Raw genomic sequence first — 107,683 nt, forward strand, 5'->3', positions numbered from 1 at the left:
GCGAAAGCTGATTCATGTCGCCTTCGGTGTACTTAAATCAGGAAAATATTTCGATCCGACTTTGCATGGGGGTTGACTTGGATAACAGTATCTACGCGAGCCAATCCCCTGTCACATACACAGGCGCTATTGATTTGAAGTATTATTGGTGAATGTTAGAGCCAACCCTATCTATTCCTTATTTTCCGCAAATATATTCGAGACTAATCACTGCAAGCCTTGTGTTTTTTCTGCTGCTTTTTGGTGGGTTCCTGTTCACCATTTCTAACGAAACTCGCTGGAATAGCTTTTTTATACTTTGGTTTAGCTTCATTGGGCTCATTGCCTTCTTGACCTTATTCACTTGGCGCACCAGAGTATTTTCTAAGACTACGAACATCATTAAAACCTATTACTTACTCGGGTTTATTCCTCTTTGGTCGGAAAATTTTCAAATATCAGAATTCACGCATATCAAAAGGCGTGTTACTTGTGCTCGAGGATACGACACTGAAGGTATGTATCATCCGGAGATCTATCTGGCTGGAAAAGGGCAACGAGAGATAAAATTACAGGAGTTTGTGGATTGCAATGACAATCATCACACTTTGTCTGAGGAGTGGGCGAAGAAAATCTCGACTGCTACCCGTCTTCCCGTGATTGATTTCATCGAATCTTGGAATACCAATCAAGCTTAGTTGTAATCACACAAACACAACAATTTCGTCTACTATGCGAGTGAATTATCCGGAACCTCAATAGTGTTCAATCGCCTTATGCATTTTTTACGTAGCTCGCGTTTATTCGTACTGACTACACTTATTGTCGTTTATCTGGCATTTTTATTCGGTAACAGCAGCTTTTCGCCCCGCGATTTGCTGGATGCCATTTATATTCGTGTGCAAACCGACCCGGCACTTTCATCTCACTATGACTGGCCTGTAAAATTGCAGTTTGACGCACCATTAGAACTGCCTCATATTAATAACTACCCTGCCTTTGCCCGCGTAGGCGTGCGGGGTAATGTGCACTGGCAGAATAATCAATTAACTGTTCAGCTCCATGAAGTAAGCCATGCCGCCGAACGAAATTTATGGTTTGACTGCAAGGCATTGAAGGAAGTAAGGGTTGGCTTAACACCAATGGGATTTTTTGGTGCAGAACACAGTGTCAACAATCCGCCCGGGAGCTGGTCTGCATGGCAGCCCATTTCTGTTGAGCGATCCGGTCAGCGCGCATACAGCACACAAGGGAATTGGGAATTTACTATTCCTGCACCACTTGCAAGCAAACCTTGGGAACAACGGCTGGCTATTGAAACGAAATGCACAGTCAAGGATGGTAGCGTTTTTAATATGACGAGCTTTACGTCATCCTGGTTTTTAGCCAATGCTGCGCATCAGCAAGCCTACGCTCCTGACCCATGCTCACAAACCTTACCGTTGCGTGAAGCACTTGCTGCGCGCTGCCAAAATGCGGTTGAAGCTCGGATAAATAGCCCTTGGGGACGACAAGAACTCACGCATAACCCAGGTAAAGAGGCAACTTGGCTTGATATTGCGATTGCCGAAAAGATGCCTGATACCATCAGACCATTGGTAAAAGCAGGGATTGATGTGAATAGCACTTCGGATGATTATTCGGGTGATACCGCATTAATTTACGCTGCAGGCAATGGCGATTATAAAAGCGTGCGCGAGTTGTTGATGCTGGGTGCAAACAACAACCAAAAAAACAAAATCGGCTTTAGCCCTTACAACGCTGCTGCCAGTAGCGGTTATGGTGATTTGGCAATGGAACTGGCAGAACAAGGCGTCAATCGTGACACCAACACGAGTAACGCATACTCTGCCCTGTCCCTTGCTGCTTACTTTGGGGATAGGGCGACAGTACGCCGTTTATTAGAATCTGGCAGCGATCCCGACATACAAGTGGGCGGTTGGTACAACGCATTGCACCATGCTGTGAAAAAAGATAATTTAGATCTTGCCCGCACATTGCTGGTTGGTGGCGCCAACCCCAACATTGGCGTGTCCGCAAGGCGTGGTGAAACCCCGCTGATGATGGCCGCTGAGAATGGCAGCATCCCCATGATGAAATTGCTGATCTTAATGGGTGCCAGCATTGACTTGATAGATCAAATGGGGAAAAACGCCACAGATTATGCTGAGTATTTTCGCAAAGCGGATGCATCTGATTTTCTGTGCAAACGAGGTTTGGAACCCACATCCATTGACAGGTCTCCACGCAATAATGAAACAAAAAAACGTGCTAATTGCATTGCCCCCAGTGTGGCCAGACCAAATGTTTGAATCAAGGATCGTCAGGTTCAGACTCAATTGAGTTTAGCAACAAAGCTACTTGTGCTCAGCAATGCCTGCCATGATCATGCTATGCACAAAATGATATTCTGTTCTATAACGTAAATTCCAGAGACAGCTACAGATGTTTAATTACGCGAAAAGATATCAGAAATGAACATTCCTAACCACCTCCAAATTTCTGATCAAATAGCCTCATCCGGGCAACCAGATGAGGCAGACTTTCGCTTTATCGCCTCCGCTGGATATAGATCAGTGATCAACCTGGCGATGCATGATTCAGATAATGCCATACCGGAAGAGGGATATATTGTTACCCGACTGGGTATGTCTTACCATCATATCCCTGTGCCTTTCGAAGCGCCGAAAACCAGCTACCTGATACAATTTATTGGCATTATGGAAACCCTTAAAACGGAAAAAGTGTGGGTTCATTGCGCATTGAATTACAGGGTCTCGGCATTTCTCTATTTGTATTTTCGATGACAAGGCTTGCCTGAACCTGAAGCGCAGAGCGCAATACTCAAAGATTGGGAGCCAAACTCAACATGGCAAGCATTTATGAAGCAACCAATTGATCAAATTCATTGCGCGATGCTCAGTGACAATGTCATAATGACTGAACGCAGCCAGACCATATAATCGTATTACTGAAAACACGCCTTGATCATTCAAGAGGTCTTCAGGTAACACGCATTTTACGGCGCTCCGACTGAGTTACTGAAGTGGAAGAAACCTTATGATTACTTGTTATCTTCGTTACGTGATTGATCCTTTGAAACTGAAAGAATTTGAAACCTATGGAAAGTTGTGGATTCCTTTGGTAGAAAAATTTGGCGGCAAGCACCATGGCTATTTTTTGCCTCACGAAGGGCCAAACAACATTGCACATGCCCTGTTTTCTTTTCCTTCACTAGCTGATTACGAAATTTACCGTGCTGCCGCTACAGATGACGCAGAGTGCCAGGCAGCTATGCGCTACTACCGGGAAACACAGTGCTTTCTGAGTTTTGAACGCTCGTTTACGCGCCCGGTTTTTGAATGAAGGCAGAAATCATCACACAAAGCAGTTCGCAACATGTGATTTATATAGCGCCCATAAAGCATGCTTAACTTAATTGCTGCTCAATGAAAGATACAGTGAAACATTTCCCTATCGGGTATCAACAAATACTTGATGAAACACTCAAAATTAACTTTGATCAATTGTCAGACCCATTGCCGGGTTCTCTATTGGCCACACTTTCCGCCACAAAGCCTAATGGACGATTTCTTGAGTTAGGTACGGGGAGTGGGTTATCAACAGCCTGGATACTTCATGGCATGGATGCGCTTTCATCCCTTACTACTATTGATAGCAACGAGGAACTGGTAGCCATCGCCAAAAGATACCTTGGTAATGACCAACGTGTAAGCTTTGTGGTTGGCCAAGGTGAAGAACTGATAAATAATACTGAGCCGGAATCTATTGATTTTATTTTTGCTGATACCTGGCCTGGAAAATATCATCAACTGGAAGAAACATTGTCACTATTAAAAAGTGGAGGGCTATATATCATTGATGACATGCTGCCACAAGACAACTGGCCGGATGGGCATGCTGACAAAGCCAGCAATCTAACTAAATATCTCGAAGCCCGGGATGATTTATTGACGACCAAAATTGCGTGGTCAACAGGGATCATCATTTGCACGAAAAGGGCTTAACAACACCCTTGCTTTAGCATGTACTCACTTACACACCAGAACCCTATTTGAGGTGCATCTTGGATGCTGCGACAGGAAATATACGTTTAATTCTCCGCCTGGAAGGCCTTGCCATTCTGGTCGCTTCGACATTCATGTTTCACAAATTAAATTTTGCATGGCCAACTTATTTTTGGTTTTTCCTGTTACCTGATTTGTCTTTTACAGGTTACTTGTTTGGCCCACGTGTCGGCGCTATTTCGTACAATCTTACCCACAGTTATTGCGGCGCAATTGCTTTAACTATTACTGGCGTTGTAATGGCAAACGCACTGGTACTTGCTGGTGGGCTCATTTGGTTTGCACATATCGGTTTTGACCGCGCGCTTGGTTATGGACTTAAATATGCTCAGGGATTTAGTTACACCCATTTAGGGAACATAGGTAAACAGGTTTAACTGACTAAGGTCACAATAGACTGGGTTTCCAAGATCAATATTCGGCTGTACTTTTGAAGTTTGAGATGAAAATTAGAACGACGTTAACTATAAAATGAAAAGACTTGCGCTTTTGTTCATTGTTATTTATCAACGACATATTTCGCCACACAAAGGATTTACCTGCGCATATAGATCACACACAGGCCAGGCCAGTTGTTCTGCTTTAGGCTTTCGCGCTATTCAACGCTTTGGCGTCTTGGGTGGGATTGGCATTCTGCAAAAACGACTGGAAAAATGTAGCGCAACGCATCACCGTAACGTTGTCGCACATCTGGATTGGCACAGGCAAGGAGGGTTTTGTGACTTACCTTGCGATCTGCCATGCGATACTAGTTGTTTAGACGCAGGATGCAATCTGCTATCAAACTGCGGATCGCCAGGTGATTGCAGGGATTTTTGGCCATCACGCAAAAAGCGGGGCAAGGAACAATGGGTCCATATAGCACCCAATACTAAACACAATCGAGCTACAAAAAAACATTAATCTGGCAGAAATATTAACCAAGGTGTACAAGTATGCAAGCTGACAATTTTGAACTTCAAAACTACCTCAACCGAATTGGCTTTTACGGCGATGCTCAAGCCGATATTGCTACCGTTACCAATATGATGCGGTGTCAGTTATTTTCTGTGCCATTTGAAAACCTGGATGTTCAGGCTGGAAAAGTGGTTTCTCTGGTTCCTGAGGAAATCGTTGACAAGATTCTCAATCGAAATCGTGGCGGTTACTGTTACGAGGTTAATGGCCTTTTTGCCATGGCGCTGCAAGCATTGGGAATTTCATACCAGTTTGTTGCTGCACGACCTATGTTCTACCCAGTTAAGCGGCCAAAAACACATATGGCTATTGTGCTGAAACTGGATGATGAAGAGTGGCTGTGTGATTTGGGTTTTGGCAGTTACGGGATCCGAGCGCCTATGCGGCTAAACATACTGAATGTAAATGTCAAACAGGATGCGGATACATTCAAGTTGAGCAAAACAACTGAGCATGAGTACTTATTGCAAGCGCTCGTTGAGGGGGAATGGACCAATCAGTTTGCGTTTGATCTCTCTCCACAAGAGTGGATTGACTTTACTCCAGCCAATTACCTCAATTCCACACACCCTGATGCTATTTTTGTTAAAAAATTACTGGTTGTCCTTCATAACCCTGCTGGAAGAACCATATTTTTCGACAATATGCTTAAAACCATCAAAAATGGAAAAGTTGAAAAAATATCCATTGCGCCAGAAAATCGCGATGCCATTTTGGCCGATAAGTTTAAATTGACTGATTTTTAGTGTGTTCAGAGCTCTATCATGATTTTACTGTGCAAACAGATATAGCAGAGCTGGGGGATACTTCACCCAGCTCGCAAATAGTCGGTAAAACTATTTGCTGATTAGTAAAATACTCAGCTAAATGGCTAGCTCTTAATGGTTTTGGAAATATTTAAAATTCAGGGGCCGCTTAATTAACCGCAGAGGCGCTGAGACGCGGAGAAAGACAATAAAGCAAACAGCCTATCCAGATAACAAAGCAATATGGCACATCAACTCTGCGCCTCTGCGTCTCCGCGGTGAATGTACAACGTTGCGCAAGCCTCCTGAAAAACACACCAACGTATTGTTAAAGCTGTTCAAAGGGAAAATCAGTAAGCAGTTACTTATATCCCGCACCATAAAGATAATGGGAGAATTGTGCAAAATCACTGCTGACCCGACGGAACAAGTTATCCAGACTGATAATCGCCTGCTCTACAATGTTGATTGCAATATACGGCTGCTCTACTTTCATACGCTTATACATGGCGCGGGACAATTTGAGCACTTGGGTTTTAGGTGCTTTAGCGACCAGTCGAACAGAACGCGGCTGCTTATCAAAGAAAGACATGACGCCAACCAGACCACCTGAAGCAGCGCGAACCACTTCACCTTCTTCTCCACGCTCGTCAAACGTCACTGCAATTTCACCTTTTACCACAAGGTACAGCGAATCGCCCACATCACCAATATCCGACAAGATCTCACCTTTTTTCAAATCCATTAGCGTCAGATAGCCTAGCAGTATGTGAATTTCCCCAATAGTTAGGGAATCGCACAAATGTTGATGGCTTAGAAACTGTGTTAATTGAATTTGATCCAGATCAGTGCTTGCGGCCTCTTTTGATGGCATGTTTGTTCTTCCTTAGCTAATCACAAAAGACTATTATATGCGCCGAAACCAGCCTCAGCAAAACCTTGCACATTTTGCATCGCATTTGGTTTGATTTTCATACGTTATTGTTGCTTGTTTCCTGCCATTTTGACTTGATCATGTTTAAAGTTGGCGCAAAGCTTCCTCATTACAGCCCAGGTATTTCCCCATTCCCCCAGCTCTTCTATGAAATATTTTGTGAGTGGGGCTGAGCTGAAGAATGAGTAAGTTAGCAGGTTCCCTCGCCCCTTGTGGGAGAGGGGCAGGGAGAGGGGGATTGCGACTATTCAACTTTTAAACAACCGGTATTTTATTTTTTTGCGAGCAGCGCTCAGTTTCGCACAGATGGCGTACATACTGACCTGTGACGGTGCTTTGAAATTCCTTTACTGTGGTTTGCATGGATTCAGGCACTTCCGCCAGAGCAGGCAGCGTTATGCCATATTGGCGCGGCAATACAAAAGGCGCCATCATGCATACCAGACTCAAGTCAGCGGCACTGAATCTGTCGCCAACCAGATACTTCCGGCCATCACTTAGCAAGCCATCCACTTTCTGGATGATCTGCCGAGACTGGTTCACGCCTACCTTGACCTTTTCATCATCGGTGTGCAGCATCCTCGCAGCAAAGGCTTTCAAAAAAGGAAAACACACCGGCCCCAGGGCTTTTTCAAATGGTGATATCCCTTGCGACGCAATTTTCAGCATTGCACGAGGATGCTGCAGGTAATGAAAATAAACCCATCGCCTGCTTTCCACCCCCAGTTGTTCGTCAAACAAGTCCTCCAATTCATCTACTTGATGCCTTAATTCGCGATCTTCCGGATAGAGCCGTGCTTCTTTCGCCGCATAGCTATCCAGATACTTGAGAATTGCGGTGGAATCGGATATCACATATTTGCCATCTTGCAGCACCGGTACCATTTTTCCACCACTCATCCAATAAGCGTAAGGATAATGAAAACCTTGCAAATGCGGCTCTTCCTGATAGGGAATCCCGTGCCGGATAAGTGCCCAGCGTGCTTTTTCACAATAGTGGCTAATGGGGATGGTTAAAAGTTTCATCACGATCACCTTTTATTTTGGTACGGTGGCTACAAAGCTCGGCCGCTGTTTCATACTGCTGTACCAGTTGCAGACGGCAGGGAATTCATCCAATTCATATCGACACATTTCAAGGTAGGCAACATTAGTTACCGCTGCCAAATCAGCTAGCGTGATGGCTTCACCACACAAATACGTTTGTTTGCTCAACAGAGCATTCATCACAGGGAGAATTTTCTGCAACCATTTCTTTCCGTCCTCTATAGCCTGCTTGTTGCCGTTTTCACCCGCAAAGTGTGTATTAAACATGATCTTGCCGGCCTCTGGCCCTAATCGAGTCTGACTCCAGTCCAGCCACTGGTCTACCTGCGAGCGTGATTTTGCATCCCGAGGGTACCAGGATTCAGCCTTATGTTTGTCTGCCAGATAGCGCATGATCGTATTGGATTCCCAAAGCACAAAATCATCATCTTCAATCACAGGCACTTTGCCATTCGGGTTCAACGCCAGATATTCCGGCGCATATTGCTCCCCTTTCATCAGGTCTACCATTTGATAGGTATAAGGAATTTTGCATTCCTCACAAAACATTTGCACTCGACGTGCAGCATTGGAATAAGGGTGTCCGTACAGCTTCATGATTTCTCTCCTTGCTGGAAATTAGATGGCCAAAAGAAACAAGGCAATAGTGCATGCCCCACCCCCGGCGAAAGCCAAGGTTCGTGGCACACCCAGATCTGCAAGGTAAAACAAACCATGCACCACGCGGAAAATAACAAACGCAATTGCCAGTTCATCCACTATAGACTGTGAAACGTGAAATTGCTGCGCAACGATGACCGCCACCGCAAACTGGGGAAAGGCTTCAATCGCATTGAGATGCGCCCAGTGTGCACGCAGCCGCCATCCAGATAACTTTACTTCAAATGAACGGGGCGCAAGATTAGCGGTTAGACTGTAAACCGGCCAACGCCACGACATACTCCAGAAAAAAGGTAATAACCCTGAAATAAATATGCACCAGTACGCTATGCTCATCATCATCTCCTTGCTAAGAGAGTACTAAATTTCCATTTTTCTAATTAAATGACTCGGTCATCCCTACGCAACGCACCTGATTATTGTTTCGTGATTTGTTTTTTCTTTACGGGGTAGGTGCCCAGCAATTCCAGCCCATTTCCAACACTTGTTTTTTGCAGCACTAAAACGTTAAACATCAAATGGTGCAATGAAGTGTCCACTTTTTCCCAGCCTGTAGTTAGAAATCCCACGTTACCAAACTGGCCCGGAATATTTTCGGGTTCATCCACTCGCTTGCGGTCATCCAGCAGGTATAAATGCGGCTCAACGGGCAGATTTTTTTCCAGTTCCAGTTGCACCATCAGCAAGCCGTAGGCGCTTTCTATTCCGAACCGTTGCTCCACACCTTTATTAAACTGTTCCTTATCCGGATTCATTTCGCCATTTATGGTAATGGCCGGTTTACCGGCACTGTTTATGCGCAACGCGGGTAACGGTGGCGCATCATTCCAGTCGATTGTTGTCAGCGTGCTTAAATCAGAAAAAAACCAGCTTAACTTAAAGGGAAGATCAATCAACGTATCCATTTGCAACCCATTTGCGTAGATAACATAGTCGATAGTCAACGACGGACTTTGCAAGTAACCAAGTACTTTCACAGAATTAAGCGTCCTGCGTATCACGCGCACCGGACCATCTTTCACAGCAATGATGCGTGAGCGATAATCCGCCTGGGTGCGGACAAAATCGATTCCGAGCAATTTACCGTGATGCCGGATTTTCATGGTGTCGACCACGTTTGGACTCCATTTACCGACACCGTCCACATGCCATTGCAACTTGTCTATCAGAAAGGGTTGTGACTTTGAAAATCCAATCCTGTATATACCGGTTTCGATCGTGTCGTTCGCCGCATCATATACAACATAATCTTTGGTCACTTCCGCAGGAGTGTCTGCTGTTATCACTTGCAGATACACCCACTTTCTTTCTCCTGTATTGAAATCAACAATGCCAATTTCAATAGTTTGCTGCGGATTGGTGGACTCTGCCCCAGGACGCAAACGTTCCCCTGCATCGTTCAGCATGAATACACATTCATCGGTCGCTTCAAGCAATAACGCTTTATCGTCATCCTTTAAAGGAAACACATAACGGCCTTTGGCATCCCGCTTATCAATTTGAAAAGGGATTATTTTTTTCACGCCACCCTGCCAGCTAACTGCACGTATCATTGCCACGGGTTTGTCGAGCAGCGAAGCAATTTCACCGCCTGAAACAACCACGGGAGCGGCGGGCAGGGAAAGAGAAGCATGTATCGTCAAGAGCGGCATTGAGACCTCCGCCGCACTGACAGGCAATGCTGCAGTTAATGTGCCCGCCACAAACACCCAACGAAAATACGCCAATATTCCAGCATTCAATTTTTGCATGCCAATCACTTTCATCCATATAGTTTTAGACCAAATTCAAAATACAACCAGCAACTTAATGTTTACATCGACTACATAATCAAAAATCATAGGCCACGATGTTTCCACTGTCAACTTTTATTGTAGAATAGAAAACAACCCAGCATTAAAATGACTTAGAGTCTTTAACATGATGAAAGCTCAATCCAAAGAAAGTTACCATCACGGTGACCTGCGCAACACTTTAATCAGCACAGCCACGCAACTACTCACCCAACACGGGGTAGCCGGCTTAAGCTTAAGAGCCGTTGCCAAAGCAGCAGGGGTAAGCCATGCGGCACCATATCGCCATTTCCGGGATAAAACTGACTTGCTGGAATCCATCGCCATGTATGGCTACACCCGCTTGACAGATGTTTGTCAAAAAGCAGAAAAAAACCACCCAAACAGCCCCCAGCAACAATTATTTGATGCAGGTATGGGGTATTTACACCTTGTCATGGATCAACCAGAAATCGCTCACCTCATGTTCAGCGGCATGTTATCTCAAGAAAACTGCGGTGAAGGACTAAAGCAATCTGGCTCAATGGCAGTCCATAGCCTGGCGAAGATCATCGAAAACGGAAAGCAACTAGGCCTCTATACGGAAAGCAAAACCGAAGACCTCACCCTGACCGCCCTGGCCTGTGTACATGGCATTGCCATGATGATACTTGGCGGATTAATTAAACGACCTGAAACTAAAACACAACTGCAAATACTTGGGGAACGAATTTATAACACGCTTTTGATGGGCCTGCTGAAACGTTAAAAATTGATTTCACACCAACATATTGACACTGAATGATTATTTACAAACACTCCATACTGCGTTTGCCAATGTAACCACATTGAAAAGTAATATAAAAATCACCAAATATTTCATGCATGAACACAACCTGAATATTCTTTTGACATACTCCGGTTTATACAACACAATGAGCCAAAAAAGCATCGAAAAGATGCCTGAGTTATAAAAAAACTGATGGATGAGAAATTACCATTCCACATTTGGGGCCCAGTATGAAACTACTCTCTTTCTTTTTTGCATTATGCTTTTTTCCATTTTCATCCTCGGCAGCCGTCAACCCAGAGGTTACTACCAAAGCAATTCGGTCGCTTGAATGGCATATCGGACCCAAAACGGAGCAAGTGGCATCAAAAGCAACATTAAAAACAGATTCAAATCTAGCGTTCCTGGATGAAGTAAACAGCAAGAAATTCCTCGAATTAACAGGGAATATTCCTGATTCCGGCAATTTTATTCTTTTATCTACAAAGAATAACTGGTGGGCAACATTTTCGTTTAACCCCATGGGCTATGTTAAGGATGATGAAAAAATTGACCCTGATGCGCTTCTTCAGCAGTTGAAAGATAGCGATGAAGCTGCAAACGAAGAAAGAAAAAGACTGGGAATAGCCCCATTACACACAGAAGGCTGGTATGTCCCACCGCATTATGATGCCAAGTCAAAGCGGCTGGAATGGGGACTAAAACTTAGCAGTGAAGGGCACACAATATTGAACTACACCATTCGATTATTGGGAAGAACAGGTGTAATGAATACAACGCTTGTATCAAGCCCAGAAACTTTAAATGAAGATGTCAAAACTTTCAAGGCCGCTCTGCCCGGGTTTGAGTTTAATAGCGGAGAACGTTATGCTGAATTTAAACAAGGGGATAGAGTGGCTGAATTTGGTTTGGCTGCCCTCATTGCTGGTGGAGCTGCTGCTGTGGCGACGAAAAAGGGTTTCTGGGCAGCAATTGTTGGATTTGCTGTTGCTGCCTGGAAAGTAGTAGCAGTAGCGGTGATAGGTTTATTTGCTTGGGTGCGGTCGATCTTCAAAAACAGATCGTGACAATATCATTCGAAACATGGTTAGTGCTTGGTATTATCGGATTCTATTTATTTGATTCTGCAATGTTGCTCTTTTTCAATGAATTGGTTTTCATTGAAAAAAAAGGCAAATGGATTTTTGCATGCCCTGAGTCCCGCTGGCAGCTAATGGAGAAAATTCCATATTTACCAAATCCTTTAACGCCTGGCAACGCCTTGTTCCGCTTGAGCTGGTCGCTTTCTAAAACAGACAAGCAACAAGAAAGCCAGGAAGCATTGCAAAGTTTTCTAAACGCTTTCAACCCATTACGCCTCATGACATCAGTCCTTTTCACATTACTCATGATCGGCATTCCAGTTGTACTTTTTATTTTTGGCACAGGATTAGGGTTTCTTCTGCTAATTGGACTTATTTATTTCACTATTGTAATCATGTTGACCCTGATTTATCGACAAAAGGAAACATTTGGAGTTTCTGGAAACGTCATTGCGAAATTGGCATTTGATTCTTTAGCATGCCCTCCTTTCGCACTTAACTTGATAAGAAAAATAACCTTGCGTTACCCTTTCGCAGGGGACCCGATTTGTTTTTATCGCCAAGTTTCGGACCCAAATCGTTTTGCCCAGTTGATACACTCTTTATGTCAGAGAATAGATGAGATGATCGATTTTGAAGATGAAACCAGTCCTCGATACAGCGCGCTTCAAAGCTATAAAAAAAGTCTTACGGGTATGGTTTCATGACAGCCGAAGAAATCATTTTCATTGTCGGCGGCCTGTTGGCTGGTTACTGGATTGTTATGGCTATGCTCGATAAAATAACAGAGACTTCAGCTAAAACTGTCGCCGAAAGCAATAAAGAAACATTCATTACTCAGGAGAAAATGTTTCACGAGATGCCGGACAAAGGCAACAATTCATACGATGAAAATTACATCCCTGCAAACTGGTTCAAAATTCTGGAAATTGCTGAGAGCGCTTCGTCTGAACAGATAAGAGTGGCTTACAAACAAAAGATATCTCAATACCACCCGGATAAAGTCTCACAAATGGGATCAGAAATCCGGGACCTTGCGGCATACAAATCAAGGGAAATCAACGCCGCGCATGATTACGCACTGAAGTTGCGTCAAGAACTGTAGCTACAAACGCTGTTTTAATTGATTACATTTCTTTAAATCAGGGGAAATTGCTGTGCACAAAACCCCAGTTCAGGTCAAAGCCACTGATAAAACTACACAATTTTATTGACGATGGCATTTTTGTACCGCACAATATGCCGACATTAGGTCGTTCTAGTCACTCGCTCAACTTTAAACAAAGCAATTTTTAAGCATAACGGTAAGATGGCATAAAACCTGAAACTATTAACTGGAAAATATAAAAAATGAAATTAAAATCTCTTGTGATAGCAGTATTGCTGGCTGGCATGCCTCTAGCTACACAAGCTTCGCTAGTAACAAAAACTTTTATTTCGACAATTACTGTTGGTTCGCTTGCTGGTAGTTATGGAACAGGAAGTTTTACTTATGATGATGCCTTGGTAATTACGGGATATGAAACAATTAGCGCTCTAGACGGCTTAAAAGTTAATTTCACTTTTGATGGGCAGGTTTTTAACGAGACAAATGATCGCGATTATATTACCGACCCTTACCCTGCGCTCACCTTTGTAAACTTTCAAGCCATTGATCTTAATTACCTATTGGCAAATGGTGTGAATGGTGTATCTTTCGCAAACTCTACAATCCAGGAGTTGTACATTTCCGGGTTAAATGCTTCTACAAATGGTTATGACTTCGCTAACACTATGGAAGTGACTTCTGTGCCCATTCCTGGAGCAATCTGGATGTTATTTTCAGGCTTGACTGGTCTCTTGGTGCTAGGCAACAGAGGCAAGAAAACAAATACATTCTAAGTCAGCTTTACTTGGCTATCTATTTCGATGAATTCATGCGGCGTATTACTCGCATTGACACCTGATTATAGCGCCAAGCTTTAGGCTATTGTATTTATGCCATCATATTCATCCTCAAATCAATTTAGCATAAAGCAAGGATAATATTTTGGGGCTGGATACCATTGAAACAATACTTTGGGCGGAACATGAATTTGGTATCCCCATCCCGGATGAGGATACGTCAACCCTACTTACAGTTGGGGAATTTTCATTGTACATTCGCCACCAACTTGTATTGAAAGAGGGCATCAAGGCAATTTCCGAACCACAGATTTTCAATGCTATTAAAAATTTCCTTGCCAGTCAATTCAAGATCAAGCCTGAAATCATTGTGCGCAACGCAGCTTTCGTCAAAGACCTTGGGTTGGAATAATCCCAAAAGCCGGCTCATATGAACTAATCTATGCATATGCTGAGTCCTGAAGAACAGTCTGAGTTTTTGAGTGCTATTGAAAAAGTGCAGCACGCTGCATTAAACCAACTTTGTGCCAACCAGAGCATACCGTTTGCCATCACTTTTATATCTAAATTGCAACTCAGCGTGGACCAAGTTGTTCATACTTCGATAGACAGGCAATCCATCGACTGCAGAGCTGGATGTAGCCATTGCTGTAATGTGCGGGTTGAGGCGCTTGAACCTGAAATTTTTTTGATTGCCCAGGAACTCAGAAAAAATCCTCCAGATAAACTCAGGGAAGTAATTGTAACTTTGCGTCAGCATGTTGAAATAGTGAAAGATGTTTCCATTCAGAATTATCACTTCCAATGCCCATTTCTGAAAGATCATTTGTGTTCGATCTATCCAGTTCGCCCGGCCATCTGTATAAAAGTGCACTCCTTTGATGTTGAAAAATGCAAAACACCCGGAGCTGAGATACCACAAAACCTGAATATCGTTTTAAAATCTGATGCTCTGATCAAGGGTACTGCTAACGCGTATCAACAGATCAAACTGTCTGCTTCAGGGCACGAACTCGGACAAGCTGTCTTGCTTGCCCTTACTGACGAATCATCAGAAACAAAATGGTATAACGGTGAGCCAATATTTGATTAGATAGTTATTCACCTTAATTCAATTTCTCCCAACTGCCGGTTTGCATTTATCCTATACTTATTTCTTTGGCATTTCGGCTACCGCAATGCTAATGGGTAGTATTATTTTCTTGCGTTATCGTTAACATGATCTATCTTAATTAAGAGTAGCGTTTCGCTCGCAAGGTGTGCGGTTGCGCCCCGCATTCATGACTATTTGTGATTTTGCCAAATCTTGTCACGATGCTGGGAGAGGTTTTTCATCGTTATTTCACAAGTGAAGGAATCATGACCCAAAATATTTTATGGCCGGCTAAGGTTAGAGAGCTGCATAACCACCATTTTGATTCTACCATCTGGAATGATCTACAATTCCGTGAAGACGATATTGTTATTGCTACCTACGCTAAATCCGGTACCACCTGGATGCAGCAAATTCTGGCGCAGATGCTATTCAACGGCAACCCTGAATTGTCAGTTGCTGAAATGTCGCCCTGGCTGGATTTACGCATACCACCCAAACAGGTGAAACTACCTGAGGTAGAGGCGCAAACGCACCGCAGAATGATTAAAACCCACCTTCCGCTGGATGCACTTGTCTACTCACCCAAGGCAAAATATATTTATATTGCACGCGACGGAAGGGATGTTTTATGGAGTATGTATAACCATCACGTTCACGCCAACCAGGCTTGGTATGAAGCACTAAACGACACGCCTGACCGGATAGGGCCACCCATTGACCGACCTCCCGGTGATATCCGTCAGTATTGGCACGACTGGATGGATAAGGATGGCCATCCTTTCTGGCCGTTCTGGGAGAATATTCGCACATGGTGGCAAATACGCGAATTGCCAAACATTCTGTTTGTCCACTTCAATAATCTGAAAAGTGATATGCCGGGACAAATGCGCCGTATCGCCTCCTTTATGGACATTCCCATAGACGAGTCACGCTGGGATGATATTGTGGAATATTGTTCATTCGACTGGATGAAAAAAAATGCGATAAAAAGTGTGCCCCTTGGCGGTGCTTTCTGGGATGGGGGTGCCGAGGTTTTCATCAATAAGGGTGTGAATGGACGTTGGGCAGATACGCTTAGTGCTGACGAGTCTGCCGCGTACGAAGCACGCGCTATCCGCGAGTTAGGAACCGAATGCGCTCATTGGCTTGCCACAGGTGAAATTACTTACAATAAGGAAAAAAGCGTCAGTTAGCATTTACTTTTAAAAGTATTTTGAGTTGATCTGAACTAGAATTCGCTTTTGTACAGGCAAATTGTTATTAACCCACAACAGTCTCTCCAAGCCATTAATTCGCCAGATCCAGGAATCAGAAGGCTTGCCCATGCTCAGGATGCTGCAGCGGGCTTTTATGGTATGCAGGGCCATTCAATACAACATGAGAGAAATCGAGCATGACGAAGCTACTTTTCAAATTCGGTATCACCCTGCTTGTGGCAGTATTTGCCAATCTGGCATTTGGGCAGCCCACACAGCGCGTTGAAGACATACCTACCCGACCTGGTGTTACACAAAGAATACTTGTTCTGGCACCCCCAACCCCTAAAGCAGCGGTCATTCTTTTTGCGGGTGGACATGGTGGATTGCAAATTACTTCTGACGGCTCATTCAAATGGGGTGCCGGGAATTTTCTGGTGCGTACTCGTCAGTTGTTTGCAGATCAGGGTTTACTTGTTGTGCTTGTAGATGCCCCGTCTGATCGTCAAAGCCCGCCATTTCTCGCCGGTTTTCGTCAAAAGCCGGAACATGTCGCTGATATAAAAACGGTAATCGCCTGGGTGAGAGAACAGGCAAAAGTCCCAGTATGGCTGGTGGGCACAAGCAGGGGTACGCAATCAGCTGCTTATATTGCAACAGAGCTGTTAGGGGCTGATGGGCCAGATGGGTTAGTGCTCACCTCCACTATTCTGAGTGACAACAAATCGCAACCAGTGCCTGACTTACCCCTTTCGAAGATCGCTATTCCGGTGCTGGTAGTGCACCATGAACAAGATGGATGCAATCATTGCGCTTTCAGTGATATCCCGAAGCTAATGAGCAAGCTTGATAACAACCCGCGGCACGAACTTGTTACATTCACAGGCGGCAATAGTCGCGGTGATCCGTGTGAGGCTTTTGCCTACCACGGATTTAATGGGCTTGAGGGTGATGCAGTAAGAAAGATAACTGAATGGATATTGGCTAAATAACGGCGGGAAACCCCGCATTAATTGCCAGCAAAACGCACTAAATTCAACAAACTATGAACATAGCTGGAAACAGAAGTGGAACTGCTGTTCACTCTTCAGGATTCATCACTTCACCGGCTCTTTGCGCTACCCGTACTTGATTACGCCCACCCCGTTTTGCCGCATAAAGCGCCACGTCAGCAGCGATAAGTAGCTCTGAACCATTACTGTCAGGGTGTTGCTCTGAACAAGCGAGGCCCGCTGAAAGGGCACACGTGAAATTTTTACCTTCGTGGCTAAAGCGCAAAGCGGCAAAACGCTGACGAATATCATCCAGCAACATATACGCATTATCGGCATCACATTCCGGTAATACCACCACAAACTCCTCGCCACCATATCGTCCGATAATATCGGACTGCCGTAGCCGCTGACGCAGCAGCATAGCGGTGGATGAAATCACGACATCACCTGTTGCATGGCCATAATTGTCGTTTACCGATTTGAAGCTATCTATATCCAGCATGGCTACAGTGACAGGTTTCGAACTGCGCCGTGCGCGAATCACTTCAATATCCAGTGCTTCTTTAATACTGCCATGTTTCAACAGTCCGGTGAGGCTGTCTTTGGCGATTTGCGCACCTAATTGGCGGGCTCGCGCAATTCGAACACTCACAGCTGCTATTAGCTGTGCATCAGAAATCGGCTTGACCAGAAAATCATCGGCTCCGCGATCCATAGCTGCTATTTGGCTGGCGAGGTCTGTTTCTGCCGAAAGGTAGACAAGGGGCAAGCTGGCCAAGTTGTCGTGTTGGCGGATCACACCGGCCAGGTCAGGGCCGGAATAAACAGGCATACGCAAATCCAGCAGCACCAGCTCCGGCCGAAATGACTTAATTTTTTCGATTATAGCCTCCGGCTGGTGCAAAACCGCCGCTTCCATTCCGGCTCCCTGCAAAACCAGGCGATAGTATGCCGCTAGCTCCACGTCGTCATCTACTATCAGCACCCGTTGTGGCGAGGTGAGCCGCTGCTCGAATATATGCTGCATCCGGTTTACCAGAAGAGGAATATCCAAAGGCTTGGTGAAGTAACCCTCTGCGCCCAATTGCGACGCACGCACTCTGGACATGAAATCACCTGACGAGGAAATAAATAGCAGCGGACTTTCAAGATTCAGCAGAACCTGAGGTAAGGTAAACGAACTGGCGTTTTCACCCTTTTGCTCAAGCTGGACATCTAGCAGCAGCATATCAGGTTGCTCATGCTGAGCAGCTTGCACGACATCTTCAATACCGACAAACAAACGAACTTTATAATTAAAAGATTCAAGTTGGCGCAATAGTTCATTGCCGAGAAAAGCATCTTTTTCCATCAACCAGATGTTGTAGCTCTGGCCTGGCACTTTATCAATGTTCGCGGCAATTACTGCAGCTTTCGGAAGATCAACGGCTGCCATGGTTTCGCCTAAACCAGCCACATATGCTGCAAAAGCGAGTCGAGTCTGCCTGTCGATATCATCCAGTGAACCAGCCAGCAACCCCTTGGTCTGCTGTTCCAGATTGCGTGCACGCGCGCTTAAAGCAGCAAAACCGAAAGTACCACCAGAACCGGCCAGCTTATGGAGACGGTGTTGTAATTCTTCCAGACTTTCACGCTTATTCTCACCCTCGCTCAAACCAGCAGCAAGGCTATTCAGCGCAATCAGCTCTGCAGGCAAACGAATCAGATAGTCATTACGGAGCTTAGCCAACTGTTCAGACACCATGCCTGCCGTAAGTTTTTTCTTCATCCTTTACGTCTCCCTTATAGCCTGTTCATTGTACGCTAAAGTCTGTTTACTAGCAGACTGAGCGATCATTCAGAAGCCTTTTGCAGCATTTTGAGACCACCAATCATCCCTTCCACGCGACGCTTGATCTGGTCTCTTATTTTTCGATAGCTTTCAAGCTGACCGATTGCAGAATCAGCCAACTCAGCAGGGTCATCAAAAAAATAACTTCGTTTTTGCACACCGTGCGGTAAAGGCGGACACTGAGCTTCTGCTAACTTGTCCATAAGCACAACCAGATCAGCCCAATTAAGTAGCGCTTCGTTCAATTCGTCCAGATCACCACCATCGCAGCTCACGCCCATCTCTTGCATGACGTCTGCAGCCACCGAATCATGGCCCTGTTTTTTTAAAACAGCAGGCCGGCCCTCCATCCAGCTTGCTCCCAACTGATTAGCAAAACATGAAGCCATCAGAGACCGACTACCATTTCCACTACATAAAAACAGCACGCGCGCTTTTCGCTTATAACCCAATCCTGCTTTTCCTTATTCTTTCTTTCACCTATTAAGACCACTATAAACATTTGTTCGCGATTGGTACAACCATCAGAGCGTCAAACCTGTCTGAATTTTACATCCGACTGGCTTGTTACTCGTAATCGCATCGTCTAATTGCTTGAGAAAAAGGGAAAAGGAGGTATGATTAAACGGTAATCAATAATTCGCACAATCTGATTTGATTGTAACTACCCGAATAAAATCACACGACAAGGCAAACACTTATGAATATTCGCTGGTCATTCACGCTCATACTCGCTTCTCTATTACTTTCAGCCTGCGATGAAAACAAACCCAACAAACCACCTACTCCTCAAGTCAATGCACCCTCCGCACCGGTGTTATTTGGTGACCAGAGAAAAGTGCTCGACAAGGCAAAAGGTGTAGAACAAACCCTTGAAAACCAAAGCCAGGAACAACGTAATGCTATAGATAACGCAGCTCAATAACTCACAGTTACCTATTGTTGCTATTCATGCCCTCAATGAACTTAGGAGGATAAAATAATGATCGCAAATCGCCTTTGTTCCTTGCTGGTGTTATTTTGGATTAGCATGCCGACCCTTGCTGCTGAGACGCCCCCTTCCACACCTCCCAGCCCTCATGCCATCGAGATTCCATCATGGTTTAAAGAATCCTTTCTCGATCTGGACAAAGATATCAAGGAAGCAGCGGCAGAAAAAAAGCGAGTCATGCTTTATTTTGGTCAAGATGGCTGCCCTTACTGTACGAAGCTCATGCAGGTTAATTTCAGCCAAAAAGATATCGTCGCGCAAATGCATCGTTACTATGATGCGATTGCACTGAATATTTGGGGAGATCGGGAAGTCACCTGGCTGGATGGTAAAACCCGGACTGAGAAAGAATTTGCTGCATTCCTTCGGGTACAGTTCACCCCAACCCTGTTATTTATTGATGAGCAGGGTATGGTCGTTTTGCGTATTAACGGTTACTATCCGCCACATAAGTTACGCGCCGCGCTGGATTATGTGGGCAAACACATGGAAAATCAGACGCCCTTTCATGATTATCTCAAAACTGCCGCAACAGAGCCTTCCAGCGGAAAATTGCATGACGAGCCATTCTTCCTGACCGTGCCCCATGACTTACAACGCACTCAGCAACTTTCTACCAAACCGCTCATGGTGTTGTTCGAGCAGAAAGAATGCGCTGAATGCGATGAGATGCACAATAAGGGATTCAAAGATAAATATGTGCTGGACCTGCTAAAGCAGTTCAATGTGGTCAGACTTTCCCTGTTTGGCAAAGAATCGTTAATTACACCCAACGGAAAGAAAATGACAGAGGCGGAATGGGGGCGGGCACTCAATGTTGCATACACGCCCGGGATTGTATTTTTTGATACCCAAGGCAAAGAGGTGTTTCGGGTTGACGCTTACCTGAAGTCATTTCATCTTGCTTCATCGCTGGATTATGTTGCCAGTAAAAGCTATCTCACCCAGCCAAATTTTCAGCGTTTCATAGAGTCACGTGCTGACAAAATGCGTAAGGCTGGCATCCCATTTGATATCTGGCAGTAAGCTGAATAAGCAGAATGATCATTGCCCAATCTTACTTTGGAACCTGCAATAGCTGACGAATCACCTCGCCGGCCAGCATTAACCCAAAAAGGGGTGGCATGTAACTGATTGTGCCATTGACTGCACGTGGACGCCCTTGCCCATCTACCGGTTCAGGTGGAAGTGGTGCACTGCCTTTTTCATCCGAAAAAACTGTCAGCACTCCTTTTTTGATACCATGACGCTGCAAGCGTTTGCGCATCACCCTTGCTAATGGACACATACTGGTCTTGCTGATATCTGCCAGCTGAATAGATGCCGGGTTTAATTTATTTCCCGCCCCCATACTGGAAGCCACTTTTAATCCTCGCTGCACACTGGTAGCAACCAAAGCAACTTTGCAGGCAAGGGAATCAATCGCATCGATCACGTAATCCACATCATGGGGTACATGGTCATGCACATTTTCCGTTGTCAAAAATGCACGATGTATTACCACCTCACATTCCGGGTTGATATCATTAATACGCGCCTGCATCAATTCCGCTTTGGATTGCCCAACGGTAGAGAGTAGCGCAGGCAATTGACGGTTGATATTGCTGGTAGATATCTTGTCGTGATCTACCAGAGTGAGTCGGCCAATTCCTGCACGAGCCAGCGCTTCGGCACAGTAAGAGCCAACACCACCTAATCCGGCTACAAAAATGTGTTTACTCGCCAGCAAGGCAATGCCTTCATCGCCAAGAAGTATGTGGGTTCGCTCGAACTGGGGGGGGATTGTTTTCATGGGTAAAGTTTACCTGCTTTCACTTAGGGTTGCACCTGAGTGTATTGAACCAACCGCCATTCAATTATCAATATGCCTAGCATCCTGCTTGTTAAAGCAAACTAATGCACTGCAAGATGTGGTAATAAATGATCTGAGTAATTGGCTATTTCGTCTATTTCAAATAAGACCGTATCACACTGACTACCTGTTCCAATTCCTTCTGTCGCTGCTCAGGCTGCACAACATCCAAACCCAGGTGCTCACGAATATGCCCCTCTAACATTTCTGCCATCAGCCCATTAACCGCACCCCGTATCGAGGCGATCTGCTGAAGCACTGCCGCGCAGTCCGGTTGTTCATTCAATGCTGTTTCCATGGCCTCTACCTGACCTTTTATGCGCCGGACACGAGTCAGTAATTTTTTTCTGTCTTTAGCTGTATGTGACATGCCTTCTCCTTACTTTGACTATTAATAGTATAGTGGAGTATAGTATATTTCAAGTTAATATTTTGGTACTTTTCCATGAAGAACCTGCTTTCCGCTGACAGCCTGAAACACTCTCATAAATTCGATGAAGGTAACCCGCTCGCTGAAAAGAACACCTTACGTGTAGCCCTGCTGACTGCGGCAATGATGATCATCGAGATTGCTGGCGGATGGTATTACAACTCAATGGCTCTTTTGGCAGACGGCTGGCATATGAGTTCCCACGCTGTGGCACTGGGGCTATCGCTTTTGGCCTATGTTTTTGCCAGAAAATTCGCCCACGATCCGCGCTTTTCTTTTGGCACATGGAAAATAGAAGTACTGGGTGGATATACGAGTGCCATCTTTCTAGTGATGGTAGCAGGTCTAATGATCTTTCAATCCATAGAAAGATTAATTGCGCCAAGCCCGATTCACTATGACCAGGCGATCGCGATTGCCATAGTTGGTCTGCTCGTTAATCTCGCTTCAGCCTGGCTACTTAAAGACGGACACCACCATCACGATCATTCACACGGCCATGACCATCACGATCACCATGGTCACCATGATTTAAACCTGCGATCTGCTTATATGCATGTGATTGCAGATGCGGCGACATCTGTATTGGCGATATTCGCCTTATTCGGCGGGAAATTATGGGGGGCCAGCTGGTTAGACCCCGTGATGGGGCTGGTGGGTGCAGCATTGGTATCTGTATGGGCTTACGGCCTGCTGCGTGATACTAGCCGAGTACTATTAGATGCAGAGATGACTGCGCCTGTTGTGGAAGAGATACGAGAAGTGATTGCTGAATCACCCATCAAAGCCGAAATTTGTGACTTGCACGTATGGCGTGTGGGAAAAGGCAAGTTCGCATGTATTCTCAGCCTGGCGATGATCAATGACGCTTCACCTGAATACTTCAGGGAACAGCTAAGCATTCATGAAGAGTTAGTCCATATCTCTATTGAAATAAATAAAGTAGACCAATCCGATCAACCCGAATTTGCTATCGCAGGATAAGCTCTCTTTCGTAATCAGCTTGTAATAATCGGCTGACATGCTGATGCAAATCGTATAGGCTGACGAAAAATAGCGCACTAGCCACCTTTTTGGCATTTTCAAGCAACACAAAAACAATGCAATCAATACAGTTGCCCCTTTATTCGTATTTTTACAATATTGCCTTATAATATCGTTTTTACATTGCATTCAATTTTCATTCTCTGAAAATAATTAAACAGGGAACTGAATTCGCAACCTTCAAACCCAATATTCTTAAACACATTATCTGGAGTGCCCATGCAACAGCAACTAGACATGTTCGTTACATCATTCGCCGCATTCTGGCAGCAAATTGCCGTTTACACACCAAAACTGCTCGCCGCTTTAGCCGTGCTTTTCATTGGTTGGATAGTGGCAAAACTGGTTCGTACCGCAGTACGCCGTATTCTTCAAATAGCGCATTTCGAAAAACTGGCACAAAAATCAGGAATTGAAGAATTTTTGCAACATGGAGAAATGAGTATCACATTGACTGGCATCATCAGCGAAGTAAGTTATTGGCTGGTGCTGTTAATTGTCGTCGTTACCACATCAAACAGTCTGGGCTTACAAGCCGTTGCTTCCCTTTTCAACCAGATAGCCCTGTATCTGCCTAATATTATCGTGGCCATTCTGGTTTTGGTGTTTGGTACTTTACTGGCGCGATTCATCAATCGTTTGATCTTTGCCTGGCTTAACAATCTGGGTGTAAATGGTTCGCTGACGATCAGTACCATTGCAGAATACGCAGTACAGATTTTTGCTGTATTCGTGGCGCTTGAGCAACTGAATATCGGCACACAATTAATCACTGCCGCTTTCATTATTTTGTTTGGTTCAATCTGCCTGGCTTTGGCTTTAGCCTTCGGTTTGGGTGGCAGAGAATGGGCAGCGGGTGTGATTGAAAAATCCACTTCCAAATCCTCAAAAAAACCACCGTATTAATCTGCCAAACGATTCGAAAACAAGTTTCACACAAAAGTAAAAAGCTTAAGCCAAAAAGGGGTTGCAAAGCAGAATTTGCAACCCCATTAAAAGCAATTGGAAAGCAGGCTATATTTCTTGGTTAGTTTCTTTTTTGGGCAAAAGGGAATTTCCTTGAATTGTTGCGCACTTCACCTGATTTTTGCCACCTTGCTTAACTTCATACATCAATCTGTCCGCACATTTCAGCATTTCCCCTACATCTTTTGGCGACAAGACAAAGGTCGCCACACCAATACTGAAGGTCACCGGCCATTGATGCAATTTCATACCAGCCAGCAATTCATTTTGTAATTTTTTAGCGATGACCTCTGCTGAATCTTCACCGGTTTCAGGTAGTAAAATCACAAATTCATCCCCTCCCAATCTTCCAGCAAAATCCGACGAACGGATATTACTATTCAGAATATTCGCTACATAAGACAACAATACGTCACCCACCTCATGGCCTTGTTCATCATTTACCAGCTTGAAGTTATCCAGATCAATCATGATAGCTGTCAAAGGGTATCCATAGCGTTTTGCCCGTGCTAATTCTATATTCGCTGCTTCAAAGAAAGCACGCCGGTTCGCCAACTTGGTTAACACATCTCTCCTTGCAAGCTCTGATTCTCGTTTCAGTGCTAAACGCAGTTTAGTCAGCACAAAAACCAGCATCAATAAAATCGTTACCCGAATCGATTCACTGACAAGCATTTCCCATGTAAGCATCCCATGAGTATTTTTCATTGCTTCCACACCCAACCAGTCTAAAGAACTGATTACCACCACCAGTACGCCAGCAAATAACCCAATGTACCAGGTAGCAATCACAACCGGAATCATATAAAAAGAATGCATTTCGATCTTGGCGCCGGTTATCTCATGGATATAGCCAACCAGAAAAACCAGCGCGATGATAACCGCTACCAATAGATACTTTGTCACCTTGGTGGGGCGGTAATCGATTAATTCATGAATACGTAACACGGTTGCGCAACTCCAGTATTGGCTAATTCAAAAGCGCTCATTGAAGCCCCCTAGGCAAGTCATCATGGGTAAGCAAGCATACTTTGTTGCGTAGCCTTATCATCAATTGGTTAACCCAAGCACTTCGCAGGCATTACGCAATGTCATAGCCGCAAATTCAGCTAATTCCATTTCCCGCAGGGTAGCTATTTCTAACGCAATTTGCGGCAAATATTCAGGGCTATTACGTTGTTTGTAGGCAAAGCTGGGGGGCATATCTGGTGCGTCTGTTTCCAGCACTATGGCCTCTATGGGTAAATCCACAACTAATCTGCGCAAATTCAAAGCACGCGAATAGGTGATAGTCCCGCCAAATCCCAACTTGAAACCCAGCTTGATAAGTTCGTTTGCTTGCTGTTGACTGCCATTGAAAGCATGGGCGATGCCGCCTTTAACACGATAACGGCGCAATTGCTTCAAAATCTGATCATTTGCCCTGCGCACGTGGAGCAGCACAGGCAAATCAAATTCTTTTGCAATTTTAAGCTGCTCTACAAAGTAATGTTCCTGAATTGCTGGATCAAGGTCCGGCACAAAAAAATCCAACCCAATTTCACCCACTGCTACGGGCTTAAACTGCGCTATTGCATCACGCAATAATTGCAGATGTTCCGGACGATGCTTATGGATATACATGGGGTGCATACCCAATGCCGGCATACATTGAGGATAACGTTGGCACACTTCCAGCACTGCCTTGAAATTAGCTTGCTCCACGGCGGGAATCACAATCTTTTCCACGCCATTAGCGAGGGCGGTTTGCATCACGGTATCGCGATCAGCTTCAAACTCAGCTGCATCGAGATGGCAATGGGTATCGATCCACATGGGTTTATTCTACCCCATTCCGGTACAGGACACCTTTTCGTACCAACCATTTCTCCATTTCCACCGCCAAAAACACGACAAATGATAAAGCCAGGCATAATCCAAGTTCGTAGGCATCCAGTGCTTCAGTTTTAAATATTGGCTGCAAAAAGGGGACATAAATAGTTGCCATCTGCAGAGCAAAAGTGAGCACTACTGCACCCAACAACAAAGGATTAGAAAAAATGCCTTGTTTAAACAGGGATTCTTTTTCAGAACGAATGACCATTACATGCCCCATCTGCGATAAACATAACACCGTAAATACCATGGTCTGCCAATGGGCAGAACCGGTATGAATTGCCCAGGCTTGGGTAACCAGCGAAACGCCCCCCATCAGTAATCCCACCCACAACATATGTTGCCACATCCCATGGGCAAAAATACTCTCCTGAGGCGGGCGTGGTTTGCGCCGCATAATACCTTTTTCTGCCGGCTCTGCTGTCAAAGCAAGCCCTGGCAACCCGTCAGTCACCAGATTAATCCATAGAATATGAATGGGCAGCAACGGAATCGGCAAGCCCAAAAATGGCGCAAGAAAAATAGTCCACACCTCACCTGCGTTACTGGTCATGGTGTATTTGATGAATTTACGGATATTGTCGAAAATACGCCGACCTTCACGTATTGCATGCACGATGGTGGTGAAATTATCGTCCAGCAGCACCAGAGCAGAAGCTTCGCGAGCGACGTCCGTTCCGCCTTTACCCATGGCTATGCCAATGTCCGCACGCTTTAATGCGGGGGCGTCATTCACGCCATCCCCTGTCATCGCGACAAACTCCCCTTTATCCTGCAGGGCACGCACAATCTCGATTTTTTGCTGAGGGTCAACCCGTGCGTAAACACGAATATCAAGCACTTGCGTTTCAAACTCTGCCAGCGTGAGCTGAGAAAGTGCAGGGCCAGTGATGACTTTACCGCCATCGGAAATGATGCCCAATCTTGTGGCAATGGCTCTTGCGGTGGCGGGGTGGTCGCCGGTAATCATCACCGGGACAATACCTGCTGTCTGGCACATGGTAACGGCTTCTTTCGCTTCATGTCGGGGCGGGTCCATCATGCCGATCAAGCCAAGCAATACCAGATTACTTTCTATTTCCTCTGCCTGATCGACACTCGGCAGTTCAGGCCAAATCCGGTAAGCAACGGCCAGCACGCGCAGCCCATCAGCTGCCATACGCTCGGCAGCTTCCAACATTTCAGTTACTGAAAATACCATTTCACCTTCGGAAGTCAACATCCCTGCGCAGCGTGGAAGCACACTTTCTGGCGCACCTTTGGTAAAAGAGACTGCGCCCTGCTTCTCCTGGTGGAAAGTGGTCATACGTTTACGATCAGAATCAAAAGGCAGTTCCAGCAAACGCGGTGAATCTACTTCCAACACTGCTTTTTCAAATCCTGCATCCAGTGCAGCAACATACAAGGCCACTTCGGTCGGGTCACCACTGGGTTTCCCATGTCGCCCATGACTCGCATCATTGCTTAATGCCAAGGCTTTTAACAGCAGCGACCCGACTTTACTGTGCGCCTGGTCTTTCCATTCACGCAACAACTGGCCATCGACAAACATTTCTTCCACTTGCATCTTGTTCTGGGTCAGCGTGCCGGTTTTATCGGTACAAATATAAGTCACGGAGCCCAGCGTTTCCACCGCAGGCAATCGGCGAACCAACGCATGCTGCTTCACCATTTTACGCGCACCCAAAGCAAGCGAAATAGTCACAACTGCAGGCAACGCTTCAGGAATAGCGGCTACCGCCAGACTGATTGCCGTAAGAAACATGAGCACTGGTGATTCACCGCGCATAACCCCCACGACAAACACAATGGCACAAATTGCCAATACAACCAGTGCAAGTCGCTTGCCAAATTTCGCCAGCCGTTTTTGCAAAGGGGTTTTGATTTCTCCTGCGCCTTGTAACGAAGCCGCAATTTTACCGAGTTCGGAATCCATCCCGGTTGCCACTGCTATGCCCAACCCCCGTCCGTAAGTGACTATCGTGCCTTTATAGGCAAGATTTTTACGGTCACCCAGGGGTAACAATTTTTCATCCAGCGTGGCGATATGTTTTTCGACCGTCATCGACTCACCGGTCAACGCAGCTTCATCAACCTTGAGTTGCGCAACTTCCAGTAACCGTAAATCTGCAGGGACGATATTTCCTGCTTCCAGCATCACGACATCGCCCGGCACAATCTCGCTGGCAGGTAATTCCAGCGGCACACCATCCCGCAACACCTTTGCACTTACCGCAGACATTGCATGCAACGCTGCCATCGCGCGCTCTGCGCGGAATTCCTGCACAAAGCCAATGACTGCATTCAGAAAAACAATGACGACAATGGCTATCGTATCTTTTACATCACCGATCATGCCGGAAATAACGGCAGCACCAATCAGCACCAGAATCATGAAATCCGAAAACTGGTCGACGATCATGCGCAGCAGGCTACGTTTAGGTTTTTCTTGCAGTACATTGGGTCCATGCTGCTGTAATCGGTCTTCAGCCTCTGCAGCAGATAAGCCCGATTGGGCATGGGTTTTAAGTTTGCGGGCGGCATCCTCTACCGACATATCATGCCAGGAAGGTGATGGGTGAGATTTGATGTGTGATGGCTGATTTATCATAAGCGCAACTTACCTCAAAATTCTTTCATTGCTACTGCATGGATTTTCCATTCAGTAACACAAATCCTTGCCGATTAATTAGCGTAAAGATAAATCACATACGTATTCAGCAGGTAGAGTGAAAACAAGAACAGGCTGGCCCAGCCAACCGTTTTAAAAACCCGGGCTTTAGGCCTGTAAAGCAACCCGATGATCGCCACGCCCGTCATCATCATGGCAGAAAGCGCCGTTACCGCATGGGACTGTGATGTATGGGAAAGCAGCGGACCAGGCAGGTACAAAATATCGTCTATCGCCAGAATCAATATATCGAAGAGGTTGCTTCCCAGCACATTGCCGATGGCCATATCAATGGCACCTATGCGTAATGCGCCTATCGTGACAGCCAGCTCCGGCACAGAAGTTGCAAATGCAACAAAAAGGGTTCCCACAAAACTCTCATGCCACTCCATTAACGTAGCAATCGTTTTACCCACGAATGGCAGCCATAATGCTGCCGCCACCACCATACCGGCAGCACCGGCGTAGCGTAAACTCGCTTGTTTAAGCGTCAGACCAGGGTACCGTTCAGCCGCACCTTCCACAGCCGCACTCATATGTTCACGCTCGTAACGAAACACCGTGCGCATAGCCACTGCGTAGATCAGAATAATAATCGGTGTATAGACACCAACATGCCAGAATGACGGCATGTTACCGTTGGCAGATAGCAACATATTGAAGCCCGCAAAGCCAATCAACAACACACCAAAACCCGCCGAAAGTACGTGCCCCTGGCTAGCACGGGTATAAACAGATTCCTTGCGGTAAAGAAAGTCCAGCACCACAATAATCAGCAAATTAAACACACAACTACCCAAGACATCACCTACTGCAATATCTGGTGTATTGGCAAAGCCAACCGCACTCACCCCGGTAACCAGTTCAGGCAGTGAAGTCACCGTCGCCATGAGAATCAGGCCAATCCAGGTCCCTCCCATACCCGTTTTCTCGGCAATCACATCGCCGTAGTGAGACAACTTGACGCCACCCCAGCCTATCAAGACAAGACATACTGCAAATTGAATCCAGGCGCTGGCCAAACCAAACATTGTCCACTCCATTAATGACAACAAACAGGATAAAACTGTCACTCATATGCTACTTCAGCATTTTCTAATTATAGGATGCATGGGAAACGGTTTTTGAGCAAATTGGTCTTTCCCAAATTTTGGTTGGAGTGTGCGGCTTGACAGCTCATTGCCGCCAGTACATTATGACTTTAAAAATGACGTTATTCTAACTGTCACCATAACATAAAACGCTAAGTTAGAATTCCGTGGACAATACTGCTCTAAACTCAAACTATTTTGTATGCGCTTGAATTCTATCTTTTATATTACTTTGATTGAATACCTTATATGAAGAAATTATTTGCATTACCCCCTATTGTAATGGGCGCTTTATTCATGCTTATTTCTAACAACAATGTTTGGGCTGAAATATATAAATACACAGACGCTCAGGGAGGCGTTCACTATTCGCAAACCAAACCTGAAGCACAAACACCAACAAAAGTTATGAAAATAAATACAGCGCCCGCTAATAAACCTGAGGCCGTAACATCTATGACGCCAAACGAACCACTGACAGAAAGTTGTGAACATGGCGACTCATTTACCAGAGACAAAAAAGTATTTTGTTGCAACTCTAGATGCTTACGTGACCGGATTGAAAAAGGGCTGGAATACAGTTGTGCCGACCCACGCTGCCACCAGGCAGCGTCTCAAATAAAACAGGAAATTACGCTGCGAGACCAAAAAGAAAAAGATGAGGCATCAGCAAAAGCAAATGCCATCAGAGAAGAAAAAATGATAACGGCAAGAGACAAAAAAATTGTAGATGACTGCAATAAACGACATGAAATATATTGCAATAATAGCGCTGAAAACATTGTGAAGGCACAGCAAGAAGAAGCCAAAAGAATTGAGGAACTAGATCGAGAAAACCGGGAAGAAAAAATCCGAAATCGTGGCAAAAATCTTCCACGTTATAACAAAAATGATATTTATATTAACTAGCCTCTCAGACACCCCCTTTGCATTACCGAGGAGGGGGTCGCATATATGTATACGCGTTAAATCCCTCCCCCCTTAATCTGCAACAACAACTTGCGTACAGGAGCGGGAATTGCCGCATCTACTGCATCATCAATTGACAACCACAGTCCGTTAGGAAGTGCACCCTTGTTTGACAGTTTACCGAGGTGCAACAAGTGGGGGGAAATCAGCAATTTGTAATGGGTAAACGTATGTTCAAGAATGGGTAAAGTCTCTGTGCTTTGCACTGAAACCTTGAACTGTTCGTGACTGAATTTTTCGGCAACTTCACCCACAGCCATTTCCGGGAAGCTCCATAACCCACCCCAAATACCTTTTGATGGTCGTTTTTCCAGAAACAATTCGTCGTTGTGAATCATCATCAGCATCCCGATTTGCTTAGTCGGTATGGCTTTTTTTTGTTTGCGCGTAGGTAATTCAGCAACCCGCTGATCGCGAAAAGCGACGCAACTTTTTTGCAGGGGACATACCGGACATTCCGGGCGACTGCGGGAGCAAATACTCGCACCTAAATCCATCACAGCCTGGGTATACACTTCAATATCAGATGAGGGAAGAATGGACTCGGCTATTTTCCACAAATTGTTTTCGATTTTTTTTTCGCCGGGATAGCCTTCAACCCCAAAGTAACGCGCCAGCACCCGCTTGACGTTACCATCCAGGATGGCAAAACGCTTGCCGAAGGCAAAGGCGCTGATTGCTGCAGCAGTGGAGCGCCCAATTCCGGGCAGCGCGATGATTTGCTCAAAATGGTGAGGAAATTGCCCTTGGTGCTGTTCGGCAATGGCTTTGGCAGCGCGGTGCAAATTACGCGCGCGCGAGTAATATCCTAAACCACTCCAATGCTGTAATACAACATCCTCATCTGCATCTGCAAGATGGGCTATATCAGGAAAGCGTTCCAGAAAGCGGGCATAATAAGGAATAACCGTGCCCACCTGGGTTTGTTGCAACATGATTTCTGAAAGCCATACGCGATAGGGGTCGCGGGTTTTCTGCCAAGGTAGATCATGGCGGCCGTGCAGCTTTTGCCATGCAATAATGCTACTGGAGAATTCGTGCATACAAATAAGTGGCTTACCGGCCAAACAGTCCTTTCAGCTGGCCTTTCAACTCATCTTGCAACTTTGTTTTAATTTCTTCCTTTTTCTCTTCCACCTTGGCTTTGACTGCTTCTGATGCCAACGCATTAAAATCAATATTGTATTTCAGGGCATCAAATGGGCCAGACAAACGCACCGGCACAGTAATGCCCCGTAATGCACCAGAGTCTGCCCCGCCCTGACCTTCAAGTGAACCGACCACAGTCGCCTTTGCCAGATAATTGATACTGCTTTGGCCAATATTGATATCACCATCACCCCCCAGGCGCAATAAAGGAGATTTCATGAACAGATCATTATTGTGGGCAATGCCATTGCGAATATTAAAACTCGCCTTCAATTCAGAAAAATCGGTTTTTTCAGCTGCATTGGCCGCCTGTGTCTGTTCACCTTTCAACGCACCCAGCTTTGCTTTTGCATTGCGTAATGTTGCCGCCACATTGATCCCTTTAATTGCGCCATCGACAAGATTCATTGACGCATTCCCGCTTAATGATTTTTTCATGGCACTGACTGTCGCTCCCGAAGCTGCCACATCCATTGAGACAGTACCTCTACCTTCCAGCATATCTTTGTCTGTCAGGTCTTTCAGCAAAGGCCCGACGCTTACACCTCGCAAATTCTGTTTTACCGTAAACTGAGGGGTGTCTTTTGCAACTACACTCACCGCTCCATCCATGCTGCCCTGATACAGATTGGCCGAAAGCGGTTTCACATCCAGTTTGCCACCTACGGCTTTCACATCCAACCGGACATTACTGGATTTGATATTGGACACTTTAAGCGTCCCGACTCGTAGGCTTCCAGTAGCATTCAGCGTTTTAAGCGCAGACAGATCCATTGGCTTTTCTGGCTCAGCTGTTTTTGGCTTTGCTTCCTTGGGTAAATAGCGATCTACATCCAGTTGATCAATTGCCACGTCAAAGCGGTAGGCTGGAGATGCAAACTGAGTCATGCCCAGCTTGGCCTGAATGTTGCTATCATCCAGTTTGCTTGTCATATTAAGCGCAACATCCTGTTTCTTTAAATCAGCATGTGCGTCTCCGTACAAGGCCACGACCATTTGCCCTTTGGGTAACTTCGGATTACTGACAGTCAGATTTGCCACCAGCTTTGCCAGGTCAAATCGCTGCGTGTCCATATTACCTGCAAATGGGCTCGTCAATTTACCTTTGATGGCATTTTCGCCCTGTTTGCCATCCACATCCAACTCAATGTTCGCGGCCTTGAAAGCTTTTCCAGTCCCTTCCATAGCAGCCACAGTCAGCACTGCTTTAATAGCGCCTTTAACCTGTTCTATATTGGTTTCCAGCGTGATTTTATCGCTAAACACCTTTTCTTTGGTCAACTCGATTTTAGGAGCATCCAGTTTCAACTTAATTTTGTCGCTACCACGCATACCACTGATTGTTGATTTAAGTCCTTTCGCTATGAATTCTGCCGTTTCTGGCTTTGCATCCACATCGCCTTTCAAGCCAATATCAAGGTTAGAAAATCCGGCAGCGTCACCTTTTATATTCAAATCCAGGCCGTCCATTGCGTAATGCTTTTTCTCCAGCTCAAATAACAGTCCGGTATCCAGTTTTACATGGGCCTTAACTTGTGGCTTATCCATCTGACCATTGAAATCCAGTGAAATGTCAGTCTTAGTTGCATCTCTCAGGCGCCCGCTTCTCATGCCAAATTCACTGACTGAAAGCTTGCGTCCTTCCATCTGATCATCGAATGAAAATGTACTATTTGAAATTTTTACGCCATCAATATCAAACTTCAGCTGCTCTGATTCCTCTTCTTTTTTTATCAGATCATCAATATTGGTCGTGCCATCCTTGAAACGCACCAGTTTCGCCCGTGCACCATCTACGGTTACATGATCAACCACCAGTGACTTTTTCAACAATGGCAACCATTCAACATAAAGCTTTACGCCATCAACTGCAGCAAACTCCGCTGTCCCGTTATGCTCACTCAGGGATACCTTACCCAGATTAAGTCCCAGCTTGGGAAACAAAGCTAATTTAATATCCCCTGCCAATGTTAACGTGCGCTGTTTTTTCTCTTGAACCATTTTCACGATTAATGGCTTATAGTCGTTAGGGTTAACCACAAACGCGACAGTGACCAGTAGCAACGCAAAAATAACGGCCAGAGAAACAACCGTGATCAGGATATATTTCAGCGTTTTATTCATTTAGTTTCCTGAATTGCGAAAAATCGAGTAATTAATCTGATGACTACTTTCAATATAGTAGCGATTACGGTAAGAGATGAGTGGAGCGGGTGAAGGGAATCGAACCCTCGTATGCAGCTTGGGAAGCTGCCGTTCTACCATTGAACTACACCCGCGTTTCCGGTAATTTTACGTTGGTTCCTGCCTTTACTCAACTGCCATACTTATAATGACATGACAAAACCACTCACCATGCGATAGACACTTACCATTTTCTATTGATTCCGGGCAAATCGAAATAAAAGTCCGGCACGGGTAAATGCTTTGCTGCAGTTTCGTTCTATCTTTGCACTTCTGCCACATGGTAAAATGAAATCTGTTTATTATTTTATCGATTCCGCGAGTAACTGAAGTTGATTGAATTAACCGTTAATGGCACACAACATACTTTCCAGCAAAACCTGAACATGTCTCAATTGCTGGAACAAATGGATCTGGTGGGTAAACGCGTTGCTATCGAGCGCAATGGTGAGATCGTCCCACGCAGCCAATTTGGAGAAGTGCAGCTTGCTTCAGGCGACCAGCTGGAGATTGTGGTTGCAGTAGGTGGCGGTTAGTTTTCCAGTCCAAATCAATCTTATTCACCCCGCAGATCAACGTTAATTATCAGGATCAACATGGACCAACTCGTTATAGCAGGCAAAACTTACCAATCACGCTTACTGGTAGGTACCGGCAAATATAAAGACTTTGACGAAACCCGCAAGGCCATTGAAGCCAGCGGAGCAGAAATTGTGACGGTGGCTATCCGCCGTACCAATATCGGGCAGAACGCCAATGAACCCAGCCTGCTGGATGCGGTACCCCCTTCAAAATATACCTATCTGCCGAATACCGCTGGCTGCTACTCTGCGGATGATGCTGTGCGGACGCTGCGTTTAGCGCGTGAACTACTTGATGGGCATGATCTGGTCAAACTGGAAGTACTGGGTGACCCGCATACGCTTTATCCAAACGTAGTAGAAACCATCAAGGCAGCTGAAACCTTGATCAAAGATGGATTTAAAGTCATGGTTTATACCAGCGACGACCCGATCATAGCCAAGCAACTGGAAGATATGGGCTGCGTTGCTGTGATGCCATTGGCTTCGCTGATCGGCTCTGGAATGGGTATTCTGAATCCATGGAATTTGCAGATCATCATTGAAAACGCAAAAATCCCAGTGATTGTTGATGCTGGAGTAGGTACTGCTTCGGATGCTGCCATTGCCATGGAACTGGGCTGCGCTGGCGTACTCATGAACACTGCCATAGCAGCCGCACAAAACCCGGTACTCATGGCCTCTGCCATGAACAAGGCGGTTCAGGCAGGTCGAGAAGCTTATCTGGCAGGCCGTATGCCGAAAAAACTTTATTCTGCCAGCCCAAGCTCACCTACCACCGGCATGATAAGCGGCACAAACAAAGCGGCATGAAATTAAATTCCATTCAAACTACCCTGCTCTCCAGATTCAAACGCTGAAGGAGAGTGGGAGCCCCTCTTTTTAAATCATCGGAGTCCACTCTTCCTCCCCCGGTTGCCCCATTTCATCTTCAAAGAAACGGTAGTTATTTCTACCCGTTTCTTTTGCATGATACATAGCGATATCACTCTTTTTCAGCAGCTCTACTTCATCATCACCATCATCAGGGAAAGTCGCTATACCAATGCTGGCACCAACACTCAATTCATGCCCTTTTACCATACAAGGTGCTTTCAACACATCCAGCAACTTCTGCGCCGCAACCCCCGCATCCTGAACATTTGCAACACTATGAAGCACCACCACAAATTCGTCACCCCCTTGGCGAGCCACCGTATCTTCGCTGCGAAGGCAGGAAACAAATCGTTCTGAAACGGCCACTAACAAACCGTCGCCTACATCGTGCCCAAGGGAGTCATTAATGGTTTTAAAATTATCAAGGTCAATAAAAAGTACAGCCGATTTTCCCCGGCTTCTCAAGGCTTGACATATCGTCTGCTGAATTCGGTCCTGGAGTAAAGTACGATTCGGCAATCCTGTTAATGCGTCATGATTCGCCAGGAATAAAATTCGTTTCTCGGACTCCTTACGAGCCGTGATATCCATGACCGAAACTATGAAAACTCGCTGCGAAGCAATAAGCACACTACTTGCCTTATATTCCAGCGGAAACTTCGTGCCATCTTTACGTAAGCCTTCGATTTCGCTGGCCTCATCACCAGACTCTCCATCCTTGCTTTCGCTATTATGGTTTAGCGTACCCTCTTTCCACTCAGGTAGCAGGTTAGTAATATGTTGCTCTGCAATCTCATCTTTTGCATAACCAAAAATACGTTCAGCAGCCGGGTTAAACGTTTCTATTAAGCCTTCATTGTTTACTGTGACAATCCCCACATCTACACTATCTACAATTCCACGAATTCGGGTCTCGCTATCCAGTAATGAAGCATTCACCTCACGCGCTTTCTGCTCCGATTTGGAAAGTCTTTGCACCAGCGGGGAAACAAGCCAGCGCAACATTAAAATACCCACCATCACCATAAACACGAGAAGCGGAATGACATATTTGAGTTGCTGTGTAACCGGTTGGAACAGCTCTGCCTGGTCCACCTTCAGTACCATTCCTATACCAATCTTACCTAACGGTGCATAGGCTGCCACCACATTTTCTTTTCGGTAATCCTTCGCAAAAATAATCCCGGATTTACCTTTCAAAGCGTAATCCATTGGCAAAGCTCTTCCATTCAACACTCTGGGGAATCGCTTTAGTATTTTGTTAAATAATGTCGAAGGCAAGCATTGCATTTCCTGCTGTAAAGGAGCGCATATTGCAAGTTCATACGACGCCCCCAGCACGCTAGCTTCGTTTAGCAATTGCATCAGCAACGGGCTGACTGTTTCCACGCTTACCGTACCAAAAATGCGCCCGGTTGCATCTTTTATTTCTGCTGTCGTGCGTTGAATGATTTTACCTTCCCATAATAAAGATGAAGGGTAGGCAGTATTTAACGGTATATTTAACTCAGGATTTTGTGAGAATTGCCCGGCACGGACTACTTCTTTTCCATTTATATCTGTAAAAACGATGCCGGTAACTTCATTAATTAAAAAAGATTTTGCTGCGCGCTGCAATGCTTTAAGTGCTTTTTCATCCTGAGGATTCAAAGCAATTTGCTGAAGGCTTTCAATCAAAAAAGGGCGGGTTGCTATGAGATTGGTACTGCCCACCCCTTCAGTTATCTGTTTCTCAAATAGATAAACTTTATTTTGCAAAGACGTTTCAAGACTCTTGCCCAGAATTGATTCAGTCAGTTGCATCATCATGCCATATACAGCAAACCCCGTCAGGATGGTTAACAGCACCAGTATCAGCCCGCCAATAAAGTCAATGCGACGATGATCCTGGCTCGGCTGCCCCTTAACTTTCTCAATTACCATGCAAGTTTTCCGATTTCGCTTTATGCATTATTATCATTCAGGACATCACACCCCATGATTGGAATGTTTAGTCAAATATACTTATATAATCAGCGGATAACAAGCCTATTACTGCCAAATAACTCAAGACTTCTGTAGAATAGCGTTTCTGTTCGAATTTATTTAAAACCATGACTACCCAACATCGCCCTATTCGCAGCTTTGTCCTTCGCCAAGGCCGTGTATCCAATGCGCAACAACGCTCGTTTGATACGCTTATGCCTGCATTTGGACTAACGTATTCGGAAACAACCGTTGATCTGACGCAAGCCTTCGGCAGAACCGCACCCAAGATACTCGAGATAGGTTTTGGCATGGGGGAGCCCACAGCGCACATTGCACAACACCACCCTGAGAATGATTACCTGGGTGTTGAAGTTCACATGCCCGGGGTAGGCAGCCTGCTGAAACAGATTGAGGAATTAGGGCTGACCAATATTCGCCTCATTCAACATGATGCCGTAGAGGTGCTCAAAAACATGATTGCACCTGCAACGCTGGATGGTGTGCATATTTTCTTTCCTGACCCTTGGCATAAAAAGCGCCATAATAAGCGCCGGCTGATCCAGGCCGACTTTGTTTCTTTGCTTTGTGACCGTCTCAAGCCTGGTGGATATCTGCATGTCGCCACCGATTGGCAGGATTACGCAGAACAAGTACTTGAAGTACTTAATAACGAGCCTAATCTGATCAATACGGCTGATGACTATGCGCCAAAACCTGAATACCGCCCCCTCACTAAATTTGAACAACGGGGTTTGCGGTTAGGTCACGGTGTGTGGGATCTTGTCTTTAAACGCAAATAAATAGCATTCTATTCTTTACAGATGAATACATGAAAGGAATCAAATAATGTCTTCACCAAAAATTATTCCCATCTCTGCTGACGAAGCGGGTACCGATTGTGGCGGGGGCGAACCGTTTGCTCTGATGGTGCTGGGCGACAGCATGCTACCCGAATTTGAAGAGGGTGAGATTATCGTGATTGAACCCGGCGGGCTTGTTCATGATGGTTCTTACGTGATTGCCATGCACAATGATGAACCTATTTTCCGTCAGGTGGTGATTTCAGAAGAGCGATGGTTTCTTAAACCATTAAACGATTTATTTCCGGTACTGGAAATTTCTGGCCTGGATGCGATCAAAGGCGTCATTATCCTGAAAAAGAAGCCGGGAAGAAGACGCGCACAAAAATCTTATATTTAGTTCAGAAACATACCTCATTTAGTCACGTCTATAGCGTTCACTTTGAGCATAAACGCTATAGACCCTGCTGCCATAATCGTTAAAAGCTACCTTTTTCTCAGAATCGATTGTTAATGATGACTTCCTGCAACGGCAGCTGACCACCCCTGGGCCAGGGTTCTTTCATTCCTTTGCCAATCGCCAACATCATCGTTACCACATGGTCTTCAGGTAGATGGACCAACTTACCTACCGCATCAAAATCAAAACCATCCATGGGGCAGCATGCATATCCCATTTCCTGTGCTTCCAGCATCATTGCCATCGCCGCTATGCCGCATGAACGCATAGCTTCATCTCTTTGTACTTGCTCCCTTCCCGAATAGTATTGGGTAATGGCCGGCACCATAAATTCCTGAACTGGCTGGGGCGCATTGCGCCAATAGCGTGCGGTATCTTTCTCCCATGATTTCAGATCTGCGCATATCACCAATAACAATGATGCATCTGTTACCTGCGCCTGATCCCAGGCTGCTTTCCGGATTTCCTGCCTAAGCGCAGGATCGCTTACCTGTACAAAACGCCAGTTCTGAATATTGAATGCACTAGGGGATAAGATAGCCAGTGACAGTAATTTTGTTATTTCATCTTCCGTCATTTTATGTTCAGGATCGTACGCTTTCACTGAACGACGTTGTGTTATTGCTGCGGATACATCCATATTTTTTCCTCACTTTTAGGTAGAATGGTAGCGACAACAAACGCTCTTTCAATTTGCTGTCGCTTCTTTGTTTATTTCTTTTTCATGAAAAATGTGTACTCTGAACCTGCCTCTGCAGATGACAAAAGTTCATTGCCCGTTTGTTTAGCAAATGCCTGAAAATCTTTAATTGCACCAGGATCCGTTGCCATAATTTTCAATACTTGCCCCGCCACCAATTCATTTAAAGCTTTCTTGCTCCGTAAAATCGGCAGGGGACAGTTTAATCCCCGTGCATCCAGTTCTTTATCGTAGTTCATTTCACTCACTCCTTAAAGATCATTTTCAATTTTGAATGTATTAAACACCACATCTATAGCGATATTTCGTGCCCCATGGAACACCGCATCCATGATTTCGCTTTCAGCCCATCCCAGCGTTTTAAGCTTGTCCAGATCCGTTGATTGAACACTTTTCGGATTTTGAGTTGCTTTCAAAACAAATAAAAGCATAGCTTTATCTTTCTCTTCTAATGGCGCATTCTGGGGATTCTGTTTTGTTGCCATGACTTGATCAATAGATAATCCAGCCATATTAATTAACATATTCTCGTTCATCCCTACACAGTACTCACATTGATTGTCCTGGGAGACCAACATTCGGACCATAGCCAGCAATGGAAAGCTTAACGTGGGATGTTGCATGTAATAGCCCATGTTTTGCCACTGCTGCTCTAAAAGATCCGGGCTGCTACTAAACAACTGCATCCCATTCGGCACCCTGCCAATCACCTCATGAATTTGTCCGTAAATGTGCGCCACTTTACCACCCGCTTTTTCTGGGGATATTGTCTGAATCATTGCCATTTCATTCTCCTTTAATACCAACCGTTTGGTATGTATGTAAAAAATAAACATCTGCAACTTTTGCCTCTAAACGACAACCGACCTGCTACTTCTTTACCACCATCAGGCCTTGCACATATCCATGTAACTGATTCATGCAAAGCTTAAACGTCTCTATGGATTGCAATGATTTAGCAATTCCGATACACCCTTCCCAAGCCGATACAACAAACAGCGCAGCGGCATTACAATCTATTTCAGCCTTAATCACGCCCTGTTTTTGTCCCATTTCAAGCGCTTCAGTCACGGTAAGCCGCCACTGATTGATTACTGCGTTCAACTTTTCTTTAAATACAGGGTCAAGAGGACTCATTTCCTGCATCAGGTTGTTTAACGGGCAACCTAACATAATGAAATCCGGTGCGATCTTTTTATCTATCCCGGAAATAATATCCAGCAATGTTTCAACCGGGTGCCTGCTCTCTCGTAAAGGCGTAAATATCATGGAATCAAGTCGCGGACCAATCACTTCTTCCACTACTGCAAGGCCCAGCGCCTGCTTGGTAGGAAAGTGATGGTAAAACGCCCCTTTGGTGAGTGCAGTATCTTCCAGAATATTGGAAACACTGGCTGCCTGATAGCCTTGACGATGCATCTCACAAAAAGCGGACTGCAATAACTTTTCACGTGTTAAATCACGTTGCTTTACTTTCATGTTCAAATTAGATACCAACCGGTATGTATGTGTCAAGCATTGAATTCATCACCGGGAAGAAATATCGTCAGCAAATCATTAAGAAATCGCTCCCCAACAGGTGTAGGGGCGATACGTGAGTGATCACGTACTATCAGGCCACGCTTTTCTGCTTCAACCAATTGTTTTTCGATTACTTTAACAGGCAATCCAGTACGCTCCTGAAAAAGCGCTAAAGGAAACCCGCCCGTTAATCGCAGTGCGTTCATCATGAACTCAAATCCCATATCCTTGCGCAATACCGGGTGCTCCTCTTGCACAGGCGCACCATTCTGCACGCTATCCATATAGGCTTTTGGCTGCTTATAGCGCATCTGGCGCAATACCTTATCGGGCAAACTGATTTTGCTATGAGCACCTGCGCCTATACCGACATAATCGCCAAACTGCCAATAATTCAGATTATGCCGACATTGATTACCTTTCAAAGCAAACGCCGAAGTTTCATAATGTTCATATTCAGCATGCCCCAACCTTTCTTCAATCATGATCTGCATTTCGGCAGACAAGTCATCATCCGGCAACTGGGGTGGCTGACGGTAAAAAAGCGTATTGGGTTCAAGCGTCAGGTGGTAAGCAGAGAGATGTGGTGGAGCAAATGCAATGGCTTGTTCCATATCTTGCTCAGCTTCCCGCAGCGATTGCCCTGGCAATGCATACATGATGTCCAGATTGAAATTATCAAAAAACTGGTGGGCTATTTCTACCGCTTTACGCGCCTGTTGGTCGTCGTGTATACGGCCTAATTCTTTCAAATGCTTAGCATTAAAACTCTGAATACCAATAGACAACCGGTTCACTCCGGCCTCCCTGAATCCACGAAATTTTTCCACTTCAAAAGTGCCCGGATTTGCTTCCAGCGTAATTTCCGCATCGCAATCCAGTCGCACTCTCGCCCTCACCATTCCCAAAATATCATCTATCGCTTTGGCGGACAGTAAACTGGGAGTTCCACCCCCAAAAAAGATAGAGTGAATACTACGCCCCCAGATCAATGGCAGCACCGATTCCAGATCCTGAGTTAGGGCTGCCACATAAGCTTCCTCGGGAACCTCGTTGCGCGCCTCATGAGAATTAAAATCACAATAAGGACATTTTTTAACGCACCAGGGAATATGAATATAAAGACTGAGTGGGGGTAATGCGGTGAATTGAATGTCAGCAGAGGCTAACAAAGGCGACATAACTACGGATGCCATGACACGCTAACCTTTAGCGCGACAGGCTACAAAACTACCGGCAAATAACATTACTGAAAGGGAAGCATTCATTCGATACTGCTCAATTTTAGCTTGATCAATAATTCAGCCAGCGCCTTACCCCGATGACTGATTGCATTCTTAACATCCATCGATAATTCAGCGCCTGTTTGATCCAGCCCCGGCACCAGAAAATAAGGATCATATCCGAACCCACCACTACCACGCGGAGTATGCAGGATTTCACCCTCCCATATACCTTCAGCAATCAATGGTTGCGGATCGTGGGGATGACGAACCAGCACAATGACACAGTAGTAATGCGCTTTGCGATTCACTTCATGGGCTAGCGATTCCAGCAGTTTTGCATTATTACGTTCGTCAGACTTCGGCTCACCAGCAAAACGAGCGGAGTAAACCCCCGGCGCACCATTTAATGCGTCCACACAGATTCCGGAATCATCGGCTAACGCGGGCAAACCAGAGAGTTCAGAAGCATGACGGGCTTTGGCGAGACAGTTTTCGATAAAGGTACAATGCGGCTCTTCCGCTTCAGGGATATTGAAAACGGATTGGGGTAACACCTCCATGCCCAAGGGACTCAGAATGCGATCAATTTCCCTTAATTTCCCGGGATTATTGCTGGCGATGACGAGTTTTTTCATATTTGTACCTTAGCTTAACCACAGAGGCGCAGAGAAAACAAAAAATCGGGAAGCCGAGTTAGTTCAAGCAAGGCTGGTTGCAAACTTTGAATAATCAAATGATGTCCTGCTCCCTTGCGGTAAAAAATCAAATCACAAGCGCTGTCTTCTGCGCAGCAACCAGCTGCTGGATACCACTCTGTGCCAAATCAAGCATTGCGCCCATTTCTTCACGGCTGAATGGCGCACCTTCGGCAGTGCCCTGCACTTCAACAAAACCACCACTACCTGTCATCACGACATTCATGTCGGTATCACAGTCAGAATCTTCCAAATAATCCAGATCCAAAACCGGCACACCTTTATACACACCTACCGATATCGCACCAACAAAATCTGACAGTGGTGACTCAGCTATCAACTTCTTTTCCAGCAAAAGGGTGATTGCATCATGCACCGCAACAAATGCCCCTGTAATACTGGCAGTACGCGTACCCCCATCAGCCTGAATCACATCGCAATCAACATGAATAGTCCGCTCGCCTAATTTCGTCAGATCAACCACTGCACGCAAGCTGCGCCCAATCAGACGCTGAATTTCCTGGGTACGTCCTGACTGTTTTCCGCGCGCAGCTTCCCGGTCCATCCTGCTATCGGTAGACCGCGGCAACATACCGTATTCGGCCGTCATCCAGCCCTGATTTTTGCCTTTCAAAAATCCGGGTACTTTTTCAACCACACTTGCCGTGCAAATGACTTTGGTATCTCCGCATTCAATGAGTACAGACCCTTCTGCATGTTTGGTATAGTGGCGCGTAATGCGAATATTGCGAAGCTGGTCTGGTTTGCGGTTACTTGGTCGCATGAATACACCTTTAATATAGATAAAGCCCCATCACTTTATGGGGCATAAAGTGAACGCTGAACTGTTTTGTCTGAAACCGGCAGGCCTTTGGCCAATATTTTGTTATTTGGTGTATTTCTTGATTGCCATCTGAATTTCTGAAATAGCGCGTTCAATATCTTCTTCTGTCACATCCCCACCTTCTTTCGGAATATCAAACGTGTCCATTTTGGTTGTAAATGTATCTACGGGCATGGCAGCGGTTGAAACAGGATCTTGCTGAACCAGTCGGGTCGGGTCACCCCATATCATTGCAACACCGCTCAAATTATCGCCATCTTCGCCACCGCGAAACTCCGCGTGATCCAGCAATTCAGGCAATGCCTGATTGATTGGGTAGGTTTGCAATATTGCGGCTATCTCATTATTGGTTAGCTCTCCCCAAAGCCCGTCTGAACACAATAGAAAAGCATCTCCCTCACGTACCGGGGTTTTTTTGGAATATTCGATTTCAGGTGGCATCATACCGCCCAGGCAATTGTAAATTTTATTCCGATCCGGATGGGTTACCATCTGCTCTTCAGTAATTTTGCCATCTTCGAACAACTGCTGCACGCGAGAATGATCGCGAGTACGGGAAATCAAATTTGCACCACGAAACATATATAAACGCGAATCGCCCACATGAGCCCAGTAAGCCGCATCACCTTGAATAACACACGCTACACAAGTGGTTCGCGGGTTTTCCAGCAATTCGTGATCAACAGCATAATCCCCAATTGCGTGATGAGCAGCAAAAATGCCTTCAGTCAGAAAATCAAACGGATTACTCAGTACGGGCGCAGCTTGTTTCTGGAAGGACTCGGCAATCATCTGAACCGTTATCTGGGCTGCCACCTCACCATGCAAATGCCCTCCCATACCGTCAGCAATCACCATCAACAAGGCTTCCTTGCTGTAAGAATAAGCTACACGGTCCTGATTATATTTGCGTCCGCCCTGGCGACTGGACTGGTAAATTGAAAATTTCATTTCATTCCATTTAAACGAATGACAGTAAAAGAGTAGGGACTAAAAGATTTCTTTATTAAACGTTTTTTTTATACTGGCCATCAAAGTACGCTTCGGAGCAACGACTGGATCATCGATTTTTTCCATCAATGCTTTTTGCAAAGTGAATACGCTTTGCGGTCTTTCCATGTAATCCAGTTGCAAACAACTGTCTATTATTTCAAGTAACTGTTCGGAATACTTACCGGCCCAGAGTATTTTTGCAGAAGCCACCTTGTCTTCATTTACCCGCACATCTGCAGCTTGCGGAGCAAAGCCAGCCAGACAGGCAAACAAGCTGGCGCCTACACTATAGATATCGGTCCACGGTCCCAATAGCTCACGGTTCTTATATTGCTCAGGAGCAGCAAATCCCGGCGTGTACATGGGCGATAGCTTGGATTTTTCATTTGTAAGGGTTTGACGAGCTGCGCCAAAGTCCAGCAAAACGGGCGAACCATCCAGCCGGATATAAATATTAGAAGGTTTAATATCCAGATGCAGCACTTTATGAGTATGAACTTCACGGAGTCCATTCAGTAATTCGGCAAACACCCGACGAATAAATCCTTCTTTAACCTTATTCTTATTTGCTTGTATATGTTCCTGCAGTGTTTTCCCCCGCTCATACTGCATGACCATATAAACTGTTTCATTGGCCCGAAAGAAATTCACCACGCGCACTACGTTAGGATGGGTAATTTTAGCCAGCGCCCGCCCTTCCTCAAAAAAACACTTCATGCCATAGCGAAAGGTAGTGAGATTTTCTGCTGAAGTGGCCGCGACGATCGAGCCTTCCTGGCGTAACGCCAGAGAGTTGGGCAGGTATTCCTTGATTGCAACAGGAGTACCATGTTCATCGTACGCCAGATATACCATGCTGAAACCACCCCCACTCAGTTGTCTTGAGATGCGGTAATTTTGCAGTTGGTATCCATCAGGTAACGATTGATTAGGTTGTAAGGCCATGCTGAGCGATTGTATGATAATTATTTAGATACATTTTCAGCATTTGTTAGAATAAAGTAAAGCATTCTTAACATTTCAAAATTTACTTATATAGGCTCGCGCCCCTCTGGAGTTCCAATGATCTATAGTATGACTGGCTTTGCAGCTGTCACCATCGAATTACCGCAGGGATCTTTGAGTCTGGATTTAAGGTCTGTCAATCACCGTTATCTGGAAATTCAGTTTCGCCTGAGCGATGATTTCAGAATGCTGGAGTCTAATATGCGAGAAGCCATCGCAAAACAGCTTACGCGTGGAAAAGTGGAATGTCGCTTGAATTTCAGCGAGCGCGAAGCCGGGAATAAACCGTTGGAAATCAATACCGATCTGCTATTGCAACTTGGTCTACTTAACAAAAAAGTGCAGGAACAGCTACCGGATAGCCAGAGTCTGCGCGTGCTGGACATTCTCAAATGGCCGGGCATACTTGGCCAGAACACCCTCGCAGCAGAAAGCTTACGCGACGAATGCCTGCCTTTGCTGCAACGTGCGCTCGACGAGTTGCGTGCCACTCGCGAGCGTGAAGGTGAAAAACTCAAAGCCCTGCTACTGGAAAGAGTGGAACAGATTGAGGCGTTAATTATTGAAGTTGCACCTAAAATCCCGACATTACTCAGAAACCATCAGGAAAAACTGGCTACACGCCTGAAGGAAGTGATGGGGAACGGTGATGATGACAGAATCCGGCAAGAGTTAGCCCTGTTTGCGCAGAAAATTGATGTAGATGAAGAACTTTCGCGCCTTAAAACCCATCTGAGTGAAGTCAAACGGGTATTACATGCAGGCGGTTCAACTGGCAAAAGACTTGATTTTCTGATGCAGGAACTGAACCGCGAAGCCAATACACTGGGTGCCAAATCTGTCGCAAGTGAAGTGTCGCAAACTTCTATGGAACTTAAAGTACTGATTGAGCAAATGCGGGAACAGATTCAGAATATTGAATAACCCAAGCTATTCATCCCAACCTAATTTAGAGTTTATTTTATGTCAGGCAATCTATTTGTTATCACCGCGCCTTCAGGCGCAGGTAAAACCAGCATGGTCCGGGAACTACTGTCAGCTGACAGCAATATTCAGCTGTCAATCTCTTACACCACGCGCCCGCCACGCCCTGGCGAAGTGAACGGCACTGACTACCATTTTATTTCGGAAGACACATTTTTAAGTATGCTGGAAAAAGGTGAGTTTCTCGAAAGTGCTGAAGTGTACGGCAATCGCTATGGCACTTCACATACGTGGATTTCCCAAAAAATGGAAAGCGGCACAGATATTTTGCTTGAAATTGACTGGCAAGGCGCTGCGCAGGTGCGAAAAATATTTCCTGAAACCCTGGGCATATTCATTCTCCCCCCTTCGCTGGAAGCACTGAGAGACCGATTGAAAAATCGGTCGCAGGATTCAGCCGAGGTCATTGAGCGAAGGATGCAAGCGGCACGCGAAGATATCAGTCACGTAGGTGAGTTTGATTATGTTATCATTAACAATGACTTCAAAGCAGCTGTTCAGGACCTGCTGGCGGTAGTCAGAGCTTCGCGCTTAACAACCCGGAAGCAGCTAGCCCGGCACAGCAACTTACTAACCCAGTTAAAATAAACCTAGAGGTATCAAATGGCTCGCATTACCGTTGACGACTGCATGAAAACGATTCACAACCGTTTTGAACTTACCCTGGTTGCTACCTATCGCGCCAGACAGATTGCCAATGGCAGCACCCCAATGGTAGATGGCCATCGTGACAAGCCTACTGTTATTGCCCTGCGCGAAATTTCAGAAGGCAAAGTCGGACTGGAAGTACTTAACAAAGGCCAAGCGTAGTTTTTCAGGGTGTGAGGAATTTGAAATCTGGATACCAAAAAATCAGTCTGTAACAACGTAACGAATCGTTTCCATGTCTCAAATTTCGACCCCACGCCGCACTCGTATGCCTGAAGCACTCGAGCTTACCAAACAACTTTCAACCTACCTCAAATCTGAAGACATCATGCAGGTTGAGGAAGCATTTCGCTTCAGCAAAGCTGCACACAAAGGGCAATTCCGCAAAAGCGGTGAACCCTATATTTCCCATCCTGTCGCTGTAACAACCATCCTCGCCGAATGGCATCTTGATGCACAAGCCTTGATGGCCGCACTATTGCATGATGTGGTTGAAGACACACTCACCACCAAAGAAGAAATTGCTATAAAGTTCGGCAAGCCCGTTGCGGAACTGGTGGACGGGGTCAGCAAACTCGACAAAATTGAATTCCAGACTCAAGAACACGCTCAAGCGGAAAATTTCCGCAAAATGCTGCTGGCCATGGCGCGCGATGTGCGCGTTATCCTCATCAAACTGGCTGACCGACTGCACAATATGCGCACGCTGGGTGCCATGAACGCTCAAAAACGTGAGCGTATCGCCCAGGAAACGCTGGAAATATATGCTCCGATTGCCAATCGCCTGGGGCTGAACAATATTTACGGTGAACTGGAAGACCTTAGCTTCCATCATCTGTATCCCAACCGCTACCGGGTACTGGCTAAAGCCGTCATGGCTGCACGCGGCAACCGCCGCGAAGTGGTCAGCAAGGTAGAGGATGCGATCAAACAGCGCCTCCAGAATGCAAATATCGAAGCCGTTGTTACTGGACGCGAGAAGCATCTTTACAGCATTTACAAGAAGATGCAAGGTAAATCCCTGACGTTCTCCGAAGTTTTCGATATTTACGGTTTTCGTGTCACCGTCAAGGACATACCGTCATGCTATCTGTCGCTGGGCGCTCTGCATTGCCTGTATAAGCCGATTCCCGGAAAGTTTAAAGACTACATTGCCATTCCCAAAGCGAATGGCTACCAGTCGTTGCACACTACTTTATTTGGCCCATTTGGCACACCGATTGAAGTACAGATTCGCACCACCGAAATGCATAAGGTTGCAGAAGCAGGAGTTGCTTCGCATTGGCTTTACAAGAGCTCGGATAGCGAACTTAACGATGTGCAGCAAAAAACCCACCAATGGTTACAAAGCTTGCTGGAAATTCAGTCTGAAAGCGGAGATTCGGTGGAATTTCTGGAACATATCAAGGTCGATCTTTTCCCTGATGAAGTCTATGTATTCACACCTCAGGGCAAGATCATGGCGCTACCCCGGGGCGCTACCGCCGTGGATTTTGCCTACGCTGTTCACACAGACGTGGGCAATCGCTGCGTGGCAGTAAAAATTAATCATGAAGTACTGCCACTGCGCACGGAACTACGCAATGGTGACCGCGTGGAAATCGTCACAGCGGCACATGCCAAACCCAATCCAGCCTGGTTACATTATGTGGTAACGGGCAAAGCGCGCTCCCATATTCGTCATTATCTGAAAACAATGCAATATGGTGAATCAGCTTCATTGGGCGAACGATTGCTTGATCAGGCATTGCGCGCACTCAGAGCAGAAACGAATGAAGTTGATGATGCGCATTGGGATAAGTTGCTACGTGAAACCGGCCTGAAATCCCGACAGGAAGTTATGGCTGATGTAGGATTGGGAAAAAGACTGGCAATCGTTGTTGCGCGTCAGTTAATGGCACAGGGCGAACCGCAAACTGGTGAGCGCAGGCAACTTGGCTCTATCACCATTCGCGGGTCGGAAGGCATGGCTGTGCAATTCGCCAAGTGCTGCCAACCCATTCCAGGCGACCCGATCATTGGTTTCATCAAAAAAGGTCAAGGTATCCTGGTTCATACCCACGACTGTCCTTCTGTGTCTCAATTTCGCACCGACCCTGATAAATGGATAGATGTGGAATGGGATCCTGACACCAAAAAACTGTTCGACGTCAACATTAAGCTCGTCGTAGCGAATCAGCGCGGCGTTCTGGCAAAAATTGCAGCAGAAATTGCAGAAGCAGGATCGAACATCGACAAAGTAAGCATGGAAGAAGAAGATGGTAGCGCCTATACCACCATACACTTTATGCTCCAGGTAGAAAACCGCATGCATCTGGCGCAAGTCATGCGCAGCTTAAGAAAAATTCAGGAAGTTGTGAGAATCACAAGGGTAAAAGGCTAAAACCAACCCGCTTAAATTTTAAAGATTAGGCATTGAATCACTTGCTCAGAAAACAGGAATTATCATGACCAAACAAATTATCCAGACTCCCAATGCTCCCGCCGCTATCGGCACTTATTCACAAGCTGTAAAAGTAGGTAACACCGTTTACCTGTCCGGGCAGATCGGCCTGGACCCGGTATCCATGCAAATGGTGGAGAGTATAGATGACCAAATAGTACGCGTATTCGACAATCTAAAGGCTGTCGCTACCGCTTCTGGCGGCAGCTTGAATGATGTCGTGAAACTGAATATTTTTCTGACTGATCTTGGTCATTTCACTCGCGTGAACGAAATCATGGCTGCCTACTTTATAGAACCTTATCCGGCACGCGCTGCGGTGGGTGTGGCAGACTTGCCGCGAGGGGCACTGGTTGAAATGGACGGGGTATTATTTCTTGGCTGATGAGTACCGTTAAACCGCGTAAAATCCGGTCCACTACTTCCAAAGATACCGGGGAAGCGACTCCCCCGCTTATTCCCGGTGTTAGCAAACCTACTCTCGACAAACTGACCAAGCTTGGCATCAGCACTCCGTTAGATCTGATCCTGCATTTGCCCCTGCGTTACGAGGACGAGACACATCTCTATCCGATCAAACATGCCCCTCTTAACCAGACTGTGCTGGTGGAAGGCACGATTATTCGTGCGGATATAAAATATCGCCCCAAACGCACTTTGATCTGCCAGGTGGAAGACGCCAGCGGCGTGCTATTCATTCGCTTCCTGAATTTTTATGGTAGCCAGGTTCAGTCATTATCTCCCGGCGTAAAAGTGCGGCTGCTAGGGGAAATTCGTTACGGATTTTTTGGCTTGGAAATGGTACATCCAAAGTGCCGCACCCTTAAGGAAGATACTCCGCTCGCAGAATGCTTGACGCCAATTTACCCAACTACTGCTGGTCTTTCTCAAACCATACTCAACAAGCTGATCAAACGCACATTATCTACCATTGATCTGACGGACAGCCTGCCTGAAGCTATTTTCAGTCCATTGGGACTTTCAGGGTTTGCCGAGAGCGTGACGTACCTTCACCAGCCCCCGCCAGACGCTTCTCAACACCATCTCACTGAAAAAACACACCCGGCTTGGCGCCGCATTAAATTTGACGAACTGCTGGCACAGCAACTATCCATGCGCCTGCATTACAACAAGCGGCATAGCCAAAAAGCCCCTCGCTTAAAAAACCCCGGTCAACTAAAACAACAACTGCTGGACACGTTACCATTTTCACTGACAAAAGCGCAGCAGCGTGTCGAAAAAGAAATCAGCCGGGATCTCAATAAAGCCCATCCCATGCAACGTCTTCTACAAGGCGATGTCGGCAGCGGGAAAACGATCGTGGCAGCGCTTGCCGCAATGCAGACGATTGAAAGTGGCTTTCAGGCTGCCATCATGGCGCCTACGGAAATACTGGCAGAACAACATTATCGCAAATTATCTGGCTGGCTCGAGCCAATAGGCATTTCTGTCGCATGGCTTACGGCCAGCCTCCCAAAAAAAGATAAAACAGCCGCGCTGCAACGGGTGTCAGATGGCTCGGCACAGCTGGCAGTGGGCACCCACGCCCTGTTTCAGGAGCAAGTTAGTTTTAATAAGCTGGGTCTGGCTATCATTGATGAACAACACCGATTTGGGGTCCATCAGCGTCTTGCCCTGCGCATGAAAGGCATGGCCGAGGGTGCCGCCAGCAAATCACAACCACACCAGCTGATGATGAGCGCCACGCCTATACCGCGTACACTCTCCATGAGCTATTACGCGGATCTGGATGTCTCAGTCATCGACAAGCTTCCCCCCGGAAGAAGTCCTGTCATCACTAAGCTGGTAGCCGACAGCCGCCGCGATGAAATTATCGAGCGGATTCGACAGGCTTGTCTGACTGGCAAACAGGCATATTGGGTTTGCCCGCTGATTGAAGAATCCGAAAAACTGCAACTGCAAACAGCACTGGATACGTATCAGACTATCAGCCAGACGTTTCCCGAGTTAAAGGTAGGCCTGGTGCATGGCAGAATGCCCAATCTAGAGAAATCTGCCATGATGGCCGAATTTCAAAGCGGTAATGTGCAATTGCTTGTTGCGACGACCGTCATTGAAGTAGGAGTTGATGTGCCCAATGCCTCTCTCATGGTGATCGAGCATGCCGAACGAATGGGCTTGTCGCAATTACATCAGCTTCGAGGCAGAGTTGGACGCGGTACGTCACAAAGTGCCTGCATTTTGCTATACCAAAGCCCTCTCTCTGATACAGCGAGAATGCGTCTGAAAATCATTTATGAGAATACTGATGGTTTTGAGATATCAAGGCAAGATCTGCAGTTACGCGGCCCGGGGGAGTTTCTTGGGGCAAGGCAAAGCGGTGTCCCCATGCTGCGCTTTGCCAATCTCGATCAGGATAGTGATCTGCTAGAAGCAGCCCGAACCACCGCGGAGCTAATGTTGAAAGAACATAAACCCGCTGCAGAAAGCCATTTGCAGCGTTGGCTGAATAACAAAGAAGATTATCTCAAAGTGTAACTGCTTGCTAAAAACAATCAGGCATGCGACTGCATCCCCAAGCATCCTGTACCAAAAACACAAATTAAAAACGTCCCATCACCCGAAAAATAAACATTATCAGTTCAGGCATAAAGATTGCTTTATTAAAGTTATTACATGAACTGCCGATACATAGTTTGTTATTACCGCTATTCGACTAATACGTGGATGCTAGATAAAGCTCAACAAACAGATCATGCATTTAACAATACTACCTAGTAAAAATTGAAGACTATTTAAAAACGAAAATAATCAGCACATTACAACCTGAAACCAGTTAAAACCTGCAATCCGCTGTTGATATTAAGTATGCATAAGGAGATGAGGCGTGAAAAAAATACAATTCATGGGAGTTTTTCTGGCTGCATTGATATGCATGCCAGCATGGGCAAGCGACATCCTCATTATTGGCATACAGGACTACAATCGCAGCCCCATTATGGTTGTAAGGGAGTACCAGGGGTTAACCAATTATTTAAGTAAAGCCCTGAAGCACCCGGTGAGAGTTGAAACTGTCAAAACCCGGGATGAATATCTGAAAAAAGCTCATGCGAAGCGCTTTGCCTTTATGTATGGGCCACCCAGTATGATTATGCGTGCTGCCAAACAATCCGGTTATCAACCAGTCGTTAAGATTCCGGGGCTTTTATCCGCCAGTTTTATGAGTCTTGCTTCAACCGGCATTGCCTTCCCTGAAGATATGAAAGGCAAGCGCATTGGTTTTACCGACAAAGATTCGATGATCACCCAAATGGCCATTGCGCAATTAAAAGAAATGAAAATAGATCCTGAAAAATATTTTAAAAGCGTTCAATATTATAATGATGTGGATGGCGTACTTTCAGCCATGAAGTTCAACCTGATCGATATCGGTGTAGCAAATAGCGGCCTCTTGAATGTGTGGACAGGAAAGGGAAATGACGTCAATCTGGTTTTGCAGGGAAAAGGGATGCCCCACCTTACCTTTGCAGTGAGAAATGATTTACCTGCGGATATCAAAGAGGCAGTAACGCAGGCACTGTTAAAAGCCCATCTGGATAGCGAAGGCCAAGATTACTTTAAATATTCCAGCTTTCCTAATTTTGAACCTGCTAAACCAGCAGACTATGATGAGTTGGTAAAATTTCTTCAAATCTAATATACAAACATAACCTAACTGGAATTTACAATTAAGCGGTACTGCATTTTGCATACCCTAAGCAATGAATGCATCACAATTCATTCACTAAAAATAAAAACCATACATTAGGAGATACTTGCGTGAAAAGACTACTATCCGGACTGATAATTGGCTTACTGAGCCAAATCAGCATTGCTACTGCAGCAGACAGCACACTACTATTCGGCATTAATGACGGGACCGCTGGTCAAGAGGGATTTGCCCAGATTCAAGCAAGGTATCAATTGCTTGCTGATTATCTATCGAAACCATTAAAGAAAACCATTAAAGTTGAATCCTCACAAAACCTGAAAAGCTCAAGTGAAAACCTGAAAAAAGCGCGCTATGATCTTTTTTTCAGCAAACCGAGCAATGTTGCAGCAAAAGCCATGAAGGATCAAAATTATGACCTTGTTGCAGCAGCTAAAGGGGCTTTTACAGTTCAATTTATTGTGAATAAAGACTCACCTCTCAAAAAACCGGAAGATGCACGTGGCAAGCGCTTTGTTTTTGCAAAAGGCACTTTCATGGAAAAAGCCGGTTTGGCAACGCTCCGTGAGCTTAAATTGGCCCCTGCTCCAGAGCAAACTCAATATACCAAGTTTCAAGAAGCGATTGCTTTTATGGTCGAGAAAAAATTTGCAGATGTGGGTGTTGTCGCTCCTCTTGTTGCAAAAGATTGGGAAAAAAAGGGGGGGCGTACACTATTTGAGAGTAAAAAACTCCCCTTCTGGTCGATCATTGCAGCTCCCAGCATGCCCCCTGAAGACGTTACTAAAGTACGTGAAGCCCTGATCAACATGGAAAATACCGAAGAAGGAAAAAAAGTACTTGAAAAAATTGGTGTAAAAGGATTTGTTACTGGTAACAAACAAGAATATCTAGATCTCCTCACATGGCTAGGTAGCTAAGACCGAAGAACAGAATCACTTTCCGTTAGAGCATTACGTCTTTGGGCTGTCTGAAACAGAAAACCAGGCAGCCCAAATCCTGCACTTAAAAATATCACTTTTTTGCAGCCCTGAAAGCTTAAGTTCCTTTTAGAAATCTGACGTATCCCCTCTGTAGTACATCTATCGCAAATTTACTGAATGCTCTCCTGCAACAATTTTGGCTTCACCGAAAACTGCGTCATAATAGGCAATTTCAGCATTAAGACGTATTAATGAATTTCAGACACCAGCCCCTCATTTGGCAAACACGTGCTCCAGGAGCAAAATGCCTGTTTCGTCCATGGCTGATTGAACAAGGCTCGTTAACTAAAAGCATTCAACTTCGATGCAGTGCTTTCAGCGTGCGCAATGTTCAGCTGAATCAGGGAAAGGCCTGTCGAGATGAAGCTGCGCTAGTTGGACTGGAACAAAGAGAGCAAGCATTATTACGAGAAGTTTACTTGTATTGCCACGAAAAGCCGGTGGTTTTTGCCCATAGCGTCATTCCCCTTCAGGGTTTACGTGGCCCATGGCAAGCATTGAGCGGGCTCGGAAACAAACCGCTGGGCGCTGCTCTTTTTGCCAATCCGGTGATTAAGCGCAGCCCTTTAGCTTACAAAAAACTGGGCTCAAGGCATGAACTCTATCGTCGCGCATGCCGCTTGCTGGAAATTGCCCCCCCTTTTCTCTGGGCCAGACGATCTGTATTCAGTTTAAAAAATAGCCCTATTCTGGTAACTGAAGTATTCTTGCCGCCTATTCTGGATCTTCCGTTATGACCTTGCTTGAACGTATCACCCTTTATGAAAAGCTCATGCGGCTGGATAAGCCTATCGGCATTCTACTACTTTTGTGGCCAACACTTTGGGCTACCTGGATAGCCTCTGCCGGCCATCCAAACTGGATTATCTTGTGGATTTTCGTCATGGGTACAGTGCTGATGCGCTCTGCCGGATGTGTAATTAATGACTATGCCGATGCAGACTTTGATCCCTATGTGGAACGCACAAAAAACCGCCCGCTTGCTGCCGGAAAAATCAGCAAAAAAGAAGCGTTGATACTTGCTGCGGGGTTAAGCTTTTTCGCCTTTCTGCTCATTCTGCGCCTCAACAAACTGACTATCATGCTGTCTTTTGTTGCGTTATTCCTTGCTGCCAGCTACCCCTTTACCAAACGCTTCCTGGCCATACCTCAGGCGTATTTAGGCATTGCATTCGGCTTTAGTATCCCCATGGCTTTTGCTGCGCATATGGACACAGTTCCTGCATTTGCCTGGGCAATGCTTGTGGCCAATTTGTTCTGGGCGGTAGCCTATGACACGCAATACGCCATGGTAGACCGTGAAGATGACCTTAAAATCGGCCTCAAATCTTCAGCCATCACATTTGGTAGATTTGATGTTGCTGCCATCATGATCGCCTATGCTTGCATGCTCGCTATCCTCACTGCTGTAGGCGTGCACCTGCGAATGGGATGGCTATACTACGGCGGGTTGCTGGCAGCATCGGGCATAATGGGCTACCATTACCAATTAATTAAACATCGCGACAGAGATAAATGTTTTAAAGCTTTCCTGCACAACAACTGGGTTGGCGGGGTAATCTTTGCAGGAATTGTACTTGATTACATTTTCCAGCTTTAAAATTGCACTAAATTAATCAATTCAAGAAGGGATGCAACATGCCATACTTTGTATATAAAATTTTGTTACCGATGCGTATTCTCGAAAAAGTGAAGGAATTCGATGGTTTCAAGGATGCCAGCAAATACGCAAAAGAATTTCGCACCACGGTAACTGCTGACGACAATTGCATTGTCAAAGTGATTTTTGGTGAAAACGAACTCGAAGCAGAAGATATTCTGTCTCAAGTTCGTGACCCGCAACCAACAACGGGCGAAGACTACTAATCAGTCACCACAGAGCAGACAGCCATGCTGAATGAAGATGCTTACAAGAATGCACGCGAGGACCTAAACCGGCTTGCCTGCCCGTTTGAAAAGGCCATCCTTCGGGGATGTTGCGGCTGTGAGCTATCGCAGAAAAACTACATTGCGGAACGGGAACTTATCGCCTGCAAATCTGCTGTAGCCCGTGAAAACTGTCGCACTCTCCGTGGGTTGTTGCACCAGAACGCGCTTTTTACGCTGAAACTGACGCATCTGAGCGATCTGTTGCCTCATGCTAAAGATATGAAGTTGCAATGTGGTGGCATGTTAGGCCTGCAACGGATATTTGCTACGGATCCAGCACCCCAGACAACCGTATCCAATATTCATGGCCTTGTGCTTGCTGCTCAGGAAAAATTTGGCAACATGGAAAATCTGCCTTTCTCTGAAATTGTCATCTCCATTGCACACTATGAATCCAGACGCCGTTCCTGAGTACTTCGTAACAAATTCATTAAGCCTTCAGAATTATTGGCCATAGTACTTTTAATAACACATCCAATAATCACGTATTTTTGCTGAATTAATGCTATTGACCACAGATATTCCCAGTTAAACCCGCCCACAGTGATGATAATTTCCTCATGAAATATAAAGACCTTCGCGATTTCATTGCGCAACTTGAAAAACAGGGCGAGCTTAAGCGTATTACCACTGAAGTAGACCCCAATCTGGAAATGACCGAAATTTGTGATCGCGTACTCAAAGCGGGTGGGCCAGCAATTCTGTTTGAAAACCCCAAGGGCCATAATATCCCCGTACTCGCCAATTTGTTCGGGACGCCAAAACGCGTCGCTATGGGCATGGGCGAAGAAGATGTCGAAGCATTGCGTGAGGTAGGCAAATTGCTTGCTTTTCTGAAGGAACCCGAGCCACCTAAAGGCCTGAAAGATGCCTGGGATAAATTGCCGGTTTTCAAACAAGTGTTGAATATGGCCCCAAAAGAAGTGAGCAGTGCGCCTTGTCAGGATATAGTATGGGAAGGCAAGGATGTCGATCTTTCCAAATTACCTATTCAAACATGCTGGCCTGGCGATGTCGCACCGCTCATCACCTGGGGGTTAGTCGTCACCAAGGGGCCGCTTAAAAAACGCCAAAATCTGGGCATTTATCGCCAGCAAGTAATCGCTCCCAACAAGGTCATCATGCGCTGGCTGGCACACCGCGGTGGCGCGCTGGATTTTCGTGAGTTTTGTGAAGCCAATCCAGGCAAAAATTTTCCCGTCGCCGTGGCATTAGGCGCTGATCCTGCTACGATCCTTGGCGCTGTAACGCCTGTACCGGATTCTTTAAGTGAATACCAGTTTGCCGGTCTGCTACGCGGAGACAAAACCGAGATTGTGAAATGCATCAGCAATGATCTGCAAGTGCCTGCCAGCGCAGAAATTGTGCTGGAAGGCTACATTGCGCCCGGCGAAACCGCCCTGGAAGGACCGTATGGCGACCATACCGGTTACTACAACGAGCAGGATACCTTCCCGGTGTTTACCATCACCCACATCACCATGCGCCGAAATCCCATTTATCACAGCACATACACTGGCAAACCACCCGATGAACCCGCTGTGCTAGGTGTAGCACTGAATGAAGTTTTCGTACCGTTATTGCAAAAACAGTTCACAGAAATCACCGATTTTTATCTGCCGCCTGAAGGCTGCTCATATCGCCTGGCTATTGTCAGCATGAAAAAGCAGTACCCCGGTCACGCCAAGCGTGTTATGTTTGGCATCTGGAGCTTTTTGCGCCAGTTTATGTACACTAAATTCATTATCGTGGTGGATGACGACGTTAACATTCGCGACTGGAAAGAAGTGATCTGGGCCATCACAACACGCATGGACCCAGCGCGTGATACGTTGCTCGTGGAGAACACACCTATCGATTACCTGGATTTCGCCAGCCCGGTTTCTGGACTGGGCAGTAAAATGGGCATGGATGCCACCAACAAATGGCCTGGTGAAACTACGCGTGAATGGGGCACACCTATCGTCATGGATAAGCAAGTCAAGGCGCGAGTGGACGAAATGTGGCAAAATCTGGGATTATGACCCAAACTAAAGGGCATGCGGCTACACACTGACAACGTGCTGACTACACCAGCACGCCAATAATCTTACAGGGAACAGCAGTGTCTATTGTACGCGCACAGAATCGGGCATTTCAGGGTAAGCCTAAATTTAGCGTTCTACTGATTGAAGATCAGCGATCCCTGTCGCAGATGGCTGCTGCCATGCTGAAAGAAAGATGGAATTGCTACGTACATATTGCCACTTCCATGAGTGAAGCTCGCGTAGCACTCAGTTCCGGCACTCATTTTTTTCTGGCTGTTTCAGACCTGCACTTGCCTGATGCTGCACATGGTGAAATCATTGATGTGCTCCACGAGGCCAGACTGCCGACTATTGCCATTACTGGACACTTTGACAAAGAGTTACGCGCACTTACCCTTAAAAAGGGAGTCCTGGATTACGTCATCAAAGACAGCCTGAATGCGTTTGAATATCTGACTGAACTTGTTGGTCGCTTATATAAAAATCAGTTCATACAGGTATTGGCTGTAGATGATTCCGCCACCTCACGCGCCTATCTGAAACACATGCTTGGTACCCAATTTTTTCAAGTCCTCACTGCTGGTAGCGGTTTGGAAGCATTAAAAATTATCGAATCAAACCCAGATATTCGAATCATCCTCACCGACTACAACATGCCTGAAATGGACGGATTCAAACTGGTTTCAGAAATCCGCAAATTACATGGAAAGGATCGTATCGCTATCATCGGTCTTTCCGCATCGGATGATAGCGATTTATCTGCTCGATTTCTCAAGATCGGCGCTAACGATTTCCTGTCTAAACCCTTTTCATTTGAAGAGTTAACCTGGCGGGTAAACCAGAATATTGAAATGCTGGAACACATCGACATCATTCGGGATGTGGCGAACAGGGATTTTCTAACCGGGTTATTCAACCGCCGTTATTTTTTCGAAAATGGTGCAGGGCTTTTCGTAAAAACCTACGCTGAAAAGAAACAACTGGTAGTAGCCATGATGGACATTGATCATTTCAAGCGGATCAATGACACTTATGGCCATGATTGCGGGGATACTGTATTGAAGGATATGGCCGGCCTGCTTTCTTCTGCTCATTTCAAAACCTATCTGGTAGCGCGCCTGGGAGGCGAAGAATTCGCTGTGTTGGCCGAGGGCGATTCCTTTGCCGAGATTTCAGAGCACTTCGAAGCTTTTCATCAGAGTGTTGCAGAAACGCCCTCTCATTGTGATGGAAAAACCATTTCATACACAATCAGTATCGGTTTATGCCCTACTCGACTGGAGAGTCTTGATGCCATGCTGAAACAGGCTGACAACAATTTATATCTGGCCAAGCAAGGTGGCCGAAACCAGATAATTATGGGATAGCGTTCACCTTGACCAAACCTGAAGGGCAAAGAGTCTGCCTCTACAACACAGAACAATTGAATGCCGTATTGGACCATTTGGCATGGCAGGCCGCTGGCTTTCTGACAGGCTTTGAAAACATCATGATCGTTGGGATATTGCGGCGGGGTGCCCCTTTGGCTGACATGTTGCATGATCGTCTCAAACAACACTTCAATCTTCCCAATATGTCCCGCATGAATTTGCAAATCAAACGCTATGCGGATGACCTCACCTTACTGCATCCCGATACCAAACTGACGGAAAGTGCTGAGCAAACCAGCATGGACCTTACCGGCGTCACCGTACTGGTAGTGGATGATGTCATGTACCGCGGTCATTCCATGCTGCGCGCGGTAGAATATCTGGCTGGCAAACAGCCGGCTGAAATTCGGACTGTGGTACTGGTAGACCGAGGTGTAGCCAAACTACCCGTACGCACGGATATTGTTGGCGTCCGGCTCGATGTTGCGCCACCAGACATTATTGAATGTAACGTGCCGCCTTATGAAACTGAATTCAGAATCGATTTACTCAGAACAGACAGAAACAGTTAAACAATTTACTTCACCCCTTCCGCATCAGCGTTAACCGCCCGGTGCTCAGCCCAAGCCCGCAGTGCTGCGATTTTCTCCCCCATCACAACAGAAAGCGAGCGGGTTTTCTGCAACTCATTCAGAATGCTTTTTGTATCCATGCTATGGCTGACAGAATAGGCTTCAAATACGGCTGCGATGATGGCCTGCTCGATTTCAGCGCCGGAAAACCCTTCGCTTTGCAGGGCAAGCTGTTGCAGATCGAATTGTGTCGAATCCTGTTTACGCCTTTTCAGGTGAATATCAAAGATTTGCTCCCGTGTCGAACTACCGGGCAAATCGACAAAAAATATTTCATCGAAGCGACCTTTACGAATCAGCTCTGGCGGCAGACGACTAATATCGTTGGAAGTCGCCACAATAAATACTTTGGATTTACGCTCAGATAACCAGGTGAGCAGTGTTCCCAACACCCGGTGAGAAACCCCACCGTCCGAACCTCCTGTGCCATCTCCCGACAAGCCTTTTTCAATCTCGTCCAGCCACAAAACGCAAGGTGCCATTTGCTCAGCGGCTGCCAGGGCATTTCGCAAATTCCGTTCTGTTTCACCAAAAAATTTATTGTACAGCGTTGCAAAATCCAGCCGCATCAGCGGCAATCCCCAACTACCCGCCACGGCCTTGGCTGCCAGACTTTTACCGCTACCCTGCACACCGAGCAGCAGCACGCCTTTAGGACGATCTACACCAAAAACATCATTCACATCCACAAATGGCTTGTAGCGCACTTCCAGCCAACGTTTGAGGTTCGCCTGCCCGCCAACCTGGCTAAAGTCAACCACATCCGTTTCATAACTCAGACTGCCATTACCAGCAAGCGCATCGCGTTTAAACTTGATCACACGCGTTAAATCTTCTTGAGTCAGTCTGCCATCATCGCGCATGGCTTGTCGAATATGCCTGAGCGCATCTTCTTTATTCAGTCCACGGAGATGCTGGATCAACTGATCAACCATCGCAGCGCTGCCTTTCACCTTTGAACCGGTTTGATGGCTATACAGTTCCGCCTCCTCGTTCACCATTTTCCGGAGTGTTTTTGTACTTGGCAAAACCAGCGAAAACCTTGCGCTTACTCTCAACAATTCATCTGGCAGTTCCAGCTCAGGGCTGATCAATACAATCGTACGCTGGGTTTTGTAATATTCCAGCGCAATTTCACGGAGAAAACGGACATTAAGCGGGTCATCCAGAAAGGGATGGGCATCACACATTGCGTAAATACCATTCTGGGGCGTCTTGTCTATATGGCGAAGGGCATCAGTCAATTGATAAGACTCAGCAACACTCTCTGTTTTGGTCACACGTTTAATACCATCCGTCACGCTCCAGCGGAACAGCGCCTGGCTTTCCAGATTGGCTATGCGTTCCAGTAGCGCCAGTGCGCGAGGCTCTTCGTGGGTTTCGATCAAAATCAGCGGATAACCGGATTTGATAATTGACGTCAGTTCATTCTGCTCTTGCATCACATACCTTAGCTTTAGATTATATTTTGTCTGTTTTTCTTTGAATCAGGGCCGGTTATACACCCATTCCAGCAATGCATCCTGCACTCCCCTGCCAGCGCTGGCACGAGGATGGTTGATCATGCACACCACCACATTTCTGCGGCCTTTGCTATCGAATACATAACCGGCAATCGTTTTCACCCCATCTATAGAACCGGATTTAATATGGGCATGGCCGGCAACGCCATCATCTTTCATTCTTCTGCGCATCGTTCCATCCACGGCTACGATAGGCAGTGATGACTCAAGCTCGGAAAATACCGGGCTACGATAAGCGGCTATGAGCAGATCCGCCAAATGTTGCGGGCTGATTCGCGCAATGCGCGACAATCCTGAACCGTTCTCCACCACCAGTTCCGGAAAATTCAACCCGCGCCCTGCCAGCCATGTATGAATAGTTGCCCCTGCATTCTCGCGGGAACCCGGCTGGCCTGATTGCTCTGCCCCTATCGTTAAATACAGTTGCCGCGCCATGACGTTATTGCTGAACTTGTTTATATTACGCACAACGACAGCAAGCGGCGGAGATGTTTTCGTCACAAGCAAGCGGGCACTTGCAGGTACTTCTCCTGCCTTAAATCCACCGGAAATACTGCCACCTGATTCGCTCCAGAGCTGCTTGAACAAGCCATAAATGAAATCGCCATTCCGCAAAAAACTCAGATTCAGTTGCTTTTCACCACAAGTCGATGAAAAAGGGCCAGACAAATCCACCACCGCTCCGGCAGGTGTAGGGCTAACTTGCACATTCAACCGGGATTCCCAATCGCCACAAGTCGCATTATCCAGCTTCAATCCGTTGCGCAAGGTCAATGTCGTTAGCGAAAATTCAGGCTGTACAGTCACTGATCGCTGTTCAGGCAATGGCACAAGTCGCAGCGGAGCGACATTAAAGTTCATCAGCAACGCATCGGGGCCCGCATTGTAAGGCTGGAAAGCCTGATTATCAAAGGCACCTGGGTCGTGTGGCTCAGTAGCAAAAAAATGCTTATCCAGCACCAGATCACCACGAATATCCCGTACACCTCTTTGGCGCAATTCACGCAGCATGAGCCAGAAACGCTCCACAGTCAGCTCGGGATCACCATACCCTTTTAAAATCAGATCCCCCTTCAATACACCGTCTACAACTGGTCCGTTCACATAAATCTCGGTTTTCCAGTTATAAGCAGGGCCTAAGATATCCAATCCGGCAAATGTCGTCAGCAATTTCATCACTGACGCAGGGTTCATGGAACGATCCTCTCCATAAGCCAAAGCAGGTTGATCACTATCAACAGGCAGAACGTAAATACCAATATTGGCAGCCGGAATATTTGCTTGTTTTAAAGCAGCCTGAACCGAGTCGGGCAGGGCAGATGGCGCTGCGGCCATCCCAAGCTCACTGGTAATGAAAAGTAAAAAACCAAAAAAGGAAGTGAAAAAAAATGACTGGAAATATTTATGCATGATCAGATTCTAACCTAAAACAGCACATCCAGTGCAGCACAAAGGCATAAAATTTATGCCTGATTATCAATCATCCTCAACCAGCGAAAAGCAGTATATGTGCAGTGTTTCATTAACAACACGCGACATGTTTACCAAGCGGTTTATGCAACTTTGTATATTCACCGCGGAGACGCAGAGGCGCAGAGTTGATATGCCATAAAATATAAATTGTGATGCTTTGTTGCTATACGTCGGCACTAATTACGCTCAGAAAACATTGTATTTCTCCGCGTCTCAGCGCCACTGAGGTTATAACTAAGTTTTCTAAATTTGCAGCAATTCCGAAATTGGTGAGAACTATCTATGTAGCTGAACTTTCTTTCTAATCAGGAAAAGCATCAGGCTAGTTAAAGTAAGACCTCATTATCCTGGCTTGACATCAATCCGGGTTGGGTCCAAACAGACATATCGATTTTTCCCGAAACTTTTTGCTGTATACATGGCTTTGTCAGCCATCCGTGTAAGATCATTAATATTATCGGCATGATCAGGATAAAACGCGATCCCGATGCTCGCCCCCACACTGACCTGACCAACATTGGTTAATATTGGCTGGCTTAATTCTGTCAGCAAACGTTGGCAAAAAGCATCCGCATCTTCTTTATTATGAAGATCCGGACAAATCAGCATAAATTCATCCCCGCCGACTCGAGCAACCGTATCGTTCACGCGCGCACCTTCAGACAATCGTGTAGCAATCGTACACAGCACAACATCCCCCACTTCATGGCCATATTTGTCATTAATCGGTTTAAATCCATCCAGATCAATCATTACCAGTGCAATATTGCTGTGCTGATGTCGGTCAACTGTGGCTACTTCCTTTTCAAGATTACTTTCAAATTGGCGTCGATTAAATAATTCGGTCAGCGGATCACGCATGGCCAACTCATTGTAATGCTGAGTTTTCATGGCGGACTGACGGGCCAGCAAATGAAACTTTCGAACTATAAAAAGAAAATTGAACAGCGCAAGGAAAAAAACTATGGTTTGTATAATGCGTAATGTATTAGCACGCTGCAATGATTGCCGTTCCAAACCCGATGTAAGGCGATTCATCAAATCAAGTATTTGCAGGTTATTGTGAATCATTTGCTCTCGTAGCTGAATAATCAATTGCTCTGGCATATCCAAGCTGCCTGTCATATACGGCAACAGGAGCTCATGCATCGGCCTCCAGATCTGGATTGTCTGATCAATCAGTCCTGCTTCTGGAAACGAATCTACCCGGCTCAACCTGATGATTTCTCCATCGCTGTTAACTGTTAGCCCACCATGTTTGAATGCAAGCAAAGTTTCATCAAACACGCTCACCGAATCTCGAAACTCTTCATGTGTAGCTCGAATTAATTCAACGGAATGTTGAGACTGAAGCATTAACAAAGATTTGGTCATACTTTGTGAAAGCATGCGCTGACGACCAGATAAATTTATTGCAATTGCATCTTTGGAAATTTGATAGGTAATCCAGTAATTGATCACCAGAATCGATAGATCCAGCACAATAAACAGCAAAATGGCGCCAAACAGATTTTTAGATTTCAATTCCATCTCAATACGCCCATACCTGACCAGTAACTTAATAGTACACAAGATTATCGTGGACGGAAAAAATTCTATTCATGACGAATGGACTTTAATAAAAAAGAACCGCTGCTTTGTATGTTAGCTTGGTCTAAAATCCATTGCACAAATACAATAATGCAGGCAGCGATGGGAGCAGACCAAGGGATGCTATAGTCAAATCAGAGGTGATTTATATGGACGAAGCAGCAAGACGCGAATTTCTTAGCATGGTGGCAAGCTATCAAAACCGTGGAGACCCTACCGGATGGTTCGATAAGGTGTACCGCGATGCTCAAGGCGACTTCAGGGGGGTCTTCTGGGCTGATCTTGCCCCCAATCCTTATCTGGTTTCCTGGCTAGAAGAACACCCGGTTTCTGGCGAAAATCTGTGGGCGGTCGTCGTTGGCTGTGGCGTGGGAGATGACGCAGAGGCCATATCGGCTCACGGGTATCAGGTCATTGCCTTCGATATTTCCCCAGCTGCCATTGACCTATGCCGCAAGCGTTATCCTAACACCCATGTTGAGTACAGGGTCGCTGACCTGTTCGATCACCCCAAAGATTGGGCACAGCGATTTGACCTTGTTTACGAATGCAACACCATACAAGTCTTGCCAGGAGACTATCGGATTCGTGCTTTGAATGCGATTGCAGACTTGGTAGCTCCTGGCGGCAACGCACTGGTTTCGTGCCGAAGCCGAAAGACCGGAGAAAAAGAAAATGAATTTCCTTTACCGCTGGACCGGCCAGAAATAGATGGATTCGTTCGTGCCGGACTTAAGGAAGAGTCTTTCGTAGTTTATGATGACGACCAAGCTCCGCCGGTACCTCATTTTTTTGGCTGTTACACCAGACCGTTAAAATCAGTTTAAAACTATGTCCAAATTATCCAGTAACAGTAATTTATAGCTGGCCTTAGGCCAGCCGCCGTGCCACTCCCAGTATGCCAATTTAATTCGACAGAACTCTGCTAAAAATGGCAGCTTTCTATTGTTGGGTATCGCCATTGTTACTTTCCCAAATTTCGTTCTGGCGTTCATCAAACTTAGCATTATACTTCCTGAAAAGTAGCTCATTTCGATTTGTCCGCTTGTAGCGGCATATTTTGTGAGTCTGAGTATTGATTGGGCTAATCGTGGAGGCCGCATGTCGCTTATTAACATCGAAGTCCCTATACGGGTGCTGCTAAAACGCTTTGCATTGATTTTTATACCCATCAGCGCTGCGCTTATCACCATGCTATTTTGGGGCATTCAATTCGACGATCAGTTACAAGTTGAACATAGAGAAGTACGAGAAGTAAACCGCATCAAAGTTGCCGAGGAGCGAATTAAACGAGATTTATCGCGGGTTGAAACCGATCTTCGCATCATTATCAATCTTCCCGTACTGCAAGGATATTTTGATGGTGGCACTTCAAAAAAATGGGAAGAGCTGGAAAAACTTTTTCTCGTGATATCAAGGGAAACAAGGCGTTATGACCAAATTCGCTACCTTGATATCAACGGCCAAGAAGTGGTCCGCATCAATTACAATGCCGGAAAACCCTCCCCTGTGCCCCCTGAGCAATTACAGAACAAATCGGGGCGCTATTACTTCAGCGACACGATCAAGCTCAATAAAGATGAAATATTTGTCTCTCCGCTGGACCTGAATATGGAGGATGGCAGCCTGGATATTCCCTATAAACCGATGATCCGCTACGGTACACCGGTATTCGATAGTGCGGGGAACAAGAAGGGCATCATCCTGTTTAATTATTTTGGGGATGAACTGCTACAAAGCTTTCGCGTAGCAATGCAGGGAGCCAACCATGGTGGCATGCTGCTTAATCGCAACGGCTATTGGCTAGCTGGTACCAAGCGTGAGGATGAGTGGGGTTTCATGCTGGGCAAGAACGAGCGTACATTCGGACATGATTTTCCTGATGCATGGCGGACCATCTCATCTTCCAAGCGCGGCTCCCTGCTGACAGATCAAGGGCTATTTGTCTACACCACTGTCCACATACGGTTGGGCGTGCAACCTTCACTCAGGGATTCAACCTTGGCGCATGCTGCCGATTGGAAGATCGTATCGTTTATTCGGAAAGACGATCTTTTAAGCGATTCCTTCTACAACCAGCCATTCAATAAAATTTTAATGGTATTTATCTATCTGATACTTGCATTGGGTTCCTTTTTCATCGCGCTGGTTACTTTAAAACGTGAACAGGCAAAGCAGGAAATTCTCAACCTCAACCAAGAATTGGAAAAACGTGTAACAGAACACGCTGAAGGAGAGGAAAACCTCTCTGTCACGCTCAATTCCATTGGCGATGCTGTGATGGCTACAGATATTAAGGGACAGATAACACGCATGAATATCATCGCCGAACAACTCACCGGTTGGTCGCGAGCGGAAGCAATCGGCCGCCCTGTGGCCGATATTTTTTGCATCATCAATCAGAATACCCGCCAGCCCGCAACTATCCCGGTAGAGGCAACCCTGGCCCAAGGTGTCATTCACGATTTGTCCAACGACACCGTACTGATTGCTCGCGACAGTAGCGAGCGTCCCATCGCCGACAGTTGTGCGCCTATTCGTAATCGCGATGGCAAGGTGACCGGGGCTGTACTGGTGTTTCGCGATGTGACCAAGGAATATGCATCGAAAGTAGCACTCCGCGAAAGCGCCGCACGTATCCAGACGATTCTCAATACCGTGGCGGACGGCATCATCACGATTAACGAGCGTGGCATTATCGAAACGGTTAATCCGGCTGCAGAACGACTCTTTGACTATGCTGCTATTGAGATCATCGGACAAAACGTCAATATACTGATGCCCGAACCTCACCATAGCCAGCACGATGGTTACCTTGAACACTACCGCACCACCGGAGAAGCGCGCATCATTGGCATCGGGCGCGAAGTTGAGGGTAGGCGCAAGGACGGCAACACATTCCCGATGTATCTGGCCGTGAATGAGATGAGTCTGGATGGTCAACGTTATTTCACCGGCATCGTACACGACCTCACTGAATCTAAACAGGCGGAGGAATTGCTGCACCAAGCTAAAGAAAAAGCCGAATTGGCCAACCTTTCCAAGGACTCCTTCCTTGCCACCATGAGCCATGAGATCCGCACCCCGCTCACCGGCATGTTGGGCATGCTGGAAGTGCTCTCACTCACTCCGCTCAATCGCGATCAAAAAGAAACGTTACATGCCGCATGGGATTCCAGCAGGGGCTTGCTGCGCATTGTCAGCGACATTCTTGATTGGTCAAAGATCGAGGCTGGCAAACTGCATCTCGCGCCGCAATCAACCTCTATTCCCCAGTTACTCCAAGAGGTCGTTAACACTTATTCACGCGTAGCCAGCGTTAAAAGCCTGGTGTTGAGACAGCATGTCGATGCACGCCTTAGCCCGACGCACATCGTCGACCCGCTACGCCTCTCACAGGTGCTGAACAACTTTGTCAGCAATGCGATCAAATTTACTCATAGCGGGGAAATCGAGCTTTGCGCTGAACTTCTTAATCAACTCGATAGCGGCGAGCGGATACGCTTTTCAGTCAAGGATACGGGTATCGGCATTGCCAAGGATGCTCAGCAACGCCTGTTTCGGCGCTACCAACAGGAGAGTGTCGACACCACACGCCAGTACGGAGGAACCGGGCTTGGGCTGGCAATCTGCCAGAGCCTGGTGAATTTGATGGATGGACAAATCGAACTGACAAGCGAACCTGGTCAGGGATCCGTTTTCAGTATCACGCTGACCCTGCCGGTTTCAGGCGTACCGGGAGAGAGAGTGCAAAGTACACACCCTGAAGTGGAGCAAAGACAGGTTAAACCATTGTTTGAACACGGTCAGAATTCACCTCTGGTGTTGGCGGTGGACGATCATCCGATCAACCGCGATCTGCTGGCACGCCAAGTCAAGCTGCTCGGCTTGCGTGCCGAAACTGCGGAAAACGGGGGGGAGGCGCTGTTGAAATGGAGGGAGGGGCGTTTTGCAATGATCATTACCGACTGCCACATGCCGGAGATGGATGGTTACGCGTTTTCGCGGGCAGTACGCAAGATCGAAGTCGATGAAAGCCTTACTCGAACCCCTATCATCGCATGGACGGCAAATGCACTCCCGGAAGAAAAAGAACAATGCCACGCGGCCGGCATGGATGATCTGTTAGTCAAGCCGGTAAATCTGGCACAACTGAAACAGACGCTGGAAAAGTGGCTATCCATTACTGAAATGGACAGTAGCCAGCCTAAAGATTCAGTACACGGTACGAATAATAGTGGGCTGATTGCAGAGCCAATTGATTTTGCTGTACTAGAGCAGGTTGAGCCAGACAGTGTCGCGCAGATTCAGATATTGCACGATTTCCAGGCACATATCCGTGCTGACCAAGCCAAGCTGCTCGAGATGCTTGAACAAGGTGACCTAGCTAATGTCGCGAGCACGGCCCATCGAATGAAAGGATCCGGCCGCATGGTAGGAGCAAAATATCTGGTAAACGCCTGCACAGCCATCGAGGAGGCCTCACGGAAAGGAAATATGACTGATGCAAAAGCAGGCACGATGGAATTAGACGAAGTTATCAGGCAATTTGAAATATTTCTTATTGATGTAGAAAAAACCAATGGGAATCAAGTCAATATAAATGAATTAAATTTCTTGGTTGTGGAAGATGACGACTTCCAGCGCCGGATGCTCGTAAAAATGCTGGACTCGTTGGGTGCAAAATCGATATGTGATGCAGAAAATGGCATGCAGGGGATCCAGATGATTAGCGGGGAGAATAAAAAACCAGTGGATATTGTGGTCTGCGATTTGAATATGCCTGAAATGGATGGCCTTGAGTTCCTGCGGAATTTGGGTCTGGAAAACCATCATATTTCAATTATCATTATCAGTGCACTGGGAAGCAAGCTGCTTACCTCGGCGGGAAACATGGCAAAAATGTATGGCATGAAACTTCTCGGGATGATCGAGAAACCCATAATGCTGGGGCAACTCCAATCTCTTCTTTCCAAATATGAGCGTTCCGAAAACAAGTGGCAGAGCCCTATTCCTGACATGAGCTTTACGCTTGAGGAAGTATTACAAGGGATTCACGCAAAACAGTTCGAGCCGTACTTTCAGCCCAAAGTGGATTTGAATACAGCCAGTTTAGTGGGTGCTGAGGTGCTGGCGCGCTGGAAACATCCGGAACTGGGAGTGATCAGCCCCTATGCTTTTATCCCGCTGCTTGAACAGAGTGGCAACATCGATGGACTAACCTTTCTTATTCTCGAAAAAGCTGCGGCAGCCTGTCGTTCGTTTCACGATAAAGACAACACACTTTCTATCTCAGTTAATCTTTCGCTGGTCTCACTGGCCGATACCTCACTGGCGGACAAGATTACCCAGGCAGTGTTGAATACCGGACTTGACCCGCGTTACGTCATTCTGGAAATTACTGAAACAGCGGCTATGACTGATGTCGCGCACGCATTAGAAAATCTGGCGCGTTTGTGCATGAATGGATTCGGGCTTTCCATAGACGATTACGGAACCGGCTATTCCAGCATGCAGCAGCTTACGCGTATACCCTTCAGTGAACTGAAGATCGACCAGTCATTCGTATATGACCTTTCTGAGAACGAGGCATTACGCATCGTGGTCGAGTCGAGCATTAACATGGCGCACAAACTGAAGGTTAAAAGTGTAGCCGAAGGTGTGGAGTCACAGCAGGATTGGGATACGCTAAAAAGCATGGGCTGCGATACGGCACAGGGTTATTTCATCGCCAAACCGATGGATGTAAGGGCATTTCATCATTTTATTGAAAATTACAACTGTATAGCCGCTGACTTGCCATCAACGCCCATTACGGATTAAAACAATACCCTATCTACGAAATTGACTCTTAATGAAGTTAAACTTAAGATGCACACCAAAATCTGATGCGTATTGGTAAGCCAATTTAGTGGTCTAATGAATCCGGAACTACCCAAACTGACATGATAACCATCATGAAAGAGGTGCTCAATAATCCGAAAGAGAAGTACTTTTACTCCAGAATTCAAAAAAGAAAGCCCCGTCATTAGACAGGGTTTCTGATTGCAAATACTAAATTTTCTTATTTCATTACTTTACGTTTCGCCACCAACGCCGCCAATCCCAACCCCATCAAAGACAGAGTAGCTGGTTCTGGAACATTGCTTGACGGAGGGTTTGGCTCTAAAGCTAATGTGGTTCGTATTCCAAAGGTAAATCCGTGCCAATACTCGCCCGTAGGAACCGTCCATGAAAAATCCGAAAATGTTCCATTAAACTGTATGGTTCCACTTCCTTCATTGCCGATCAAATCATTTCCGGATTGAGTGAGACAAGTTGCGCATCCTCCCCAGTAATCATTTCCTTGGCTAAGAATGGTAAATGGAGAGTCAAAGTTGTAATGTGTATTTGTTCCATTAGCGCCAAGGCTCACGATGGCCATTATCGGGTCTTTGATCGCCGCACTCAAATGCACCTTATATATTTGATTTTGCCCACCCATAAGCTGAAGCATATCGGGGAATGGAATGTTGCTAACCTGGCTGCTTAGATAAGCTGATGAGAAGACACTCCAGCCAGCCCAATCCGAAGCGGTGTACGCACCTACAAAGCTGCCAGGGGAACCATTCGCATAGACAGCCGAAAAATCTACGGTTACTGTAGATGAATCTGGCAGTGTCATCACGCCATGTGCTGTACCTGCAGCAGGATTGGCAGTTGTCCAGTCAGTATAGTAATAAGGCAAAGCCGAGGCAGCTGTCGACAAAGTCGCGCAAAACGCCAAAAGTACTATTCGAATGTCAGTTATTTTAAAACAGATATTTTTTCTCATGACAATTTCCTCCCTTAAATTTAGTCAAAAAGTTCGACAATTTAATTGAGAGGAATACTGATAAGTGATTGACGTGAGATGAGCACTACAACATTCAATACACTGTACTGCATCGGAACCTTGTAACCGGCGACATATGGTAACCATGCACCTGCCACTCAGTATGAGCAAATAACAAAATGCGCTCTGCCTCAAAATAAAACTGCCATGACAATATGGAAATTACCCATTCTGCCTATGTGTATATTTGAAGCAAAAATCGGACCAATTAAAATTGTTTTATACAATACAATTTGTTATGGATTATCCGCACTTTATTTAAGAGGACTATGTAAAATATTCCGACATCACATCGAGAATGAAATCTCTATTTCCTGCCGGGTGCAAACGGCGCAATGCACAAAATACCTATAGCGGTTTTGCCGGGATTTGACCCAGGCTGTATAAAAAACCTGAACACTGATGAGCGAGTTCTAAAGCAACATTATTAAAAGGTTGATCAAATCATTCCATAGTCAGGTCATTCACATACCAATCCATCGCAGTAGTCAGCCCCTGCGCAATGGTATGACTCGGTTCGTACCCCAGCAACGTTTGCGCCTTGGAAATATCTGCCAAAGAATGCCGCACATCCCCTGCACGGAAATCCCGATGAATCGGACTGGCTTTTTGCAAATGCGGGAACTGCCCTGCTAGGCGTTCACGTATCATTTCATATAGCTGATTCAGGCTGGTGCGCTCCCCAACGGCTACGTTGTAAACCTGATTCGCTGCATCCGGGTGTTCTGCCACTGCCGCCAGCAGATTGATCTGTACGGTATTATCGATATAACAGAAGTCGCGACTGGTTTCACCATCACCATTGATATAAACCGGTTCGTTCTTGATCATGCTGGAAATCCATTTCGGAATCACGGCTGCATAAGCGCCTTCCGGGTCCTGACGCTGCCCAAAAATATTAAAATAACGCAGGCCGATACATTTAAAACCGTAACTGCGGGCAAACACGTCTGCATATAATTCGTTGACGTATTTGGTAACCGCGTAAGGTGACAAAGGCTTACCGATTAAATCTTCCACTTTGGGCAAACCGGGATGATCGCCATAGGTTGAGCTGGAAGCGGCATAAACAAAGCGTTTAACTCCGGCATCCCGAGCTGCTACCAGCATATTGAGGAATCCGCTGATATTGTTTGCATTAGTCAGTATCGGGTCTTCCAGTGAACGAGGAACTGAACCCAGGGCTGCTTCATGCAATATGTAATCTGCGCCCGCGCAGGCTGCCTGGCAGTGTTCCAGATTACGGATATCACCCTCTATCAGACGAAAGTTCTGCCATTGCGCTGGTGTGACCAGTGCTTTGACCTGCTCCAGATTATGGTGGTGACCCGTAGAGAAATTATCCAGCCCGACCACTTTTTGATTCAGCTTGAGCAGGGTTTCCAGCAAATTGGAACCGATAAAACCGGCTACCCCGGTGACGACCCAATTGGCCGGTTGCTGCATGAGTTTTGCTGTGATTTCCTGATACTTTGTCATTGCGTTCCTGATCTGATTATTTCGATTACAAGCGCCAGGTGGTTAACCCTGCCTGATTGTAGGCATTCAGGTCAAACTGGGATTTGATGTCAATAAAGCAGCCGTTTTTCACGACTTTGGCAAGATATTCACTGGTGGGTTTAGCCAGATATTCTTTATGAGAGACGGCCACCACGATGGCATCGGCGACAGGCAGGTTTTCCCATGCCACCAGATCCAGCCCGTATTCATGTTTGGCTTCTGCCGCATCGGATACCGGGTCATGTACATAGACTTCAATCCCGTAGGTCTTGAGTTCATTGATGACATCAATTACTTTGGAATTTCGCAAATCTGCACAGTTTTCCTTGAAGGTCAGGCCCAGCAAGTTCACTTTGGCACCTTTGACATGGCTGCCAGCACGAATCATGTTTTTGACGGTTTGCTCAGCAATAAATTTACCCATGCCGTCATTAATGCGGCGGCCTGCCAGTATCACCTGGGGATGATAGCCCATCATGTCGGCTTTGTGGGTGAGGTAGTAGGGGTCCACTCCGATGCAATGACCGCCTACCAGACCCGGACGGAAGGGCAAAAAGTTCCATTTGGTACCAGCGGCTTGCAGCACTTCCAGTGTATCGATGCCGATCTTGTCGAAAATGATGGCCAGTTCGTTCATCAGGGCGATATTGAGGTCGCGCTGGGTGTTTTCGATGACTTTGGCGGCTTCTGCTACTTTGACGCTGGAAGCGCGATGTACACCGGCTATGATTACGGTTTCATAAAGCTGGGCGACTTTTTCCAGGGTGTCAGCATCATCACCAGAAACCACTTTCAGGATTTTGGTGACAGTGTGCTCTTTATCGCCAGGGTTGATCCGCTCTGGTGAATAGCCCACATGAAAGTCTTGTTTCCATTTGAGGCCGGATTCTTTTTCCAGTATCGGCACGCAGATTTCTTCGGTGGCACCGGGGTAAACCGTGGATTCATAGATAACGATGGCGCCTTTTTTCATGTGGCGGCCAACACTGGTGCTGGAGCCAACCAAGGGACTGAAGTCAGGCTGGTGGGCTTCATCTACGGGGGTGGGCACCGCTACAATGATGTAGTCGGCCTTGCCGAGCAGTGCGGGGTCGGTCGTAACGGTGAGCTTGGTGGAAGATTTCAAATCTTCAGGCGTCATTTCGCCTGTAGGGTCGCAAAAGCGTTTGTAGCTTTCGATTTTTTCGACGGACAGATCGAAACCAATGGTTTCCATTTTCTTGCCAAATTCGACTGCCAAGGGCAAACCCACATAACCCAATCCTACAACTGCGACGATGCTCATAACTCTCCCTTATTTTTTTGTTGTTAGCACAAACACATAAAAACTACTTTATGTCCGTGACAATGCATTATGCTATAACAAATTGTAATCAATCCTGATAGATTGTTATAGCAATTCTGCTTTTAATGGCAAAAAATTATTACTTTGCATGCTTTGGAGAAGATATGACTTGTTTTAATGCTAACGTTTTCACCCGCACTTATCGCGGTACAGTTTCATTAACCAAGTCTGTTTTTGTCAGCCTGTTTGTACTCACTTTATCTGCCGGTTTCTCTGCGGTCAGCGCAGACAACGCCCTCTCGCAAACCATTGAAAAAATCAGGCCTTCTATTGTTGGCATTGGCACAGTGATGCAAACCCGTTCACCCCCAGCCAGCTTTCGCGGTACCGGGTTTGTCGTAGGGGACGGACTCCATATCATCACCAATGCCCATGTGGTTTCACCTTTGCTGGATACTGAACAAAAAGAGATGCTGGCCATTTTTGTCGGACGAGGCGAGTCTGCTCAGGCTCGCCAGGCAACAAAAGTCGCAGTGGATGCAGAACATGATCTGGCATTATTAAAAATCACTGGGAAACCTTTGCCTGCAATGACCATTGGCGACTCAAATTCCACCAAAGAAGGGGAAGAGTATGCTTTCACCGGATTTCCTATCGGCATGGTTTTAGGTCTTTATCCTGTTACACACCGCGCCACGGTTTCCGCCCTCACTCCTATTGTTACCCCGGCACTTTCTGCCAAACAACTGGACGCTAACGTATTGAAACGAATCCGCACGCCATTCGAGGTGTTCCAACTGGATGCAACAGCCTACCCTGGCAACAGTGGCAGCCCTTTGTACGACCCGGCAACTGGCAAGGTTTATGGCATCATAAATATGGTATTTGTTAAGGGAACGAAAGAAAATGCCATCACCAATCCTAGCGGTATTGCCTACGCCATACCGGCCAATTACATTTATACGTTCATGCAGCAAAACCCCTGATAAAACTAAAATCAGGTGCAAACAGCACTGTTACCCTATTTTGAAACTCTCCAGTTGTCCTGGAACAATAGCTTGCCAGCCAAGCTGATCTCTCAAAACGCCGGCAAACTCCTGCGCAGTGCTGGCTTCACCATGCACCACGAAAGTTTGGCCCGGGGGCTTACGAAAATGGCCAAGCCAGCCTAACAAGGCTTTCTGGTCTGCATGGGCCGACAATCCACCAATAGTGTAAATATCGGCCCGCACAGGAATTGCCTGTTTGAAGATATTCACGACTTTCACGCCATCAACAATACGGCGACCCAATGTACCTGAAGCCTGGAAACCGGTGATCAGAATAGTGCTTTCTTTGCGCCCAAGGTTATAGCGCAGATGATGCTTAATACGCCCTGCATCGCACATACCGCTGGCCGAAATGATAATCGCCCCTCCACGAATGTCATTCAAAGCCATGGACTCTTCTACATCTTCCACAAAATTGATTTTGGGAAAATCATGCTGCGTTCGCCCCCACTCCATCAATTGTTTGGCCTCTTTATCCAGAAGCTCGAAATGCTTCATGGTGATTTGCGTTGCTTTGGTGGCCATGGGTGAATCTACGTAAATTTGCATATGATTGCCGATTTTTCCCTGGCGTATCAGATCCCCCAGTAAATAGATAATGTCCTGGGTGCGGCCCACTGCAAAAGCTGGAATAATCACATTTCCATGCTTGCGTTTCAACGTATCATTAATGGCAAGCGCCAACTCGTCCAACGTTTCATCCATTCCCTTGTGCAAGCGATTTCCATAGGTAGACTCAACAATCAGCACATCGGTTTCTTCTATCGCATGGGGATCTTGCATCAGTGGATGACCTGGCTGGCCTAAATCACCGGAAAATACTATTTTGCGTTCGTTTCCGTTTTCTTTTAGCCAAATCTCGATAATTGAAGACCCCAGAATATGGCCTGCATCCTGAAAACGACATTTCACTGCAGCATGGGGATTGACGTCCTCACCATATTCCACCCGTTGGAGCTTTTTCAGACAATCCTGTGCTTGTGCAACGGTATAAAGCGGAGCAGTTTCATGCTTCAGCTTTTTTCTGACTTTACGGCGCTGATAATCGGCACGTTCAGCTTCTTTTTCCTGAATATAGGCACTATCAGGCAACATCACACCTAGCAGGTCAGCGGTAGCAGAAGTGGTAAAAATCGGACCACGAAATCCAAAAGCAACCAGTCTGGGCAACAGGCCGGAATGATCAATATGCGCGTGGGTTAATAACACAAAATCCAGCGAGCGAGGGTCAAAATCCAGAGCATCCCGATTTTTGCGGTCAGCCTCCCTTCCCCCTTGAAACATGCCGCAATCCACCAGAAAACGCACTTCGTCCGTTTCTACCAGATAACAGGAGCCGGTAACCTCACGTGCTGCACCAAAAAAAGTCAGTTTCATACTTCTCTCCCCTCGCCTTTTTCTTCGTAAGTTTTACCATCTCGAATATGGTAAATGCGTTTAAAAGTCGGAATGATTTTTTCATCGTGGGTCACCACTATGATCGCCGTTTGATATTGCTGCGCCAAACGATTCAGAATCTTGATGACTGCCAGCGCCCGCTCGCTGTCCAACGGTGCGGTGGGCTCATCTGCCAGAATGATAGGCGGTTTATTAGCAAGCGCACGGGCAATGGCCACCCGCTGCTGCTCCCCCCCGGACAAAGCCGAAACCTGCGCTTTGGCGCGGTGTGCCACATCCAACGCAGTAAGCATTTCCATTGCACGCGCCCGTGCCTTTTCATTGGACACCCCTGCCAGCATGGGTAACAGCGCAACATTATCTGTCGCATCCAGAAAGGGAATTAAATAGGGTGCCTGAAACACAAAACCGATGCTATCCCGGCGCAATACCTGCAAATCACTGACCTTCCAGCCTTCATCGTATATGACTTTCCCACCCAGCGTAAAGCGGCCAGCAGTGGGCTCTATCACCGCCCCCAGACATTTCAGCAAGGTGGATTTGCCCGAACCACTAGGCCCAATCAACCCTACCACTTCTCCGGGATAAATGACCATATCCACGCCTTTCAACGCATCCACAGCCGTATCACCGCTGCCGTAACGCTTCACCATTCCTTCGATTAAAATGGCAGGCTGCACGCTTGTTTCTACATTAGTTACGGTCATTGTATTTTCCATACATTACCCACCAATTGCCTCTGCCGGATCAATCCGCAGCGCAGCGCGAATAGCCAATACACTTGCCAGTGCACACATGACCATGGTGAGTATAAATGCCCGCACGGCGTCTCCGGATTCCAGCAAGATATATTTGGGGAAAACTGGTGCCCACAAGGTTGCCGCAAATTTCCCCACAAAAAATCCGATGATTCCCAACCCCAAAGCTTCCTGCAAAATCATGGCTGCAATGGTTTTGTTTCTTGTGCCGATCAGTTTCAGCACGGCAATTTCTTTTACCTTGCTCAACGTCATCGTATAGATGATAAATGCAACGATTGTGGCGCTAACTACCGCTAAAATCATTAAAAACAACCCAATCTGCTTGGCAGCGGTTGCTATCAGCTTGGCTACCAGAATCTCTTCCATATCGTCACTGGTATAAGCCTGCATATGCTTCCAGCGCTTGATGTTATCAGCCACAACTTGCGCATCCCAGCCGGGTAACACTCGCACCAGCACAGCATTCACATTGTGATTTGAAAACTGGTTAGCTTCTACGGCAGCCAGCACACCCAGTGTGCCAGGCCGATTCAGCGCAGGATTCGCAGCCAACCGGTTGCGTTCATTCACGATCGCATCATTATCCTTAAGAAATTGGGCTTCCTGGGCATCTTTCAGAGAAATAAACACCATGGGATCACCGTTGCTGGATACCATGCGCTTAGTTAATCCAACCACCGTATAGTCATTACGGCGAATACGGATTTTATCACCCACTTTAAATCCCGTTTTGCTATCCACTATGGCTTCGTAGTGAGGACGGGTAATCGGCCGACCTGCCGTAAGAAAAGCAGGTTCACCTAAATGCCCCGGTTCAAATCCGGAGATCATGACGCGCTGATCTTTGCCGCCCTGCTTCACTTGCATGGTCAGGAAAGTTGCATTCCCCGCCTCTGCCACGCCGGATAGCCCCAGGATGCTGCGATAAACATCGTCATGCAGACTGGAGGGTTCGGCGAAAGGACCCAAGGTGCCTTCCTGCACTACCCAGATATCCGCTTGCGTCGCATGCAGCAACACCTTGGCATCATCTACCATACCGCGATAGACGCCAGCCATAGTCAGCGTAACCCCGATCAGCAAACCCAGCCCCATACCTGTGAGCAGGTAGCGCCCCAGTGTATGTGCAATATCACGGCTCGCCAGGTTAATCACTGCTTTGCTGCTCCCGCACTTTCATGCCCTCACGCAATTGAGCACTGCTATATACAATGACCTTATCGCCCTTTTTCAAGCCATTTTTAAGCTGGGTTTTCCCGTCCAAGGTCTGAATCCCCACTTGCACCGGAACAAACTTGGATTTTCCTTCTGCAATTTGCCACACCCCGGTTTGACTATCTTGTTTTTTCACTGCCGCACTAGGCACATTCAGCACATCTTTTGCGTTTTCCTGTTGTATCGTCACCTCTGCCAATTCCCCGAGATAAAGCCTTTTTGGGGGATGCACAAAAGAGACATTGATCACCCGCTCTTCTGTCACGCTATCACTTTGCATTTCTATACGTGTTACCTGCCCAGCCAAGGATTCATTCTGGCTTGAGCGCAATACAATTTGCGCAGACTGAGCTTTTGCAACTCCCCGTGCCTGGGCCTGATCTACCCGCGCTCTCACCCACAAGCTGCCAGGGTCAACCAGATGAAATACCGCTTGCCCTGCTACGACGGTCGTTCCCGGTTCGGCATCACGTGACACCACCAATCCATCAGTGGTGCTAACCAGTTTCAGGTTATCGCGCTGTTTGATCAATCCTGCGCGCTCTGCTCCCGCTTTTTCCGCATCTTTTCGTGCTGCAACTACACCGGAACGTGCAGCCTCCATAGCGGCCTCTGCGATTTGCGCTTCGTTCTGACGGCTTTCGGCCATCTCATTACTAACAAAGTTTTTTGCGACCAATGCCTTATAGCGTGATGCATTAGCCCGCGCCAATCGGTATCTGCTTTGCGCTTCTTTTTCCTGTGCTGTCGCTATCAAAACAGATTGTTGAGCCCGTTGAGCAGCACTTTCCGTAGCACGAATGCGCTGCTCAAGATCTACCGGATCAATTTCAGCCAACACTTGCCCGGCTTGCACCAAATCCCCCTGATCCACCATCACTTTTAGTAGTCGCCCTGCCTGTGTTGGACCAATCGCATAGGATAACCGCGCCTCTACCGTCCCGATCCCGGATACGCTGGCACGCAAATCTCCTTGCTCAACACTGGCCGTTACAACAGTAATGGGTGCCAAAGGACCACGATGCGTTATCAGCCACCCCAGACTTGCCAGAAATAACAATGCGCCTCCGGCTAAAGCATAGGATTTCCAATTCTTGATCATTTTCTCTGGACCCTTTTGATAGTATTTTTTTGCACGTTACTTATGAAGAGCAGGATAAGGCTCGTTTTGAATCTGATAAATAGTATGGCATGCGACACATTTCTGTAAAGTAGAGGCAAGCTGCGTCATGGAGTGCTTCATGTCGCCCATACTTTCCGCATCCATCGCTATTTGATCAAATTCATTATGCACACTAAAACCGAGCTGTTTGAATTCTGCGGGTAATTTTGCACGTAACGCCGGCGGCACTTCATGCACAGCGGCTTTCCCTAATGAACGTGCAGCATTAGCCAATGCTTTGGCATCGTCCCGCGCAAAAGCGTCAGTCATGAGTTGAACCCCACTTAAAAACTGACGCATTTCCAGCAACACTACTGCGCGTTCATCCGGTTTCAATACTAAAGCGGTTCGCTCGTCTGCAGGTTTTGCATGATTTTCAGCATGCTTTTCATCTGCACTCACACTGCTGACTGACAGCAACAACCCCACCAACGCACTGCAAGACAAGACTTTCATATTTTTATACATCACAATTCCTCTTTTCAAGTTTAGGATAAATCTACAGATCAAGCTTTACTTCGCACTTATTCCCCGTTTATAAACAGGAAACACTTTTCTTGCTTCTTCCTCCAGGGAACGTTTTCCACGGAATATGGATGATTGGATAACCAACCCCTGTATCATCCCGATATACAAAACTGCTGCCCCATTTTCGTCCAACTCCGCACTGACGATTCCCTGGCTTTTTGCTTCTGCCAGCAACGCGGCAATTTTGGCCTCATACCCCGCCATGATTTCCTGAATCAGCTGTTTCAACTTCACGCTCTTGGTGTGCAGCCGCTCAGAGAACAATAACCGGGGAATTGCAGGATGCTTACTGATAAAAGCGATATGGGCAAAAAACATTCTTTCCAGTGAATCCAGAGGATTCACACCTTCATCAGCGGCCTTTCCTATCACCTTCATCAAGCGGGCACGAATCCACTGCATGACTGCAAACCAGATATCATCCTTGGTGGCAAAATGACGAAAAATAGCCCCCTGAGTCAACCCCATGGCATCCGCCATATCCTTGGTAGTAACTTCATCTACACCACGCTCCGCAGCAAGATCCACCGCCACCTTGACGATTTCTTCCTGTCGCTCTTCCGCTGAAAGCCGCTGTCTTGTTGTACCCATAGAAAAACACACCACTAGATAGTAATTGATCACTATCTTATTTAAAAGCATTATGGATGTCAATATCTTATTTAATGGAACGCTAGACTGTTTTGATAATTTCCAGCGTTCGTTCTACCAACAACTGCATTTCATCATTGGTTATCACATAGGGAGGCATAAAATATACCGTATTGCCTATCGGGCGCAGCAATAGCTCATGCGACAAGGCACTTAAATAGAAGTTTTTTGCAAAATCCGGTGCGGCATTATCCACTTCAAAAGCCCAGATCATACCAATTTGCCGAAAGTTTTTTACCCTGGGGTGGTCACGCAACGGAATCATTAGTTCATTGATCTGCGTAGTTTTCTCTCGATTACGCTCTATTACATGATCCTGCTCAAAGATATCCAGCGTTGCCAGTGCAGCCCGGCACGCCAGCGCATTCCCGGTATAAGAATGAGAATGCAAAAACCCACGTGTGACCTCATCATCGTAAAATGTCTGATAAACACCATCATGCGTCATCACTACTGACAAAGGTAAATACCCACCGGTAATCCCTTTGGATAAACACAAAAAATCTGGCTGAATTCCAGCTTGTTCGCAGGCAAACAACGTTCCTGTGCGCCCAAATCCGACGGCAATTTCATCCGCAATCAAATGGACCTCATATTGATCACAGATCTCCCTCGCTCGTTTAAGATATACAGGGTGATACATTCCCATACCAGCCGCACACTGCACCAAAGGTTCCAGTATCAGTGCAGCAATTTCTTCGTGGTGCTTGCTGATGTGGTTTTCAAGCGATGTTGCGCAACGCAGTGCGTACGCTTCTGACGTTTCCCCCGCTGCGGCATATCGCCAGTCTGGCGTAGGTACTTGCACGCTTTGTCGTAACAAAGGCGCATAAATATCTTTAAATAGCGCCACATCTGTCACAGACAATGCGCCCAGTGTTTCTCCGTGATAACTGTTTTGCAAGCTGACAAAACCAGTTTTCTTTGATTTACCTCGATTACGCCAGCTATGAAAACTCATCTTCAGCGCAATTTCAGTAGCCGATGCCCCATCCGAACCATAGAAACAGTGCCCCAGATTACCTGGCGCCAATTGACTTAACCGTTCAGACAGTTGAATCACCGGCTCATGGGTAAAGCCAGCCAGGATGACATGCTCCAGTTTGTCCAACTGTTCTTTCAGTGCTGCGTTAATGCGCGGGTTGCAATGCCCGAACAAATTGACCCACCAGGAACTGACTGCATCCAGATAGCGATTTCCACCAAAATCATACAGCCATACCCCATTGCCACGAGAAATTGGCACAAGCGGCAAGGTTTCATGCTGCTTCATCTGTGTACAGGGATGCCAAACGGCAGCAAGGCTACGCTCAAGAAAAGCCTTATTACTCATAAACTTCACAAATCCTTCTTGTAATTTTCACATTTCACTACTATGATTAGCACTCGTCGGGGGAGAGTGCTAACAACACCCCACCCCTTTAAAATTATGACGCGGCACACTTGCCACGTCACTGCTTGTGCAAATACTGGACTGGCCTCGCGGCCTCTCAGCATTGCGCTGGCACCCAAACAATATTGTTTTTAAGGAGAATGCACAATGAAAATTCGCCCATTGCATGACCGCGTTATTGTCAGACGCTTGGAAGAAGAACGCAAGACCGCATCCGGAATCGTGATTCCAGATTCAGCAACAGAGAAGCCAGACCAAGGTGAAATTCTTGCTGTAGGTAAAGGCAAGATCCTGGAAAACGGCGAAGTTCGCGCCCTGGATGTCAAAGTTGGCGACAAAGTTCTGTTCGGCAAGTATTCCGGCCAAGCCGTTAAGGTTGATGGCGAAGAACTGCTCGTGATGCGTGAAGAAGACATCATGGGTGTTGTTGAGAAGTAAAGCATCAAATTGCAACTAAAACCTCCCCTTCGGGAAGATTTCAACAATTTGACTATTAAAGAATTCTAGGAGAATCAAATGCCTGCAAAAGACGTAAAATTTGGCGACTCAGCTCGCCACAAGATGGTTGCTGGTGTAAACGTACTGGCCGATGCCGTTAAAGTTACCCTGGGCCCTAAAGGCCGTAACGTGGTTCTGGATCGTGCCTTTGGCGCGCCAACCATCACCAAGGACGGTGTATCTGTTGCGAAAGAAATCGAACTGAAAGACAAGTTTGAAAACATGGGCGCGCAAATGGTTAAGGAAGTGGCAAGCAAGACTTCCGACGTAGCTGGTGACGGTACCACTACTGCTACCGTTCTGGCTCAGGCCATTCTAAAGGAAGGCATGAAGTATGTTGCCGCCGGTATGAACCCTATGGACCTGAAGCGCGGTATCGACAAAGCAGTTCTTGCAACAGTTGAAGAACTGAAAAAGATTTCCAAGCCTTGCACCACCACCAAAGAAATCGCACAAGTAGGTAGCATTTCTGCCAACTCCGATTCCAATATTGGTGACATCATCGCTCAAGCCATGGACAAAGTAGGTAAAGAAGGCGTGATTACCGTTGAAGATGGTTCAGGTCTGGAAAACGAACTGGATGTAGTTGAAGGTATGCAGTTTGACCGCGGTTACCTCTCTCCTTACTTCATCAACAGCCCGGAAAAACAAATCGCTGCGCTGGAAACCCCTTACGTGCTATTGCATGACAAGAAAATTTCCAACATCCGTGATTTGCTTCCCGTACTGGAACAAGTTGCTAAAGCTGGCAAACCACTGCTGATTATTGCTGAAGATGTAGACGGCGAAGCATTGGCTACTCTGGTTGTGAACAACATCCGCGGGATTCTGAAGACCACCGCTGTTAAAGCACCTGGTTTCGGTGATCGTCGTAAAGCCATGCTGGAAGACATCGCTATTCTGACCGGCGGAACAGTGATCGCTGAAGAAGTAGGTCTGACTCTGGAAAAAGTTACACTGGAAGATCTGGGTCAAGCCAAGCGTATTGAAGTAGGCAAGGAAAACACCATCATTATCGACGGTGCTGGCGATACCAAAGCAATTGAAAACCGCGTTGCTCAAATTCGCAAGCAAATCGTGGATGCTACCAGTGACTACGACCGTGAAAAACTGCAAGAACGCGTAGCCAAGCTGGCTGGCGGTGTTGCACTGATCAAGGTTGGCGCTGCAACCGAAATGGAAATGAAAGAGAAGAAAGCCCGCGTTGAAGACGCCTTGCACGCTACCCGCGCTGCAGTGGAAGAAGGGATTGTTCCTGGTGGTGGTGTAGCGCTGTTGCGGGCTTGTGCTGCAGTTGCGAAAACCAAAGGTGACAACCACGATCAAGATGCTGGTATCAAGATTGTTCTACGTGCAATGCAAGAGCCTCTGCGTCAAATCGTCATCAACTGCGGTGACGAAGCTTCTGTAGTCGTAAACAAAGTACTGGAAGGCAAAGGTAACTACGGTTACAACGCTGCCACCAGCGAATACGGCGACATGGTAGAAATGGGCGTTCTGGATCCAACCAAAGTAACTCGCTATGCGTTGCAGAACGCGGCTTCTGTTTCAGGCCTGATGCTGACTACTGATTGCATGGTAGCCGAAATGGCTGATGACAAATCTGCCGGCGGTATGGGCGGCGGTATGGGTGACATGGGCGGTATGGGTGGTATGGGCGGCATGATGTAATTTGCTGTTGCAACCTAGCCTCAAGAAAAACCCCGCTTCGGCGGGGTTTTTTATTGCTGCAATAGAATAATCTTTGAATTCAGTTTTACCGGAATTTATATCACGTGCAAAAATTATCTGGTCAACCAGAACGCATACAAAACAAATGCAAATTTCATCTACACTGCTATCAGGTTGGCTCTTGCAGTTTCTGTGCATCCTGTTTCGCTGATGACCGAGCGATAAACTTTCGTGCGATCGCCTTATAAAGCGGTGTAGGGCAAACAACCCTGGATGCAGCCTGGGCAATAGCTGCCGTTGCCATCAAAGGAATCAGAAAGTCGTGATTGTCCGTCATTTCCATCACAATAACAAAAGCCGTGATGGGTGCCTGTACGACACCAGTGAAATACGCAACCATGCCCAACGTGATAATGGCACCTGCCGGCAGATACGGAAATAAAGCTGCAATATTTCCACCAAGTCCCGCGCCAACCGCCAAAGAAGGTGCAAATATCCCACCCGGGATACCACTCAAATATGATACTAATGTTGCCAATAATTTCATCAAACCAAAACCCTGCGGCAATTCAGCTGTATGTTCCAGAATTTGGCGAGCTTCTGCATACCCCGTACCATAAACAGTACTCCCTGAAAGCAATCCAAGAACTGCCAATATAAAACCACATATTGCTGCAAATCTGACAGGATGTTTCATGGCAATGGAGCGAATAAATTGGGGCATTATATCCATCCCCAATATCAGAATACGGCTAAACCCCCCTCCCAATAACCCGCCTACGAGACCACAAGCAACTATAGCCACCCAGCCGTCAACAAAACCAATTGTATCTGCGGTATGACCAAAATAAACATAGTTTCCACTTAGTGCAATCGATGTAATACCCGCAACGATAACGGTTGTCAGAACCGTTCCACTGGCGCGTTGTTCAAAAGAACGACTCATTTCTTCAATGGCGAAAACAATCCCCGCCAGAGGTGTATTGAATGCAGCCGCCACACCGGCAGCACCCCCAGCAAGAATCAGACTTTTTTCCATATCAGCCCGCGAAAATCGCCCGAACTTCCCCAGCGCATGCATGATAGCCGCCCCGATTTGTACCGTTGGACCTTCCCGTCCTACCGAAGCACCCGACATTAAGGCAAGCAGCGTCAAAATAACTTTTCCAGCGGCGATTCTCAACGACAAAATTGCATTGCGTTCCCCTGGCTCTTTCATATGCAATGCTGCAATGGTTTGAGGAATTCCACTACCTTCTGAGCCCTCAAAAAAACGGCGTGTTATGTATACAACGCTTGCAAGTCCTACAGGAGTGATAATTAAAGGCAAATAAGGCGAGAAAGTCACCGCTTTGTGAAAAATCAGATTTGCATACTCGCTACCTGCTGCAAACAGATACGCAGCAACACCAACACTGATTGCCCCTGCCCAGAATATAATGCGGCGCCTCCAGTGACTCACTGAAAGCCAGGTATGTCTGGAACGTCGCAGGATGCGTTTTGCCATTTGCTGCAATTGAGAATTTTGATAGATGTAGTCTATTGGAGTTTCGCACTACTGCCAAGCATACAGCGGGGATCAAATTCTATTAACTTGTGATGCGGCACGATTTACAAGGGTTGTGTTTAATCTTGAAAAGAAAGCAGTAATAGCAAAAGGTGAAAAAAACCATACACAAATTTACCAGTAATAATGGTTACTGAAATACATCCTTAACATGTGGGCTGATCATGTGACCTGCCCACATTTGCTACCAATTCAACTTATTCCACAGCACAGGCACGTGACTTCCACTCTGTGTATTCCTCCCACAAAACCAAAAGACTACGGAGTACTAAATACTGATTGCTTCACGCTTTTATAACTTTTTCAGCACTCTGCGCCATTACAGGCAAATATCACCAGGCTATTTTTATCTTTCTGCAATTTACTTACATCCAAAACATCAAGGCTGCCAACAATCCCATTTCGTTTAGAAACTCTTTTCTGAAATTGCAGAAATCCTTGTTGCAATACTGATTTCAGCAAGTTATGATTTTTTACACAACAATACTAATTCAACATAATTATTCCAAACTCAACTCTTCATTCCATACCATGCGCCTGCTAAAAAACGCTTTCCATCAAAGCCTGCCCAGACTGTTGATTATTTATATTGCATTGGTCTGCTTTATATCCCTGCTATTTCCGCTCATTTATTCAATTGTGTTTCCAAATACAGGGGCTGAACTCGTAAGGCTTTTTCAAAATGCCATTACTGCCGGGTTTAATATGGATAATTTTAAGCAGGCATTACCTGGTGTATTGCGTGACAAGACGACGTTAGTTGCCTTTATCATGCTGGTGCTCCATGCGTTTGCCATCATTGTTTTGAATATGGTTTTTCCTGCCGTAATCGTTGCAAAATTCATTCGCCCGAATGTGGACATCAGAATCTCTTCAGGCGCGACTTACAATCCGCAATATGGGTTGACAAAATCACCTCATGTACTATTTCGCATCATCAATGCCAACCCCTTCGATTTGTATGCGATTACCCTGCGCGCTTTTCTGACCATCCATGATGAAAATACTGAAGACAAATCCAAAGAGATGATTTATTACTTCCCCGTAAAGAAAATGGACCCTCAAGAGATTCCAGTACTCAAATCACATAGCCCTTGGGTAGTGGCTATTCCTGTGGACGAGAAATTTGAAAATTCAATCATTCAGGATTATGAGCTTGCAATCACTCAAAACAGCGGCTCTCACAAAGGGCTACGTAAAGTTGAGTTACTCATTTCTGGAAACGAAATTAATTCAGGCTCTACTTTCATGACAGCTGTTAGCATCAATCTGGAGAAAGAGGGGAAAGACGGTATTATTTGTGGTCGTTTCGAATCGCTACCTGCCATCCTGAAAAAATTGGATCTGAACAAAATTAACATCCGTATACCGACGGAAAACGATACGCAAGAGGAAACCTGTCATACATGCACTTACTTCCATAATTGCAAATTCTTGCCACTCGCCAATGTCTAGCCAACATAGTTAAAGGCAGTTTCTAACTTAGATCAAAAGTAAGTACCCCTGGCTCAACTTCAGACCAACCCATTTCCACTTTACATAAAACCAATTTAATGGTTTAATAGCGCCCTTCGGTTGGCCAAGTAGCTCAGTCGGTAGAGCAGAGGATTGAAAATCCTTGTGTCGGTGGTTCGATTCCGCCCTTGGCCACCATCCTCCCAATGTAATTCTGCTTTAATCTGCTAGTTGCAAACCACCTGTACGTTATTCACTTGATTTTAGGTTAAAATAACACTTTCAGTTAAACCGCTTAATTCTTGCTGCAGCATTAGATAACTGGTATGCAACTATTCGCCTTCGGTATTAATCATCAGACTGCGCCGCTTTCAATACGCGAACAGGTGGCTTTTCACGCCGAAAGCATGGAACAGGCTCTGCGCGACCTGGTCGGACACCGCACTGTTAAAGAAGCGGCCATCCTGTCCACCTGCAACCGTACCGAAATTTATTGCAACACTGAAGACCCTACCCAAGCGGTACAATGGCTGGCTGATTTTCACCATCTCACGTCACACAACATCGAACCTTACTTGTACACCTTGCCGCAAGACCAGGCAGTCAAACATGCATTTCGCGTAGCCAGTGGTCTGGACTCCATGGTTCTGGGTGAAGCTCAGATATTGGGACAGATGAAACAAGCGGTTAGGACCGCGGAACAAGCCGGCACATTAGGTATGCTGCTGCATAAACTGTTCCAGAGAACGTTTTCAGTGGCAAAAGAGGTTCGCACCAGCACTGAAATTGGCGCCAACTCAGTATCAATGGCCGCTGCCGCAGTGCGTCTGGCCGGTCGTATTTTTTCAAGTATAAAAGAACAAAACGTGCTGTTCATTGGGGCGGGGGAAATGATCGAGCTATGCGCCACCCACTTTGCAGCCCAAAGCCCGAAACACATTACCGTGGCCAATCGCACCCCAGAGAGAGCGCGAGTACTGGCTAACAGGTTTAATGGCACAGCGATTTCATTAAACGAATTACCGGACTATTTAGCCGCTCAGGACATTATTATTACTTCCACTGCCAGCCCGCTGCCAATATTGGGCAAGGGCATGGTAGAGCGCGCCATTAAAGCCCGCAAGCACCGCCCCATGTTCATGGTGGATCTGGCCGTGCCTCGAGATATAGAAGTTGAAGTGTCAGAACTGGATGACGTTTTCCTTTATACGGTAGACGATCTCTCCCATGTGGTTCAGGATGGTCTGGATAGCCGACAGACGGCTGTTACACAGGCAGAAGCAATTATTGATACCAGTGTAGACAACTTTATGCACTGGATGGAAACACGTGAGCTAGTTCCCACTATTCGAGGCTTACGCGATCACGCAGAAAGATACCGACGTCATGAACTTGACAGAGCTATGCGCTTGCTCGCCAGTGGGGAGAATCCAGCACAGGTACTGGAACACTTAAGCCGCGGCCTGACAAACAAGTTTTTGCACATCCCCACGCATGCGTTGAACCACACTGATTCAGAAGATCGGGAAGAACTGGTTACCCTGCTCAGCCGCTTATATTCACTCCATAAAGAATAATCTAAAGAAACCTAGTGAAATCCACCATTGCCAACAAACTCGCCAACCTGAGCGATCGCCTGGAAGAATTAAATCTGCTGTTAAGTAGCGAATCTGCCACTGCGGACATGGATACTTATCGCAAACTGACTCGTGAACACGCAGAGATTGGACCTGTGGTTGAGTTGTACACAGCTTACAAGCAATGTGAGCTTGATATCAAAACCGCACAGGAAATGGCTGCTGATCCGGAAATGCGGGAATTTGCCGATACCGAGGTGCAGGAAGGCCGCGCAAAGCTGGAAGAAATCGAAAAGGATTTACAAAAGCAATTACTTCCTAAAGATGCCAACGATGAACGTAATATATTTCTGGAAATTCGTGCAGGTACCGGCGGGGATGAATCAGCCCTGTTTGCAGGTGACCTGTTTCGCATGTACAGCCGTTTTGCCGAGCGAAACCGCTGGCAGGTTGAAATAGTATCAACCAGCGAAAGTGAAGTGGGTGGCTACAAGGAAATCATTGCAAAAATAATTGGGCAGGGTGTTTATTCAAAGTTGAAGTTTGAATCGGGTGGTCATCGCGTTCAACGTGTTCCCACAACCGAAACACAAGGACGTATTCACACTTCAGCCTGCACGGTCGCCGTTATGCCAGAAGCAGATGAAATTTCAGAAGTAGCAATCAACCCTGCCGATTTGCGTATTGACACTTATCGTGCTTCCGGAGCAGGGGGACAGCACATCAACAAAACCGATTCTGCGGTACGCATTACCCACTTGCCTTCCGGCATTGTGGTTGAATGCCAGGATGACCGATCCCAGCATAAAAACAAAGCGCAGGCTATGTCCGTTCTGGCTGCCCGCATTCGTGACAAACAATTGCACGAACGTCATTCCAAAGAAGCAGCAACGCGTAAGTCACTTATCGGTAGCGGCGATCGATCAGAACGTATACGCACTTACAATTTCCCACAAGGCCGCATCACTGATCACCGAATTAACCTTACCTTGTACAAAATTGATCAGATTATGGATGGCGACCTTTACGAACTGACTAATGCGCTCATGTCAGAACACCAGGCTGAATTATTGGCTGAAATGGGTGAAGAGGGTTAAATTGCTTTGCCGCAGACAATCACCCAAGCACTTTTAAACAATCAAACACTTCTTGCTCAGGCACTCCAATTGGAAAAGATTGAAGCGCGTATTGAAGCACAAGCGTTGCTTAGCCATACTCTAGGCGTCTCAAAAGCCTATCTCATTGCCCATCGAGATGAACCGCTAAACCCCTTGCAGGAAAACCAGTTTCAGACGCTTGTAGCACAGCGACTGAAAGGTGAACCCATCGCTTACATTCTGGGGGAACGTGAATTCTACAGCCTGCCTTTTAAAGTGACACCTGCCGTGCTGATACCCCGTCCTGAAACTGAATTACTGGTAGAGTTAGCGCTTGCACACATCCCCCAGAACACACCGCTTCGGATACTCGATCTGGGTACAGGAAGTGGCGCAGTTGCCATCACACTGGCAAAACATCGCCCCCTTGCCAGCGTCACTGCCATTGACCAGTCCCTAGAAGCGCTTAACGTGGCCCGTGACAATGCCGCGAGACTGGCCACAACAAACATTACTTTTTTGCAAAGTGACTGGTATCAGTCAGTCAAACATCAAATATTCGACATCATTGTCAGTAATCCGCCATATATAGCCAAAAACGACATTCACCTGCGGCAAGGTGATCTTCGCTTTGAGCCTATATCAGCGTTGGCTTCAGGCATTGATGGGTTGACTGATATCCATACAATTGTTAACGGCGCAAAAACACACCTTTCGCCTGGTGGATGGCTGCTTTTTGAACATGGATATGATCAGGCAGAAGCATGCAAGGCATTACTTGATTTGCATGGATTTATTCATGCGGAATCTGTTAACGATCTAGCAAAAATTCCGCGTGTTACACTAGGTAAAACACCTTAAGGACGAACAATGCAGAAGGGTTTGTCGAAATTTTTTACACAATAAAATGCATCCTTTAAAAGACGCACCTTGTTATACCGGGTTAAAAACGTGGTATTTATAACATAATCGGCAAATCGAGAGGGTTGGTATGCAAAACTCCTAGCCGTTTCACTATAAAACACTATTAATATCAAGCACCCGCAACAAAAGTGTCGGGAAAATTTACACTTACCAATTAATCATTGTGCCTTTTAAATTATCATAAAAATACAGAGGCTTGATTAACCTTACAAAGTTGGATCAAATTAAATTGTGGCACGTTTTTTGCTTATTATTTAGATAATTAATCTCGATTGCCTGTTTAAACATTAATACTCAAACTGGCAACAAGCATACAAACAGAAATTCAAAGGCATTGGTATGACTGACAAAAAACATTCAGAAATCGAACAGACAGACCAGAATATCTCGCATGATGCTGCACAACAAGTTGCGGATAGTTCACGCAGGCGCTTCACCAAATCCGGCCTGGCTGCTTCAAGTATTATTCTGACTCTGGCTAGCAAGCCTGTTTTAGGACAATGGGCATGTCAATCTCCTTCGGGATTCCAGTCCGGTAATGTCAGCTCTCATGGCACGCCAGTGACTTGTAGCGGTCTGACCCCTGGCTACTGGGGAAACCATCCTGAGGTCTGGCCTAAACCTACGTACGATCCCGGCACATGCTGCATTACAACCACAACGACAAAAAGAGGCAAGACAACCACAACCAAGACGTGCTCAGCAACTACGGTAAGTACCAATAGCGCGGATTGGACAGGTGGCACGGCATTTTCCAAAGTATTTAATTGCAACGGAAACGCGATTGCTTACTCAACGTCTTCAATGATGCAAGTCATATGGATGAAGGGTAACCAGGATGCCTACCAATTAGGTGCGCATATTGTTGCGGCAATACTCAATGCTAAAACGGGTAAAACACCTGTTTTAACTGAACAAGCAGTTAAGGACATGTTCAACGAGTGGGCTGCAAAAGGTTATTACGAACCAACTGCAGGTGTTCATTGGTCTGCCTCGGACATTGTTGCTTACCTGAAAACCACCATGCCCTTGTAGAGTTTGTTGGTTGATTTATAACAACAGTTAACACTCACTGCAGTCAGATGTGGCAAGTTGCTAAAAACGCCTCACTCCATTTCCATTCCTGGAACGACGAGTTCGTTGTCTACAATAGCGCTTCAGGTGATACACATCTGCTTGGCATGCTTGCGGCGCAGTCTGTGATAAGATTGCAAGATGCCCCATCCAACATTTCTGATTTATTAGATACAATTTCGCAATTATTGCAAATCCAGCCTGACGATGAACTGAAAGAAATGATTGAAAAGACACTCATCGACTTAAGTTGCCTTGGCATAGTTGAAAATATTACACATTGAATGTCTCTGATTTAAACCATTCTGAACTCCGGTCTTTACTTAAAAGCACCGGACTAACCCTTCAAACCGGTCCATTCATCACCCATATACAATCGTCCATTTCCAGCGTTTCGGAAAATATTGCGCTACTTTACGCTGACCATGCATTGGCAGAAGATAACGGTTTTGCGGATTTTCATGTTCAATTGGCTCCCCCTGGTAATTTAAGACACTGGTTCCGCCCACAGGTATTATTTTCTTTCGATAATCGCATCCCTTTTAAGCCACTCCCCCTTGACCAGGCTTTTCCCATGCTTGAATGGGGGATGAACTGGTGCGTATCGGGGCATTCCCATCAATATCTGATTCTGCACGCCGCGGTACTTGAAATGCAGGGACGGGCTGTCATCCTTCCAGCTCCGCCTGGCTCCGGAAAAAGCACTTTGTGCGCGGCTTTAGCTAATCGTGGATGGCGTTTACTTTCAGATGAATTAACTTTGATCAGTAAAGCGGGTGGCGCTTTGGTCCCCTTATGCAGACCAGTGAGCCTCAAAAATCAGTCCATCCAGGTTATACGGAATTTTGAACCCACAGCGGTGTTAAGCCGTGCGGTTCGGGATACGGTAAAGGGAACAGTTGCTCATATGAAACCACCCGCTACCAGTGTTGCTCAAAGCCAATTGACGGCAATGCCCGCTTGGATTGTTTTTCCCAAGTATCAGGCTGGGGCAGAAACACAATTGGCGATGCAACCCAAATCCCGCGCTTTCATGCAGATGATAGAAAACGCCTTCAACTACAGCTTGTTGGGCGCACAGGGCTTTCACATGATGACTGACCTTATCGACCGGTGTGATTGCTACGACTTCACTTATAGCAATCTGGACGAAGCCATAGCTGTTTTTGCAGATCTGACGCCTCCAGCTATATGAAAGCCGCCAAAACCCTGATCGTCCAAGTGCTGCGCCAGCCTGACAAAATGCAATCAATGAGCATGAAAGAATGGGATCTGCTTATTCGCCAGTCTAGGCATGCGGACATGCTTGCCCATATCTATGCCTTACTGGAACAAAAAAATTTACTCGCCAGCATCCCCACCAAACCCCTGGCGCACCTTGAATCCGCCAATACGGTTGTGAAACGTCATGCGCAAGCTATACGCTGGGAAGTACACAACCTTCGCAAAGCACTTGAGACAGCTGACCTACCCCTTGTATTGTTGAAAGGTGCAGCGTATCTCATAGCTGAACTGCCACCCGCGCGCGGAAGGATTTTTTCGGACGTTGACATTCTTGTCCCCAAAGCAAAGCTAAATCAGGCAGAGGCTGCTTTACGCCTTCATGGCTGGGATGCCAGTCACCATGATGCTTATGATCAGCGCTATTATCGCACGTGGATGCACGAACTCCCCCCCATGATGCACAATCAGCGCCAGAGTGTGGTGGATTTGCACCATAATATATTGCCGGAGACCGCGCGTTTTCACCCTGATCCAGCTAAATTACTGGAATCCGCCATTTCAGCGGGAAATACGCCGCAGATAAAGGTCCTTGCGCCTGTCGACATGGTGCTGCATAGCGCCACTCATTTATTTCATGAAGGTGAGCTGGAACATGGCTTACGCGATCTTACCGACATGGATAGCCTGTTACGATATTTCAGCAGCATCCCTTCATTTTGGGAAGATCTGGATGCGCGCGCAAAGGAAATGGACCTGGTCCGCCCCTTATTCTACGCCTTGCACTATTGCAGCGAGATTCTTGAAACGCCTTTATCAGCCACGATCATTCAAAGCATGAAGCGTTTTCAGCCTGCCTGGCCCTTGGTTAGCATCATGGACGCATTGTATGGGCGAGCACTTTCACCAGTCCACCCTAGCTGTTCAGATTGGTTGACAGGTTTTGCCCGTTGGGCACTCTACATTCGTTCGCACTGGCTGCGCATGCCCGCTGGTTTACTGGCCAGACACTTGTTCCATAAAGCATTTTATTCAAAAAAACCGGAATAATGCCGTTGCTTGACGGGCTACTGCAATTATGTGAAAATAATACTTGAATTTTTTACTAGGTTATTTCAGGATCACACTATGAGCATTCAAGACGTTATTAAAGAACAGGTTACAACCCATCCAGTTGTGCTTTACATGAAAGGTACGCCTCAGTTTCCTCAGTGCGGCTTCAGTTCTACTGCTGCGCAAATTCTGAAAGCTTGCGGCGTCGACGCCCCTTTTACTGTGGACGTATTATCCAACGCAGATATTCGCCAAGGAATTAAAGAGTTTTCAAACTGGCCTACCATCCCGCAACTTTATGTAAACGGCCAATTTGTTGGTGGCTCCGATATCATGCGCGAAATGTATGAGAATGGTGAATTAAAGAAAATGATCGACAACTTGCCTCACTAAGCGAGTCTTAAAAGTCTTTCAATTAAAAACGGGGTGAAATCACCCCGTTTTTAATTTCAGCACTTTCATTAACAAACCCAATTCCAACCCTATTTTTTTTCCGATTTTCTCGCCATTACCACACGATTACGCCCGCCCCGCTTAGCCTCATAGAGCGCCTTATCTGCCGCATTACTGATTTCAGGCGCATTAGAAAACCCTGGAAATTCTGCCAGACCGCAACTGAATGTGACTGAAAAGTTTTCACCCCCACTTTCCGAATATTGTGCAATTTGTTCAAAAGCCTTGCGAATATTATCCAGCGCTGTAAATGCACTTGGCCCATCCGTATCCCTCAGGACAACAGCAAACTCCTCTCCACCATAGCGTCCAATAATATCGGTTTTACGCAGCCGTTGCTGCAAGAGTCGTGACAAACTCTTAATCACCCTGTCCCCAGTGGCATGTCCATAAGTATCATTCACTTTTTTGAAAAAATCGATATCAATCATCGCAAAAACCAGCATTGATTTTTGCCTCTCCGCGCGCATGATTTCAACATCCAGTTCTTCCTTGGTCTTGGTATGATTTAATAATCCAGTCAAACTGTCTCGTACCATAAATGTACGTAAAGTACGGTAACGCTGCACCTTGGAAGTCACTGCGGAAATCAGATGATCAGCCTGAATCGGTTTGGTCAGAAAGTCATCTGCACCAAACTGCATTGCTTCCAATTGTTTATCCATATTGGTTTCTGCTGACAGGAAAACGATGGGCGTGCTGACCAGAGACTCTTGCTGACGTATGATTTTAGCCAGTTCCATCCCGCTGCATCCGGGCATATACATATCCAATAAAATCAGCTCCGGGGTAAAGTCACTGATCGCGTCGAGCATTTTAAACGGATCCGTAACCACAAGGGTTTCCATGCCAGCAGATTGTAGCGTCAAGGCATAAAAGGAAGCTAACGAAGGAGAATCATCCACAATCAACACCTTAAAAGCTTCAGGCAAGACTTCGCTTGTCAGACTGTCCAGCTTGTCGATTAACACGCCTATATCAACCGGTTTCGTAAAGTAAGCTGCCGCCCCTGCGCGGACAGCGGACAAGCGCGCATTGAGATCGCCGCGACTCGAAAGAAAAATAACGGGAATAACGGCTTTTATTTCGTCAGAAAGACCAATTACTGCCAAGGGGCCGGCTATAGCCCCCTCAGGAAACACCACATCCATGATAATGACCATGGGCGTCTTCTCTGCTACTGCAGCGGTTAATAACATTGTATCGTGCAACACTTTCACCGAATAACCAAAATGACCCAGTTGCAGTTCAATGTTTCGCGCCTGGTCAGCATCATCTTCCACTAACAGCACATATCCTTTTTCTTTCTTGACTGGTGCCACTGGATTTGAAGTCTCTGTCTCACCCGACTTGTCTGAATGCTGTGGCGACTCTGCATCAGGTCGATCTGCGGCCAGCATTACGTCATGCCATTGCGCGTTAATGCGTTTTTTTATTTCCTCTGTAATTTGCTCTGCATTTTTGACGTTTTCTGAGATCGTTGTTTCAAGTATTCTTGCCATCTCACTAAGTGCTGTCAGACCAAAAGTTGCTCCGGACCCCGTCAGACTATGCACAAGTCGGTACAGCGTCTGCACTGAATCTGCGTCTAGTTTCTCAGCATGTTGCAACGATTCCCACATGGCACTAATCTCTGCAAGCTTTACCGGAAGATGCTGACGATACTGCTCACGCATTTCGCGTAGTACATCATTAATGTTTGAAGGTGTACTCATTCATAGGCTCCAATTCTGATTCAAACGCTCATACATATATTTCTTAAATTTGGGTGATATTCGTGCGGATCGAAATGTACTGTTGCGGCCCACTCCCATTTTATTTCACCCAATGTTGAGGGGCGTGCCACTTCGTATTTCTGCCACATCTCTTTTATGCGAACCAGAAATTGAGGTTTATCCATTTATACTCTTCCAAATCTTCTTTACCACATCAGCAAGCGTCATCGGGTCGAATGGTTTTGGAATGACATCAATCGCCCCCAGTCTTGTGTATTCCTGAATTTCCTGAGGCTGCACCTTGGCAGTCATGAAAACCACTGGGGTTTGTCTCAACTCTGGCAGCTCTCGCATTGCTTTCAGGGTGGTAGGTCCGTCCATTCCCGGCATCATCACATCCAGCAAAATCAGATCTGGAGAAAATGCCAATACACTTTCCAGCGCCTCTTTTCCCGAACTGCAAACCTGTACTTCAAAACCACCTAAGGCTTCCAATGCCAATTTTGCAACTGCTTGAATATCCGGTTCATCTTCCACATATAAAATGCGCCTTAATTCGGCCACTGGCTTCTCCTTGAAATTGAAAACGAACTATTTATGCTATTTGTCAGTTTTTTACTTTTTGTGTAACCAATTGAGTTATTGTATCCAGTAATTCCTGATTGGAAGTGCGTGATTTCACTAATACTGATGCAACTTGGCCAGCCTCTTTTTGCGCTATATTTGCACCAGAAAATATCATCACAGGTGTGTGGTGATTCAGTTTTTTCAATAAAGGCATCACCGCCATACCAGAACCATCGGGCAGACCCAAATCCAGCACTATCAGATCATAATGCTTCTGACACAACTTTTCCGTAGCTTCTGTCAACGTACTTGCATGATCGAACTCAGCAATTTCATGCCCGATAGAGCTGACAATCTGCCTGATATCCGGGTCATCTTCAATGTGCAATATAACGGGAATACGGGTTGCATCTTTATTTATCACGAGCTCATTTAACTGCTTGAGCAAATTTGTACGATCAATTGGCTTATCAAGCCACCCAACCAGCGCATATCCGTCATTAATTTCAGCGCGCCCTTTTTCTGCCTGGGCAGACACAACCACAATGGGTAGGTGAGCAGTTGCTTCTTGCGCACGTAACTCTCGGATCAGCGCAATACCATCCTGACCGGGCAAACCGATATCCAGCGTCATTGCATCATAGTGATTTTTCTGCAACAACGCCTTTGCCTGCATTGCGTTATGCGCAACATCGCTGGCATATCCCCCTCCGCTTAAAATCAGACCTAACAATACGGCGATATCCTCATCGTCTTCGCATATCAATACACGAAGTAAATTGCCATGCAACGCATTCTCTATACGGGTTAAGCATATACCCGTCTCACAACTTTCTGGCAGCTCAAAATAGAAAACCGAACCCATCCCCTCTTTCGTTTCAAACCCGATCTCACCACCCATTTTTTCAACAATCGCTTTGGAAATACTTAACCCCAGACCTGTACCGCCTTTTTGCCGTGTGTCAGATGAATCTGCCTGAGAGAATTTCTGAAATATGCTGCTTCGGAAAGTTTCAGGTATCCCGGTTCCTTTATCAATCACCATAACCCTGACACCATACTTTCCAGGGCGAACAGCAATTTCGACCTGGCTATTCGCTGGAGAAAACTTGGCCGCATTGGAAAGCAGATTAGTCATCACTTGCAACAACCGATCCTGATCCACCTCAACCTTTACACCATCCAGTGCGGATGTGATTTTAAACGTCACACCATATGCTTCACCATAGGCACGATTCGCTTCAACTGCATGTTCGATAATGGGCATTAAATCCTGTCGCTGCAGATCCAAAACCATTTTCCCGGATTCAATTTTTTCAATATCAAGAATATCATTGATCAAACGCACAAGACGTTCACTGTTTTTATAAGCAATATCTATCAGACTTTTTGCTTGTATTGACAACTCACCCGCCACACCACCTGCCACTAACCCTAGTGCTCCCCGAATTGAAGTAAGCGGCGTTCGCAACTCATGACTGACAGTAGAGACAAATTCATTTTTCAAGCGATCTACCTTTTTACGTTCTGTGATATCGCGAACTATTGCGATAAACAGACCATGCCCATCTACTTCCCTAACCAATTGCAAAAATATTTCCACTGGAAAATCACTACCATCCTTGCATCGGTGAACCGTTTCAAAATTAAGCGATTGTTTCTCACCGGATAAAAGCGGGGCTATCATTTCACGAAATTTTTTCTCAGGTATGAGCGGCTTGATTTGATATGGCGCCATCTGCAAAAGTTCTTCGCTGGTATAACCCATTTTCTCCACCGCGCCTTTGTTCAGATAAACAAATCGCAGGGTATCCGGCTCGAACATGAATAGCATATCCAGCGTGTTATCCAGAATATTTTTAAATCGATTCAGGTTTGCCGTCGCTTGCACGCGTTCGGTAACATCTCTGGAAACACCTACGATCAGACGGTCACCACCGGGAGCGCTTTCCTTTAATCCGCGCAACGAAGTTTCCATCCAGATATAATGGCCTTCAATGCTGCGTACCTGGCACGTCAAAGTGTCCAGTACGTAATTATCCAGCACCATCATCAGTTTCTGCCTTACCATTTCCCTGTCATCCGGATGAATCCATTCAAACAGCGATTTGCCTAACATGGCGGAAGATTCATAGCCCAGTAAGGTTGCGCTGGCAGGGGAAACATAGCTTAACGTGCCATCTGTTGAAAACCGGGAAATCATATCGCTTGAATGCTCCGCCATCATCCGATAGCGTTCCTCACTGTCGCGTAACGCCACCTCAAAGGCTTTACGTTCAGAAATGTCTGAAGCGATTCCCAGAAATCCGGTTATTTCATTGTTTTCGTCCCGTTGCGCTGTCACTGTGAGCAATACAGGCACATGGCTTCCGTCTTTGCGCACATAGGTCCATTCATTTTCATCAATTGAACCTTCCCGCGTTTTCGCTACAAATACTTCAAAGCCCGGTTCGATGTTTTGCCCTAATTCCTCGGATATGATTTTCGCATGTGCAACCACTTCTTCTGGCAAATGAATGATGGCAGGAGTCGCTTTTCCGATTAGCTCCTCCGCCTTATACCCCAGCATCCTTTCTGCAGCTGGATTAAACAACAAAATCGTACCATCCAGTGCCGTGGAAATAATGGCATAGCTTGCGCTTTCCAGAATGGCGCGCTGCAAGCGCATGGTTTTCTGCAATACCTCTTCCGCTTGTTTGCGTTCAGTTACGTCATAAACCACGCCGATTAAACCCGCAAGGGTCCCATCCTCTTGAAAAAATGGTGCCTTGCTGTACATGACATAACGTTCGCCCTGGCGCGTTGGAATTGTCGCTTCAAAAGATTGCGGTTTAAGATCATTGAAAAGCTCTGCATCCTTCTGCAGGTGAAAAGCAGCCACATCGGGATAGTGTTGATAGAGCGCAGAAACCGACTGACCAAGCATATTATCCCTGTCTATGCCAAAAAACTCCTCAAAAGCCCGATTAAATCCAAGATAATGCCCAGCCACATCTTTAAAATAGACCGGGGTTGGAATAGTATCCTGAAGTTCGGTAATAAAGCGGACCTGGTCATTCAGCTTCTGCTGTGCCAGTTTCTGTTCAGTAATATCGCGCACCATGCCGGTAAATTTACGCTGATTACCTGTATGTATTTCACCTACTGACAGATCCATCGGGAAAGAAATACCATTCTTACGCAACCCGACCATTTCCTGACCGATTCCAGTACTTCTGTTTTCATTAGTACGCAAAAAACGTTCGAAAAATCCCTCACCCTGACTAGAATCCACCCCAGACATAAGCATATTGAAGTTATTTCCGACCATTTCCTCGGAAGAATAACCAAAAATATTTTGTGCAGCCGCATTGCACGATTCGATAATGCCGTTCTCACTGACAACAACAATGCCGTCTGCTGCTGTATCCACGACTGAACGGAAACGTTCTTCACTCTCCCTGACAGCGCTGGTCATGGCATTTGCCAGCCCAAACGCACGTTCACGGGTACTTAGCAGTGACCATAGCAAAAGCGACAATAACGCAGTAAGCGCCAACCCGGAAATAGCGATTATTTCTGGTGTACCTGTGTCAATATCTGATTCAAAAGCTGGCAAGGAGCTAAAGCGCAGCGTCCAGACTTTACCGTTAAACTCTATTTCTCTCGTATCAGTAAAAAGGGAGTGATGATTACTCTTTATATCATCACTTTTAAACATCTCCTTACTGGCAGACATATCCAGCCCATCATAGATTTGCAAAGCAACATCCGGCGCAGTTTTCCCCAGCACACCCTGCATCAGGTCATTCATTCGAAAAGGACTATATACATAGCCCACCAAAGCGGCTCTACGTTGAGTTACGTTGGCGGGGGCAGCACCACGATATACGGGTAAATACATGAGAAAGCCGTTCTGAACATCACTTTTTGTTTCCTGAAGCAGGATGACTTTTCCGGAAATGGCCGTTTTTCCCGAGTCTCGCGCCATTTCCATGGCGGTACGCCGGGTTACTTCCGAAAACATATCATAGCCAAAAGCACGCTGATTACGCGCATCAAATGGTTCAAGATAAATAATGCTGGTATATTCCGTGCGCGCGCCTGCAGGCTTGACAATATAATCTGGAAAACCTTCACGACGAATCTGTGTAATATGATCAGCTAAATTAGCTGGAGCTATCCACTTCGCAAACCCCATACCCTGAATGCCAGGATAGTTTTCATTCAACTGCAAACTATTTACATAATCATGCCACTCTTGCCTGCTGACATCACTGGAAGCATTAAACAAACCCACACCACCGCGTAATACTTGCTTGTATGCCAGCATCCGCTCATGAATCGCGGATTTAATCCGTATCATTTTAATCTGAAAGCGATCATTCGCAAGGCTCATAGCGCTATCACTGGCATAGCGCCAACCAAAATAGGTTGCGGTCAGGCCTATCAGCACAAGCAACCCGACTAGTAATCTTCCAAAATTGTGACGTTTACTTTTCATGGCCGACGTTATTCCACAATATGATTAACTGTTTTTTTGTTCGCGTGAACACACTTTTCACATAATTTCTCGTTTCACGCAGTCAACACACTCGCACAGCTTGTGTTTAAGGGCATTTCAAATAGCGGGCAAACAGATAACTTATTTTTAAAAAACTTCGTCTTTTCAGTGCTAAATTAGCTTTGTTAACTGCCCAAAGTATTTATATAATTAGTATGGATTTGCATTACTCATTGATTATTAGCAATCTTCAAACTCGCATCAAACCAAACAGGGGTCTCCTCGCTCACACCACGTTCATTTGGAATTGAGCATTTTTATCTTTTTTACCAACGCCATTCATATTAGGTATAGTGCCATATATCATTAAGTATAAGCCAGGCTTTATGATGGAATCCCAGTGAAAATCAAGTCTCTATCTGCCGGTGTTGTGATTGTGCAATATGCTGAAAAAGAGTGGCGATACTTACTGCTGCGCTGCTATCGTTCGTGGGATTTCCCCAAAGGGGCAGTTGAACCTGGCGAAAGTCCTTTTCAGGCTGCACTCAGGGAAGTCCGGGAGGAAACCACGTTGACTGATCTTGAATTCAAGTGGGGAGCGTTGTTTTGCGAAACCCAGCCCTATGGGCAGAAGAAGGTCGCTCGCTATTATCTGGCAGTTAGCCATGGAAACCCGGTATCACTCCCAATCAACCCTGAGCTAGGAAAACCGGAACACCATGAGTTCAGATGGGTTAATTATCGGCAAGCCCTGACACTATTACCTCCCAGGCTGCTTCCCATCATTGAATGGGCCAACCATCTGATACAGACTGATTAATGTATTTCAGCTAACAAGGTATCTATCATTCTTTCGGCCTGCGCCGCATACCCACCACTAAACAGATTAAAGTGGTTCAAGACATGATAAAGGTTGTAGAGGGTTTTACGTGTTTTGTAACCTGCATCCAACGGAAATACTGCATTATAAGCCGCATAAAAATCTGGCGAAAATCCACCAAACAATTCTGTCATGGCAATGTCTGCTTCTCGGTCCCCATAATAAACCGCAGGATCAAAAACTACCGGCTCGCCTTGGCTATCCATCATCCAGTTTCCACCCCATAAATCGCCATACAGCAAAGCTGGTCTGGGCATTTCTTCCGGGAAAAATGCCGCTAAATCCACCATCAGTTTTTCACCCTTGCGCACTACTTCCTTTGCTATGCTATTTTTTAACGCAAGATTCAACTGAAACCCGAGCCGATGTTCGCGCCAAAAATCAATCCAGTTATTCATCAACCCATTTGGCTGTGGCGTATCCCCAATTGTATTGTCTATTCTCCACCCGAATTCCGCCTGGGTAACCATGTGCATATTGGCAATTTTTGTTCCCATTTTTCTATGGCTTGATGCATTGCCTGCGACCATTTCGATATATTCTGTCACCACAAAAGCTGTATTTTCGAACTTGCCACTACATATTGGCTGAGGTACTCGAACTGTATGGGTTCTGGCAATCTCTATCAACCCTGCTACTTCAGCCTCAAACATAGTGAGTTTTTCAGCCTGGTTTGTTTTGACAAAATACCTTTCACCCTGATTATTTTGTACGAAATAGGCATCATTAATACAGCCGCCACTGACGCTCTGCGCTCGAGATATTTCAAATAGTTTCCTGGATGCAACTGAAATTTCTTTTCCTATAGCGATCCATAACGACTTGGATTCACTGTTCAGGGGCATGACCTGTTTACCCTTTTTCCTGGTTTAACTGGAATTTTATATTTTTAGTCAGTACGTTTTTTTTACTAATGGCATCTGCAATCGTGTGTCGATCGAGCTCTTTTAGAAAACTGTTTCTGGCTTCACCTAGTATGGATTTAAGTGCACATACAGGCGTAATTACGCAATGATTTGTCTCCTTATCGAAGCACTCCGCAATATCAAAATCAGGTTCAGTCTGACGCACCACTTCGCCGATAGTTATTTCTGCCGGCAAACGCGCCAAATGCATACCGCCATGTTTCCCCCGTATTGTGTGGATAAACCCACGGATCGCCAGATTGTGCACCACCTTGACCAGATGGTTACGCGAAATCCCGTAAAATTCGGAAATTTGCGAGATCGTACCTAATTCCCCCGGCTTTTTCAGGCTCAGGTAGATGAGGACGCGCAATGAATAATCTGTGTATTGGGTAAGTTGCATTTGATTTCTTATGGCTGGTTTTGTTTTTTATTATATCGCCGATTTACACTTACTTTTGACAAAAACAAGATTTATATTATATGATGCATTTTATATACATCAATATATTTGTATATGCTAATCAACCGGGCGGAAACGCCCTTTATTTTTGTGCATTAACATATATTTAATATATATGTTAATGCAGCTACAAACGGAGTTCATGAATGAATAATACGCTTTTCAACAATTTGGGTGGTGAAGGGGCTGTAGATGCAGCTGTAGATATTTTTTATCGCAAGGTGCTAAGCGATGATCGCATCAGTGATTTTTTTGACGATGTGGATATGGAGAGGCAAGCCGCCAAGCAGAAGGCTTTTCTGACTATGGCTTTTGGCGGCCCTAATCAATACAGCGGTATGGATATGCGCCGTGGCCATGCCCATCTTGTAGCAAAGGGCCTGAATGACTCACATTTTGATGCGGTTGTAGAAAATCTCGCTGCCACATTAAAAGAACTCAATGTCTCGCAAGAATACATTTCTGAAGTCGCTGCACTTTGCGAAACCACGCGCAGCGACGTGCTGGGCAAATAATTAAACACTCCACAGACAGGTACACCATGCCCACCAAGCTATTATTTGAAGACAACACCTACGACTGCAATCAAAATGAGAGCGTGCTTGATGCGTTAATTGGACATGGTGTGCCTGTCCCCCATTCTTGCCGCAGCGGCTCATGCCAGACATGCCTTATGCGGGCCACTAAAGGTACCCCGCCAGAATCAGCTCAAAAGGGTTTAAAAGAAACACTTAAGGCTCAAAATTATTTTTTGGCTTGTTCGTGCCACCCGCAGGAAGATATGGAAATTGCCCTGCCTGATGCGGATGCAGGACGGTTTAAGGCAACAGTCAAAACCGTAGAAACCCTCAGTCATGACATTGTTTGTCTGGGGTTGCATTGTGAGCAACCTGTGGATTACAGAGCCGGCCAATTCATCAATCTGTTCAAAGATTCAACGCTAGGGCGAAGCTATTCTCTGGCTAGCGTACCAACACGCGACACACATTTAAAACTGCACGTTCGCAAAGTACCGGAAGGACGCGTGAGCGGCTGGATACACCACCAACTCAAACCGGGCGATTCAGTAGAAATTAGCCAACCAATCGGGAACTGTTTCTATGTCTCTGGCAACCCTGAACAGGGGCTACTCTTAATTGGTACAGGCTCAGGACTTGCCCCATTGTATGGCATTGCTCTTGATGCGATCACTCAAGGACATACAGGGCCGATTCGGCTCTACCATGGCAGCAGAAATATAGAAGGGCTCTATTTGACAGAAGAGCTGCGCGCGTTGGCCAAGCAACACCCCAATTTCAGCTATACGCCGTGTATTTCAAATACAGAATTTGTTGCCCAGGAAGGATACGCTACTGGCCGCGCTTTAGACGTAGCACTTGCAGATATAAACGGACTTTCAGGGTGGCGTATATTTTTATGCGGAAATCCTGACATGGTAAAATCCGCCAAGAAAAAAGCTTTTTTGTCCGGTGCGGCAATAAAAGACATCTATGCAGATGCGTTTACCTTGGCTGCAGCATAGTTAATTTATCGTTTTCGGGTTATTCGCTTTTAGCTACTGCACCTGCATAGAGCGCTGCAATCAGGTCAGATTGTGTCACCATACCCACCAAGCGCTTTTCTGCATCCACAATCGGAATATGGTGCAACCCCTTTTCAGAAAGCAGTGGCACCAGTTCAACAATATGCATGTCTTGATTTGCGGTAAATACGGGTGTGGCCATGATCTGACCAACCACTTCCGGTTTATCTGAAGCCATACCAGGCGTGCGCTTGATAAACTTGATCAGCTTATCCTCAAAGGTTTCGTAAGTTTTAAGATTCGCGCGTTTCAGAAAATCAACCAACGTCACTATCCCAACTACACGATGTGCTCTATCTACTACCGGCAGTACCTTTATCTTATGAAAACGTAATTGAGCCCACGCTTCTTCAAGCTCGGTACCATATTCCACCGTAACCAAATCGCGTGACATGATGTCTGCGCAATTAATCACACCCATTTTTCGTTGGTAGGAATGCATTCCCGCCATTTTATAAACCTTGCTTAAATCCTCTTCACTGACGTCAAGATAGGCATTGAAATCTTTTAATGCATTGCGCAAATCATCTGAAGTAACGCCCAACCTATCCATCGCTTTCGGGTCATCATGCTTATGAACATCATCCCTCTTTTTCAACGGGCGTGATGGGTAGCGCCTGCCGGGCAGCAGATTATTGATGATCATTGCCCCTGCAAATATCACCAGAACATTCAATGCAACAGGCAACAATACAAAATGAAAGCCAAGTGCCTGAATACTTTCCCCGCCAAGAACAGGTATGAGTGAGACAGCACCTCCGGGTGGATGAAGAGAGTGAGTTAAATGCATGACGATGATAGACAAGGATACCGCCACTGCCGAAGCTAGTACTGGATCATGTAACACTCGGGAACAGGCCACACCGACAATTGCCGACAGTATATTTCCCCCTATCAGCGGCCAAGGTTGCGCTAGCGGGCTATGAGAAGCAGCAAACAGCAGCACAGCTGAAGCACCCATTGAAGCCACCATCAACGGCAAACCGGGACCCGTAATAAAGTGACTGCTGATCAAGCCAACCAGCAGAATACCACCAAAAGACGCCAGGCCGGAGCGCAATTTTTCACCAAGGGACAACGGCGTCGCCTCGGGGATAAAATAAGGAATTAACGTTTTAAAGGATAGTTTCACAAATTATTATTATGATTACCACTAATCAAAATCTGCCCATTTCAAAGCTCAACATACTACGAACAAAAGGTGCATTATAAATGCACTATAATGACCGGTGTCAAGCAGTTGACCGAACACATTTGAGATATAAGCGGTTGTCCTGGCATACATCACAGCACGAACACGCCAATAGGCCCTAACCCTGTACACCCGAACTGTAGCGTAACATCAGAAATGTGGCGCTGTCTTTTTCGGCGGATTCAAGGATGAAGTGCAATTTTGAGTAATGTTGGTTAAGAGGGCGAGATGCGGTAGCATCCGAGCCTTTTTGACCAGCCAGTCGAAATT

At 46.2% G+C, this 107,683-nt stretch carries 103 protein-coding genes and 2 tRNA genes; 59 read left to right on the forward strand and 46 right to left on the reverse strand.

The window, feature by feature from the left end:
- Positions 1–152: 152 nt before the first annotated feature.
- The 8 genes from EDC63_RS12245 to EDC63_RS12280 all read left to right on the forward strand — a co-directional run bounded on the left by EDC63_RS12245 (position 153) and on the right by EDC63_RS12280 (position 5,770).
- Positions 153–677, forward strand: coding sequence for a hypothetical protein (locus EDC63_RS12245; protein ID WP_124945049.1), 525 nt, complete (start codon positions 153–155; stop codon positions 675–677).
- A gap of 63 nt (positions 678–740) precedes the next feature.
- Complete coding sequence (locus EDC63_RS12250; RefSeq protein WP_124945050.1) at positions 741–2,291, forward strand: ankyrin repeat domain-containing protein; 1,551 nt, start codon at positions 741–743, stop codon at positions 2,289–2,291.
- Between the two features lie 162 nt (positions 2,292–2,453).
- Positions 2,454–2,786: a protein tyrosine phosphatase family protein gene (locus tag EDC63_RS12255; protein WP_223248155.1), complete on the forward strand. Its 333-nt coding sequence runs from the start codon at positions 2,454–2,456 to the stop codon at positions 2,784–2,786.
- 253 nt (positions 2,787–3,039) lie between these two features.
- A complete protein-coding gene (locus EDC63_RS12260; protein ID WP_124945051.1) occupies positions 3,040–3,345 on the forward strand; it encodes an NIPSNAP family protein in 306 nt (101 codons plus the stop codon).
- Between the two features lie 83 nt (positions 3,346–3,428).
- Positions 3,429–4,007: an O-methyltransferase gene (locus EDC63_RS12265; RefSeq protein WP_124945052.1), complete on the forward strand. Its 579-nt coding sequence runs from the start codon at positions 3,429–3,431 to the stop codon at positions 4,005–4,007.
- Between the two features lie 59 nt (positions 4,008–4,066).
- Positions 4,067–4,444: a DUF4260 domain-containing protein gene (locus tag EDC63_RS12270; RefSeq protein ID WP_223248156.1), complete on the forward strand. Its 378-nt coding sequence runs from the start codon at positions 4,067–4,069 to the stop codon at positions 4,442–4,444.
- Positions 4,445–4,538: 94 nt separating this feature from the next.
- On the forward strand, positions 4,539–4,970 hold the full coding sequence (gene yidD, locus EDC63_RS19125; protein WP_124945053.1) for a membrane protein insertion efficiency factor YidD: 432 nt from the start codon (positions 4,539–4,541) through the stop codon (positions 4,968–4,970).
- 32 nt (positions 4,971–5,002) lie between these two features.
- Positions 5,003–5,770 (forward strand): arylamine N-acetyltransferase family protein, encoded by a 768-nt coding sequence (locus EDC63_RS12280; RefSeq protein WP_124945054.1) that lies wholly within the window; start codon positions 5,003–5,005, stop codon positions 5,768–5,770.
- A gap of 361 nt (positions 5,771–6,131) precedes the next feature.
- Here EDC63_RS12280 and EDC63_RS12285 read toward each other — a convergent pair whose 3' ends face one another.
- From EDC63_RS12285 to EDC63_RS12305, 5 genes are all read right to left on the reverse strand, one after another.
- Positions 6,132–6,644: a Crp/Fnr family transcriptional regulator gene (locus EDC63_RS12285; protein WP_124945055.1), complete on the reverse strand. Its 513-nt coding sequence runs from the start codon at positions 6,642–6,644 to the stop codon at positions 6,132–6,134.
- Between the two features lie 315 nt (positions 6,645–6,959).
- On the reverse strand, positions 6,960–7,730 hold the full coding sequence (locus EDC63_RS12290) for a glutathione S-transferase family protein (protein ID WP_124945056.1): 771 nt from the start codon (positions 7,728–7,730) through the stop codon (positions 6,960–6,962).
- A gap of 12 nt (positions 7,731–7,742) precedes the next feature.
- Entirely contained in the window at positions 7,743–8,348 is a 606-nt protein-coding gene (locus EDC63_RS12295; protein WP_124945057.1) for a glutathione S-transferase family protein, read from the reverse strand.
- A 21-nt stretch (positions 8,349–8,369) separates the two neighbouring features.
- A complete protein-coding gene (locus tag EDC63_RS12300) occupies positions 8,370–8,747 on the reverse strand; it encodes an MAPEG family protein (RefSeq protein WP_165922995.1) in 378 nt (125 codons plus the stop codon).
- An 80-nt stretch (positions 8,748–8,827) separates the two neighbouring features.
- Positions 8,828–10,162, reverse strand: a complete 1,335-nt coding sequence (locus EDC63_RS12305; RefSeq protein WP_124945059.1) for a hypothetical protein — start codon at positions 10,160–10,162, stop codon at positions 8,828–8,830.
- Between the two features lie 169 nt (positions 10,163–10,331).
- Between EDC63_RS12305 and EDC63_RS12310 the strand changes: the two genes are divergently transcribed.
- From EDC63_RS12310 to EDC63_RS12350, 9 genes are all read left to right on the forward strand, one after another.
- Positions 10,332–10,952, forward strand: coding sequence for a TetR/AcrR family transcriptional regulator (locus EDC63_RS12310; protein WP_124945060.1), 621 nt, complete (start codon positions 10,332–10,334; stop codon positions 10,950–10,952).
- A 251-nt stretch (positions 10,953–11,203) separates the two neighbouring features.
- Complete coding sequence (locus EDC63_RS12315; RefSeq protein WP_124945061.1) at positions 11,204–12,040, forward strand: DUF2167 domain-containing protein; 837 nt, start codon at positions 11,204–11,206, stop codon at positions 12,038–12,040.
- Complete coding sequence (locus EDC63_RS12320; RefSeq protein WP_124945062.1) at positions 12,007–12,762, forward strand: hypothetical protein; 756 nt, start codon at positions 12,007–12,009, stop codon at positions 12,760–12,762. Before EDC63_RS12315 ends, EDC63_RS12320 begins: the two co-directional genes overlap by 34 nt.
- Positions 12,759–13,160, forward strand: coding sequence for a J domain-containing protein (locus EDC63_RS12325; RefSeq protein WP_124945063.1), 402 nt, complete (start codon positions 12,759–12,761; stop codon positions 13,158–13,160). The genes EDC63_RS12320 and EDC63_RS12325 overlap by 4 nt, the downstream gene beginning before the upstream one ends.
- A 245-nt stretch (positions 13,161–13,405) precedes the next feature.
- Positions 13,406–13,936, forward strand: a complete 531-nt coding sequence (locus EDC63_RS12330) for a hypothetical protein (protein WP_124945064.1) — start codon at positions 13,406–13,408, stop codon at positions 13,934–13,936.
- A 148-nt stretch (positions 13,937–14,084) separates the two neighbouring features.
- Complete coding sequence (locus tag EDC63_RS12335) at positions 14,085–14,351, forward strand: acyl carrier protein (RefSeq protein ID WP_124945065.1); 267 nt, start codon at positions 14,085–14,087, stop codon at positions 14,349–14,351.
- A gap of 36 nt (positions 14,352–14,387) precedes the next feature.
- Complete coding sequence (locus EDC63_RS12340; protein WP_165922996.1) at positions 14,388–15,032, forward strand: YkgJ family cysteine cluster protein; 645 nt, start codon at positions 14,388–14,390, stop codon at positions 15,030–15,032.
- 266 nt (positions 15,033–15,298) lie between these two features.
- Positions 15,299–16,228, forward strand: a complete 930-nt coding sequence (locus tag EDC63_RS12345) for a sulfotransferase domain-containing protein (protein ID WP_124945067.1) — start codon at positions 15,299–15,301, stop codon at positions 16,226–16,228.
- A gap of 200 nt (positions 16,229–16,428) precedes the next feature.
- Positions 16,429–17,223: an alpha/beta hydrolase gene (locus EDC63_RS12350; protein ID WP_124945068.1), complete on the forward strand. Its 795-nt coding sequence runs from the start codon at positions 16,429–16,431 to the stop codon at positions 17,221–17,223.
- Between the two features lie 88 nt (positions 17,224–17,311).
- Here the strand turns inward: EDC63_RS12350 and EDC63_RS12355 are convergent, their stop codons facing one another.
- Both EDC63_RS12355 and EDC63_RS12360 read right to left on the reverse strand, forming a co-directional pair.
- The gene (locus tag EDC63_RS12355; RefSeq protein WP_124945069.1) at positions 17,312–18,994 is read right to left on the reverse strand and encodes a diguanylate cyclase; all 1,683 of its coding nucleotides are present in this window, start codon (positions 18,992–18,994) and stop codon (positions 17,312–17,314) included.
- Between the two features lie 65 nt (positions 18,995–19,059).
- Complete coding sequence (locus EDC63_RS12360; RefSeq protein ID WP_124945070.1) at positions 19,060–19,509, reverse strand: arsenate reductase/protein-tyrosine-phosphatase family protein; 450 nt, start codon at positions 19,507–19,509, stop codon at positions 19,060–19,062.
- Between the two features lie 248 nt (positions 19,510–19,757).
- On the opposite strand from EDC63_RS12360, the gene EDC63_RS12365 reads away from it, so the two are divergent.
- Both EDC63_RS12365 and EDC63_RS12370 read left to right on the forward strand, forming a co-directional pair.
- Positions 19,758–19,982 (forward strand): hypothetical protein, encoded by a 225-nt coding sequence (locus tag EDC63_RS12365; protein WP_124945071.1) that lies wholly within the window; start codon positions 19,758–19,760, stop codon positions 19,980–19,982.
- 57 nt (positions 19,983–20,039) lie between these two features.
- Positions 20,040–21,074 (forward strand): thioredoxin family protein, encoded by a 1,035-nt coding sequence (locus tag EDC63_RS12370; RefSeq protein ID WP_124945072.1) that lies wholly within the window; start codon positions 20,040–20,042, stop codon positions 21,072–21,074.
- A gap of 31 nt (positions 21,075–21,105) precedes the next feature.
- On the opposite strand, the gene EDC63_RS12375 is transcribed toward EDC63_RS12370, so the two are convergent.
- Both EDC63_RS12375 and EDC63_RS12380 read right to left on the reverse strand, forming a co-directional pair.
- Positions 21,106–21,840, reverse strand: coding sequence for a tRNA threonylcarbamoyladenosine dehydratase (locus tag EDC63_RS12375; protein WP_124945073.1), 735 nt, complete (start codon positions 21,838–21,840; stop codon positions 21,106–21,108).
- Positions 21,841–21,994: 154 nt separating this feature from the next.
- Positions 21,995–22,270, reverse strand: coding sequence for a metal/formaldehyde-sensitive transcriptional repressor (locus EDC63_RS12380; RefSeq protein ID WP_124945074.1), 276 nt, complete (start codon positions 22,268–22,270; stop codon positions 21,995–21,997).
- Between the two features lie 75 nt (positions 22,271–22,345).
- On the opposite strand from EDC63_RS12380, the gene dmeF reads away from it, so the two are divergent.
- Together dmeF and EDC63_RS12390 are read left to right on the forward strand one after the other, a co-directional pair.
- Positions 22,346–23,314, forward strand: a complete 969-nt coding sequence (gene dmeF, locus EDC63_RS12385) for a CDF family Co(II)/Ni(II) efflux transporter DmeF (protein WP_124945075.1) — start codon at positions 22,346–22,348, stop codon at positions 23,312–23,314.
- Between the two features lie 279 nt (positions 23,315–23,593).
- A complete protein-coding gene (locus tag EDC63_RS12390; protein ID WP_124945076.1) occupies positions 23,594–24,280 on the forward strand; it encodes a mechanosensitive ion channel family protein in 687 nt (228 codons plus the stop codon).
- Between the two features lie 108 nt (positions 24,281–24,388).
- On the opposite strand, the gene EDC63_RS12395 is transcribed toward EDC63_RS12390, so the two are convergent.
- The 4 genes from EDC63_RS12395 to EDC63_RS12410 all read right to left on the reverse strand — a co-directional run bounded on the left by EDC63_RS12395 (position 24,389) and on the right by EDC63_RS12410 (position 29,917).
- On the reverse strand, positions 24,389–25,288 hold the full coding sequence (locus EDC63_RS12395; protein WP_124945077.1) for a GGDEF domain-containing protein: 900 nt from the start codon (positions 25,286–25,288) through the stop codon (positions 24,389–24,391).
- Positions 25,289–25,390: 102 nt separating this feature from the next.
- Positions 25,391–26,155, reverse strand: a complete 765-nt coding sequence (locus EDC63_RS12400) for a TatD family hydrolase (protein ID WP_124945078.1) — start codon at positions 26,153–26,155, stop codon at positions 25,391–25,393.
- A gap of 4 nt (positions 26,156–26,159) precedes the next feature.
- Complete coding sequence (locus EDC63_RS12405; RefSeq protein ID WP_124945079.1) at positions 26,160–28,826, reverse strand: calcium-translocating P-type ATPase, PMCA-type; 2,667 nt, start codon at positions 28,824–28,826, stop codon at positions 26,160–26,162.
- A 74-nt stretch (positions 28,827–28,900) separates the two neighbouring features.
- On the reverse strand, positions 28,901–29,917 hold the full coding sequence (locus EDC63_RS12410; protein WP_124945080.1) for a sodium:calcium antiporter: 1,017 nt from the start codon (positions 29,915–29,917) through the stop codon (positions 28,901–28,903).
- Between the two features lie 309 nt (positions 29,918–30,226).
- Here EDC63_RS12410 and EDC63_RS12415 point away from each other — a divergent pair, with 309 nt between their 5' ends.
- Positions 30,227–30,886 (forward strand): DUF4124 domain-containing protein, encoded by a 660-nt coding sequence (locus EDC63_RS12415; RefSeq protein ID WP_124945081.1) that lies wholly within the window; start codon positions 30,227–30,229, stop codon positions 30,884–30,886.
- A 56-nt stretch (positions 30,887–30,942) separates the two neighbouring features.
- On the opposite strand, the gene mutY is transcribed toward EDC63_RS12415, so the two are convergent.
- From mutY to EDC63_RS12430, 3 genes are all read right to left on the reverse strand, one after another.
- Positions 30,943–31,989 carry an A/G-specific adenine glycosylase gene (gene mutY, locus EDC63_RS12420; protein ID WP_124945082.1) on the reverse strand — a complete coding sequence of 349 codons (1,047 nt, stop codon included), beginning with the start codon at positions 31,987–31,989 and terminating at the stop codon, positions 30,943–30,945.
- A 13-nt stretch (positions 31,990–32,002) separates the two neighbouring features.
- Positions 32,003–34,219 carry an AsmA family protein gene (locus EDC63_RS12425; RefSeq protein WP_124945083.1) on the reverse strand — a complete coding sequence of 739 codons (2,217 nt, stop codon included), beginning with the start codon at positions 34,217–34,219 and terminating at the stop codon, positions 32,003–32,005.
- Between the two features lie 81 nt (positions 34,220–34,300).
- Positions 34,301–34,374: transfer RNA gene (locus tag EDC63_RS12430), tRNA-Gly, on the reverse strand.
- A gap of 237 nt (positions 34,375–34,611) precedes the next feature.
- Between EDC63_RS12430 and thiS the strand changes: the two genes are divergently transcribed.
- Both thiS and EDC63_RS12440 read left to right on the forward strand, forming a co-directional pair.
- A complete protein-coding gene (thiS, locus tag EDC63_RS12435) occupies positions 34,612–34,815 on the forward strand; it encodes a sulfur carrier protein ThiS (protein ID WP_124945084.1) in 204 nt (67 codons plus the stop codon).
- Positions 34,816–34,875: 60 nt separating this feature from the next.
- The gene (locus EDC63_RS12440; protein WP_124945085.1) at positions 34,876–35,673 is read left to right on the forward strand and encodes a thiazole synthase; all 798 of its coding nucleotides are present in this window, start codon (positions 34,876–34,878) and stop codon (positions 35,671–35,673) included.
- 69 nt (positions 35,674–35,742) lie between these two features.
- On the opposite strand, the gene EDC63_RS12445 is transcribed toward EDC63_RS12440, so the two are convergent.
- Complete coding sequence (locus EDC63_RS12445) at positions 35,743–37,659, reverse strand: sensor domain-containing diguanylate cyclase (RefSeq protein WP_124945086.1); 1,917 nt, start codon at positions 37,657–37,659, stop codon at positions 35,743–35,745.
- Positions 37,660–37,829: 170 nt separating this feature from the next.
- On the opposite strand from EDC63_RS12445, the gene trmB reads away from it, so the two are divergent.
- Both trmB and EDC63_RS12455 read left to right on the forward strand, forming a co-directional pair.
- Positions 37,830–38,504: a tRNA (guanosine(46)-N7)-methyltransferase TrmB gene (gene trmB / locus EDC63_RS12450; RefSeq protein ID WP_124945087.1), complete on the forward strand. Its 675-nt coding sequence runs from the start codon at positions 37,830–37,832 to the stop codon at positions 38,502–38,504.
- Positions 38,505–38,550: 46 nt separating this feature from the next.
- The gene (locus tag EDC63_RS12455) at positions 38,551–38,904 is read left to right on the forward strand and encodes a S24 family peptidase (RefSeq protein WP_124945088.1); all 354 of its coding nucleotides are present in this window, start codon (positions 38,551–38,553) and stop codon (positions 38,902–38,904) included.
- Between the two features lie 97 nt (positions 38,905–39,001).
- On the opposite strand, the gene EDC63_RS12460 is transcribed toward EDC63_RS12455, so the two are convergent.
- The 9 genes from EDC63_RS12460 to EDC63_RS12500 form a co-directional block, all read right to left on the reverse strand.
- Positions 39,002–39,604, reverse strand: coding sequence for a nitroreductase family protein (locus tag EDC63_RS12460; RefSeq protein ID WP_124945089.1), 603 nt, complete (start codon positions 39,602–39,604; stop codon positions 39,002–39,004).
- A 71-nt stretch (positions 39,605–39,675) separates the two neighbouring features.
- Positions 39,676–39,903: a sulfurtransferase TusA family protein gene (locus EDC63_RS12465; protein WP_124945090.1), complete on the reverse strand. Its 228-nt coding sequence runs from the start codon at positions 39,901–39,903 to the stop codon at positions 39,676–39,678.
- A 12-nt stretch (positions 39,904–39,915) separates the two neighbouring features.
- On the reverse strand, positions 39,916–40,449 hold the full coding sequence (locus EDC63_RS12470; RefSeq protein WP_124945091.1) for a carboxymuconolactone decarboxylase family protein: 534 nt from the start codon (positions 40,447–40,449) through the stop codon (positions 39,916–39,918).
- 85 nt (positions 40,450–40,534) lie between these two features.
- Positions 40,535–41,143: a TetR/AcrR family transcriptional regulator gene (locus EDC63_RS12475; protein WP_124945092.1), complete on the reverse strand. Its 609-nt coding sequence runs from the start codon at positions 41,141–41,143 to the stop codon at positions 40,535–40,537.
- A 32-nt stretch (positions 41,144–41,175) separates the two neighbouring features.
- Positions 41,176–42,381 carry a radical SAM family heme chaperone HemW gene (gene hemW, locus EDC63_RS12480; protein WP_124945093.1) on the reverse strand — a complete coding sequence of 402 codons (1,206 nt, stop codon included), beginning with the start codon at positions 42,379–42,381 and terminating at the stop codon, positions 41,176–41,178.
- Positions 42,382–42,449: 68 nt separating this feature from the next.
- Positions 42,450–43,046 carry an RdgB/HAM1 family non-canonical purine NTP pyrophosphatase gene (gene rdgB / locus EDC63_RS12485; protein WP_124945094.1) on the reverse strand — a complete coding sequence of 199 codons (597 nt, stop codon included), beginning with the start codon at positions 43,044–43,046 and terminating at the stop codon, positions 42,450–42,452.
- Between the two features lie 127 nt (positions 43,047–43,173).
- Positions 43,174–43,890, reverse strand: a complete 717-nt coding sequence (gene rph / locus EDC63_RS12490) for a ribonuclease PH (protein WP_124945095.1) — start codon at positions 43,888–43,890, stop codon at positions 43,174–43,176.
- A 102-nt stretch (positions 43,891–43,992) separates the two neighbouring features.
- Entirely contained in the window at positions 43,993–44,901 is a 909-nt protein-coding gene (locus tag EDC63_RS12495) for a PP2C family protein-serine/threonine phosphatase (protein WP_124945096.1), read from the reverse strand.
- Between the two features lie 39 nt (positions 44,902–44,940).
- Positions 44,941–45,888: a serine/threonine protein kinase gene (locus EDC63_RS12500; RefSeq protein ID WP_124945097.1), complete on the reverse strand. Its 948-nt coding sequence runs from the start codon at positions 45,886–45,888 to the stop codon at positions 44,941–44,943.
- A 117-nt stretch (positions 45,889–46,005) separates the two neighbouring features.
- On the opposite strand from EDC63_RS12500, the gene EDC63_RS12505 reads away from it, so the two are divergent.
- From EDC63_RS12505 to EDC63_RS12575, 15 genes are all read left to right on the forward strand, one after another.
- Entirely contained in the window at positions 46,006–46,872 is an 867-nt protein-coding gene (locus tag EDC63_RS12505; protein WP_124945098.1) for a YicC/YloC family endoribonuclease, read from the forward strand.
- Between the two features lie 39 nt (positions 46,873–46,911).
- Positions 46,912–47,520, forward strand: coding sequence for a guanylate kinase (gmk, locus tag EDC63_RS12510; RefSeq protein ID WP_124945099.1), 609 nt, complete (start codon positions 46,912–46,914; stop codon positions 47,518–47,520).
- Positions 47,521–47,535: 15 nt separating this feature from the next.
- A complete protein-coding gene (rpoZ, locus tag EDC63_RS12515; protein ID WP_124945100.1) occupies positions 47,536–47,742 on the forward strand; it encodes a DNA-directed RNA polymerase subunit omega in 207 nt (68 codons plus the stop codon).
- A 73-nt stretch (positions 47,743–47,815) separates the two neighbouring features.
- Complete coding sequence (locus EDC63_RS12520; RefSeq protein ID WP_124945101.1) at positions 47,816–49,963, forward strand: RelA/SpoT family protein; 2,148 nt, start codon at positions 47,816–47,818, stop codon at positions 49,961–49,963.
- Between the two features lie 64 nt (positions 49,964–50,027).
- Positions 50,028–50,408 carry a RidA family protein gene (locus tag EDC63_RS12525; protein ID WP_132920937.1) on the forward strand — a complete coding sequence of 127 codons (381 nt, stop codon included), beginning with the start codon at positions 50,028–50,030 and terminating at the stop codon, positions 50,406–50,408.
- Entirely contained in the window at positions 50,408–52,522 is a 2,115-nt protein-coding gene (gene recG, locus EDC63_RS12530) for an ATP-dependent DNA helicase RecG (protein ID WP_124945102.1), read from the forward strand. The genes EDC63_RS12525 and recG overlap by 1 nt, the downstream gene beginning before the upstream one ends.
- A gap of 349 nt (positions 52,523–52,871) precedes the next feature.
- Positions 52,872–53,681 (forward strand): phosphate/phosphite/phosphonate ABC transporter substrate-binding protein, encoded by an 810-nt coding sequence (locus EDC63_RS12535; protein WP_124945103.1) that lies wholly within the window; start codon positions 52,872–52,874, stop codon positions 53,679–53,681.
- Between the two features lie 68 nt (positions 53,682–53,749).
- The gene (locus EDC63_RS12540; RefSeq protein ID WP_124945104.1) at positions 53,750–54,613 is read left to right on the forward strand and encodes a phosphate/phosphite/phosphonate ABC transporter substrate-binding protein; all 864 of its coding nucleotides are present in this window, start codon (positions 53,750–53,752) and stop codon (positions 54,611–54,613) included.
- A gap of 254 nt (positions 54,614–54,867) precedes the next feature.
- Positions 54,868–55,413, forward strand: coding sequence for a chorismate--pyruvate lyase family protein (locus EDC63_RS12545; RefSeq protein ID WP_124945105.1), 546 nt, complete (start codon positions 54,868–54,870; stop codon positions 55,411–55,413).
- Complete coding sequence (gene ubiA, locus EDC63_RS12550) at positions 55,410–56,276, forward strand: 4-hydroxybenzoate octaprenyltransferase (RefSeq protein WP_124945106.1); 867 nt, start codon at positions 55,410–55,412, stop codon at positions 56,274–56,276. The genes EDC63_RS12545 and ubiA overlap by 4 nt, the downstream gene beginning before the upstream one ends.
- Positions 56,277–56,314: 38 nt before the next feature.
- Positions 56,315–56,542 carry a hypothetical protein gene (locus EDC63_RS12555; RefSeq protein WP_124945107.1) on the forward strand — a complete coding sequence of 76 codons (228 nt, stop codon included), beginning with the start codon at positions 56,315–56,317 and terminating at the stop codon, positions 56,540–56,542.
- A gap of 24 nt (positions 56,543–56,566) precedes the next feature.
- Positions 56,567–57,016 (forward strand): hypothetical protein, encoded by a 450-nt coding sequence (locus EDC63_RS12560; protein ID WP_124945108.1) that lies wholly within the window; start codon positions 56,567–56,569, stop codon positions 57,014–57,016.
- 149 nt (positions 57,017–57,165) lie between these two features.
- Positions 57,166–58,629 carry a 4-hydroxy-3-polyprenylbenzoate decarboxylase gene (gene ubiD / locus EDC63_RS12565; RefSeq protein WP_124945109.1) on the forward strand — a complete coding sequence of 488 codons (1,464 nt, stop codon included), beginning with the start codon at positions 57,166–57,168 and terminating at the stop codon, positions 58,627–58,629.
- 80 nt (positions 58,630–58,709) lie between these two features.
- A complete protein-coding gene (locus EDC63_RS12570; protein WP_124945110.1) occupies positions 58,710–59,999 on the forward strand; it encodes a diguanylate cyclase in 1,290 nt (429 codons plus the stop codon).
- Positions 60,000–60,007: 8 nt separating this feature from the next.
- On the forward strand, positions 60,008–60,574 hold the full coding sequence (locus EDC63_RS12575) for a bifunctional pyr operon transcriptional regulator/uracil phosphoribosyltransferase PyrR (protein WP_124945111.1): 567 nt from the start codon (positions 60,008–60,010) through the stop codon (positions 60,572–60,574).
- 5 nt (positions 60,575–60,579) lie between these two features.
- Here EDC63_RS12575 and EDC63_RS12580 read toward each other — a convergent pair whose 3' ends face one another.
- From EDC63_RS12580 to EDC63_RS12590, 3 genes are all read right to left on the reverse strand, one after another.
- Entirely contained in the window at positions 60,580–62,076 is a 1,497-nt protein-coding gene (locus EDC63_RS12580) for an AAA family ATPase (RefSeq protein ID WP_124945112.1), read from the reverse strand.
- A gap of 45 nt (positions 62,077–62,121) precedes the next feature.
- Positions 62,122–63,567, reverse strand: coding sequence for a D-alanyl-D-alanine carboxypeptidase/D-alanyl-D-alanine endopeptidase (gene dacB, locus EDC63_RS12585; RefSeq protein ID WP_124945113.1), 1,446 nt, complete (start codon positions 63,565–63,567; stop codon positions 62,122–62,124).
- A 405-nt stretch (positions 63,568–63,972) separates the two neighbouring features.
- Positions 63,973–65,160: a diguanylate cyclase domain-containing protein gene (locus tag EDC63_RS12590; RefSeq protein ID WP_124945114.1), complete on the reverse strand. Its 1,188-nt coding sequence runs from the start codon at positions 65,158–65,160 to the stop codon at positions 63,973–63,975.
- Between the two features lie 209 nt (positions 65,161–65,369).
- Between EDC63_RS12590 and EDC63_RS12595 the strand changes: the two genes are divergently transcribed.
- Together EDC63_RS12595 and EDC63_RS12600 are read left to right on the forward strand one after the other, a co-directional pair.
- Positions 65,370–66,047, forward strand: coding sequence for a class I SAM-dependent methyltransferase (locus EDC63_RS12595; RefSeq protein WP_124945115.1), 678 nt, complete (start codon positions 65,370–65,372; stop codon positions 66,045–66,047).
- 274 nt (positions 66,048–66,321) lie between these two features.
- Positions 66,322–71,043: an EAL domain-containing protein gene (locus EDC63_RS12600; RefSeq protein WP_124945116.1), complete on the forward strand. Its 4,722-nt coding sequence runs from the start codon at positions 66,322–66,324 to the stop codon at positions 71,041–71,043.
- A 241-nt stretch (positions 71,044–71,284) separates the two neighbouring features.
- Here the strand turns inward: EDC63_RS12600 and EDC63_RS12605 are convergent, their stop codons facing one another.
- The 3 genes from EDC63_RS12605 to EDC63_RS12615 all read right to left on the reverse strand — a co-directional run bounded on the left by EDC63_RS12605 (position 71,285) and on the right by EDC63_RS12615 (position 74,879).
- Positions 71,285–72,034, reverse strand: coding sequence for a PEP-CTERM sorting domain-containing protein (locus tag EDC63_RS12605; protein WP_124945117.1), 750 nt, complete (start codon positions 72,032–72,034; stop codon positions 71,285–71,287).
- A gap of 504 nt (positions 72,035–72,538) precedes the next feature.
- Entirely contained in the window at positions 72,539–73,573 is a 1,035-nt protein-coding gene (locus tag EDC63_RS12610) for an NAD-dependent epimerase/dehydratase family protein (RefSeq protein ID WP_124945118.1), read from the reverse strand.
- A gap of 25 nt (positions 73,574–73,598) precedes the next feature.
- Entirely contained in the window at positions 73,599–74,879 is a 1,281-nt protein-coding gene (locus tag EDC63_RS12615) for a nucleotide sugar dehydrogenase (protein WP_124945119.1), read from the reverse strand.
- Positions 74,880–75,043: 164 nt separating this feature from the next.
- On the opposite strand from EDC63_RS12615, the gene EDC63_RS12620 reads away from it, so the two are divergent.
- Positions 75,044–75,865 carry a S1 family peptidase gene (locus EDC63_RS12620; protein WP_124945120.1) on the forward strand — a complete coding sequence of 274 codons (822 nt, stop codon included), beginning with the start codon at positions 75,044–75,046 and terminating at the stop codon, positions 75,863–75,865.
- A 30-nt stretch (positions 75,866–75,895) separates the two neighbouring features.
- Here the strand turns inward: EDC63_RS12620 and EDC63_RS12625 are convergent, their stop codons facing one another.
- The 7 genes from EDC63_RS12625 to bioA all read right to left on the reverse strand — a co-directional run bounded on the left by EDC63_RS12625 (position 75,896) and on the right by bioA (position 82,976).
- A complete protein-coding gene (locus EDC63_RS12625; protein WP_124945121.1) occupies positions 75,896–77,305 on the reverse strand; it encodes an MBL fold metallo-hydrolase RNA specificity domain-containing protein in 1,410 nt (469 codons plus the stop codon).
- Entirely contained in the window at positions 77,302–78,033 is a 732-nt protein-coding gene (locus EDC63_RS12630) for an ABC transporter ATP-binding protein (RefSeq protein WP_124945122.1), read from the reverse strand. The genes EDC63_RS12625 and EDC63_RS12630 overlap by 4 nt, the downstream gene beginning before the upstream one ends.
- 15 nt (positions 78,034–78,048) lie before the next feature.
- Positions 78,049–79,242 carry an ABC transporter permease gene (locus EDC63_RS12635; RefSeq protein ID WP_124945123.1) on the reverse strand — a complete coding sequence of 398 codons (1,194 nt, stop codon included), beginning with the start codon at positions 79,240–79,242 and terminating at the stop codon, positions 78,049–78,051.
- The gene (locus EDC63_RS12640) at positions 79,235–80,404 is read right to left on the reverse strand and encodes an efflux RND transporter periplasmic adaptor subunit (protein ID WP_124945124.1); all 1,170 of its coding nucleotides are present in this window, start codon (positions 80,402–80,404) and stop codon (positions 79,235–79,237) included. Before EDC63_RS12640 ends, EDC63_RS12635 begins: the two co-directional genes overlap by 8 nt.
- Before the next feature lie 36 nt (positions 80,405–80,440).
- Positions 80,441–80,932, reverse strand: coding sequence for a hypothetical protein (locus EDC63_RS12645; protein WP_223248159.1), 492 nt, complete (start codon positions 80,930–80,932; stop codon positions 80,441–80,443).
- A 45-nt stretch (positions 80,933–80,977) separates the two neighbouring features.
- A complete protein-coding gene (locus EDC63_RS12650) occupies positions 80,978–81,583 on the reverse strand; it encodes a TetR/AcrR family transcriptional regulator (protein ID WP_124945125.1) in 606 nt (201 codons plus the stop codon).
- An 82-nt stretch (positions 81,584–81,665) separates the two neighbouring features.
- A complete protein-coding gene (bioA, locus tag EDC63_RS12655; RefSeq protein ID WP_124945126.1) occupies positions 81,666–82,976 on the reverse strand; it encodes an adenosylmethionine--8-amino-7-oxononanoate transaminase in 1,311 nt (436 codons plus the stop codon).
- Positions 82,977–83,183: 207 nt separating this feature from the next.
- Between bioA and groES the strand changes: the two genes are divergently transcribed.
- Positions 83,184–83,474 carry a co-chaperone GroES gene (gene groES, locus EDC63_RS12660; RefSeq protein WP_124945127.1) on the forward strand — a complete coding sequence of 97 codons (291 nt, stop codon included), beginning with the start codon at positions 83,184–83,186 and terminating at the stop codon, positions 83,472–83,474.
- A gap of 78 nt (positions 83,475–83,552) precedes the next feature.
- Positions 83,553–85,205 (forward strand): chaperonin GroEL, encoded by a 1,653-nt coding sequence (gene groL / locus EDC63_RS12665; RefSeq protein ID WP_124945128.1) that lies wholly within the window; start codon positions 83,553–83,555, stop codon positions 85,203–85,205.
- 169 nt (positions 85,206–85,374) lie between these two features.
- Here groL and EDC63_RS12670 read toward each other — a convergent pair whose 3' ends face one another.
- Complete coding sequence (locus EDC63_RS12670; RefSeq protein WP_124945129.1) at positions 85,375–86,712, reverse strand: chloride channel protein; 1,338 nt, start codon at positions 86,710–86,712, stop codon at positions 85,375–85,377.
- A 765-nt stretch (positions 86,713–87,477) separates the two neighbouring features.
- Between EDC63_RS12670 and EDC63_RS12675 the strand changes: the two genes are divergently transcribed.
- The 10 genes from EDC63_RS12675 (at position 87,478) to grxD (ending at position 95,566) form a co-directional block, all read left to right on the forward strand.
- Positions 87,478–88,227: a hypothetical protein gene (locus EDC63_RS12675; protein ID WP_124945130.1), complete on the forward strand. Its 750-nt coding sequence runs from the start codon at positions 87,478–87,480 to the stop codon at positions 88,225–88,227.
- Between the two features lie 122 nt (positions 88,228–88,349).
- Positions 88,350–88,425: transfer RNA gene (locus tag EDC63_RS12680), tRNA-Phe, on the forward strand.
- Between the two features lie 128 nt (positions 88,426–88,553).
- Positions 88,554–89,804: a glutamyl-tRNA reductase gene (gene hemA / locus EDC63_RS12685; protein WP_124945131.1), complete on the forward strand. Its 1,251-nt coding sequence runs from the start codon at positions 88,554–88,556 to the stop codon at positions 89,802–89,804.
- 14 nt (positions 89,805–89,818) lie between these two features.
- Positions 89,819–90,901, forward strand: a complete 1,083-nt coding sequence (gene prfA, locus EDC63_RS12690; protein ID WP_124945132.1) for a peptide chain release factor 1 — start codon at positions 89,819–89,821, stop codon at positions 90,899–90,901.
- A 6-nt stretch (positions 90,902–90,907) separates the two neighbouring features.
- On the forward strand, positions 90,908–91,762 hold the full coding sequence (prmC, locus tag EDC63_RS12695) for a peptide chain release factor N(5)-glutamine methyltransferase (protein WP_124945133.1): 855 nt from the start codon (positions 90,908–90,910) through the stop codon (positions 91,760–91,762).
- A 402-nt stretch (positions 91,763–92,164) separates the two neighbouring features.
- Complete coding sequence (locus tag EDC63_RS12700; protein WP_124945134.1) at positions 92,165–92,860, forward strand: hypothetical protein; 696 nt, start codon at positions 92,165–92,167, stop codon at positions 92,858–92,860.
- A 47-nt stretch (positions 92,861–92,907) separates the two neighbouring features.
- Positions 92,908–93,183, forward strand: a complete 276-nt coding sequence (locus EDC63_RS12705; RefSeq protein ID WP_124945135.1) for an HPr-rel-A system PqqD family peptide chaperone — start codon at positions 92,908–92,910, stop codon at positions 93,181–93,183.
- On the forward strand, positions 93,180–94,094 hold the full coding sequence (locus EDC63_RS12710; RefSeq protein WP_124945136.1) for an HprK-related kinase A: 915 nt from the start codon (positions 93,180–93,182) through the stop codon (positions 94,092–94,094). Before EDC63_RS12705 ends, EDC63_RS12710 begins: the two co-directional genes overlap by 4 nt.
- Positions 94,091–95,170, forward strand: coding sequence for a nucleotidyltransferase domain-containing protein (locus tag EDC63_RS12715; RefSeq protein ID WP_124945137.1), 1,080 nt, complete (start codon positions 94,091–94,093; stop codon positions 95,168–95,170). Before EDC63_RS12710 ends, EDC63_RS12715 begins: the two co-directional genes overlap by 4 nt.
- A gap of 78 nt (positions 95,171–95,248) precedes the next feature.
- The gene (gene grxD / locus EDC63_RS12720; RefSeq protein WP_124945138.1) at positions 95,249–95,566 is read left to right on the forward strand and encodes a Grx4 family monothiol glutaredoxin; all 318 of its coding nucleotides are present in this window, start codon (positions 95,249–95,251) and stop codon (positions 95,564–95,566) included.
- A gap of 89 nt (positions 95,567–95,655) precedes the next feature.
- Here grxD and EDC63_RS12725 read toward each other — a convergent pair whose 3' ends face one another.
- From EDC63_RS12725 to EDC63_RS12735, 3 genes are all read right to left on the reverse strand, one after another.
- Positions 95,656–97,341: a diguanylate cyclase gene (locus EDC63_RS12725; RefSeq protein ID WP_124945139.1), complete on the reverse strand. Its 1,686-nt coding sequence runs from the start codon at positions 97,339–97,341 to the stop codon at positions 95,656–95,658.
- A gap of 177 nt (positions 97,342–97,518) precedes the next feature.
- Complete coding sequence (locus EDC63_RS12730) at positions 97,519–97,905, reverse strand: response regulator (RefSeq protein ID WP_124945140.1); 387 nt, start codon at positions 97,903–97,905, stop codon at positions 97,519–97,521.
- Between the two features lie 43 nt (positions 97,906–97,948).
- On the reverse strand, positions 97,949–102,391 hold the full coding sequence (locus EDC63_RS12735) for a PAS domain S-box protein (protein WP_124945141.1): 4,443 nt from the start codon (positions 102,389–102,391) through the stop codon (positions 97,949–97,951).
- Between the two features lie 400 nt (positions 102,392–102,791).
- Here EDC63_RS12735 and EDC63_RS12740 point away from each other — a divergent pair, with 400 nt between their 5' ends.
- On the forward strand, positions 102,792–103,211 hold the full coding sequence (locus EDC63_RS12740; protein WP_124945142.1) for an NUDIX domain-containing protein: 420 nt from the start codon (positions 102,792–102,794) through the stop codon (positions 103,209–103,211).
- Here the strand turns inward: EDC63_RS12740 and EDC63_RS12745 are convergent.
- A complete protein-coding gene (locus EDC63_RS12745) occupies positions 103,208–104,116 on the reverse strand; it encodes a fructosamine kinase family protein (protein ID WP_124945143.1) in 909 nt (302 codons plus the stop codon). The two genes, EDC63_RS12740 and EDC63_RS12745, sit on opposite strands and share 4 nt — an antisense overlap.
- Before the next feature lie 7 nt (positions 104,117–104,123).
- Positions 104,124–104,579, reverse strand: a complete 456-nt coding sequence (locus EDC63_RS12750) for an Rrf2 family transcriptional regulator (RefSeq protein ID WP_124945144.1) — start codon at positions 104,577–104,579, stop codon at positions 104,124–104,126.
- 206 nt (positions 104,580–104,785) lie between these two features.
- Here EDC63_RS12750 and EDC63_RS12755 point away from each other — a divergent pair, with 206 nt between their 5' ends.
- Positions 104,786–105,154, forward strand: coding sequence for a group I truncated hemoglobin (locus EDC63_RS12755; RefSeq protein ID WP_124945145.1), 369 nt, complete (start codon positions 104,786–104,788; stop codon positions 105,152–105,154).
- A 26-nt stretch (positions 105,155–105,180) separates the two neighbouring features.
- Positions 105,181–106,161, forward strand: coding sequence for a 2Fe-2S iron-sulfur cluster-binding protein (locus EDC63_RS12760; protein ID WP_124945146.1), 981 nt, complete (start codon positions 105,181–105,183; stop codon positions 106,159–106,161).
- Positions 106,162–106,180: 19 nt separating this feature from the next.
- Here EDC63_RS12760 and EDC63_RS12765 read toward each other — a convergent pair whose 3' ends face one another.
- A complete protein-coding gene (locus EDC63_RS12765) occupies positions 106,181–107,353 on the reverse strand; it encodes an HPP family protein (protein WP_223248160.1) in 1,173 nt (390 codons plus the stop codon).
- Positions 107,354–107,683 lie beyond the last annotated feature (330 nt).

The sequence above is a fragment of the Sulfurirhabdus autotrophica genome (assembly GCF_004346685.1).
In the GTDB taxonomy this organism is placed as follows: domain Bacteria; phylum Pseudomonadota; class Gammaproteobacteria; order Burkholderiales; family SMCO01; genus Sulfurirhabdus; species Sulfurirhabdus autotrophica.

What these genes read in the sequence shown, in the direction of transcription:
- EDC63_RS12245 (WP_124945049.1), top strand. Translation starts at nt 153, where the DNA reads ATGTTAGAGCCAACCCTATCTATTCCTTATTTTCCGCAAATATATTCG.
- EDC63_RS12255 (WP_223248155.1), top strand. Translation starts at nt 2,454, where the DNA reads ATGAACATTCCTAACCACCTCCAAATTTCTGATCAAATAGCCTCATCC.
- EDC63_RS12260 (WP_124945051.1), top strand. Translation starts at nt 3,040, where the DNA reads ATGATTACTTGTTATCTTCGTTACGTGATTGATCCTTTGAAACTGAAA.
- EDC63_RS12265 (WP_124945052.1), top strand. Translation starts at nt 3,429, where the DNA reads ATGAAAGATACAGTGAAACATTTCCCTATCGGGTATCAACAAATACTT.
- yidD (WP_124945053.1), top strand. Translation starts at nt 4,539, where the DNA reads ATGAAAAGACTTGCGCTTTTGTTCATTGTTATTTATCAACGACATATT.
- EDC63_RS12280 (WP_124945054.1), top strand. Translation starts at nt 5,003, where the DNA reads ATGCAAGCTGACAATTTTGAACTTCAAAACTACCTCAACCGAATTGGC.
- EDC63_RS12285 (WP_124945055.1), bottom strand. Translation starts at nt 6,644, where the DNA reads ATGCCATCAAAAGAGGCCGCAAGCACTGATCTGGATCAAATTCAATTA.
- EDC63_RS12290 (WP_124945056.1), bottom strand. Translation starts at nt 7,730, where the DNA reads ATGAAACTTTTAACCATCCCCATTAGCCACTATTGTGAAAAAGCACGC.
- EDC63_RS12295 (WP_124945057.1), bottom strand. Translation starts at nt 8,348, where the DNA reads ATGAAGCTGTACGGACACCCTTATTCCAATGCTGCACGTCGAGTGCAA.
- EDC63_RS12300 (WP_165922995.1), bottom strand. Translation starts at nt 8,747, where the DNA reads ATGAGCATAGCGTACTGGTGCATATTTATTTCAGGGTTATTACCTTTT.
- EDC63_RS12305 (WP_124945059.1), bottom strand. Translation starts at nt 10,162, where the DNA reads ATGCAAAAATTGAATGCTGGAATATTGGCGTATTTTCGTTGGGTGTTT.
- EDC63_RS12310 (WP_124945060.1), top strand. Translation starts at nt 10,332, where the DNA reads ATGATGAAAGCTCAATCCAAAGAAAGTTACCATCACGGTGACCTGCGC.
- EDC63_RS12315 (WP_124945061.1), top strand. Translation starts at nt 11,204, where the DNA reads ATGAAACTACTCTCTTTCTTTTTTGCATTATGCTTTTTTCCATTTTCA.
- EDC63_RS12325 (WP_124945063.1), top strand. Translation starts at nt 12,759, where the DNA reads ATGACAGCCGAAGAAATCATTTTCATTGTCGGCGGCCTGTTGGCTGGT.
- EDC63_RS12330 (WP_124945064.1), top strand. Translation starts at nt 13,406, where the DNA reads ATGAAATTAAAATCTCTTGTGATAGCAGTATTGCTGGCTGGCATGCCT.
- EDC63_RS12340 (WP_165922996.1), top strand. Translation starts at nt 14,388, where the DNA reads ATGCTGAGTCCTGAAGAACAGTCTGAGTTTTTGAGTGCTATTGAAAAA.
- EDC63_RS12345 (WP_124945067.1), top strand. Translation starts at nt 15,299, where the DNA reads ATGACCCAAAATATTTTATGGCCGGCTAAGGTTAGAGAGCTGCATAAC.
- EDC63_RS12350 (WP_124945068.1), top strand. Translation starts at nt 16,429, where the DNA reads ATGACGAAGCTACTTTTCAAATTCGGTATCACCCTGCTTGTGGCAGTA.
- EDC63_RS12355 (WP_124945069.1), bottom strand. Translation starts at nt 18,994, where the DNA reads ATGAAGAAAAAACTTACGGCAGGCATGGTGTCTGAACAGTTGGCTAAG.
- EDC63_RS12365 (WP_124945071.1), top strand. Translation starts at nt 19,758, where the DNA reads ATGAATATTCGCTGGTCATTCACGCTCATACTCGCTTCTCTATTACTT.
- EDC63_RS12370 (WP_124945072.1), top strand. Translation starts at nt 20,040, where the DNA reads ATGATCGCAAATCGCCTTTGTTCCTTGCTGGTGTTATTTTGGATTAGC.
- EDC63_RS12375 (WP_124945073.1), bottom strand. Translation starts at nt 21,840, where the DNA reads ATGAAAACAATCCCCCCCCAGTTCGAGCGAACCCACATACTTCTTGGC.
- EDC63_RS12380 (WP_124945074.1), bottom strand. Translation starts at nt 22,270, where the DNA reads ATGTCACATACAGCTAAAGACAGAAAAAAATTACTGACTCGTGTCCGG.
- dmeF (WP_124945075.1), top strand. Translation starts at nt 22,346, where the DNA reads ATGAAGAACCTGCTTTCCGCTGACAGCCTGAAACACTCTCATAAATTC.
- EDC63_RS12390 (WP_124945076.1), top strand. Translation starts at nt 23,594, where the DNA reads ATGCAACAGCAACTAGACATGTTCGTTACATCATTCGCCGCATTCTGG.
- EDC63_RS12400 (WP_124945078.1), bottom strand. Translation starts at nt 26,155, where the DNA reads ATGTGGATCGATACCCATTGCCATCTCGATGCAGCTGAGTTTGAAGCT.
- EDC63_RS12405 (WP_124945079.1), bottom strand. Translation starts at nt 28,826, where the DNA reads ATGATAAATCAGCCATCACACATCAAATCTCACCCATCACCTTCCTGG.
- EDC63_RS12410 (WP_124945080.1), bottom strand. Translation starts at nt 29,917, where the DNA reads ATGTTTGGTTTGGCCAGCGCCTGGATTCAATTTGCAGTATGTCTTGTC.
- EDC63_RS12415 (WP_124945081.1), top strand. Translation starts at nt 30,227, where the DNA reads ATGAAGAAATTATTTGCATTACCCCCTATTGTAATGGGCGCTTTATTC.
- mutY (WP_124945082.1), bottom strand. Translation starts at nt 31,989, where the DNA reads ATGCACGAATTCTCCAGTAGCATTATTGCATGGCAAAAGCTGCACGGC.
- EDC63_RS12425 (WP_124945083.1), bottom strand. Translation starts at nt 34,219, where the DNA reads ATGAATAAAACGCTGAAATATATCCTGATCACGGTTGTTTCTCTGGCC.
- EDC63_RS12440 (WP_124945085.1), top strand. Translation starts at nt 34,876, where the DNA reads ATGGACCAACTCGTTATAGCAGGCAAAACTTACCAATCACGCTTACTG.
- EDC63_RS12445 (WP_124945086.1), bottom strand. Translation starts at nt 37,659, where the DNA reads ATGGTAATTGAGAAAGTTAAGGGGCAGCCGAGCCAGGATCATCGTCGC.
- trmB (WP_124945087.1), top strand. Translation starts at nt 37,830, where the DNA reads ATGACTACCCAACATCGCCCTATTCGCAGCTTTGTCCTTCGCCAAGGC.
- EDC63_RS12455 (WP_124945088.1), top strand. Translation starts at nt 38,551, where the DNA reads ATGTCTTCACCAAAAATTATTCCCATCTCTGCTGACGAAGCGGGTACC.
- EDC63_RS12460 (WP_124945089.1), bottom strand. Translation starts at nt 39,604, where the DNA reads ATGGATGTATCCGCAGCAATAACACAACGTCGTTCAGTGAAAGCGTAC.
- EDC63_RS12465 (WP_124945090.1), bottom strand. Translation starts at nt 39,903, where the DNA reads ATGAACTACGATAAAGAACTGGATGCACGGGGATTAAACTGTCCCCTG.
- EDC63_RS12470 (WP_124945091.1), bottom strand. Translation starts at nt 40,449, where the DNA reads ATGGCAATGATTCAGACAATATCCCCAGAAAAAGCGGGTGGTAAAGTG.
- EDC63_RS12475 (WP_124945092.1), bottom strand. Translation starts at nt 41,143, where the DNA reads ATGAAAGTAAAGCAACGTGATTTAACACGTGAAAAGTTATTGCAGTCC.
- hemW (WP_124945093.1), bottom strand. Translation starts at nt 42,381, where the DNA reads ATGGCATCCGTAGTTATGTCGCCTTTGTTAGCCTCTGCTGACATTCAA.
- rdgB (WP_124945094.1), bottom strand. Translation starts at nt 43,046, where the DNA reads ATGAAAAAACTCGTCATCGCCAGCAATAATCCCGGGAAATTAAGGGAA.
- rph (WP_124945095.1), bottom strand. Translation starts at nt 43,890, where the DNA reads ATGCGACCAAGTAACCGCAAACCAGACCAGCTTCGCAATATTCGCATT.
- EDC63_RS12495 (WP_124945096.1), bottom strand. Translation starts at nt 44,901, where the DNA reads ATGAAATTTTCAATTTACCAGTCCAGTCGCCAGGGCGGACGCAAATAT.
- EDC63_RS12500 (WP_124945097.1), bottom strand. Translation starts at nt 45,888, where the DNA reads ATGGCCTTACAACCTAATCAATCGTTACCTGATGGATACCAACTGCAA.
- EDC63_RS12505 (WP_124945098.1), top strand. Translation starts at nt 46,006, where the DNA reads ATGATCTATAGTATGACTGGCTTTGCAGCTGTCACCATCGAATTACCG.
- gmk (WP_124945099.1), top strand. Translation starts at nt 46,912, where the DNA reads ATGTCAGGCAATCTATTTGTTATCACCGCGCCTTCAGGCGCAGGTAAA.
- rpoZ (WP_124945100.1), top strand. Translation starts at nt 47,536, where the DNA reads ATGGCTCGCATTACCGTTGACGACTGCATGAAAACGATTCACAACCGT.
- EDC63_RS12520 (WP_124945101.1), top strand. Translation starts at nt 47,816, where the DNA reads ATGTCTCAAATTTCGACCCCACGCCGCACTCGTATGCCTGAAGCACTC.
- EDC63_RS12525 (WP_132920937.1), top strand. Translation starts at nt 50,028, where the DNA reads ATGACCAAACAAATTATCCAGACTCCCAATGCTCCCGCCGCTATCGGC.
- recG (WP_124945102.1), top strand. Translation starts at nt 50,408, where the DNA reads ATGAGTACCGTTAAACCGCGTAAAATCCGGTCCACTACTTCCAAAGAT.
- EDC63_RS12540 (WP_124945104.1), top strand. Translation starts at nt 53,750, where the DNA reads ATGCATCACAATTCATTCACTAAAAATAAAAACCATACATTAGGAGAT.
- EDC63_RS12545 (WP_124945105.1), top strand. Translation starts at nt 54,868, where the DNA reads ATGAATTTCAGACACCAGCCCCTCATTTGGCAAACACGTGCTCCAGGA.
- ubiA (WP_124945106.1), top strand. Translation starts at nt 55,410, where the DNA reads ATGACCTTGCTTGAACGTATCACCCTTTATGAAAAGCTCATGCGGCTG.
- EDC63_RS12555 (WP_124945107.1), top strand. Translation starts at nt 56,315, where the DNA reads ATGCCATACTTTGTATATAAAATTTTGTTACCGATGCGTATTCTCGAA.
- EDC63_RS12560 (WP_124945108.1), top strand. Translation starts at nt 56,567, where the DNA reads ATGCTGAATGAAGATGCTTACAAGAATGCACGCGAGGACCTAAACCGG.
- ubiD (WP_124945109.1), top strand. Translation starts at nt 57,166, where the DNA reads ATGAAATATAAAGACCTTCGCGATTTCATTGCGCAACTTGAAAAACAG.
- EDC63_RS12580 (WP_124945112.1), bottom strand. Translation starts at nt 62,076, where the DNA reads ATGCAAGAGCAGAATGAACTGACGTCAATTATCAAATCCGGTTATCCG.
- dacB (WP_124945113.1), bottom strand. Translation starts at nt 63,567, where the DNA reads ATGCATAAATATTTCCAGTCATTTTTTTTCACTTCCTTTTTTGGTTTT.
- EDC63_RS12590 (WP_124945114.1), bottom strand. Translation starts at nt 65,160, where the DNA reads ATGGAATTGAAATCTAAAAATCTGTTTGGCGCCATTTTGCTGTTTATT.
- EDC63_RS12595 (WP_124945115.1), top strand. Translation starts at nt 65,370, where the DNA reads ATGGACGAAGCAGCAAGACGCGAATTTCTTAGCATGGTGGCAAGCTAT.
- EDC63_RS12600 (WP_124945116.1), top strand. Translation starts at nt 66,322, where the DNA reads ATGTCGCTTATTAACATCGAAGTCCCTATACGGGTGCTGCTAAAACGC.
- EDC63_RS12605 (WP_124945117.1), bottom strand. Translation starts at nt 72,034, where the DNA reads ATGAGAAAAAATATCTGTTTTAAAATAACTGACATTCGAATAGTACTT.
- EDC63_RS12610 (WP_124945118.1), bottom strand. Translation starts at nt 73,573, where the DNA reads ATGACAAAGTATCAGGAAATCACAGCAAAACTCATGCAGCAACCGGCC.
- EDC63_RS12615 (WP_124945119.1), bottom strand. Translation starts at nt 74,879, where the DNA reads ATGAGCATCGTCGCAGTTGTAGGATTGGGTTATGTGGGTTTGCCCTTG.
- EDC63_RS12620 (WP_124945120.1), top strand. Translation starts at nt 75,044, where the DNA reads ATGACTTGTTTTAATGCTAACGTTTTCACCCGCACTTATCGCGGTACA.
- EDC63_RS12625 (WP_124945121.1), bottom strand. Translation starts at nt 77,305, where the DNA reads ATGAAACTGACTTTTTTTGGTGCAGCACGTGAGGTTACCGGCTCCTGT.
- EDC63_RS12630 (WP_124945122.1), bottom strand. Translation starts at nt 78,033, where the DNA reads ATGACCGTAACTAATGTAGAAACAAGCGTGCAGCCTGCCATTTTAATC.
- EDC63_RS12640 (WP_124945124.1), bottom strand. Translation starts at nt 80,404, where the DNA reads ATGATCAAGAATTGGAAATCCTATGCTTTAGCCGGAGGCGCATTGTTA.
- EDC63_RS12645 (WP_223248159.1), bottom strand. Translation starts at nt 80,932, where the DNA reads ATGTATAAAAATATGAAAGTCTTGTCTTGCAGTGCGTTGGTGGGGTTG.
- EDC63_RS12650 (WP_124945125.1), bottom strand. Translation starts at nt 81,583, where the DNA reads ATGGGTACAACAAGACAGCGGCTTTCAGCGGAAGAGCGACAGGAAGAA.
- bioA (WP_124945126.1), bottom strand. Translation starts at nt 82,976, where the DNA reads ATGAGTAATAAGGCTTTTCTTGAGCGTAGCCTTGCTGCCGTTTGGCAT.
- groES (WP_124945127.1), top strand. Translation starts at nt 83,184, where the DNA reads ATGAAAATTCGCCCATTGCATGACCGCGTTATTGTCAGACGCTTGGAA.
- groL (WP_124945128.1), top strand. Translation starts at nt 83,553, where the DNA reads ATGCCTGCAAAAGACGTAAAATTTGGCGACTCAGCTCGCCACAAGATG.
- EDC63_RS12670 (WP_124945129.1), bottom strand. Translation starts at nt 86,712, where the DNA reads ATGGCAAAACGCATCCTGCGACGTTCCAGACATACCTGGCTTTCAGTG.
- EDC63_RS12675 (WP_124945130.1), top strand. Translation starts at nt 87,478, where the DNA reads ATGGATAATTTTAAGCAGGCATTACCTGGTGTATTGCGTGACAAGACG.
- hemA (WP_124945131.1), top strand. Translation starts at nt 88,554, where the DNA reads ATGCAACTATTCGCCTTCGGTATTAATCATCAGACTGCGCCGCTTTCA.
- EDC63_RS12700 (WP_124945134.1), top strand. Translation starts at nt 92,165, where the DNA reads ATGACTGACAAAAAACATTCAGAAATCGAACAGACAGACCAGAATATC.
- EDC63_RS12705 (WP_124945135.1), top strand. Translation starts at nt 92,908, where the DNA reads ATGTGGCAAGTTGCTAAAAACGCCTCACTCCATTTCCATTCCTGGAAC.
- EDC63_RS12715 (WP_124945137.1), top strand. Translation starts at nt 94,091, where the DNA reads ATGAAAGCCGCCAAAACCCTGATCGTCCAAGTGCTGCGCCAGCCTGAC.
- grxD (WP_124945138.1), top strand. Translation starts at nt 95,249, where the DNA reads ATGAGCATTCAAGACGTTATTAAAGAACAGGTTACAACCCATCCAGTT.
- EDC63_RS12725 (WP_124945139.1), bottom strand. Translation starts at nt 97,341, where the DNA reads ATGAGTACACCTTCAAACATTAATGATGTACTACGCGAAATGCGTGAG.
- EDC63_RS12735 (WP_124945141.1), bottom strand. Translation starts at nt 102,391, where the DNA reads ATGAAAAGTAAACGTCACAATTTTGGAAGATTACTAGTCGGGTTGCTT.
- EDC63_RS12745 (WP_124945143.1), bottom strand. Translation starts at nt 104,116, where the DNA reads ATGCCCCTGAACAGTGAATCCAAGTCGTTATGGATCGCTATAGGAAAA.
- EDC63_RS12750 (WP_124945144.1), bottom strand. Translation starts at nt 104,579, where the DNA reads ATGCAACTTACCCAATACACAGATTATTCATTGCGCGTCCTCATCTAC.
- EDC63_RS12755 (WP_124945145.1), top strand. Translation starts at nt 104,786, where the DNA reads ATGAATAATACGCTTTTCAACAATTTGGGTGGTGAAGGGGCTGTAGAT.
- EDC63_RS12760 (WP_124945146.1), top strand. Translation starts at nt 105,181, where the DNA reads ATGCCCACCAAGCTATTATTTGAAGACAACACCTACGACTGCAATCAA.